At 36.2% G+C, this 115343-nt stretch carries 84 protein-coding genes, 2 tRNA genes and 2 rRNA genes (2 of these 88 only partly in view); 33 read left to right on the top strand and 55 right to left on the bottom strand.

The genetic code is table 11. From position 1 onward, the window contains the following. The 4 genes from AC06G9_RS04645 to AC06G9_RS04630 all read right to left on the bottom strand — a co-directional run. A 23S ribosomal RNA gene (locus AC06G9_RS04645) occupies window positions 1-1382 on the bottom strand; it reaches 1507 nt to the left of the window's first position. 224 nt (window positions 1383-1606) lie between these two features. After that, window positions 1607-1680: transfer RNA gene (locus AC06G9_RS04640), tRNA-Ala, on the bottom strand. 9 nt (window positions 1681-1689) lie between these two features. After that, a tRNA-Ile gene (locus AC06G9_RS04635) sits at window positions 1690-1766 on the bottom strand. Between the two features lie 129 nt (window positions 1767-1895). Beyond that, window positions 1896-3425 (bottom strand): 16S ribosomal RNA (locus AC06G9_RS04630). Together the 16S and 23S rRNA genes with 2 tRNA genes alongside form the textbook arrangement of a ribosomal RNA operon. A 1199-nt stretch (window positions 3426-4624) precedes the next feature. On the opposite strand from AC06G9_RS04630, the gene AC06G9_RS04625 reads away from it, so the two are divergent. The 4 genes from AC06G9_RS04625 to AC06G9_RS04610 are packed head-to-tail and all read left to right on the top strand — an operon-like array spanning window position 4625 to window position 9784. Beyond that, a complete protein-coding gene (locus tag AC06G9_RS04625) occupies window positions 4625-6127 on the top strand; it encodes an ankyrin repeat domain-containing protein (protein ID WP_293924396.1) in 1503 nt (500 codons plus the stop codon). A gap of 4 nt (window positions 6128-6131) precedes the next feature. Further along, on the top strand, window positions 6132-6617 hold the full coding sequence (locus tag AC06G9_RS04620; RefSeq protein WP_045753456.1) for a DUF2271 domain-containing protein: 486 nt from the start codon (window positions 6132-6134) through the stop codon (window positions 6615-6617). A gap of 5 nt (window positions 6618-6622) precedes the next feature. Beyond that, entirely contained in the window at window positions 6623-8806 is a 2184-nt protein-coding gene (locus AC06G9_RS04615) for a PepSY domain-containing protein (RefSeq protein WP_480957604.1), read from the top strand. Between the two features lie 18 nt (window positions 8807-8824). Then, window positions 8825-9784, top strand: coding sequence for an FAD:protein FMN transferase (locus AC06G9_RS04610; protein ID WP_045753458.1), 960 nt, complete (start codon window positions 8825-8827; stop codon window positions 9782-9784). 7 nt (window positions 9785-9791) lie between these two features. Here AC06G9_RS04610 and ccoS read toward each other — a convergent pair whose 3' ends face one another. From ccoS to ettA, 7 genes are all read right to left on the bottom strand, one after another. Beyond that, the gene (gene ccoS, locus AC06G9_RS04605) at window positions 9792-9977 is read right to left on the bottom strand and encodes a cbb3-type cytochrome oxidase assembly protein CcoS (protein ID WP_293924402.1); all 186 of its coding nucleotides are present in this window, start codon (window positions 9975-9977) and stop codon (window positions 9792-9794) included. A 28-nt stretch (window positions 9978-10005) separates the two neighbouring features. Beyond that, window positions 10006-12393: a heavy metal translocating P-type ATPase gene (locus AC06G9_RS04600; protein ID WP_480957603.1), complete on the bottom strand. Its 2388-nt coding sequence runs from the start codon at window positions 12391-12393 to the stop codon at window positions 10006-10008. A gap of 10 nt (window positions 12394-12403) precedes the next feature. Next, entirely contained in the window at window positions 12404-13777 is a 1374-nt protein-coding gene (hemN, locus tag AC06G9_RS04595) for an oxygen-independent coproporphyrinogen III oxidase (RefSeq protein ID WP_293924405.1), read from the bottom strand. A gap of 7 nt (window positions 13778-13784) precedes the next feature. Then, window positions 13785-14198 (bottom strand): Rossmann-fold NAD(P)-binding domain-containing protein, encoded by a 414-nt coding sequence (locus AC06G9_RS04590; RefSeq protein WP_045753460.1) that lies wholly within the window; start codon window positions 14196-14198, stop codon window positions 13785-13787. Window positions 14199-14392: 194 nt separating this feature from the next. Beyond that, window positions 14393-15454 carry a response regulator gene (locus AC06G9_RS04585; RefSeq protein WP_045755389.1) on the bottom strand — a complete coding sequence of 354 codons (1062 nt, stop codon included), beginning with the start codon at window positions 15452-15454 and terminating at the stop codon, window positions 14393-14395. A gap of 6 nt (window positions 15455-15460) precedes the next feature. After that, on the bottom strand, window positions 15461-16651 hold the full coding sequence (locus AC06G9_RS04580) for a PAS domain-containing sensor histidine kinase (RefSeq protein ID WP_293924407.1): 1191 nt from the start codon (window positions 16649-16651) through the stop codon (window positions 15461-15463). A gap of 3 nt (window positions 16652-16654) precedes the next feature. Beyond that, window positions 16655-18337 carry an energy-dependent translational throttle protein EttA gene (gene ettA, locus AC06G9_RS04575; protein WP_094772993.1) on the bottom strand — a complete coding sequence of 561 codons (1683 nt, stop codon included), beginning with the start codon at window positions 18335-18337 and terminating at the stop codon, window positions 16655-16657. A 182-nt stretch (window positions 18338-18519) separates the two neighbouring features. Between ettA and AC06G9_RS04570 the strand changes: the two genes are divergently transcribed. Both AC06G9_RS04570 and AC06G9_RS04565 read left to right on the top strand, forming a co-directional pair. After that, entirely contained in the window at window positions 18520-21054 is a 2535-nt protein-coding gene (locus AC06G9_RS04570; protein WP_094772994.1) for an ATP-dependent Clp protease ATP-binding subunit, read from the top strand. Between the two features lie 124 nt (window positions 21055-21178). Beyond that, a complete protein-coding gene (locus tag AC06G9_RS04565) occupies window positions 21179-21604 on the top strand; it encodes a hypothetical protein (protein ID WP_248754619.1) in 426 nt (141 codons plus the stop codon). A 55-nt stretch (window positions 21605-21659) separates the two neighbouring features. On the opposite strand, the gene recN is transcribed toward AC06G9_RS04565, so the two are convergent. Continuing rightward, window positions 21660-23327, bottom strand: coding sequence for a DNA repair protein RecN (gene recN, locus AC06G9_RS04560; protein WP_480957602.1), 1668 nt, complete (start codon window positions 23325-23327; stop codon window positions 21660-21662). Between the two features lie 633 nt (window positions 23328-23960). Here recN and AC06G9_RS04555 point away from each other — a divergent pair. The 5 genes from AC06G9_RS04555 to AC06G9_RS04535 all read left to right on the top strand — a co-directional run bounded on the left by AC06G9_RS04555 (window position 23961) and on the right by AC06G9_RS04535 (window position 29762). Continuing rightward, window positions 23961-25049, top strand: a complete 1089-nt coding sequence (locus AC06G9_RS04555) for a Fic family protein (RefSeq protein ID WP_045754324.1) — start codon at window positions 23961-23963, stop codon at window positions 25047-25049. 259 nt (window positions 25050-25308) lie between these two features. Next, window positions 25309-26922 carry a DUF4139 domain-containing protein gene (locus tag AC06G9_RS04550; protein WP_480957601.1) on the top strand — a complete coding sequence of 538 codons (1614 nt, stop codon included), beginning with the start codon at window positions 25309-25311 and terminating at the stop codon, window positions 26920-26922. A gap of 109 nt (window positions 26923-27031) precedes the next feature. Next, on the top strand, window positions 27032-27664 hold the full coding sequence (locus tag AC06G9_RS04545; RefSeq protein WP_045754322.1) for a SprT-like domain-containing protein: 633 nt from the start codon (window positions 27032-27034) through the stop codon (window positions 27662-27664). Continuing rightward, complete coding sequence (locus AC06G9_RS04540; RefSeq protein WP_480957600.1) at window positions 27654-29303, top strand: M28 family metallopeptidase; 1650 nt, start codon at window positions 27654-27656, stop codon at window positions 29301-29303. The genes AC06G9_RS04545 and AC06G9_RS04540 overlap by 11 nt, the downstream gene beginning before the upstream one ends. A 45-nt stretch (window positions 29304-29348) precedes the next feature. Then, window positions 29349-29762 (top strand): hypothetical protein, encoded by a 414-nt coding sequence (locus AC06G9_RS04535; protein ID WP_045754321.1) that lies wholly within the window; start codon window positions 29349-29351, stop codon window positions 29760-29762. Window positions 29763-30008: 246 nt separating this feature from the next. Here the strand turns inward: AC06G9_RS04535 and AC06G9_RS04530 are convergent, their stop codons facing one another. Continuing rightward, window positions 30009-30266, bottom strand: a complete 258-nt coding sequence (locus AC06G9_RS04530; RefSeq protein WP_045755543.1) for a hypothetical protein — start codon at window positions 30264-30266, stop codon at window positions 30009-30011. A 272-nt stretch (window positions 30267-30538) separates the two neighbouring features. Here AC06G9_RS04530 and AC06G9_RS04525 point away from each other — a divergent pair, with 272 nt between their 5' ends. After that, entirely contained in the window at window positions 30539-31066 is a 528-nt protein-coding gene (locus AC06G9_RS04525; protein ID WP_045754320.1) for a hypothetical protein, read from the top strand. On the opposite strand, the gene tamL is transcribed toward AC06G9_RS04525, so the two are convergent. Beyond that, window positions 31063-33408: a translocation and assembly module lipoprotein TamL gene (gene tamL, locus AC06G9_RS04520; RefSeq protein WP_480957599.1), complete on the bottom strand. Its 2346-nt coding sequence runs from the start codon at window positions 33406-33408 to the stop codon at window positions 31063-31065. The two genes, AC06G9_RS04525 and tamL, sit on opposite strands and share 4 nt — an antisense overlap. Before the next feature lie 6 nt (window positions 33409-33414). Between tamL and AC06G9_RS04515 the strand changes: the two genes are divergently transcribed. The 5 genes from AC06G9_RS04515 to AC06G9_RS04495 all read left to right on the top strand — a co-directional run bounded on the left by AC06G9_RS04515 (window position 33415) and on the right by AC06G9_RS04495 (window position 40464). Beyond that, a complete protein-coding gene (locus AC06G9_RS04515) occupies window positions 33415-34164 on the top strand; it encodes a TrmH family RNA methyltransferase (RefSeq protein ID WP_045754318.1) in 750 nt (249 codons plus the stop codon). A gap of 63 nt (window positions 34165-34227) precedes the next feature. Then, a complete protein-coding gene (locus tag AC06G9_RS04510; RefSeq protein ID WP_480957598.1) occupies window positions 34228-35406 on the top strand; it encodes an MFS transporter in 1179 nt (392 codons plus the stop codon). 47 nt (window positions 35407-35453) lie between these two features. Then, complete coding sequence (locus AC06G9_RS04505) at window positions 35454-36659, top strand: AI-2E family transporter (RefSeq protein WP_480957597.1); 1206 nt, start codon at window positions 35454-35456, stop codon at window positions 36657-36659. Between the two features lie 384 nt (window positions 36660-37043). Continuing rightward, window positions 37044-37592: a GNAT family N-acetyltransferase gene (locus tag AC06G9_RS04500; RefSeq protein WP_480957596.1), complete on the top strand. Its 549-nt coding sequence runs from the start codon at window positions 37044-37046 to the stop codon at window positions 37590-37592. A 175-nt stretch (window positions 37593-37767) separates the two neighbouring features. Beyond that, window positions 37768-40464, top strand: coding sequence for a DNA gyrase/topoisomerase IV subunit A (locus AC06G9_RS04495; protein ID WP_045754316.1), 2697 nt, complete (start codon window positions 37768-37770; stop codon window positions 40462-40464). Window positions 40465-40532: 68 nt separating this feature from the next. Here AC06G9_RS04495 and msrA read toward each other — a convergent pair whose 3' ends face one another. Together msrA and AC06G9_RS04485 are read right to left on the bottom strand one after the other, a co-directional pair. Continuing rightward, complete coding sequence (gene msrA / locus AC06G9_RS04490; protein WP_045754315.1) at window positions 40533-41048, bottom strand: peptide-methionine (S)-S-oxide reductase MsrA; 516 nt, start codon at window positions 41046-41048, stop codon at window positions 40533-40535. 211 nt (window positions 41049-41259) lie between these two features. Continuing rightward, window positions 41260-42285: a glycosylasparaginase gene (locus AC06G9_RS04485; protein ID WP_045754314.1), complete on the bottom strand. Its 1026-nt coding sequence runs from the start codon at window positions 42283-42285 to the stop codon at window positions 41260-41262. Between the two features lie 182 nt (window positions 42286-42467). Here AC06G9_RS04485 and AC06G9_RS04480 point away from each other — a divergent pair, with 182 nt between their 5' ends. From AC06G9_RS04480 to AC06G9_RS04465, 4 genes are all read left to right on the top strand, one after another. Continuing rightward, the gene (locus AC06G9_RS04480) at window positions 42468-43694 is read left to right on the top strand and encodes a C40 family peptidase (protein WP_480957595.1); all 1227 of its coding nucleotides are present in this window, start codon (window positions 42468-42470) and stop codon (window positions 43692-43694) included. A gap of 15 nt (window positions 43695-43709) precedes the next feature. Further along, complete coding sequence (locus AC06G9_RS04475; protein WP_480957594.1) at window positions 43710-44765, top strand: dipeptide epimerase; 1056 nt, start codon at window positions 43710-43712, stop codon at window positions 44763-44765. 127 nt (window positions 44766-44892) lie between these two features. Continuing rightward, the gene (locus AC06G9_RS04470; protein WP_480957593.1) at window positions 44893-48048 is read left to right on the top strand and encodes a SusC/RagA family TonB-linked outer membrane protein; all 3156 of its coding nucleotides are present in this window, start codon (window positions 44893-44895) and stop codon (window positions 48046-48048) included. An 18-nt stretch (window positions 48049-48066) separates the two neighbouring features. Further along, window positions 48067-49524 carry a RagB/SusD family nutrient uptake outer membrane protein gene (locus AC06G9_RS04465; protein ID WP_480957592.1) on the top strand — a complete coding sequence of 486 codons (1458 nt, stop codon included), beginning with the start codon at window positions 48067-48069 and terminating at the stop codon, window positions 49522-49524. A gap of 74 nt (window positions 49525-49598) precedes the next feature. Here AC06G9_RS04465 and AC06G9_RS04460 read toward each other — a convergent pair whose 3' ends face one another. The 7 genes from AC06G9_RS04460 to alaS form a co-directional block, all read right to left on the bottom strand. Then, on the bottom strand, window positions 49599-50084 hold the full coding sequence (locus tag AC06G9_RS04460) for a GNAT family N-acetyltransferase (RefSeq protein ID WP_480957591.1): 486 nt from the start codon (window positions 50082-50084) through the stop codon (window positions 49599-49601). 161 nt (window positions 50085-50245) lie between these two features. Next, window positions 50246-51745: a M14 family zinc carboxypeptidase gene (locus AC06G9_RS04455; protein WP_480957590.1), complete on the bottom strand. Its 1500-nt coding sequence runs from the start codon at window positions 51743-51745 to the stop codon at window positions 50246-50248. 128 nt (window positions 51746-51873) lie between these two features. After that, window positions 51874-52926, bottom strand: coding sequence for a S66 peptidase family protein (locus tag AC06G9_RS04450; RefSeq protein WP_480957589.1), 1053 nt, complete (start codon window positions 52924-52926; stop codon window positions 51874-51876). Window positions 52927-52945: 19 nt separating this feature from the next. Beyond that, window positions 52946-54283: a dihydroorotase gene (locus tag AC06G9_RS04445; protein ID WP_480957588.1), complete on the bottom strand. Its 1338-nt coding sequence runs from the start codon at window positions 54281-54283 to the stop codon at window positions 52946-52948. A 328-nt stretch (window positions 54284-54611) separates the two neighbouring features. Beyond that, complete coding sequence (locus AC06G9_RS04440) at window positions 54612-55304, bottom strand: response regulator transcription factor (RefSeq protein ID WP_045754305.1); 693 nt, start codon at window positions 55302-55304, stop codon at window positions 54612-54614. A gap of 101 nt (window positions 55305-55405) precedes the next feature. Beyond that, the gene (locus tag AC06G9_RS04435) at window positions 55406-56506 is read right to left on the bottom strand and encodes a TlpA family protein disulfide reductase (RefSeq protein ID WP_480957587.1); all 1101 of its coding nucleotides are present in this window, start codon (window positions 56504-56506) and stop codon (window positions 55406-55408) included. Between the two features lie 9 nt (window positions 56507-56515). Continuing rightward, window positions 56516-59131 carry an alanine--tRNA ligase gene (gene alaS, locus AC06G9_RS04430; protein ID WP_480957586.1) on the bottom strand — a complete coding sequence of 872 codons (2616 nt, stop codon included), beginning with the start codon at window positions 59129-59131 and terminating at the stop codon, window positions 56516-56518. Between the two features lie 381 nt (window positions 59132-59512). Between alaS and AC06G9_RS04425 the strand changes: the two genes are divergently transcribed. The 4 genes from AC06G9_RS04425 to AC06G9_RS04410 all read left to right on the top strand — a co-directional run bounded on the left by AC06G9_RS04425 (window position 59513) and on the right by AC06G9_RS04410 (window position 64918). Next, the gene (locus AC06G9_RS04425; RefSeq protein ID WP_480957585.1) at window positions 59513-60355 is read left to right on the top strand and encodes a universal stress protein; all 843 of its coding nucleotides are present in this window, start codon (window positions 59513-59515) and stop codon (window positions 60353-60355) included. A 6-nt stretch (window positions 60356-60361) separates the two neighbouring features. Further along, a complete protein-coding gene (locus tag AC06G9_RS04420; protein ID WP_346570469.1) occupies window positions 60362-61237 on the top strand; it encodes a universal stress protein in 876 nt (291 codons plus the stop codon). A 190-nt stretch (window positions 61238-61427) separates the two neighbouring features. After that, entirely contained in the window at window positions 61428-62765 is a 1338-nt protein-coding gene (locus tag AC06G9_RS04415) for an OmpA family protein (protein WP_480957584.1), read from the top strand. Window positions 62766-63046: 281 nt separating this feature from the next. Beyond that, complete coding sequence (locus tag AC06G9_RS04410; RefSeq protein WP_094773001.1) at window positions 63047-64918, top strand: DEAD/DEAH box helicase; 1872 nt, start codon at window positions 63047-63049, stop codon at window positions 64916-64918. A gap of 100 nt (window positions 64919-65018) precedes the next feature. On the opposite strand, the gene rlmB is transcribed toward AC06G9_RS04410, so the two are convergent. From rlmB to AC06G9_RS04395, 3 genes are all read right to left on the bottom strand, one after another. Further along, complete coding sequence (gene rlmB / locus AC06G9_RS04405) at window positions 65019-65792, bottom strand: 23S rRNA (guanosine(2251)-2'-O)-methyltransferase RlmB (protein WP_045756020.1); 774 nt, start codon at window positions 65790-65792, stop codon at window positions 65019-65021. A gap of 107 nt (window positions 65793-65899) precedes the next feature. Further along, complete coding sequence (locus AC06G9_RS04400) at window positions 65900-67711, bottom strand: DNA polymerase III subunit gamma/tau (protein WP_480957583.1); 1812 nt, start codon at window positions 67709-67711, stop codon at window positions 65900-65902. Between the two features lie 248 nt (window positions 67712-67959). Continuing rightward, the gene (locus AC06G9_RS04395; RefSeq protein WP_480957582.1) at window positions 67960-68679 is read right to left on the bottom strand and encodes an MIP family channel protein; all 720 of its coding nucleotides are present in this window, start codon (window positions 68677-68679) and stop codon (window positions 67960-67962) included. Between the two features lie 215 nt (window positions 68680-68894). Between AC06G9_RS04395 and AC06G9_RS04390 the strand changes: the two genes are divergently transcribed. Beyond that, window positions 68895-70097 carry a hypothetical protein gene (locus AC06G9_RS04390; RefSeq protein WP_480957581.1) on the top strand — a complete coding sequence of 401 codons (1203 nt, stop codon included), beginning with the start codon at window positions 68895-68897 and terminating at the stop codon, window positions 70095-70097. A gap of 68 nt (window positions 70098-70165) precedes the next feature. Here AC06G9_RS04390 and AC06G9_RS04385 read toward each other — a convergent pair whose 3' ends face one another. Then, entirely contained in the window at window positions 70166-71623 is a 1458-nt protein-coding gene (locus tag AC06G9_RS04385; RefSeq protein WP_480957580.1) for a hypothetical protein, read from the bottom strand. A gap of 85 nt (window positions 71624-71708) precedes the next feature. Continuing rightward, complete coding sequence (locus AC06G9_RS04380) at window positions 71709-74510, bottom strand: TonB-dependent receptor (protein WP_480957579.1); 2802 nt, start codon at window positions 74508-74510, stop codon at window positions 71709-71711. A gap of 291 nt (window positions 74511-74801) precedes the next feature. Here AC06G9_RS04380 and AC06G9_RS04375 point away from each other — a divergent pair, with 291 nt between their 5' ends. The 3 genes from AC06G9_RS04375 to AC06G9_RS04365 all read left to right on the top strand — a co-directional run bounded on the left by AC06G9_RS04375 (window position 74802) and on the right by AC06G9_RS04365 (window position 77437). Then, window positions 74802-75452 (top strand): ABC transporter ATP-binding protein, encoded by a 651-nt coding sequence (locus AC06G9_RS04375; protein ID WP_480957578.1) that lies wholly within the window; start codon window positions 74802-74804, stop codon window positions 75450-75452. A 1-nt stretch (window position 75453) separates the two neighbouring features. Further along, window positions 75454-76809 carry an ABC transporter permease gene (locus AC06G9_RS04370; RefSeq protein WP_480957577.1) on the top strand — a complete coding sequence of 452 codons (1356 nt, stop codon included), beginning with the start codon at window positions 75454-75456 and terminating at the stop codon, window positions 76807-76809. A gap of 151 nt (window positions 76810-76960) precedes the next feature. After that, complete coding sequence (locus AC06G9_RS04365; RefSeq protein WP_045753657.1) at window positions 76961-77437, top strand: hypothetical protein; 477 nt, start codon at window positions 76961-76963, stop codon at window positions 77435-77437. Window positions 77438-77488: 51 nt separating this feature from the next. On the opposite strand, the gene AC06G9_RS04360 is transcribed toward AC06G9_RS04365, so the two are convergent. From AC06G9_RS04360 to AC06G9_RS04315, 10 genes are all read right to left on the bottom strand, one after another. Further along, a complete protein-coding gene (locus AC06G9_RS04360; RefSeq protein ID WP_045753658.1) occupies window positions 77489-78202 on the bottom strand; it encodes a 16S rRNA (uracil(1498)-N(3))-methyltransferase in 714 nt (237 codons plus the stop codon). A gap of 5 nt (window positions 78203-78207) precedes the next feature. Then, window positions 78208-79521: a hemolysin family protein gene (locus tag AC06G9_RS04355; RefSeq protein WP_045753659.1), complete on the bottom strand. Its 1314-nt coding sequence runs from the start codon at window positions 79519-79521 to the stop codon at window positions 78208-78210. 8 nt (window positions 79522-79529) lie between these two features. Continuing rightward, window positions 79530-80072, bottom strand: coding sequence for an inorganic diphosphatase (locus AC06G9_RS04350; RefSeq protein WP_021188159.1), 543 nt, complete (start codon window positions 80070-80072; stop codon window positions 79530-79532). Between the two features lie 4 nt (window positions 80073-80076). After that, window positions 80077-80727, bottom strand: coding sequence for a DedA family protein (locus tag AC06G9_RS04345; protein WP_045753660.1), 651 nt, complete (start codon window positions 80725-80727; stop codon window positions 80077-80079). 175 nt (window positions 80728-80902) lie between these two features. Continuing rightward, window positions 80903-81316 (bottom strand): HIT family protein, encoded by a 414-nt coding sequence (locus AC06G9_RS04340; protein WP_045753661.1) that lies wholly within the window; start codon window positions 81314-81316, stop codon window positions 80903-80905. Between the two features lie 118 nt (window positions 81317-81434). Next, entirely contained in the window at window positions 81435-81908 is a 474-nt protein-coding gene (gene greA / locus AC06G9_RS04335) for a transcription elongation factor GreA (RefSeq protein WP_045753662.1), read from the bottom strand. 142 nt (window positions 81909-82050) lie between these two features. Further along, a complete protein-coding gene (locus tag AC06G9_RS04330) occupies window positions 82051-82749 on the bottom strand; it encodes a response regulator transcription factor (protein ID WP_045753663.1) in 699 nt (232 codons plus the stop codon). Window positions 82750-82762: 13 nt separating this feature from the next. Beyond that, the gene (locus AC06G9_RS04325) at window positions 82763-84421 is read right to left on the bottom strand and encodes a sensor histidine kinase (protein ID WP_045753664.1); all 1659 of its coding nucleotides are present in this window, start codon (window positions 84419-84421) and stop codon (window positions 82763-82765) included. Between the two features lie 6 nt (window positions 84422-84427). Further along, window positions 84428-85468 (bottom strand): alpha/beta hydrolase family protein, encoded by a 1041-nt coding sequence (locus tag AC06G9_RS04320; protein ID WP_480957576.1) that lies wholly within the window; start codon window positions 85466-85468, stop codon window positions 84428-84430. Between the two features lie 32 nt (window positions 85469-85500). Continuing rightward, the gene (locus AC06G9_RS04315; protein ID WP_480957575.1) at window positions 85501-86313 is read right to left on the bottom strand and encodes a hypothetical protein; all 813 of its coding nucleotides are present in this window, start codon (window positions 86311-86313) and stop codon (window positions 85501-85503) included. A 158-nt stretch (window positions 86314-86471) separates the two neighbouring features. On the opposite strand from AC06G9_RS04315, the gene AC06G9_RS04310 reads away from it, so the two are divergent. Then, window positions 86472-86756: a DUF4286 family protein gene (locus tag AC06G9_RS04310; RefSeq protein ID WP_248754653.1), complete on the top strand. Its 285-nt coding sequence runs from the start codon at window positions 86472-86474 to the stop codon at window positions 86754-86756. 17 nt (window positions 86757-86773) lie between these two features. Here the strand turns inward: AC06G9_RS04310 and AC06G9_RS04305 are convergent, their stop codons facing one another. The 6 genes from AC06G9_RS04305 to AC06G9_RS04280 all read right to left on the bottom strand — a co-directional run bounded on the left by AC06G9_RS04305 (window position 86774) and on the right by AC06G9_RS04280 (window position 90888). After that, window positions 86774-87181 (bottom strand): DUF983 domain-containing protein, encoded by a 408-nt coding sequence (locus AC06G9_RS04305; RefSeq protein WP_248754654.1) that lies wholly within the window; start codon window positions 87179-87181, stop codon window positions 86774-86776. Between the two features lie 11 nt (window positions 87182-87192). Next, window positions 87193-87462 (bottom strand): hypothetical protein, encoded by a 270-nt coding sequence (locus tag AC06G9_RS04300; RefSeq protein ID WP_045753667.1) that lies wholly within the window; start codon window positions 87460-87462, stop codon window positions 87193-87195. A gap of 31 nt (window positions 87463-87493) precedes the next feature. Further along, window positions 87494-88189 (bottom strand): RluA family pseudouridine synthase, encoded by a 696-nt coding sequence (locus tag AC06G9_RS04295; protein WP_045753668.1) that lies wholly within the window; start codon window positions 88187-88189, stop codon window positions 87494-87496. A 155-nt stretch (window positions 88190-88344) separates the two neighbouring features. Further along, window positions 88345-89349 carry an MlaD family protein gene (locus tag AC06G9_RS04290; protein ID WP_045753669.1) on the bottom strand — a complete coding sequence of 335 codons (1005 nt, stop codon included), beginning with the start codon at window positions 89347-89349 and terminating at the stop codon, window positions 88345-88347. A 4-nt stretch (window positions 89350-89353) separates the two neighbouring features. Beyond that, window positions 89354-90127, bottom strand: a complete 774-nt coding sequence (locus tag AC06G9_RS04285; protein ID WP_480957574.1) for an ABC transporter ATP-binding protein — start codon at window positions 90125-90127, stop codon at window positions 89354-89356. Window positions 90128-90129: 2 nt separating this feature from the next. Next, on the bottom strand, window positions 90130-90888 hold the full coding sequence (locus AC06G9_RS04280) for an MlaE family ABC transporter permease (protein ID WP_045753671.1): 759 nt from the start codon (window positions 90886-90888) through the stop codon (window positions 90130-90132). Window positions 90889-91145: 257 nt separating this feature from the next. On the opposite strand from AC06G9_RS04280, the gene AC06G9_RS04275 reads away from it, so the two are divergent. The 3 genes from AC06G9_RS04275 to AC06G9_RS04265 all read left to right on the top strand — a co-directional run bounded on the left by AC06G9_RS04275 (window position 91146) and on the right by AC06G9_RS04265 (window position 94698). Further along, window positions 91146-92669, top strand: coding sequence for a DUF6600 domain-containing protein (locus tag AC06G9_RS04275; protein WP_480957573.1), 1524 nt, complete (start codon window positions 91146-91148; stop codon window positions 92667-92669). 162 nt (window positions 92670-92831) lie between these two features. Next, window positions 92832-94004, top strand: a complete 1173-nt coding sequence (gene pncB / locus AC06G9_RS04270) for a nicotinate phosphoribosyltransferase (RefSeq protein ID WP_293924475.1) — start codon at window positions 92832-92834, stop codon at window positions 94002-94004. After that, window positions 93997-94698: a class I SAM-dependent methyltransferase gene (locus AC06G9_RS04265; protein WP_248754658.1), complete on the top strand. Its 702-nt coding sequence runs from the start codon at window positions 93997-93999 to the stop codon at window positions 94696-94698. Before pncB ends, AC06G9_RS04265 begins: the two co-directional genes overlap by 8 nt. Window positions 94699-94781: 83 nt before the next feature. Here the strand turns inward: AC06G9_RS04265 and AC06G9_RS04260 are convergent, their stop codons facing one another. The 11 genes from AC06G9_RS04260 to AC06G9_RS04210 form a co-directional block, all read right to left on the bottom strand. Further along, window positions 94782-95255, bottom strand: coding sequence for a hypothetical protein (locus tag AC06G9_RS04260; RefSeq protein WP_480957572.1), 474 nt, complete (start codon window positions 95253-95255; stop codon window positions 94782-94784). Window positions 95256-95414: 159 nt separating this feature from the next. After that, window positions 95415-96209 carry a glycoside hydrolase family 16 protein gene (locus tag AC06G9_RS04255; RefSeq protein WP_480957571.1) on the bottom strand — a complete coding sequence of 265 codons (795 nt, stop codon included), beginning with the start codon at window positions 96207-96209 and terminating at the stop codon, window positions 95415-95417. A gap of 423 nt (window positions 96210-96632) precedes the next feature. Then, a complete protein-coding gene (locus tag AC06G9_RS04250; protein WP_480957570.1) occupies window positions 96633-97859 on the bottom strand; it encodes a PDZ domain-containing protein in 1227 nt (408 codons plus the stop codon). Between the two features lie 252 nt (window positions 97860-98111). Beyond that, complete coding sequence (locus tag AC06G9_RS04245) at window positions 98112-98915, bottom strand: hypothetical protein (protein WP_480957569.1); 804 nt, start codon at window positions 98913-98915, stop codon at window positions 98112-98114. Window positions 98916-98937: 22 nt separating this feature from the next. After that, complete coding sequence (locus AC06G9_RS04240; RefSeq protein WP_480957568.1) at window positions 98938-100479, bottom strand: RagB/SusD family nutrient uptake outer membrane protein; 1542 nt, start codon at window positions 100477-100479, stop codon at window positions 98938-98940. 19 nt (window positions 100480-100498) lie between these two features. Then, the gene (locus tag AC06G9_RS04235; protein ID WP_480957567.1) at window positions 100499-103672 is read right to left on the bottom strand and encodes a SusC/RagA family TonB-linked outer membrane protein; all 3174 of its coding nucleotides are present in this window, start codon (window positions 103670-103672) and stop codon (window positions 100499-100501) included. 979 nt (window positions 103673-104651) lie between these two features. After that, on the bottom strand, window positions 104652-106016 hold the full coding sequence (locus AC06G9_RS04230) for a SusD/RagB family nutrient-binding outer membrane lipoprotein (RefSeq protein WP_480957566.1): 1365 nt from the start codon (window positions 106014-106016) through the stop codon (window positions 104652-104654). Window positions 106017-106027: 11 nt separating this feature from the next. Beyond that, window positions 106028-109087, bottom strand: a complete 3060-nt coding sequence (locus AC06G9_RS04225) for a SusC/RagA family TonB-linked outer membrane protein (RefSeq protein ID WP_480957565.1) — start codon at window positions 109085-109087, stop codon at window positions 106028-106030. 1594 nt (window positions 109088-110681) lie between these two features. Continuing rightward, complete coding sequence (locus AC06G9_RS04220) at window positions 110682-110909, bottom strand: hypothetical protein (RefSeq protein WP_480957564.1); 228 nt, start codon at window positions 110907-110909, stop codon at window positions 110682-110684. Between the two features lie 425 nt (window positions 110910-111334). Continuing rightward, complete coding sequence (locus tag AC06G9_RS04215; RefSeq protein ID WP_480957563.1) at window positions 111335-112909, bottom strand: SusD/RagB family nutrient-binding outer membrane lipoprotein; 1575 nt, start codon at window positions 112907-112909, stop codon at window positions 111335-111337. A gap of 11 nt (window positions 112910-112920) precedes the next feature. Continuing rightward, window positions 112921-115343: the 3' portion of a SusC/RagA family TonB-linked outer membrane protein gene (locus tag AC06G9_RS04210; protein WP_480957562.1), read on the bottom strand. Its footprint extends 787 nt past the window's final position; 2423 of the gene's 3210 nt are visible here — the last part of the coding sequence; the start codon falls outside the window, past its right edge — the gene reads right to left on this strand; it ends in the stop codon at window positions 112921-112923.

Raw genomic sequence — 115343 nt, 5'->3', positions numbered from 1 at the left:
CTTAGGCCCCGACTAACCCTGATCCGATTAGCGTTGATCAGGAAACCTTAGTCTTTCGGTGGGCGGGTTTCTCACCCGCCTTATCGTTACTTATGCCTACATTTGCTTTTCTATCCACTCCACGGCCCATTACCAGACCGCTTCGCCGTAAATAGAATGCTCCCCTACCAGACATACATATTTCAGTATGAATCCATAGCTTCGGTAATACACTTGATGCCCGTTTATTATCCACGCCCGATCGCTCGACTAGTGAGCTGTTACGCACTCTTTAAATGAATGGCTGCTTCCAAGCCAACATCCTAGCTGTCTAGGCAATCGGACCTCGTTAGTTCAACTTAGCGTATATTTAGGGACCTTAGCTGATGGTCTGGGTTCTTTCCCTCTCGGCCTTGGACCTTAGCACCCAAAGCCTCACTGCCGGCCATATCTTATAGCATTCGGAGTTCGTCTGGATTTGGTAGGATTTGACTCCCCCGCACCCAATCGGTAGCTCTACCTCTATAAGACTCCATGCCGACGCTGTTCCTAAAAACATTTCGGGGAGTACGAGCTATTTCCCAGTTTGATTAGCCTTTCACCCCTACCCTCAGGTCATCCGGAAACTTTTCAACGTTTATCGGTTCGGTCCTCCATTACATGTTACTGCAACTTCAACCTGCCCAAGGGTAGATCACAAGGTTTCGCGTCTACCTCATCTGACTATGCGCCCTATTAAGACTCGCTTTCGCTTCGGATACGTGGCTGAACCACTTAACCTTGCCAGACAAGAGTAACTCGTAGGCTCATTATGCAAAAGGCACGCCGTCACTGGACCTGCCAGCTCCGACCGCTTGTAAGCACACGGTTTCAGGTTCTTTTCACTCCTCTGTTCGAGGTTCTTTTCACCTTTCCCTCACGGTACTAGTTCACTATCGGTCTCTCAGGAGTATTTAGCCTTATCAGATGGTGCTGACAGATTCCCACAGGGCGTCTCCGACCCCGCGGTACTCAGGGTACTGCTAGGCTAGCATTCTATACGTGTACAGGGCTATCACCGTGTATCGCTGGGCTTCCCATCCCATTCCACTTCTGTTTGCTAATGCCACATTGCAGCCCTACAACCCCAACCATGCCGTAACAAAGTTGGTTTGGGCTCTTTCCCGTTCGCTCGCCACTACTTGGGAAATCATTATTATTTTCTTCTCCTACGCCTACTTAGATGTTTCAGTTCAGCGCGTTCGCGTATTTTACAGCATACCTTCAGTATGCTAGGTTGCCCCATTCGGAAATCTTCGGATCAAACTCACATTTGCTAATCCCCGAAGCTTATCGCAGCTTATCACGTCCTTCATCGCCTCTGAGAGCCTAGGCATCCCCCGTGTGCCCTTATTTACTTTCTTCACCTCATAGCCCTTTTGCTACTATGGGTTGCTTTTTGATATATAACCATGATGCTACGCATTAATCCGTTCGGCCTTGACCGAGGGTCTTCATAATACATCGGGCACACCACAGTATTGTCTCTACTGTTGTCTTCTCTTGTAATTTTTTTTCTTTCAATATGTCAAAGAACTCTTTGTATGCCTGTATATGAACGCAGTATCTTAGCGTCCGGGCAAACCTGTGGAGAATATCGGAGTCGAACCGATGACCCCCTGCGTGCAAGGCAGGTGCTCTAGCCAGCTGAGCTAATTCCCCGTGTATTTTTGGTAGTCCCGAGCAGATTTGAACTGCTGACCCCTACATTATCAGTGTAGTGCTCTAACCAACTGAGCTACGGGACTAGCTTATCTTTCTATCTCTCTGGACCATCCAATCAGGGATGGGCACATTTCTTCAAATGTTTTGTCTCTTGTTTGTTTCTTATATAAACCATGTGTGTACGTAACGAGCTTCAATCCTGAATGCTCTAGAAAGGAGGTATTCCAGCCGCACCTTCCGGTACGGCTACCTTGTTACGACTTAGCCCCAATTATCGGTTTTACCCTAACACGCTCCTTGCGGTTACATGCTTTAGGTACCCCCAACTTTCATGGCTTGACGGGCGGTGTGTACAAGGCCCGGGAACGTATTCACCGCGTCATTGCTGATACGCGATTACTAGCGAATCCAACTTCATGAGGTCGAGTTGCAGACCTCAATCCGAACTGTGAATGGCTTTTAGAGATTAGCACCATATTGCTATGTAGCTGCCCGCTGTACCATCCATTGTAGCAAGTGTGTAGCCCCGGACGTAAGGGCCATGATGACTTGACGTCGTCCCCACCTTCCTCACAGCTTACGCTGGCAGTCTGTTTAGAGTCCCCACCTTAATGTGCTGGCAACTAAACATAGGGGTTGCGCTCGTTGCGGGACTTAACCCAACACCTCACGGCACGAGCTGACGACAGCCATGCAGCACCTAGTTTCGTGTCCCGAAGGACTGATCCGTCTCTGGATCATTCACTAACTTTCAAGCCCGGGTAAGGTTCCTCGCGTATCATCGAATTAAACCACATGCTCCTCCGCTTGTGCGGGCCCCCGTCAATTCCTTTGAGTTTCAATCTTGCGACCGTACTCCCCAGGTGGATAACTTAACGCTTTCGCTTGGACGCTTACTGTGTATCGCAAACATCGAGTTATCATCGTTTAGGGCGTGGACTACCAGGGTATCTAATCCTGTTTGATCCCCACGCTTTCGTGCATCAGCGTCAATACTAACTTAGTGAGCTGCCTTCGCAATCGGAGTTCTAAGACATATCTATGCATTTCACCGCTACTTGTCTTATTCCGCCCACTTCAAATAGATTCAAGTCCTACAGTATCAAAGGCACTGCGACAGTTAAGCTGCCGTCTTTCACCACTGACTTATAGGACCGCCTACGCACCCTTTAAACCCAATAAATCCGGATAACGCTTGGATCCTCCGTATTACCGCGGCTGCTGGCACGGAGTTAGCCGATCCTTATTCTTCAGGTACATTCAGCTTCCCACACGTGGAAAGGTTTATTCCCTGACAAAAGCAGTTTACAACCCATAGGGCAGTCATCCTGCACGCGGCATGGCTGGTTCAGAGTTCCCTCCATTGACCAATATTCCTTACTGCTGCCTCCCGTAGGAGTCTGGTCCGTGTCTCAGTACCAGTGTGGGGGATTCTCCTCTCAGAGCCCCTAGACATCGTAGCCTTGGTGGGCCGTTACCCCTCCAACTAGCTAATGTCACGCGAGCCCATCCATATCCTATAAATATTTGATCATCAACCGATGCCGGTAAATGATGTTATGCGGTGTTAATCTCTCTTTCGAGAGGCTATCCCCCTGATATGGGTAGGTTGCTCACGCGTTACGCACCCGTGCGCCACTCTCATGAAATCAAAGCAAGCTTTAATCCCAATCCCGTCCGACTTGCATGTATTAGGCCTGCCGCTAGCGTTCATCCTGAGCCAGGATCAAACTCTCCATTGTAAAATGAAGTGTAAGATCAAGACTATTTATAATAAATAGAATTGTCTTGTATTTTATTTCTAATTCTAAAATTGAACAGGTTGATTTTTTTAACTTTCGTTGTTTCTCAACACTACTCGTTACGTTACATGATTATATTTTTAAAGAACTTTCTTCGCTCCCGCATCTCGCTTCGGCTTTATATGATGTCGGCATTGCGCCGGTATCGGTCTTGTCTGTTTCCCCTTCGTTTCCGTTGGGACTGCAAAGGTAGAAATCTTTTTGGTATCTCCAAAATAAATGTGAAAATTTATTTTTTCGTTTTCCTTTCGTTTCTGCGTTTAAACTAAATTAAACCCTTCTTTTTTCAGTACCTCTCCTTTCGGATCAGCCGTTCCTCCCTTGCGGAGTGGTGCAAAGATAGGAAGTTTTATCCTTCACTTCCTAATGTTTTCCGGAAATAGTTTACCGCGGCACGGTAAAGGGCTAGAAATGTGACCGATAATTTATCTGGATGCCGCGTGATGATCATGCTGGGTCGGATATGGATTAGCTTTTGCTATGGATCACATCGTTAATTGGTCTGGGATCATCTGTGTGCGGACACGCCCGTCACCCGTTCATATATGGGTTCTTCACACAAATACTGCGTTACTCGGTTACTGGGTCAATCCGCTACTAGGTTACTATGTCACTTGATCACTCCGTCATTTGGTTACTCGATCACTGCGTTACCCTTTTATTATGTGACTGCTTTACTCGATCCCTCAGTTACTTTACCATATATACCAGATCTTAAAGACAAATCCTGACCAACTACTTACCAAATTCACCATTAAACGGGGAATACACCAGACATTACTTAGGGTTTATAGGGGGTTAGTAGGGGTGTACCCCTACTAACCCCCTATAAACCCCCTGTTATCCCCCTACTATACCGGTGTTAAATACGAAGTTGGTTAGAATTTGGTATGCTTTTATACTGGAACACGACATAGGTACATTGATTCTTATTATATAGTGTTTAAAACTTAGAGAACTAATTTTTTACCATATCTATATTATCTATATCCTTTTGTAGCATATTATTATAATATATAGCAACCACTTGCAATAAATTTTACTTTTTTTCTAAAAATTACATTATATTTTATAGATTTGCTCTCTATTTAGATTTAGTATAAATAAATTCAATATATCGAGGTATTTAAATCAATAATATGAAAAAGATCTTTCTAGCAGCCCTATTATTATCTGCTCTTTATGGAAAAGCCCAAAATAATAATTCATTAATGAATGCTGATTTCTGGAAAGGCTCGCCCAATTTGGATGCTGTAAAAACTGAAATAGCGAAAGGAAATAGCCCATCAAAACCGAATGCAGCTTCATTTGACCCTGTCACTACTGCCATATTAAATAAAGCTCCAAACGATGTCATTAAATATTTAATTGAACAAGAAGGCAATAGTGTTACTAAAAAGACGCATCACAGCCGTAGTTATTTGCACTGGGCTGCATCAACAGGAAATCTAGAACTCGTACAATATTTAATATCGAAAGGATCTGATGTCAACTACCAAGATAGCCATGGTTTCCCAATTGCAGCTTATGCCGCTTCAACAGGAAATAAAAACACAGCTGTGTATGATCTTCTATTTAAAGCTGGTGTAGATCCTAAACAAAAGTATGAGGATGGCGCTACATTATTATTATTGTCGGTGGCTGCAGACCAAGATTTAAGTATTACTGATTACTTTATATCTAAAGGATTATCCTTATCAGATCAGGACAACTTTGGTAGAACCGCTGTTGATTATGCGGCAAAACTAGGCCATGTTGACATCATTGAAAAACTCATTAAAAGAGGTGTAAAGCCAACAAACAATGCTCTTTTCTTCGCTACACAAGGATCAAGACAGATTACTAACGGCATTGAAACTTACAAATACTTGGTGGAAACACTAAAACTAGACCCGAAAGCGACTAATAAAGACGGTGCAACAATCCTACAGGCATTAGTACGCAGACCAAATATGGAAGTCATCAATTACTTCTTGTCTAAAAATGTAGATGTCAACAAAGCCGACAATGAGGGAAATACAGCTCTTATGGTTGCTGCTGCAGGTAAAGATGCTAAATTGATTGAATTATTATTATCCAAAACAGCTCAAGTAAATGCAGTCAATGACAAAGGAGAATCCGCATTGACAAAAGCCATTGCTAACGGCTCCTCTGAAATTGTGTCCCTATTGTTAAAAAATGGTGCTGATATCAAAATCATCAATAAGGACGGAAATAACTTGGCGTATTATTGGTTAAATTCATATACCGAAAATGCCCCACAAGGACAGACTGGTCAACGTGCTTCTCAAGATCATAGTTTTGAAGAAAAATTAACCTTATTACAAGATAATGGTTTAAATGTTACAGATTTACAAAAAAATAAAAGCTCTCTTTTACATTTAGCGGTTGCCAAAGAAAACTTAAATTTAATCAAAAGAGTTGCTGCATTAGGGATTGATATTAATGCACAAGATAATGACGGAATGAGCCCATTACATAAAGCTGCACTAATTGCTAAAGATGATGCTGTTCTTAAAGAATTGATTTCGTTAGGTGCTAAAAAAGATCTGATCACATCTTTTGATGAAACAGCATACGATCTAGCAAAAGAAAATGAATTTCTAACAAAAAACAATGTTTCCATTGATTTCTTAAAATAATAGCATGAAAATTTCTATAAAATTTCTACTTCTTTTATTCTTTGTTACTCTTTTTAGTTCTCATTCATTTGCACAATCGAGTAAGTTCAAATGCATGATCCAAATGAATAGTTATGAAGGTGAAGGTGCATATATCATCATCTCATTAATTAACCCGAAAGGAGCTTATGAAAAGACACTTTCTGTTTTAGGACCAGATAAGCAATGGTATAATACATTGAAAGAATGGCATAAATTTCAAACAAAATCGAATGTTAAATTGAGTGCCATCACCGGTGCTTCTGTTGGTGGTGGTGACCGTGCAATGAGAACGATCGAAATAGATGACACGAAATTAAACAAAGGATATAAGTTGCGCTTTGAATCAGCTGTTGAAGAACAAAAATACCATGTCACCGATGTTGAAATTCCATTGACAACAGAAGCGTTAGCTGAGCGCGCTAGCGGAAAAGGTTATATTAAATTTGTAAAATTAAATAAAGTTCAATAATTAAAATGACTTTATCCATCTGGAGGTATGCACATTTAGCTCTTGCGATAGTATCATCCCTATTTTTACTTATTCTTTCCTTTACCGGAATTATATTGGCGATCGATGCAGTTAACGAAAAAAACCAAGCATACCAAGTAGCAGATCTCAATACAATAAACCTTTCGCAGTCCATCACTGAACTGCGAAAGGTCTATCCCGAAATCATTGAAATAGCAGTTGACCATAATCATTTTGTTAGTATCGATGCTTTAGATGAAGAGGGTAATACAATTAAAGGCTATATTGACCCAAAAACGGGGAAGATTTTAGGTGAGATAACACCCAAAAGTCAATTCATTCAATGGACAACAGCTTTACACCGATCCTTATTTCTCCATGAGACAGGACGAATCATAGTAGGTGTAGTATCTTTTATACTCTTATTGATTACCTTAAGTGGTGTCGTCCTTATTCTTAAACGCCAGCAAGGCCTACGTCATTTCTTTTCTAAAATTAACCGAGACTTCTTCGCACAATATTTCCATGTTGTCAGTGGCCGGTTTTTCCTAATTCCTATTCTAATAATTGCGTTAACGGGTACCTATTTATTTATGGCCAGAATGGAGTTCATGAAAAAACCGAATGCAAATATCCAACATACCGCTGAGACTGATACTGATAAAATTGAATTTAAAGATTTTAAGATTTTTAAACAGCATACATTAGCTGATATTGAAAAAATCGAATTCCCATTTATGGATGATGACCCAGAGGAATTCTACACGCTAAAATTTAAGGATCGCGTAGTCACTGTTAATCAATTTAATGGGGCAATAGTAACAGAAACCAAGTATCCTTACACTGCAGCACTTGAAAAGTTAAGTCTCGATATTCATACGGGAAGGACAAATGTGATATGGGCAATCATTTTGGGTCTTGCCTCCTTAAATATCATCTTTTTTATCTATACCGGATTTGTTATCACATTTAGAAGAACGAAAACAAAAATTAAAAATAAGTATAAAGCGGATGAGGCTGAAATCGTCATTTTAGTGGGTTCAGAAAATGGTAGCACTTTATTTTTTGCAAACCAAATTCATAAACAATTACTAGCAGATGGCAAACGTTCCTTTATAGCTGTGATGAACCAATATCAAAGGTATCCAAATGCAGCACATCTTTTGGTGTTCACTTCTACTTATGGTATAGGGACAGCACCAACGGGTGCATCGAAGTTTGAAGAGCTACTTTTAAAAACTCCTCAAGAACAACAGCTACAATACAGTGTCATCGGCTTCGGCTCACAAGCTTATCCAGATTATTGCGCTTATGCAGAACGTGTGGATCAAGTTCTGGCATCACAACAGTGGGCAACTCGTTTTCTCGATCTACATAAAGTAAACGATCGATCAATACATGAGTTTACGAACTGGGTTCATCAATGGAGTGAAAAATCATGCCTCGCACTAGCAACTGCACCATCCGTGTACCAAACAAAAGTTGTGGGGCTAAAAAAACTTAAAGTTGTCAAAAAAACAACAGAAGACCAGGCTACCTTTACGGTGATATTGAAACCTACTGCAAATGTCAAATTTCAATCTGGCGATCTTTTGGCCATATATCCTACAAATGATCATAGGGAGCGATTTTATTCGATCTGTCAGTATGACGGAATGATTCAGCTGGAAGTAAAACTCCATCCTAATGGATTGGGATCAAACTTCCTTTACGATCTAAAGCAAAATGATTTTATACATGCGCGCATCATGAGTAATCCCGAATTTCATTTTCCAAAGGCTCCTGCTGTCATTATGATTGCCAATGGAACCGGTATAGGACCATTCTTAGGAATGATCAATAACAATAAGAAAACGCCAATTCATTTATATGCTGGTTTTAGGTATAACAATACTGTCACAAAGCGGTATCAAGAATTTGCTCAAGAGGAAATTGAAAAAAAGCATTTAAAAACATGTCATTTTGCCTATTCAAGAGAATCAAAATCTCAATATGTGATGGATCTCATCCAGCAAGATGCTCAACTTTTTTTAGAACATTTAGAAAATGGTGGTGTTATTATGATCTGTGGATCGCTTCATATGCAGCGAGATGTTGAGCAGGTTCTGGAAGGAATCGCACCATCTCAAAAAGGCAAAACACTTCAGTATTATAAGGATAAAAATCAGATTCTAACCGATTGTTATTAATCCTAACAGCAAAAAATCATGAAGTTTTGTTATATCTTCCTATTTTTACTGATCAGCCATTTGAGTAATGCGCAAGTTTTGTTAAAAAAGCAAGTTACATTAATGGGTTCCGTATTTGAGATAACGATTGTAGACCAAGATACCGCAACCGTACGAAAACATATTGATTTGGTGATATCGGAGGTCAACCGTATTGAAAATCTGATTTCCGAATGGAGACCTGAAACTCAAATTTCACAAGTCAATCGCTACGCCGGCATTAAGCCTGTAAAGGTCGATCGTGAAGTTTTTGATTTAACCACAAGAGCAATCGAATACTCCAAAAATTCAAACGGTGCTTTTGACATCAGTATTGCTGCTTTAGATAAAATATGGCGATTTGATGGGACAATGAACGAATTGCCATCGGAAGGCGCTATCCGTAAATCGGTAGAAAAGGTGGGCTATGAACATATTGTATTGGATAGTGCCAATTGCACGATTTACTTATCCATGCCAGGTATGAAAATTGGATTTGGATCTATCGGTAAGGGATATGCTGCCGACATGGGTAGAGCTTTGATGCAAAAAAAATCAGTTCAAGCCGGGATCGTCAATGCCTCAGGCGATTTATCAACTTGGGGATATCAGCCCAATCATACTCCGTGGTTAATCGGGATTAAAAATCCTTTTAAGGCTTACAAAACAATTAAAATACTCCAGATGGAAGAAAGTGCGGTCGCGACCTCCGGAAGCTATGAAAAATATGCGGAAATTGGGAACAAAAGGTATACGCACATCATCAATCCTAAGACGGGGTATCCAGCAACTGGACTAACTAGCGTGACCATCTATGGCCCTTCTGCTGAGTTTGCCAATGCATTGAGTACGTCAATTATGGTGATGGGTCAAAAGGAAGGTCTAAAACTAGCAAAAAAATTTCCGCTGTATCACTATGTATTGATAACAGACCAAGGCAAAATACGAAAAAGCCGCTAACAGCATATTAGTGGAACGATTTTCCGTCCTCCTGCTTGGAATCAATCTCTTCGATATCATCGTCAAATAAAATACGAACTGATGGCGTATAGGTATCGTCATTCTGTCCCGTTTTATTGGCCCAAAAGAATGCTCCTAAAAACAATAACGCGACAAATACACTACATCCAATTAACATAAAGATGATACTCATAATACTATTTCAAATTAGTAAAAAATACTTATAATCCCCGTCTTTTTGCGAACCAGCGCGTCAATAAACTCGTAAAAGATATAATAGTCACCGTACTTATTGGCATCAGTATCGCAGCAAATAACGGCGACATTTCTCCCTGAACGGCAAAACTCAATCCGATCACATTATAAAACAATGAAATACAAAAACTCAGATGAATGACGCGTACCGCATCTTTACTAAACGCAAAAAACTGGGGTAATTTTTGAAAAGCGGCACCATCCAAAATAGCATCGCAACCAGGTGAAAAATTATTAATATCGTCACTTACGGCTATTCCTAAATCAGCAGCTTTTAAAGCTCCAGCATCATTCAAACCATCTCCAATCATACAAACATGACCTCCTTTATCTTTAAACATTTGGATGATATCCAATTTATTCTGTGGAGACTGATTAAAAAGTAAGCGTGTTGTTGATGGAAAAATTTCTTTTAGCACCTCTTTTTTTCGATCATTATCACCTGATATAAGATGCAGGTCATAATTTTTTAAATCATGGATAATACCGGAAAGTCCTGTTCGCCAGGATTGTTCCATAGCAAAGCTACCTTTCACTTTATCATTGATGGATACGAACACATAGGATGCTTCTTCTGTATTTTTGGGTGCATTCACAAATCGAGCGCTTCCGATTTTGATCGTATATTTTCCGATCTGTGTTATGGATCCCTCTCCTATCTTTTCTTCATATCGATCCACAGGGATCGGTTCTATATGATCTAACCACTTTACAATTTCTCGACTCAAGGGGTGACTTGAATTACGGCAAGCAGAATATACCAATACTTTTTCCTCCTGTGTCAAAAAGCCTTCAAAAGCGATACCACTAACTGATGGTGAGGAAATCGTACCGGTCTTGTCAAAAATAATAGTATCAATGGCTGCCATCTGCTCGATAGCATCTGTATTTTTGACATAAAACTTATTTCTATCGAAGACACTTAGTGCTGCTGACAACGTAAATGGTGAACTGAGAGCTAAAGCACATGGACAGGCAATAATCAAAACAGCAGTAAATGCGCCCCATGCTTTATTAGGATCCTGTCCTACCATCCAAAATACAGTGGCTGATATGGCAATCAATAATAAAGCAATCGTAAAATATTTACTGATATAACTAATAAACGTCTGAAATTGGCGATCATATTGCTTATAATTATCGTTATTCCAAAGTTTGGTCAGATAAGATTGCGATACAGATTTGACCACTTCCAGTTCAATTGCTTCTGCCATTTGACGGCCGCCAGCATAGATCACCTCCCCTAATATCTTGGTGATAGGTTTAGATTCGCCGGTCACAAAACTGAAGTCAACACATGCTTCACCATGTAGCAAAACGGCATCAGCTGGTATAATTTCGTTATTACGAACTAATATCCGGTCACCGACCTGTAGTTCTGCAAGTTGAATTGCCTTCTCTTTTCCTTCTTGTATAGTGGTTACCGCTACGGGAAAATAACTTCGATAATCACGCTCAAAAGAAATATGATAATACGTCCTTTCTTGCACCCACTTGCCAATTAAAATAAAAAATACCAAGCTGCAAAGTGTATCTCCAAAACCTGCACCTGATTGTGAAATCACTTCGTAAGCAGTGCGTAGAAATAGTATAAAGATCCCGAGTGCCAAAGGAACGTCGAGATTCAATCTTTTTTGACGGATACTTAAAAATGCGGATTTAAAATAATCAGAAGCACTATAGCATAGTACAGGTAACGTAAATAAAAGATTGGCATATCCAAAAAATACCGAGTATGATTTTTCAAAACCTGCAAGTCCAAAATATTCTGGAAAACTCAACATCATAGAATTTCCAAAACAAAATCCTGCCACTGCGATCTTAGCGATCAATGGGTTTGAATTTACCTTCTTACCTTCTTTAACCACATCTTGTAAAGTGATCTTGGGCTCATAGCCTATACTCACCAACAGTTCAACAAGATGATATAAGGATAAATCGGTATGCTTAAATGTGATGCTAGCTTGCTTTTTCATAAAATCAACCTTCGAGGAGATCACATGCGGATTGATTTTATATAGATTTTCTAATAACCATATACAGGAACTACAATGTATAACGGGTATGTAAAAAGTAATGATGGTGATCTGCTCATCCTTAAAATCGATCAATTTATCAACTATGGCAGCCTCATTCAAATACGATAAATCGGCGGTTTTTCCCTGTTTGGACTTTCCCGGATGCTGATTATAACGGTAATAACTTTGCATGTTATTTTCGTTAAGAATCTGATAAACCGTTTGGCAGCCTAAACAACAAAAATCATGTTCAGCATACTGATAGCCGGCTAACTCAATTGTATCACCACAGTGAAAACAATGTTGCGCTACTTGAATCTCTTTCGTTTCCACCATCTTTTAATCGTTAAATCGCTTGACTGAATAGTTGCATTTCACTTTTTGATTTTTGTAATCTCAGATCAAATGCCATACATACATTTCGAAGAAAGGATTTACCTAAAGAAGTGATGATAATCTGATCTGAATCCATCTTAACGACTCCTTCATCGATCATTTCTTGTAATTTTTTCACAATCGTATCGTTACCCAAAAAGCCTTCGATCAATTGGGTCTCACCTTTACACATCAGATCTAAAATATATCGTCTTATGATGACATCTTCTGCATCGAGCAGGTGACCTTTGACCACAGGCAATTGACCTTGATCTAGCAACTGTTGATATTCTTCTACATGCTTGACATTCTGTGCAAAACCATCCCATGAATCGCTGATGGAAGAAACTCCTAAACCAATGAGTAAAGGGCGATAGCGATCTGCATATCCCATAAAATTACGATGAAGTCTTTTTTCTTGGAATGCGATGAACAATTCATCTTCGGGTTTTGCAAAATGATCCATTCCGACATCGAGGTACCCTGCTTCTTGTATCAGTTTCTTCCCTTGCGTATATAAAGCTAACTTTTCTTCTCCCTGCGGTAAATCTAGTTCTGTATAGTGGCGTTGGCCAGGCTTGATCCATGGAACATGTGCATAACTGTAAAAAGAAATACGATCTGGATCTAGGATTAAGGATTCTTTTATCGTTTCGGTGATAGTTTGTAAATTTTGTTTAGGCAAACCATATATTAAATCAAAATTAATCGAAGTATATCCAATCTTACGCGCTTCTTGCATGACGCGCCTCACATCTGCGACATCTTGTTTTCTATTGATCGTAAATTGGACCAATGGGTCAAAATCTTGAATCCCTAAACTTAATCTTCGAAATCCCAATTGATACAACACATCGAGGTGTTCAAAAGTCGTATTTCCAGGATGTGCTTCAAATGAAAAGGAAGCGTCTTCCGCTATTTGTGCATGAGATAAAATACCATTGATCAATTTCGCTAAATGCTCTGGAGCAAAAAAAGTAGGGGTCCCACCACCGAGGTGAATTTCAGAAATCAAAGGCGCACCTTCCTTTAATATTGCTGTATATATCCCCCACTCTTTCAGTAAACTATCGATATAGGGCAACTCAACTTTATGATTCTTGGTTATTCTTGTATTGCAACCACAATAGGTACACAGACTCTCACAAAAGGGCAAATGAATATATAGACTTATTCCAGAGTCTTTAGACTTTTGATAAGTATGATATACACTTTGCATCCATCCCTCAGTAGAAAATTGGTCATTATCCCAAAATGGAACTGTTGGATAACTGGTATAACGCGGTGCGGCAACATTATATTTTCGCACAAGATCTTGTATTGCTATTACACTATTCGTTTTCATGATCATCTTATAATTTCACTCCACAGTCTTTTAGACAACAACAAGCGGTTCCGACACATTTACCTGCACCCCAAAGATTTAAATTACGAATCGTTTGCTCTGCAATCCCTTTTGGAGTTTGATCCTCATAAGGTGTATTGGCAACCTGTATATCCAACTTTCCAGCTTCGATCAAATCAATATGTCCTGTACCTAAGGTACGTGTCAAAATACGATTGACACCCATATTTTTTAAAGTTCGCAACATCGAGGCTCCTAGTATATCATGGGCAGATATGATCACCACGTCTTTTCCTGTAGCATAGACTTTTGTTTCTTCATTAAGCCCATTAGCAATAAAGGTCAAATCATGCATTTTACCATTAGCGATTGCTAACAACTCTTTTTCAAAGGCCTGAATACTATAAACAACTACTTTCATGCTATCTTTTTTGATATTCTAATTCCGAACTAGTACAAAAGTAAATAGTCTACAAATATTTGTATATGAAGTTCATCAGCTTAAAATGTGATTTACGTCACAATATAGAGTGTCATTAAAAATCAGTTCTTAATAAATAAGGGCTGAATCCACGATGGATTCAGCCCTTATTTATTAAGAAAACAACAGGAATGTTATTGCTTAACTTTTCGCAGGTTATTAATAGAGAAAATACGTATCGCACTCTTCTCCTTTGCGATTAAATTTTCATCTCGGAAATCAGCTAATACTCTTGAGATTGTTTCGTTTGCCGTGCCAGCAATTGTTGCAATTCCCTCTCTTGATATTTGAATCACACATTCGTCTTTGACAGATGTATCAACCGTTTTTTCAGCAATACTAACGAGCGCATTGGCAATTCTTTTACGAACGGTATCGTAAGCGAATGCCAGCAATTGTTCTTCTTTTTCTCTGATATTGCCTGTCAACAGTTTAATGAATTTACCCGCGATCAAAGGTTTTCGATACAGCAATTCAAAGAAATCTTCTTTGGTGATTAGCGCAATCTCAGTTTTTTCTATTGCCTGCACATTGTCCGAATATTTTTCATTCAGCAACATGGCTTCGTACCCCAGATAAGCACCTGCAGATTGCATGTCTGTGGAGAGCTCGCGTCCATCTGTATAACATAAAAAACTTCTGACTTGTCCACTCAGCACAAAATAGACAAATACCGGAGAATCTCCCTCTTCGTAAATGGATTGCTTTTTTTTAAATACTTTGACACGAGATTTTTCAATAAGTTCTTTTAATAGAAAATCTTGTTCTTCAGGACTTAAATACAATGAGTTTTTAATGGCTATTGCTTCTCCGATCTGTCCTCTTTTTTTAAAACGTACATCAATGGCATTCAATAGTTCAACATCATCGAAAGGTTTTGTTAAATAGTCATCTGCCCCAAGCTCCATTGCTTTGCGCATATCCGAACGCTCTGCTTTTGCTGTCAGGAAAATAAACGGAATATGAGCCGTCTCTTCATGTCTGCTTAAAATATACAAAACCCCATATCCATCCAGTTCAGGCATCATGATATCGCATAGGATCAAATCGGGTAAATGAGCCATTGCTAGGTCGACACCAATCCGACCATTTTCTGCAGAAAGCACATCATAGCGCCCAGTTAACTCGAGAATCTCTGCTGTTCCTTCCCTTATATCTGTATTATCCTCTATGATAAGTATTGTTTTCTTTTCCACCTCCAATTATTTATTTTGAGTAAATACCATCTTTAAAAAAGTTCCTTCATTCAATGCCGATTTATATTCCATCACTCCATCCATCAGATGCACATAACGTTTTACAATATTCAATCCAAGACCAGTACCTGGAATATTTCCTGTATTATGCGCTCTAAAGAATGGTTCAAAGAGGTTCTTTTGTTCTTCCTCTGGAATACCTATACCGTTATCGCGAACTGTTATGATACAGGAGTCTCCTTCAATGATGGTATTAAATTCGATGAATGTATCCTCTCCAGAATATTTTATTGCATTTGAAATCAAATTTACAACTGCATTCTTCAACAAATTAGCATCCATCAAAAATACACCGACCTCTCCTGTGTGTTGGTAGACGATATGTTGATTTTTCTTACAGATCAACTGCATCTCTTCAGTAATTTCTTCAGCAAGCTCAACGACATTGATCATCTGTTTATTGACCGTAACAACACCTGCTTCTAATTTTTCCAGCGATAAAAAGTCATTTAATATACTGGTGAGCAGTTGCACCGAATTTTTGATTTTACTTGTATGTTTCATGACACTTGCAAAATCAGGTTTTTCGAGATATTTATCGATCAGTGATGCCGATAGTTGTACCGAGCTCAATGGTGTTCTAAATTCGTGTGAAGCCATAGAAACGAATCGTGATTTCAACTGCCCCAATTCCTTTTCTTTTTCTAAAGATTTTGAAACTTCGGCCTTTGTTTTCTCCAATTCCGATACCAGCATGATCAGGTCTTTCGTTCTTTCACTTACCTTTTGTTCTAGCTCGACTGCATGTTTCTTCAACCGGTTTTCCGCAGCTTTCTCTCTTGTAATATCATGGATAAAGCCTGTGAAGATATTTCTATTTTTATACCAGACTTCGCTTACAGCTAAACGAAAAGGAAAGGTGGTTCCATCTTTCTTTCTGCCTAGAACCTCCCTTCCTATTCCGATGATCTTTTTATGCCCTGTTCTTTTATAATTATCGATATAGCTATCGTGGAGACTCTGATCTGGCTCGGGCATTAATATCGAAACATTATTGCCGATGACTTCTTCTTCACTATAACCAAATAAGTTACATGCCGCTGGATTAATAGATTCAATCAATCCCCGATTATCGATGGTAATAATTCCATCGATTGCATGATCAATAATTGCTTCTAAAAGCTTCGCGCTTTCCATGAACTACTTGACTAATTTTTTATATTTAAGACGATGTGGCGTGACATCACCAATTCTTTTCTTTCTATTTTCCTCGTACTCCGAATAGTTACCTTCAAAGAAATAAACCTGAGAATCACCTTCGAATGCCAATATATGGGTACAAATACGATCTAGGAACCATCTATCGTGGGAGATGACTACCGCACAACCTCCAAAATTCTCTAAACCTTCTTCCAAAGCACGTAGCGTATTCACATCGATATCATTGGTAGGCTCATCCAGAAGAAGCACATTTGAACTCTTCTTTAAGGTAATCGCTAAGTGCACGCGGTTACGTTCCCCACCAGACAATACACCTACTTTCTTTTGTTGGTCGGCCCCGTTAAAGTTAAATTTGGACACGTAGGCTCTAGAGTTGGAAGAACGATTGCCGAGCATGATGTTTTCATTACCATCTGTAATATTTTCCCATACCGATTTCTCAGGATCCAAATCATCATGATTTTGATCGACATAACCAAGCACAACAGTTTCACCTACTTTGAAAGTACCTGTATCCGGTTGTTCTTGGCCTGTAATCAAGCGGAATAAGGTAGTCTTTCCAGCTCCATTGGGACCAATGATACCGACAATACCGGCAGGAGGAAGAGAGAAACTTAAATTTTCAAATAAAATACGATCTCCGTAAGATTTTGAGATGTTATCTGCTTCAATCACGACATTGCCTAAACGCGGTCCTGGCGGGATAAATAGTTCTAATTTCTCTTCACGGTCTTTTGTTTCCTCTGAGGCTAATTTCTCGTAATTATGAAGACGTGCTTTGGATTTGGCATGTCTCGCTTTAGGAGCCATACGCACCCACTCCAATTCACGTTCTAAAGTCTTTTGACGTTTTGATTCAGTTTTTTCCTCTTGCGCTAGGCGTTTAGATTTTTGATCTAACCAAGAAGAGTAGTTTCCTTTCCAAGGCAGACCTTCACCACGATCCAGTTCTAAAATCCATCCAGCCACATTATCTAAGAAGTAACGATCGTGGGTCACAGCAATGACCGTTCCTTTATATTGTTTTAAATGTTGTTCTAGCCAGTCAATAGACTCGGCATCCAAGTGATTGGTAGGCTCATCCAGCAATAAAACATCAGGTTCTTGCAGTAAAAGGCGACACATTGCTACACGGCGACGCTCACCTCCTGACAAATTGGCAATCTTAGCATCAGGCTCTGGACAACGTAAAGCATCCATTGCACGCTCCAATTTTGAATCAATTTCCCAAGCATTTGTGGCATCAATAATATCTTGAAGCTCACCTTGTCTACTTAATAGCTTATCCATCTCATCTGCATTTTCATACACTTCAGGTAAGCCAAATTTTTCGTTTATTTCTTCGTACTCTTTTAAAATAGCGGTTATTTCTGCAACACCTTCTTGAACGATTTCAAGCACTGTTTTTTCGGGATCCAAAATAGGTTCTTGGGCTAAATAGCCTACAGAATAACCTGGAGAGAATACCACTTCACCTTGAAAAGATTTATCTAAACCGGCAATGATTTTTAATAATGAAGATTTTCCAGAACCGTTAAGACCGATTACGCCAATCTTTGCACCGTAGAAAAAAGAAAGGTAAATATTTTTTAAAACTTGTTTTTGAGGAGGGTAAATTTTGTTGACACCCGCCATTGAAAAGATTATTTTTTCGTCTGACATACTAATCAATTATACTTTATTTGGACAATAAATACACACAAATGTAAACTTTTATACTGACATTTTGATCGATTTAATAGCATGGCTTAATTGTTGATAAATATTACTAAAATATTAAGGATTGATAAAGTAAATTTATTACATTTATATCATTCTTGGTCATTAAAAGAAAGGTAAATTACATGGAAGCAAAATTTTCACCGCGCGTAAAAGATGTCATATCGTACAGTAGAGAAGAGGCTTTGAGGTTGCGTCACGATTATATTGGCACAGAACATTTGTTGTTAGGTTTGATTCGTGAAGGTGATGGCATGGCAATCAAGATCTTGAGAAATATCGGGATTGACACTGCAGCTTTACGACAGTCTGTAGAGGAAGCCGTGAAAAGCTCAGCTGTATCTCGCACCCCTATTGGCAATATGCCACTTACTAAACAAGCAGAAAAAGTACTTAAAATCACATATTTAGAAGCTAAAATTTTTAAAAGTGAAATTATAGGAACGGAGCATTTGCTATTAGCTATATTGAGAGATGAGGATAATATCGCATCTCAAATATTACAGCAATATCAAGTGAGTTATGATATTTTCAAAGCGGAAGTAGAACAGAATAAGACTACAATTCGTGATGAAGCTCCAGGCTCGTCAACTGGTGATGACGATTATCCTGAAGAAGAGCAATTCATCCAACCTAAAAAGGTTTCTGACATCAAGTCTAAAACTCCGGTTTTGGACAACTTTGGTCGTGACTTAACAAAGGCTGCAGAAGAAGGTCGTCTGGATCCGATAGTGGGTCGTGAAAAAGAAATAGAACGTGTTTCTCAAATCTTATCACGCCGTAAGAAAAACAATCCGTTGTTGATCGGTGAGCCTGGTGTTGGTAAATCTGCTATTGCAGAAGGATTGGCATTGCGTATCGTACAACGTAAGGTATCACGTGTGTTGTTCAACAAACGTGTTGTTACGCTTGACTTAGCCTCTTTAGTGGCGGGTACCAAGTACCGCGGTCAGTTTGAAGAGCGTATGAAAGCTGTGATGAACGAGTTGGAGAAATCTCCAGATGTGATTTTATTCATCGATGAGATTCATACCATTGTAGGTGCTGGTGGAGCTTCGGGTTCATTAGATGCATCTAACATGTTCAAACCTGCATTAGCAAGAGGTGAGATTCAATGTATCGGTGCTACAACATTGGATGAATATCGTCAGTACATTGAAAAAGATGGAGCATTAGACCGTCGTTTTCAACGTGTGACTATCGAACCTGCTACGCATGATGAGACGATTGAGATTTTAAATCGTATTAAAGAAAAGTACGAGGAACACCATAATGTCAACTACACTCCTGAAGCGATTGAAGCTTGTGTAAGCTTAACGACTCGTTATATTACGGACCGTTTCTTACCAGACAAAGCGATTGATGCTTTGGATGAGGCAGGATCGCGTGTGCATTTGACGAACATTCATGTTCCGCAAACGATTATTGATATTGAAGAGAAAATCGAAGAAATCAAATTAGAGAAAAATCGTGTGGTTCGTAGCCAAAAATATGAAGAGGCTGCTAAACTAAGGGATACTGAGAAAAAACTTTTGGAGGAACTTGACCGTGAGAAGATCGCATGGGAAGAAGAAACCAAAGCGAAGCGGTATGTCGTTAGTGAAGATAATGTAGCAGAAGTTGTCTCGATGATGACAGGGATTCCTGTTCAACGTGTTAGCCAAACAGATAGCCAAAAGCTACTGAATATGGGTGAGTTGATGAAAAATAGAATCATCGGACAGGACGACGCGGTGCAAAAGTTAGTAAAAGCTATCCAACGTACTCGTGCGGGTTTAAAAGATCCGAAAAAACCTATTGGTTCATTTATCTTCCTCGGTCCAACAGGTGTTGGTAAAACGGAGTTAGCGAAAGAACTAGCACGTTTTATGTTTGATTCTGAAGATGCATTGATCCAGATCGACATGAGTGAGTACATGGAGAAATTTGCGATATCACGTTTAGTGGGAGCGCCTCCAGGATATGTTGGTTATGAAGAAGGTGGTCAACTGACAGAAAAAGTTCGTCGTAAACCTTATGCGGTCATCTTATTGGATGAGATTGAAAAAGCACATCCTGATGTTTTCAACTTATTGTTGCAGGTATTGGATGAAGGACAATTGACAGATAGCTTAGGTCGTAAAGTTGATTTTAGAAATACGATCATCATTATGACTTCAAATATTGGAGCTCGCCAGTTGAAGGAGTTCGGTCAAGGTGTTGGTTTTACCACTGCGGCAAAAACAACTCAAACAGATTCTCATTCGAGATCGGTTATTGAAACAGCTCTGAAACGTGCCTTTGCTCCTGAGTTCTTAAATCGTATTGATGATGTGATTGTTTTCAATTCATTATCCAAAGAGAATATTTTCAAAATCATTGATATTGAATTGAGATCTCTATTCGGTAGAATTACAGATTTAGGTTATACCATTGATTTGACTGTTGCTGCTAAAGAGTTTATTGCAGAAAAAGGATACGACACTAATTTTGGAGCCCGTCCATTAAAACGAGCAATTCAAAAATATTTAGAAGATCCAATTGCAGAGGAAATCTTAAAAGGCGATATCAAAGCTGGCGATCGTTTAAAAGTTGATTTAAACGCTGAAACAAAAGAAATACAAGTGGTTGCAGACCGATCAGAAACACCGATTGAACCTGCAGACAAGAAAGAAGAATAATAGAATTTTATTAATTTATAAAAATGCACCATAATGGTGCATTTTTTGTTAGAAGTGTTAATAGAATGTTAAACTTTTTTAGTGACCAGCAGTCTTATAAATACGAAACAAAATAATTACAGATATGAAAAGAATTTTATTAGCCCTATTAATAGGTGGTGCAACCTTAACTTCACTTAGTTCTTGCACGAAAGAGTATGTAACAAATCAAAATTTCCTACCAGGAATAAGTTATACTGCAGCTGTACCAACTGCCGACTGGGATTTAATTGCAGGTGCTAATACTTATGTTGTAGAATTGGATTTCCCTGAATTGGATAAAAAATACTTTGATCATGGGACTGTTACTATTGCCATGAAGACAAAAAGTAATCCAACTCAGTATGAGATTATTCCTGCAACAATAGATAACTACAGCTATTCAGCTAATTATTCTATTGGAAAAATTAAAATCTATGCTAAAGAGGTTGGATCTTCTACAATAATAAAATCTCCCGAAGATATGACTGTGAAGATTACTCTAACTGACGCAGACAACGGTGGTAACTAGAAAATAAAAAGCCTCTTAAAAAAAGAGGCTTCTTTTTTTTAATCCTTCCCTTAGGCTATTCTACAATATTAAGCAATGCTTTTGCATGGGCCAAAGCTGCTGAAGTAGGTTTTATACCGCTTAACATTTGTGCTATTTCTTTGATGCGCTCTTCTTGATTTAACAAAACAATATTAGACTTCGTTTTATCACCTTCATCAATTTTATATACTTTGAAATGGGATTTGCCTTTTGAAGCAATCTGAGGTAAGTGGGATATGGCTATAACTTGCATATTGACTGCTAAACGCTCCATAATCTCTCCGACTTTGAGCGCTACTTCCCCCGAAATACCGGTATCAATCTCATCAAAAATAATCGTTGGTAAAGCGGAACTTTTTGCGACCAAAGACTTAATAGCAAGCATCACCCTAGAGAGCTCTCCTCCTGAAGCAACTTTATGAATCGCCTGTAACTCTTGTCCTTTATTTGCTGAAAATAAAAACTGGATGCTATTCATTCCACTTTCTTTCAACTCATTTTCGCCCAATTCCTCCAACTTCACTTCCAATTTAGCATTTGGCATCCCGACTTCTGCTAATACAGAAACCACATACTTCTCAATTGTAGGTAAGGCTTTTTTCCGGATTTCAGTTAAGGCTTTTCCCTTTTCAATTGTTTGCTGATACGATTCGGCTAACTCTTTCTCTAGCTCAAGAATGCGTTCATCTTGCGTATTGACATCTAATAATTTTTGCTCTAGAGCCTCTTGAATGGATAAGAGTTCTTCAACAGTATCGACATGATGCTTCTTCTGTAGGTTATATATCAAACTTAAGCGTTCGTTGATCTGTAACAACTTCTCTTCATCCAAATTTGTTCCTTGCTCCAAATAGCCAATTTCTGTTGCTATATCTTTAGCCTCGATCCATACACTTCTAAGGCGATTTGCGAGCTCTGGTAAAGCGGTTAAATAAGGTGCTACAGTTTCCAATTGCCCTAATGATTCTTTTAATTGTAGCACGACATTCTGCTCTTGCTCTTCCAGAATATGCATCGCTCCTAACAAGCCTCTTTTGATCTCCTCTGCGTTTTCAAGTTGCTGTTGTTCAGTTTCTAAGCTTACTTGTTCGTCTTCCGATAGATTCGCTTGATGAAGTTCATCAAATTGAAATTGATTGAAGTCCGCCTCGATATGCGCTTGCTTGGCAAGATCTTTTATCTTTTTCAATTCACTCTTCACTTTTTTATAAGTGAGGAATGAGGTGAGGTAGCTGTTTTTTAAATCGGCAGATTTTGCGACATTATCCACCACTAAAAATTGGAAATCTTCGGTATTGATCTGCAATGTGGCATGTTGGGAATGAATATCAATCAGCTTCTCGCCTAAGCTTTTAAGGATAGCAAGCGTCACGGGAGAATCGTTTACAAATGCACGCGATTTACCATCAACACTAATTTCACGTCTTATAATGGTTTCATCTTCATAGTCCAAATCATGCTGGTGAAAAAAGTCTTTGAGATCATATGCTTCAATTTGAAAGAATCCTTCGATGCTACATTTCTTATCTTGAGTAAAAAAATATTTACCTTCAATTCTACTGCCTAAAATAAGTGATAAGGCGCCCATGATAATGGATTTACCTGCCCCAGTTTCTCCGGTGATCATATTCAATCCTTTATCAAACTGGATGGATAATTCATCAATCAAAGCGTAATTCTTAATATCTAATCTCGCGAGCATACTTTTTTAGCTGTATATTTTTTTTCACTAACATTTATCTTGTTAAACTTCTGATGGTCTTTTGGATAACATGGATCATCTGCTGAAAACAATAATTTTTATATATTGAATTTTGTATTCGATTTATCTTGATTCTATATCAAACTTAGATAATTTTGTTTTAATTACGGTATTTATCATAACAAAATTATTCGATAGCAATTCCTTTTTTTAACCAGCATTGCTTAGCCATTATCCACCTATGCACCCACATCAAGAATTGCATTATAATTTATAAATAAATGAATATAATCATCTATAGTAAACTGAAATAATGCTTTTTATCAAATTATCAAGCACTAAGGTAATTACAAAATACCATAATTACTAAATAAAGTAGCTAAAAACCTACCAATGTTAGTAATTATACTGATAAAGCATTTTGTAATTAATAAAACTTCTATAAAAAAACATCATTTTCTATATGTCATGACAATGAAGTAGCATTGGAGATCGCAGAAAAGATCATGCTTAATCCTGTGACCTATTATAAAACATATGTTTTATAGTAAAAAATTATACATGAGAACCCTATCATGATAAATAAAATTAATTATCTTTACATGACACTACGTTCATATATAAAAACTTTGCATGATGGAAATAAATGTAGACTTACCGTATAATTCTCTACCACATTTACCTGTTCTACAATCAAAGATTGAGACAATACCTATATTAAGACAAGTGGCAAAGTCTGGTATAGCTTTGGCAGAGCTGAAAGGAATAATTCACACTTTACCAAACCCCTCCATCTTATTGAATGCCGTAATTCTAAAAGAGGCACGAGCGAGTTCTGAGATTGAAAATATAATTACTACACATGATAAACTTTATCAAGCACTTTCAATCAACGGAAGCCAAATAGACTCATCTACAAAAGAAGTTCTTCGCTATCGTGAAGCCATTTTAGAAGGTTATAGGCATATACAAGAACGCGGTTTCATAAATACGAATTTAATTATCACTATTCAACAGATATTAGAAGAAAACAATGCAGGATTGAGAAAGCTTCCTGGCACATCATTAAAAAATTCTGTAACAGGAGAAGTCATCTATACACCTCCAGATGATAAGGAAATGATCCTATTACTGATGAAAAATCTAGAAGATTACATGAATGAGGAAAATGAGATTTCACCGTTAATCAGGTTAGCCATACAACATTATCAATTTGAAAGTATCCACCCTTTCTATGATGGTAATGGCAGAACAGGTCGTATCCTTAACGTGCTATATCTAATTTTACATGGGCTCCTTGATAGTCCAGTACTGTATTTGAGTGATTATATTATCAAAAATAAGTCAGATTATTATTGCTTACTTCAAGAAGTAAGAACAAAAGATCGATGGGAAGAATGGATTCTTTTCATATTACATGCAGTTGAGGAAACATCAAAACAGACCATTTTACAAATCGATTCAATAAAAAACATCTTTACTTTGACACAGGAAAAGGTGAAAGCCGAAGCTCCCAAACTTTATAACAAGGAATTGCTGGAGCTAATTTTTGAGCAACCATATAGTAAAATTGAGTTTGTTGTCGAACGACTGAGAGTTTCAAGGATAACCGCATCAAAATACTTAAAAGGTCTTGAAAAGCTAGGTATATTATATTCAAAAAAAGTCTGGAAAGAAACGTTGTATATTAACAAATCATTGTTTGAGATATTGAAACAATAACCCATCTATAATTTCTTGATTTACAATATATCTATGATAATAGGCTATCTGTAACAGAATAGAAAAACTGTAACAAATTGTTAAGGGATATTTAAAGTAAAAATCCCAAAAAAAATGAAGTGCAGCGTATAACTTCTATTCTTGTACCTGTTAAGCTATATCTGCTACATCGTGATGTGATCATCATAGTGACGCTAAATAAATTTTTATGCAATCTTGCACTGTACTGCATCTTAATGTATATCATCAAAAGAACAATATGAATATAACAAAAATCACCTTAGCGATTGGTAGCGTTATTATCAGTGGCAGTTTATTTGCACAGAGTCCCCAAATTATTAAGACGGATTTAAGAGAGGTTATGCTCTATACGAATGCTGCTGAACTTAATCATCATGCTACCGTAAACCTAGCCAAAGGAACGAGTGAGCTTATATTTACACATATAGCCAATGGTATAGATGAAAACAGTATTCAGATCGGAAGCTCTCCTCACGTAACAGTGATGTCCGTACGGTCAGCTGTCAATTATATTGGTGCTGATGTTAAAAGCGATGCATTTGTAAAAGCTGAAAACTATTTTAAGAAGGAATCCCATACATTGGCAAATTTTCAAAATCAAAAAGCCACGGAAGAAAGTATCTTGAAACTGCTGGAGAGTAATCAAAAAATAGCAGGAGTAAATGGCAATACAACGGTGGCTGAACTTGCGAAGATGGCCGATTATTATAAGACTAAATATCTTGAGGTAAAAAGCAATATAACGGCTTTGGATGACCAAATACTCCTGCAACAAGATCTGGTAAACAAAGCTCAGATACAATTGGAGGAGGTAAAAGGGCAAACAACAGGTTCTGGAGGACAACTTATCGTACAGGTCATGAACAATCAAGCTGGAAACCAACCTTTCGACATTACTTACACATCTTCGCAGGCATCTTGGAATGCTTCTTACGACCTCCGGTCTGCTCATACCTCTTCGCCTTTGGCAATCATTTACAAAGCCAATGTAACCCAGGAAACTGGAATCGATTGGAAACAGGTACATCTTATATTAGCAAGTGGCAATCCTGCTCAATATGGTATTGTACCCAATTTAACTCCTTGGCAACTGTATTATAATCAACCGGTACAATCGCGTCCCATGATGCTTCAAAGCAAAGCTGACAACATGGTCTTCAATGAAGTTGCTGTATCTGATCAGAAGAACATACGGATTCGCGGAACGAGCAGTATCAACAGTTACACCGAACAAAACGAGAATCAGCTGAATACCACATTTGATATTTCTATCCCATACGATATTGCATCTAATGGCAAACCCCACAGTGTATCCTTAAAAGAGTATACACATCCTGCAACTTACAGTTATATTGCGATACCACGTATTGATCCGAATGTGTACTTGATGGCTGAACTGACGGATTATGAAAAACTCAATCTTCTACCCGGGACCGCAAATGTCATGTTTGAAAATATGTTGGTCGGAAAAATCTACATCAACCCGAATGACGCGACCGATACCCTAAAGCTGAGTATGGGAAGAGATAAAATGATCAGTATTAAACGCGATAAGATCAATGATCTATCTCAGACCAAGATCTTAGGTGGTAGTAAAAAGCAAAGCTTGGTTTATGAAATTACGATCAAAAACAATAAAAAGAATAGTGTGACCCTCAACTTGCAAGATCAGATTCCAATCGCGACAGATAAATCGATGGAAATCACTTTGGATGATCATAGCGGAGCTGATGTAGAAAAAGAAACTGGTCTACTCAAATGGAATGTAACTATTCCTGCTGGCGCTATTCAAAAAATACGATTTGGGTATTCTGTGAAATATCCAAAAGAAAAATTGGTGAGCATCTACTAATACCATCTATTAGAAAAAATGAAAAACCGCTGTAGGAATACAACGGTTTTTCGTTTTTAATTTCTTTCATCATACGGTCATTAATAATAAAAAAAGTTATGTTTGTGTTATGCAGGATTACAGTGCTACATTGCGTAAATTTATGCCGGAGGCGGCAGCGCCCATTATCTCTAGATGGATTAATGATACTGGCTGCTTATTTAAAATATCCAAATCCCGCAGTACCAAACTAGGCGACTACCGAGCACCTTTTCGTACTGATGGGCATCGTATATCGGTCAATCATGACCTCAATCCGTATTCTTTTTTGATTACCACCATCCATGAGTTTGCACATCTGCAAACTTGGCAGCAACATAAACATGCTGTAAAACCACATGGAAAAGAATGGAAAACTAATTTTCAAAATTTAATGGACCCTTTCTTAAAGCTGCAAATTTTTCCAGCTGAAATTGCTCGTGCAATCGCTCAATATTTGGAAAACCCCGCAGCTTCCAGTTGTACTGATCTTCATCTCTTTCGCACGCTTAAAAAATTTGACAAGCACTCCGATCAAGTTTTTACAGTGGAGATGTTACCGGATAAAAGTCATTTTAAACTACAAAATGGACGTGTCTTCCAAAAGCAAGAAAAGGTAAGAAAGCGCTATAAATGTCTGGAATTAACCAGCAATAAACTTTATCTTTTCCACCCTATTGCAGAAATTTATCCTATTGAAATCGCACATATACATGAAAAATAAGTTTAAACACCTTGCCCTCGGTATAGCATTGTTAGCCATGCTACATCCTGTATCGGCTCAAAAAAAACAAAATATCCTTGATCAAAAAGCAGTCGGCAGCATTACTGAAAAAAGCTATAAAAAGACGGTCCTCAAACTATCGTCGGATGAATTTATGGGGAGAAAACCTTTTACAAAGGGGGATACTCTGGCGACCAATTATATTGCGGATCAGTTTAAAAAGCTAGGACTAAAACCTGGAAATGGCAACAGTTACTTTCAGGAGGTTCCGATGGTGGAAATCACCTCAACTCCCAATGTAAGCCTCTCTTTGAAATCTTCGCAAGATGAACTTACCTTACAAAACCTTAGTGATTATGTGGTGACAAGCCGTCGTCTCCAAGAACAGGTCGAACTGAAAAATACGGAATTGGTTTTTGTGGGATTTGGTATTGTTGCTCCAGAATATCAGTGGAATGATTATCAAGATCTTGATGTAAAGGGAAAAACTGTCGTTGTCATGGTCAACGATCCTGGACATTATGATCAGTCTCTTTTTAAAGGTGATACGATGACCTATTATGGAAGATGGACTTATAAGTATGAAGAAGCGGCACGTCAAGGTGCAGCAGGCGTCATGATTATCCATCAGACAAAGGCCGCTAGTTACGGTTGGAATGTCATCCGTACAGGTTGGGGAAATGCTCCACAGATGGACTTAGACCATGTGGGCGATCCTAATCAATATGCACAAGTGGAAGGCTGGTTATCTACAGAAAGTACATCAAAGCTTTTTAAACTAGCAGGCTATGATGACTCGCTATTGGAAAAAGCTAAGAAAAGAGGCTTTAAAGCTGTTCCATTAGGAGTAAAAACAAATTTTGAGGTCAGCAATAAAATAAAAAGATCAAAGTCAAATAATGTCATAGCCAGACTTGAAGGTAAAAGCCGTCAAGATGAAAATATTATTTATACTGCACATTGGGATCACCTTGGTATTGGTGAACCGGTTCATGGAGATTCTATTTATAACGGAGCTATTGACAATGCTGCTGGTGTAGCTGCCTTATTTGAAATTGCAAAAGCTTTTAAAGCTGCCAAGAAAGCACCTGAACGTTCTATTGTATTCTTGGCCGTGACATCCGAAGAAGATGGATTGCTGGGATCTGACTATTATGTTAGAAATCCTATTTTTCCGTTAAAGACAACAGTTGCTAATATCAATATGGATGCTTTTAGCGCTGCTGGAGCAACAAAAGATATATCCATTGTTGGAAAAGGACAGTCGGAGATGGATGACTATGCCCAACGGTCTGCATTGAAATTTGGACGTTATACCAAAGCTGAAGGAAATCCAAGTTCTGGAGGTTTTTATCGTTCTGATCATTTTAATTTTGCTAAGGTAGGTGTCCCTGCCCTTTATGCTGGCAGCGGTAGTGATTATATCGAGCAAGATACTTCGATCATAGCGCAACGAAAGAAAGCTTTGGAAGGTCGGTATCATGCCGTAAATGACGAGGTGATTCCGGAGTGGAATTTTGAGGGGATGCTGGCCGATATCCGATTATTTTTTGATATTGGTTACACCTTAAGCCAAGAGGATATTTTCCCGAAATGGAAAGAAAAATCTGAATTTAAAGAAATAGGCGAAAAGCGTTAGTTATTTTATACTTTTGTATTCAAAGAATTAATTAAAGAAGAAATTATGTTACACTTACACTCTACATTAGCAATAATCTTATTGTTAGCTCTGATTGTTTCAATCATCATTACCTTTGTCAACTTCACAGGTAACAAACCGTACAATAGAAAAATTGCACTTTTAGGTTTTATCGCCTCTCACATGCAATTATTAATTGGATTGATTTTGTTCTTTGTACTCAAATACCCATCCATGATTTCAGGTTCTATTATGAAAGATCCTACGATGCGTTTTAAAATTATCGAGCACCCGCTTACAATGATTATTGCGATTGTATTGATTTCGATTGGCTATATTAAAGCTAAAAAATTGACTAATGCTAAGCAAGCTAACAAAACGGTTTTGATTTTTTACATTCTTGGTTTAATTCTGATCTTGGCACGTATTCCTTGGGGAACTTGGTCATTATTGGCATAATTAATCCTACTACCATAAAAAAAGCGATGTTTTTCCGAGGAAAAACCTCGCTTTTTTATGGATGCTATGTCGTTTAATATGAAAAACATAGCATCAAAACTTTTATTCTTATGAGCTGTTTTATATAAAATTTAAAAACATTTACCTGTGATCTGGATGTGACTATACCAAGGCTATTCGAAAAAAACAGCGTAAAAAAAACCTCAATTCGTTCAGAATTGAGGTTCATTATATTTTAATATAGCATTATTTGTTTTTTCCGAATCCTAAGATTCCAAAAACTGTTTTAAATGCAATAAGAGATGCTACTATAAGGCTAATATTTGCAATTGCTGAAAACAATGATACGTGTTGATCAAAGTTTGTGCAAACATCAGGAACAAATCTAATGAATACTCCTATAAGACCCAAAACGATAGCTATTGTTAAAGTCTTGTAATAATGAGTTTGATTTGCGTTATTATCAGTCTTTTTTGGTTCTCTATGTTGTATTGTCTCTGCCATTTCGATTTTATTTTTTTGTACCACAAAGGTACAAATTATTCATTGTTTCGGAAATAAAATAACAAAAACATTTATTGAATTATTAACGCTATCTATTTTATAAAGAGGTAGAAAATGTCTAAAATTGCATCGCAAACAAAATGAATGAAACATGATGCTCCAGAATCTCTACAAATCAAGAAAATATGGGTTCATGATCGCTTCATCACCTGTAAAACGAGTTCAGTCATACAGTTGAAAATGGATACTCATTATTAAGACAAATTTTTCTGATGAAAAAGTTATTATTCCTTCTCTTACTCATTCCGCTTTTGGGGAATGCACAGTTTCAAAAAATAGAAAATTTTGTGGTAAAAGAAAATTTATCCCGCAATGGTAAACTGGCTATTATTGCCGTAGATTCGTTAGAGAGAACAAACGAACGGATCAATGGTACTTATAAATTTAGCATCAATGGATTTACGCAAGAGCTAAAATTTCATGATGGAATTGCTGTTCCAAATGATAAAATAGAATCTTCCACCTTTGTATTTTTCAAACACAAAAATCAAGATACATCCAAAGGACGATTATTTTATATCTACAAATCGGACAAAGGACTGTCCACGTTTGCGATCAGTGGATTGATGTTTATCATCATTCCAGCGGTTATTTTACTGATTGCCTATGCTTTTAAGAAATTATTACTGACCGCCATTATATTGGCTGTGGGATTCTTTTTCTTTAACCATTCACAGGGCTTAAATATCTCTTCTATTATAGAGTCTATTTTTGCAAGCCTCAAAAATCTAATTTTTTAAAATGGTAATCCGATACCAAAGTTGTATTGAATAAAATTATAGCGATCGGGCTTATGTGTCTGATAATACTGATCCTTAAATTCTTTGGAATCGAAAAAATGTTTTAACACCCATTGATCGCTTCCTGAGAATTGAGGATCTTTTACTTTTAGGCCGGCATCAAGTCTAATGATAAAATAATCGGAGTCAAATCGTAATCCAAAACCTGTTCCAATAGCAATTTGCTTTAAAAATTTATCTGCCTTAAACTCTCCTTCGGGATTTAGTTCATTTTCTTTTAAGCGCCAAACGTTTCCAAAATCAATAAATGTGGCTCCATTCATCTTCGCTCCCAAGAAACTATTTAAGATTCGAAAACGATATTCTGCATTTCCTTCAATTTTTATTTCGCCTAATTGATCTAGGTTACGGAGGTTCAATCGCAAATCTTCTTGGACGCTTGCTCGATTATAATTACCAGGGCCTAATGTCCGTGCTTGCCATGCCCGCATGCCGTTCATACCACCACCATAAAAGCTCTTTTCAAAGATCATCAAGGTCGAATTATTACCATAAGGAACAGCAATACCTGGATTGATTCGAAAAACAAATTGTTGATTTCGTCCTAGATTACGATAAATCCGATAGTCCAATTCTGTTTTGGCATACTGTAGGTAAGGAACGCCCAGCACCTTTTTTTCAACATCGGCATTTTGATCAAACTTGATAACCTTACTCACCAGATCCAATATATTGCCACTTAAATCGATCGAGCCTTTAAAATAATTAAAATTTTCTTTCTTGGTCAATTTCTTGGCATTATAGATAAAGGAATACTGAGAGCCTAATCCGAAATATTCACGGTTGTTACTTCTTACATATAATAAGTAACCTTGATCTATTAAATTTTGTGCAAAGTTTTCATTTAACTTTCCTTGCCTGTATTCCAGCACGATGGGTGTAAAGCTGTGAAATTTATTTGCCGATTGATGCCATGAATAATTTAATGTATTGATAAAATACCGATTAGAATACGTTGCATCTTGATTGAAAATCTGCAAACTTGACGAAAAGGTTGTCTTAGCTAATCCATATTGTGCGGTATGATTAGTGTGAAATGGCGTCATCAATCTTGGGACAATTAAATTTACGCCAATTTGAACATCATTGTTAAAGATTTTATCCGAGATATTGCCTTGGAGTCTTGGATCAAAGAGTATACCGTATCGCAATTTTACCTCCAGCAACTCTGCGCCACCAAAAATATTACGATGGGAGAATGTATTTCCGATATTAAAACCACTCATACCAGAACTCAATGTAAATTCCCCTTCGATCTGATTGCCCATCAACGGTCGTGGAACCATTTCATAATATGCATCTAATGTATTGGAATCGGTCTTTTGATAATGAATCTTAATGCTCCTAAAACCATTCATCTCATACAAACGATCATAAGCCATGTTTTCTTTGGAAAGATTGTAGTAGTCTCCGGACTTTATATACATATAACGCTTCAACGGCTTCAACCTAAAATTGCGCGTTTCATCTGTAAAATGAATTTGGGAGATACTATCAGTTATTTTTCTGGCTTCTTTTTTTACTGTTCCGAAATTGCGTATGGTAACAAAAACCTGATCAATTTTATAAGCCTGGTGATTGGCGGAGTCACTGGGATTTTCCACTTGTATCTCCAGTTTAAGGCGATTATTTTTTGATGTCGAATCTACTGCGACCCGCATATATTGGCGTATATAATCATAGTAACCGTGATTACGCATCGCGAGATACAATTTTTCCCGTTCTGTGATCAAATTGACCGCGTCATACTGTGATCCTTCTTTAACCACACTGAAGGGTTTCACTTCTTGTTCATACAGATGGGCTACTGCACTATCGGCAAAATTGTAGCTGATCTTGTCCATATAGTACGGAATGCCTTCGGTAATATTAAAATTTATAGTTGCTCTTTTATTTTTAACCAAGATTTCAGGCTGTACTTTCGCGTCAAAAAAACCTTTTGTAAATAAAAACCTTTTGATCTGTGTGGCTGATAAATCTACTAAACTAGAGTCTAATAAATGAGGTGCTTCCCCAACATTTCTCAAATCCCGTTTTTTATATTTACCGTCTTTGGTATTGAAAAGGTTATATATAAATAAATTAACCCTTGAATTGGCTTTAATATCATTGGATACATACAGAGATGCTGATTCCTTCAGCTCTGGTCTGACCCCCTGAATATTCACATGATCAATCAACGCTTGATCTTCATTTAAGAATCGTGCTGAACGGCAAGATGTGAAAATTAGCAACAAAAGCGTTATACTTGTAAAAGCTAAAAAGCGTTGATTATTTATCATTAAAAAATGTTGTCAAAAGCACAAATTACTCTAATATCATCTCTTCAAAATAAAAAGTTTCGCAAACAACATGGTCTTTTTATTGTAGAAGGAATTAAATCTGTTAACGAATTTCTATCATCCTCTTATCAAGTTGACAGCATCTTTTATACAGAAGATGTACTCGCAAAAGTGGGTAAAATATCGGGAAAAATAAAATCTTATGTGCTGACTGAAAACGAATTTCAAAAAATCAGTGGATTAAAATCCCCCCAAGGCATATTGGCTCTGGTTCATATCCCAGAACAAAAGGAATTACAAGTACAGGATTATAAAAATCAGCATACCTTAGTATTGGATGATATCCAAGATCCAGGAAATTTAGGCACGATCATCCGTACAGCAGAATGGTTCGGCTTTCAACAGATTATCTGTTCTATCGGGACTGTCGATGCGTATAATCCTAAAGTGGTACAAGCGACTATGGGTTCACTTTCTCGTATCCAAATTCATTATATCGATTTGAAGGCTTTTATCAAAGAGGTGAAAATACCTGTTTATGGTGCTTTGCTCGATGGAAATAGTATTTACGAGACGGATTGGACGCATGAGGGTCTTATTATATTGGGAAATGAGGGAAATGGAATTTCTGAAGAAATTATTGAACTTGTGGATCAGCCCGTCACCATACCAAGGATAGGTGAAGCAGAATCTTTGAATGTCGCTGTAGCAACCACCATATTTTGTTCAGAAATCGCCCGAACAAAAAAATTATAAGACATCGCCTTCTTTTCTAAAAGAGGGCGATTCATTTTTACACAATTCAACAGCGCATTTACAATGACTGAAAATAAATCCATATACACATTACAATTTGCACTTCTTTGCCTGAGCTCGCTATTATTTTCAGCTAGTTTCAACATGATAATTCCAGAACTTCCCAACTACTTGAGTCAAATGGGTGGTGCCGAGCATAAAGGTTTAATCATCGCCTTATTTACCTTGACGGCTGGTATATCGCGTCCTTTCAGTGGGAAGTTGACCGATCGATGGGGACGAGTTCCGGTTATGGCAATCGGATCGATCGTTTGTTTCTTATGTGGCTTTTTATATCCCATTCTGACTACAGTTTCCGGATTTTTACTTTTGAGATTAATCCATGGTTTCTCTACAGGATTTAAACCAACCGCAACTTCTGCTTATGTAGCCGATATCATCCCCCGAGAAAGATGGGGTGAGGCGCTTGGTATGCATGGACTTTGTTTTGCAATCGGTGGTGCTGTAGGACCAGCGATTGGTAGTGCTATTTTTCAATATTACGGCATCAATGTGATGTTTTATAGTTCATCGCTTTTTGCCCTTCTTTCTATTGTTATTGTCATGAACATGAAAGAGACGCTTGCTAAAAAAGAAAAACTCAATTTATCCATGTTCAAAATATCACGGACAGACATTATTGATATCGGTGTTTTACCGGCAGGTATTGTTACATTTTTATCTTATTCGGCATTTGGTGCCATATTAACGTTAATACCGGATTGGAGTGATCACTTGCATTTGAGCAACAAAGGAATATTCTTCGCGGCCTACACCATTGCCTCTATTTTGATACGCTTTGTATCGGGAAAGGCGTCTGATAAATATGGTCGTACACGAGTGATTATGGTCGGACTGTTTATTGTTGGTATTTCACTCTTTTTGATCGGTCAGGGTGATTCTTTTAATAAATTGATGTTGGGTGCAAGTATATATGGTATTGGTACCGGTATCCTATCCCCTGCTATCAATGCATGGACAATAGATCTCGGAAAACCCAACCAAAGGGGACGTGCAGTAGCGACGATGTATATTTCGATGGAGGCCGGTATCGGTTTAGGGGCATTATTTGCGGGTCTATATTATCAAGATATCATAACCCGAATCCCTCAAGTGATGTATTTCAATGCTTTATTTTTAGGGGTAGCACTTCTATATATGTTTTTTTGGCAAGGATTTCGCTATAGACAGAAAGCAGATTAATTGAGAAATCAATTAATCTTAAAAAATCTAATCGTAGCTATTTCATAATGGAAAGTAATTCAGAAAAAAAACCGTACTCAATTGGGCTTGCTTCAAGCTTATTTGCCTTAGCATTAATCATTGGATTTTTGTATGTCACCCAAAGCGTTGTCGTACCTCTGCTTTTTGCTATTATACTTTCAATAACGCTGTATCCGATAGCTGCATTTTTTGAAAACAAATTAAAATTTGGTAAGGCTGCTTCAGCTATTATGGCGGTCATTATTGCCATCGTAATTATCAGTACACTGATCTGGTTTATAGTACATCAAAGTATTATCATTGGAAAAGATGCGGTCGCAATCCAGGAGAAGGTGCTTGCTGCTGTTGAATCGATCCAAAATTGGATTCAATCTCGGTTTGGCTTGGAAAGAAGTGAGGTTGTGCAAAAAATGAAAGAGCAAGGAAATAATGCTTTAGAAAATGTAGGCGGATATATGTCAACAGCTTTTGGCTCGATTGGTAGCACATTAGCGGGAATCATCTTAGTTCCTATTTTTATCTTTTTCCTTTTATACTACCGTGATTTTTTCAAAGAGTTTTTCTTTAAAGCATTTAAAAATACGGATAATAAAAAGATTCATGCTGTCTTAAAAAAGATTTACGACGTAGTGCAAAGCTATTGTTTAGGACTTGTGATGGTGATGGGCATTGTCGCGGTATTGAATACGGTGGGTCTGATGTTAATGGGAATTGAATATGCTTGGTTTTTTGGTTCCATGGCTTCCTTGCTGATGTTATTGCCTTATATCGGTATAGCAATTGGATCCATTTTACCTGCTCTATTTGCCTTGGCAACCAAAGATAGTGCTTTGTATGCCGTAGGTGTTATTGCCTGGTTTCAAGTGGTGCAATTTTTGGAAGGAAATATCATCACCCCAAATATCGTGGGGGGTAAGGTGAGTATCAATCCATTAATGGCTATTATCGCTATTCTATTGGGGGGAATGATTTTTGGTCTTGCGGGATTGATTCTTGCACTACCGATGACTGCAACATTAAAAGTTATCTTTGATGCTATCCCTTCTATGGAACCGATTGGATATTTAATCGGTGAACCTGAAAAGGAGCATCTCAAAAGAAATGCGACTCAGGAACTGCTACAAAAATGGGGTATTGTTAGAAAACCTAAAGTATTTTTTAAACAAACCATGGCTGACTCTGCTCCTGTAGATCCTGATTCTACCAATGATCCGGATAGTAAAGCTGAATAATTTTTATTGAAAAATAGATCAATTCGTCCAGGTATTTAAAGATAATACTTGGATGAATTTGTTTTAGATAACGCTATACTTCAATTGGATTTTCAGGATATCCGATGAGTTTTGAATAGTCTATCCCCGACTGAGCTATACAAACTATCATTGATATGAATATCATGATGATGGTTTGTATGAAATAGCCTATTAGTGATCCATCAATTTTTAAAATCAAATAGATTCAAACATTAGAAAATTTCCTGTAAACGCTACTTTTATTAACCTTGAAAAATGTGCATACTGTCAATAATCAACAATTGTTTTACCTCTTACATCCATCCTCTCCACTCTATTTTAAATAGATGCAGATAATTAATTTCTACTAACTTTGATTTAAATATGAGCTATATGAAATATGTACCAACACTTGAAACGGAGAGACTGATCATTCGTCCAATAACTTTAGATGATGTTGAGGAGTTTTATGCGATGGACTCGCAACCGGAAGTTCATCTTTATTTAAATAGATCTCCGTTAAAATCTAGTGAAGAGGCAAAAGATTATATTAAAGGTCTACTGCACCAGTATGAGACACATGGTATAGGTCGTGTTGCGGTCATCGAAAAAGCAACGAATCAATTAATAGGCTGGACAGGGTTTAAATTTATAGAGGAACCCATGAATGATAGGATCAATTTTCTAGATTTCGGCTATCGCTACCGTAAAGAGTCGTGGGGGAAAGGTTATGCTACAGAAGCGGCATTGGCGTGTATTACATTTTATTATAAAAATTTGACCCATATACCTCTACATGCCAGTACGCACGTCGACAATCATGGTTCGCGAAAGGTATTGGAAAAGGTTGGATTTAAGATTACTGATACCTTTAAGTTTACCATTTGGGACATCGATTGTTATTGGTATGAAAGGATTGAAGATACTAAGTAAGGTGTATACATCCCATTTTTAAATTCATAACTCCACTTTTAAATATTGAAATTTCCAGCATAAATCTATTTATATATCCATTGGATAAAACGAAATGCTTTTCGTATTTTTACGCTTGCAAAAATTCTATTCTTTTTGCAACTGATAATAATAAAAACACCATATTATTGATTACATGAGTGAAGAAACAAACTATCCTGCAGACGATAATCAAGAAGAAGTAAATAACGGACAGACAAATAATAGTAAAACAATTCCACTTTCGGGATTGTATGAAAACTGGTTTTTGGACTATGCATCTTATGTTATTTTAGATCGCGCAGTACCTCATATCAATGATGGTTTTAAACCTGTACAGCGTCGGATCCTACATTCACTAAAAGAGATGGATGATGGTCGATACAATAAAGCGGCCAATGTAATCGGTAATACGATGAAATATCACCCGCATGGTGATGCTTCAATTGGTGATGCCATGGTACAGATCGGTCAAAAAAATCTGTTAATTGACTGTCAAGGGAACTGGGGTGATCCGATTACTGGCGATGCTTCTGCTGCACCTCGTTATATTGAAGGACGTTTATCCAAATTTGCTCTGGATGTTGTTTTCAATCCGGAAACGACAAACTGGCAACTTAGTTATGATGGCCGTAACAAAGAACCTGTTACTTTACCAGTAAAATTCCCTTTGCTGCTTGCTCAAGGTGCTGAAGGTATCGCTGTAGGTCTTGCTACGAAAATAATGCCGCATAACTTCTTGGAACTGATCGATGGATCGATTCAAGTATTGAATGGAGAAAGACCTCATATCCTACCTGATTTTCCTACAGGCGGAATGGCGGACTGCTCGGCCTACAATGAAGGTCAGCGTGGTGGAAAAATACGCGTACGTGCAAAAATAGAGGAGCGCGATAAAAAGACATTGGCGATCACTGAAATTCCTTTTGGAACAACGACGGGAGGATTGATCGATAGTGTAGTCGCGGCCAACGATAAAGGGAAAATCAAGATAAAAAAAATCGAAGATAATACCGCAGAATTTGTTGAAATTATTGTGCATCTGGCTCCAGGAATATCTCCTGATGTTACGATTGATGCGCTATTTGCTTTTACGGCTTGTGAAGTATCCATTTCGCCCAATACTTGTGTAATCAAAGAAGATAAACCACACTTTTTGAGTGTGAATGATATCTTAATTGAAAACACGAAAAATACCAAGAACTTACTAAAACAAGAACTGGAAATCAAATTACATGATCTCCTAGAAAAAATATTCTTCAGCAGCTTACTCAAGATCTTCATTCAGGAAGGTATGTACAAGCATCCTGAATATGAAAATGCTGGTGATTTTGATACCGTGGTACTGGTTTTAAACCGTCTTTTTGAACCATTTTTTGGCCAATTCTACCGACCGATAGTTCCGGAAGATTATAAACGTCTGATCGATAAACCGATGAGTAGTATTACGCGTTTTGATGTAAAGAAAGCGGATGATCAAATGGCTTCTTTGGAAGAAGAGATCAAAAATGTGAAACGTCATCTTAAACACCTGACCGATTATGCTATCGCCTGGTACGAAAGATTGCGTGACAAATATGGCAAAGGTCGTGAACGTAAAACAGAATTAAGAGCTTTTGATCGCGTTGAAGCAACACAAGTAGCCTTGGCCAATGCGAAACTTTATGTCAACCGGGAAGAAGGATTCATTGGTTCAAGCATGAAGAAAGATGAGTTTGTTTGTGATTGTTCGGATATTGATGATATCATTGTATTCCGCGCTGACGGTAAATATGTCGTAACGAAAATTCAAGATAAGGTATTTGTCGGAAAAGATATCATCCATGTTGCTGTCTTTAAAAAAGGAGATGAAAGAACGATCTATAATGCCATCTATAAAGAAGGAGATACGGGTACGAGCTTTATCAAGCGTTTTGCCGTAGTGGGTGTCACTCGTGATAAGGAATATGATATCAGTAAGGGTTCAAAAGGTTCAAAAGTAACATACTTTACGGCTAACCCGAATGGGGAAGCGGAAATCGTCAATATTCAGCTCAAACCGCATACGAAATTAAGAAAACTTAATTTTGACATGAACTTTGCCGAAATTGCGATTAAAGGGCGCGCTTCTCAAGGAAATATTGTATCTAAATATCCGGTTAAAAAGATCACGTTCAAAAGTGCTGGTGTATCGACTTTAGCTGGTCGTAAGATCTGGTTTGATAAAATAACGAAACGCTTAAATGCGGATGAAAGAGGACTGTATCTAGGCGAATTTGATGGTGACGATAAGATCTTGATCGTCATGTCGGATGGTACTTACGAACTGTCGAACTTTGATCTGAGCAATTATTTCGATGATAAGATGATTCGCATCGAAAAGTATTTTCCTGAACATGTGTACACAGCTATTCATCAAGATGGTAAATCGGGTACTTATTATGTAAAACGATTCAAATTTGATGATATTCCTGTCGGTAAAAGCATGCTCTTCATCAATGATGAACCTGGATCTAAACTTATTTTGTTGACGAATAATACCGATCCAATAGTTCACTTGGATATTCTAAAGGGCAAGTCCCAAACCGAAGAGGCTTTGGACCAACCGCTGAACGAAATCATCGATGTGAAAGGTATAAAAGCACAAGGAAATCGTCTCTCTTTTCACACGGTTAAAAGTGTGACTTTGATGACGGAAGAAATTGATTTAACGGTCAACACAAAAGATGTGAGTGATTCGAATACTGAAGGTACCGAATCAAGTGAAGAAACACATAAAGCAGAAGCCGATACTCAACCGGATGATATTAAACTGGAGATCACAAATCCTGATGATATCCAAACGGATAATGGTGGGCAGATTGAATTGTTTTAAATGAACAGAACGTCATCAAGCTGATTGAGCTTATCAGTCATAAAAAAATCCGCTAAAAGCGGATTTTTTTATGACTTAAATTCTTTTACGAATTTTTGAAGTTTTGGTGCAATGACTACTGAACAGAAAGGATTTTCAGGATGCGTATTGAAGTAATTGTGATGATAGTCTTCTGCTACCCAAAAAGTAACTGCTGGCTCGACAGTCGTAACGATCGGGTCTTCGAAAATATCTTCGCTATCCAACTCATCGATAAAGTTCTTAGCTAAAATCTCTTGTTCTTCATCATGAAAAAACACAACCGAGCGATATTGCGTACCCACATCATTTCCCTGACGGTTTAATGTTGTTGGATTATGTGTTTTAAAGAATATCTTCAACAGCTCTTCATAGTTGACAAGATCTTCATCGTATTCGATCTGTACAACTTCAACATGCTCTGTCGTACCTGTACAAACTTGTTCGTAAGTTGGATTATCGTTTAATCCTCCCATATAGCCAGGCAAAACGGATTTTACACCTTCTGTATTTTGAAAAATAACTTCTGTACACCAAAAACAGCCGCCTCCAAATGTTGCTTTCATATCTTATTATATTTTATTCTCAAACTTAGATAAATTTGTTTAATATCAGGACTCCGGTACGACACAAATCTATCCTTTAAATTTATTTTATGCTCCTCTTGAGTGCTTTGCGATGATCACGATATCCGCTGCCCACAAGAATTATTGTATAGCATAAAATTAAAGATTAATGACAGAAAAAGAGTCATATCAGTTTACTGATTTTGAAAATCTATGCTTTGTAATAATAAGAGCCCGGAATGAGCAAGTCTTGTTTTTCCTTGTGGCAAACAGCATATGAAAATCCTTTTTGTAGTGCATAGGATCCATACTCCCCTTTCTTATTGAGTGCTAAAAATCCTACTTGAATATCCTTAGCAATATTGGGTTTCTTTTTGACAATCCGTTTGACCGCTTCTTTGCATGCTTCTTCAGGCGAATATCCCTGACGCATTAATTCCACAACCAAAAAACTGCCCACTGTACGGATCACCTCTTCACCCACACCCGTAGAGGTAGCTCCCCCTACTTCATTGTCCACATACAGTCCTGCTCCTATAATCGGGCTATCTCCAACTCGACCGTGCATCTTAAATGCCATACCGCTTGTCGTACATGCTCCGGATAAATTGCCGGCAGCATCTAGTGCCAACATACCGATGGTATCGTGATTATATTGATTACCGGGCAGACGCTCTACGGCGAATGACTTGTTTTCAATATTCATGACCGGTTTATATTTTTTTTCTTTTAACCACTCTTTCCATGCTTTCTCTCCTTCGGGTGTAAGCAGATTTTCTTTTTCAAAACCATTTTCCAGTGCAAATTGCAATGCACCATCACCTGCGAGCATGACATGGGGAGTTTTATCCATCACTAAACGTGCTACTGATATGGGATGTGCAATATGCTCTAAAGCAGCTACTGATCCACAATTACCTTCGGAATCCATGATGCAGGCATCTAAGGTGACAATACCGTCACGATCAGGATAGCCGCCTTTACCTACGGTCATATTTTTTAAATCAGCTTCGGGCACACGAACACCTTGTTCGACCGCATCTATAGCTTTCCCACCACTCTTTAGCACTTCCCATGCCGCTTGATTTGCTGCAATACCAAAATCCCATGTGGAAATAACAATTGGTTTTATTCCCGCTCGCTTATTTGAAATGGAAAAACTTGATAACGTTTCTACAGAACTAACAGCAGCTGCTCCAATAATACCTTGTCTAATAAATTGGCGTCTTGAACTCATATTTTAATCGATTTAGCATTACAAGTATACGCAAATGCACGTTTCTTTTCATGAGTTTTTTCATTAAAAACACCTCGTCAATTCACATTTATGCAAAAGAATTGTAAATTAATTCACAAATCGTCATCATTTCTTATAAAAAAATAGGCAATTTAGTCTATCTTTAAACCAAACTAATCAGCATGACAAACAAACTTAAATATGCTATTCTTACCTGTGCAGGCTTTTTAACCATTAATCATGCCTTTTCACAACAGATTGATTCAACGATCTATCATCAGGTCAAAGAACTGCAAGAAAACGTACGTAAGGCTTATGCTCCTGATAAGCGGACTAAGATATTTGCCTTTACCCAAACAGATGTTGCCAAAAATAATTATCAAATAGAAACGACAGAACAGGCTGCTAAAACAGCTTTCGAGCAACAGATTAGAAATATCCCTACTAATGTCGCGATAACCGTATTACCAGAACAAAATCTGGGTAATAAACTGATCGGGGTAGTCAATTTATCTGTAGGCAACATGCGAACCAAACCCGATAATGCCGCTGAAATGGCAAGCCAGGTTCTGATGGGCACTCAGGTTGACCTCTTACAAAAAGATCGTGGTGAATATCGGATACGTACTCCTGAAGGATATATTGCCTGGTTACCGGCTTCTGCTGTAACAGCGATGACAAAAGAGGAAGCACAGCAATGGAACAATCAACCTAAAATAATCTATACAGCGGAATTTGGAAAATCATTCTCCGAACCGAATACGCAAAGTCAACGGGTATCGGATCTGGTTTATGGAGACATTTTAGTGCTGACGGGAGAAAAAAACAATTATTTTGAAGTCGCTTATCCGGATAAAAGGAAAGCTTATATTAAGAAAGAGGAAGCGCTATCATTAAAAAAATGGATCGATACGCGTAATCCAACAGCTGAAAACTTAATTTCAAGTGCAAAATCAATGTTGGGACTTCCTTATCTTTGGGGCGGTACATCTGTTAAAGGTGTTGATTGCAGCGGTTTCACAAAAACAGCCTATTTTATGAATGGCTTTGTGATCCCACGTGATGCTTCTCAACAGGTATTAGCGGGTGAATCTGTTGATATCTTAGATGCTGAAGGACACTTTGATCCTGAAAAGGCGCTTAAAAATCTCAAACCTGCTGACCTCCTATTTTTTGCGGCTGGTAAAAACAATAATCCAAATGCGCGTGTTACGCATGTCGCACTTTATATTGGCAATGGTACATTTATTCATGCTGCAGGTTCTGTACGGATCAACAGCATGTTGAAGGATGCCGCAAATTATGATGATTTCCAGACACGTACAGTTGTTGCAGCAAAAAGATATTTAGGATCTGATGACCCACAAATACAAAAAGTACAAAATAACAGCTATTATAGTATCAAATAAAAGATAACAACGATCATGGGTATACATGCAGATTGGATCACTAAAGATTTTGGAGCGTTCAAACTCCGATTTAAACCCTATACTTTAGAAATGCGCTACGTATTTACGGTTGCATCTTTCAGTAGGACGACAACTCCGGTTGTACTGACTCAACTGGAGTATGACGGAATCATTGGATACGGTGAGGCGAGTATGCCTCCTTATCTAGGCGAATCTCAAGAAAGTGTCATCAATTTTCTCAACAACATCGATTTAAGGGGATTTAACTCGCCCTTTCAAACGGAAGAACTATTGGCATACGTTGACCAAATCAGTGCTAAAAATACGGCGGCAAAAGCAGCTGTGGATATAGCGCTGCACGATTTGATCGGAAAGATACTGGGAAAACCTTTTTACAAGATATGGGGATTAAATCCAGCGTTAATACCTGCGACTTCTTATACGATCGGTATCGATACGGAAGAGGTAGTTCGCAAAAAGGTCATGGAGGCAGATCAGTTTAAAATTCTTAAAGTAAAGCTGGGGCTTGAAACGGATAAAATGATCATCGATACCATCCGTCAATGTACGGATCGTCCGCTATGTGCTGATGTGAATCAGGGCTGGAAGAACAAAGAACAAGCGCTCGAAATGTCACATTGGTTAGCTGAACGCGGAGTTGTATTTTTGGAACAACCGATGCCAAAAGAGCAAATCGATGATAATGCCTGGCTTACGGAACATAGTCCTATACCAACTATTGCAGATGAAGCATGCCAGAGGTTGATCGATGTTCCGGCATTGCAGGGGGTATACTCGGGAATCAATATCAAGTTGATGAAATGTACGGGCATGCGAGAAGCGAAGCGTATGGCAGAATTGGCACAGGCATTAAAAATGAAGGTGATGATCGGCTGTATGACGGAGACATCTTGTTCGATTTCTGCAGCAGCTCAATTGGCGCCTTTGGTGGATTGGGCGGATCTGGACGGTGCACTTCTCATTGGCAATGATATTTATGATGGGATGAAAGTCATTGATGGGCAATGTATATTGCCAGATCGTCCGGGAATAGGTGTAATCGCTCAGTAAAAATATAACATGGTATAAGATCTTGTGTTTTACGAATATCTTGATCTTATACTTATCTTGTCCCTTAAAGGTTACAATAGATGACCTGAACCAAAATCTATTAAAAGCATAACTAACCAACACTCTTATGAACAAAATTTTACTCACCTCGTTATGTACGTTGGCTTGTGGATCTTTGCAAGTCGTACATGCACAACAAATCCAAGTTGCGGGAAAGATTTCGGATGCGAATGGCTCTGCCGTTCCTGATGTCACGATCTCCATTAAAGGTAGCGGCACCGCAACATCGACAAACTCCAATGGATTGTTTACGCTCAATGCCAATCAGGATGCCACACTCATCATTAGCGCAGTAGGCTATCAAAAACAGGAAATCAAATTAAATGGCCGCAAAACATTGACCATTTCTTTGCAAAAAGAGGAAAATGCTCTGGATGAAGTCATGGTAGTTGCTTACGGAACTGCCAAAAAGAGTACCTACACCGGTTCTGCTGCTGTTGTAAAAAATGATGCGATTGATAAACAGCCAGTCACTTCGTTTCAAAATGCATTAACAGGTCGTGTTCCGGGATTACAAGTCAGTACGAGTTCGGGGCAAGCGGGTTCTACTCCTGCTATCCGTATCCGAGGTATCGGCTCGATGAATGCTTCGAATGAACCTTTATATGTCATCGATGGTGTACCTGTGGTATCGGGATCTACGGGACAGATGAACGATTATCTGGTCAACTCAAATAACGTCATGAGTACCTTAAATCCTTCTGATATCGAGACTATAACAGTACTGAAAGATGCAGCAGCTTCTTCCTTGTATGGTTCGCGAGCAGCAAATGGGATAATTGTCATTACCACCAAAAAGGGGAAAAATGGGGCTCCTAAAATTAATTTAAAATCGTCTTTAGGTATCAGTCCAAGTTGGGCAACAGATAATAACGAAACAGCCTCAGTACAAGATCAGATTGATATGCTGTACAGTGTGCTCTACGATTCTCGTATTGCCGGTGGACTGAACGAAACAGCTGCAAACAAATGGGTATTAGACCGTTTCAAAACTAGATTTGGGATACATGGCTATGGGTTTTCGACGGAAGGAACGTCAATGTACGAGAAAGTCAACATTACCGGTCTTACCGATGGTATCGAAAATCGGGAGGGTAAATATTACGATTGGAATGACGCCTTATTCAGAACGGGTATTTTCAACACCAATGATCTATCGGTAAGCGGTGGAACAGATAATACGAACTATTATACTTCTCTTTCTTATACACAGGATAAAAGTCGCGTCATACTCAATGACTATAACCGTATCAGTGGACGCGTGAACCTGAATCAAAAAATTGGTAAATACTTAGAGTTTGGGTCGAATATCAATATAGCTAAGACAAAATTGGTCGGCATGAATGATACCCGAAATACGGGAAGTAATTATTTACTGCAAACGAGAAATCTATTATGGCCGCTGTACTGGCCTACAGACTATAAGACTGGCAATGAGTGGACCGCTCGTTATGGTAGTTTGGCTTACAATCCGCTTTATTACAATAAAGAGTGGGAGAACAGTTCTAAAACCAGCAAAATATCTGCTGTTGAATCATTGACTTTAAAGTTGCTTCCTGAATTGACGGTTAAAACGATCTTTTCATATGATGAGACGGAGTCTAAAGATCATATCTACTACAGTGCAAAACATTATAATGGTTCATCTACAAATGGTGTCGTCACTGAAGTCACTTCGAATATCCAAAAACTAGTCTCGTCGACTACGGCTAACTATAATAAAACTTTTGGACTTCATCAGGTTGCTTTACTAGCAGGATTTGAGGCTGAAAAAAATGAAAGCAGCTTCGTTCGTGCCACAGGAAAAGACTTACCTTCTTCGGCTTTACATACCGTATCTACCGCTGGGCAGTTGGATGCAGGAGCATATTCTTGGGGCAACAATATGATGTCCGTACTATCTCGTGCTGAATATAACTTTGATGAGCGCTACTTTGCTTCGGCATCTTTTCGTCGAGATGGCTCTTCTAAATTAGGTCCCGTGCCACGCTGGGGCAACTTTTGGTCTTTAGCAGGCTCATGGAATATAGCAAAAGAGAGTTTTATTGCTCAAATAGAAGATATCAATGCTTTACGAATTAGAGGTTCTTATGGTATCAATGCAACACTACCTTCTTCAGATTTTAGTTGGAGATCTTTGACGAGTTATTCCAACAAATACATGACACAACCTGGAGGTGCTTTGAGTAATATTGCTGACCCGAACCTCACCTGGGAAAGAAATTACACCACCAATCTAGCCTTAGAATTTGGATTGTTTGACAATAAAATCTTTGGTTCGGTTGAATATTTCAACCGAGATTCTAAAGACCTTATTCAGCAGGTGCCGATCTCAACCATAACTGGATTTCCCTACACACTGAAAAATATCGGAGAGATCAACAATAAAGGTCTAGAATTTGAATTAGGTTCTGATATCATCAAAAAACAGGATTTCAGATGGACTGCTAATATAAACGCTACTTTTATTGACTCTAAAGTGACCAAATTAAGTGATGGTAAACCGATCATCTGGTACGATCCAACCGGTAAAGATGATCGTGCTCGTTTCATCTATCAAGAAAATCAATCGACATTGGCTTTTTATGGTTTAGAATGGGCAGGTGTCAATAAAGAAAATGGTAAAAATGTCTGGTATACAAATGATGGTACCGAGGGTGATTTCTTATTTGAAGGAAGAGGTGCCAGTTACAACTATACTAAGGCACAGCAAACCATCATTGGCAATGCCAATCCAAAAGTCTACGGTGGTATTAATACAGATGTGGAATATAAGGGCTTATCACTGGGTTTAAACTTTGCCTACAAAATCGGTGGAAAACTATATGATGCGACCTCTAAAGATGTGGCTGATGATGGTTACTATTGGGAAAGAATTCATGCGCAATATTTTGTTGATGAGTCCTGGTCACCAAGTAATATGGAAGGCAATTTCCCTATGGTTTCTGGTCGAGATCTTGAAGATGTTAATCAGATCAGTAGCCGCCACCTCTACGATGCTTCATATTTGCGATTGAAAAATATTTCCTTATCCTATAAAATTCCTAATGATTATTTGAGCAAAATAGGAATCAACAATGCACGTATTTTCTTTAATGGAAGTAATTTATTGACTTTCTCAAAATACAAATATATGGATCCGGAGGTTAATCAGTATGGTACCCGTGGTTGGGAAATCCCAACTCCTAAGACCTACACATTTGGATTGGAATTTAATTTTTAACCTATTAAATTGAGAAAAATGAGAAAATTATTTATTGCTTCGTGCATCTTTATATCCTTTTCAGTTTCATCTTGTAAAGACTTTTTAGACGTAAAACCTACAAATTCTGGAGATGCTGAAACTTCCATCCAAACAGCTGCTGATGCCAAAGTTATTGTCAATGGCGTCATGAGCATCCTTTCAAATCGAGATTATTATGGTCGAAATTTCCCGTTGTACGCCGATGTAAAAGGTGGTGATTTCACTATTTTTGCGGCTGGCCGAGGATTTGATTATTTGTATACGTTTAACCATAGTGCTTCTTCCAATAGCTACTCAAGCGTTTGGACGCAGGGTTTTAATGCAATTGCCCAAATCAATAATCTGTTGAAAAATATTGAAAGTCTAAAAGCGACGGGTTCATTGGAAAATTTTAATCCGTACGAAGGTCAGGCTTTGACTGCTCGGGCGTTGGTCAACTTTGACTTAGTACGTCTTTATGGCGAGCCTTATAATGAAAATAAAGCAGCTTGGGGTATTCCTATTATCACAAAATCTTTAAAGGCTGATGCTCAGGAATTGAGAAGCACCGTGGAAGATACTTACAAACAAATCCTTTTGGATCTTAAAGCTGCGGAGACTTTACTTCCGAAAACAAAATTGAATGGTTATTTAAACTATTATGCCAATAAAGCTTTACAGGCAAGGGTATATTTGTATATGGAAGATTATCCAAATGCTTTGGCTGCAGCTCAAGAGGTGATTAATTCAAAAGTATACACGCTTTACAGCAATACGGCTTGGGTCGATTCTTGGAAATCAGAATTTGGTACCGAGTCAATTTTTGAATTGGGAATTTATCCGAATGAAACTGATTTGGGAAATTCATCTTTAGGTGCTTATTTTAGAAGATCTGCTCATGGTAGTTCGGCTATTTTAGGAAACTTTATGGCGAGCGATTATTTCTTAGCTCGTCTCAAACAAGATGATACAGATGTACGATGGGGTGTCATGGCACGTGATGAAACTTCTACAACTCGATTGGGTGCAATCTACAAGTATAGTGGTGGCATTAACTTAGAGGGGGACAAGAAGTCTTCAAACAGCACTGCGGTAAACTTTAAAGTGATCCGTCTTTCTGAAGTGTATTTAATGGCTGCTGAAGCTGCACTGAAATCAGATAAAGCTCTTGCTGCTAGCTATCTCAATGAAATCCGTAAACGCTCTCCAAAATTAAGTCTTACGAATGAGTCAACTATATCTTTAGATGTCATCGCTGAGGAAAGAAGTAAAGAGCTGGCTGGAGAAGGTCATCGTTTCTTCGATATGATCCGCTGGAATAAAAAGATTGAATTTAATGACGAATTAGGTTCCATCAATACGATTCACCGTACTAAAATAATTGACAGATCACTTAATAAAACGATTCTTCCAATTTTTATAGACGAGATCAATGCCAATCCAGGGATTGGTGCACAACAAAACCCAGGATACTAATCTCGCTGATTATAAATGTAAAAAGCCTTCTGATCAATGGTCAGAAGGCTTTTAATTTATTAGGGATATAGGAATTAATTGACCTTTTGAAAGGCTACCCGGGGTGTTCCATCGCTGACATAGATAATCCCGCAACGTGTATATCCCAATCTTGTCAATACCTTTTGCATCGGAATATTTGTTTCATGGGTATCGACGCGAATATTGTGACATTGTTCGAAACACCATTGAAAACACTGTGATGCTACTCCTTTGACTTTTCCATTGGAGGCTAAGCGATGAACCACTCCGTAGGGAGCATCATTTAGCCATTGACCTTCTTCAATAACTGTATAATTGGGGTCAGGAAGTAATGAGAAACAGAATGTTGCGACTATGGTATTCTCTTCTAGACAGACGTAATTTTCTCCTATTTCAATTGTTGACCGGATATATTCCCGAGAGGGATAGCCATTTGTCCACTGAATGGTATTGCCGCTAGCACGCATTAAGCCTCGTGCAATGTCAATAATAGCCATCACCTCATCTAAATCCTCCAATTTTGTTTTTCTAATGTCCATATTTTAAAATAACATTTTATTTTGTTAGTAACGAAGTGACTAGTGATCAAGTAACAAGATAGTCTAACCTTCTAACTCTCCTTATAGTAACAAAGTGACTAGTGATCAAGTGACAAATGGTCTAACTTTCTAACCATCTCACTTTCTAACTTTCTAACTCTCTACCGAACGATCTGTTTCATATTCAACGGTAATTCCTGATTCAAATCTATCAAATAACCGTTGATAACGGCATATTGGATTTCTTCATTCTTTTTTAAGAAAAAGTTTGCTTCTTTACCTAAACTTAAGCTATTATAAGTCTGCAATTTCGCTGTAGTTAGAATATGGATAGGCAAATTGTGCAGCGTATGTGGTTGAGCTCTATCCACTCTTACTGCAGCATAGCCCTGTTTCAATAATGCTTTTATATCGGCCTTGTCCAGATCACTTATCTGATTAAATTGCTTGTCATATACCTTAGCTTCTACAAGTTCGAAACCTGAAAGATCGAGATCATCGTATCCATAAAAATCACGTAGATCTCCTATATCTTCCACATATCCTTTAACGTGATAATCGTCATTTACCGTGATTTCATCTCGACGGATGGCAATATCAACTTTCAAAGGTAATCCCTTTGAAACAGTCGATACGCGACGCAATATAACATCGTGCAACTGGGAGGCATTGAAAGGTATCTGTTGGTATGCTGAGATCGCAAATTGCTGATAACTATCTTGTGCGATTTGCATTAAAGCATTTAGAATCACAATGAAATTCAATTTTCTGATCTGCTGTTTTTCAGAATCTCCTGCAAATGCTCCCGATTCAATTAAGATCGTGCTGGTTCCCCATTTTTGAAAACTATCACCAAATGCTCTTGGAGAATGTTCATCGTCATATTTAGCTACTGCTCCTGGTATATAATCTTGGAGCAATTGATGCATTCCGGCGATTATTTTCATTGCATTGCCACGGACTTCATTGATATCCCGCTCCCAGTTATAAGCTGGAGCCAATAACGAAATAGTAACCGGTGTTTTAGTTCCTGGAACATTATAATAGATATTCTGATCGTGTAAATTGAATCCAAATTGTGGTTTTATAAGTGCTGCCTGCTGTCTTAAAAGTTTTCCCTCTGGAGTTGCTGTATCTCGGGCATCCCGATTGAGATCAATCTGTTGCGCATTTCTTCTGGTGTAAACTTCTGCCCCATCGGGATTGAGCATCGGGATAAAGTGAATGGTTAAATGGGATTTCAACAGTGATCTTAAGGAATCAAATTGATCATTTTTACCTTCTAAAAAATTGAAAAGATCAAATAATGCCATCGTTGCGGTCGGTTCATCGCCATGCATTTGAGACCATAGCATGACTTTTTTGTTTCCAGCTCCGTAGGTAAGCTCATAGATCGCTCGTTTTTGGACTGATTGTCCGATCTGCTTGACTTGTAGATCCTGTGATGCTTGATGTTTTTTTATTAAATCGACTACTTGAGCATGTTTAAATCTCCGGCTTGTTAAGGTAGACTCTCTGTATAATGAATGGGCTTCATCAAAGTCATTTTTATTTAAATTCATGGTTTGGGCAAAAATTGTATTTACAGAAATGATGAAGATTAAAAAGAAGATAATTTTCATCATGGAGCTAATTTCCGTCAGTCTAATCCGTTTATTCATCAATCATTTTGTTTATGATAGACACTTATATTTCCTTCAGTAATGTTAAAGATCTGAAGTGGTCGTGATCTGTTGATTATTTTGGTTTGCAAACTACTGTATGCGTATGCTGGTTCTATTTATCTAGATTAATCTTTTAATACTTGCTGTAATAAGGTAATCGTTCCTTTGTCGGCATCCATTTTGACATGTGCGCCTACAGGTAGGATAAATTGATTGGCAATATGCCCGATCATCGCTCCTGAATAAGCGGGTACTCCCAGTGGTTTGATATAATCGTTTAGGACTTGTTCTAATGTTAAAGAGCCGTATCCACTTGCGGGCCCGCAGTCGGTACATTTACCAAATACGAAACCTTTGATCTGCTCTAAAATCCCGGCTAATTTCAATTGACAGAACATGCGGTCTACTCGTTCTATATTTTCATCGACTTCTTCTAAAAATAGAATTGCATTTTTAAAATCGGGTAAATAGGCTGACCCGCATAGGCCACTGAGCAGTGTTAGGTTTCCTCCTAATAGTATTCCTTCTGCTTGTCCTGACCTTATGGTAGTGATTCGTTCTTTATATTGGATAAAATTATCTCCTTTATCTGTTGGGTTTGCAAACTGTGTCGGCTGATTGAGAAAAAATTGATTTTCAAAATTTTTAGCAACGGTATTGCTCCATGTACTGATACCGACTGCGCCATGAAAGGATATTAAACCAGTCTTTTTATAGAAGGCCATGATCAGTGCGGTAATATCGCTATAACCTAATAATACTTTGGGGTTATTGGCGATGAGTTGATAATCAATCTTTGGCAATAAGCGGGAAGCTCCTGCTCCTCCGCGTATACAGACAATCGCTTTTACCTCTTGGTCTGCAAACATGCTGTGGATATCGGCTAGGCGCTCTTCATCTTTTCCTGCCAAGTTACCGTATCGGCTGCGGATATGTTTTCCTTCTTTTACTTTGAAACCAAATTTTTCAAAGATTTCGCGGGTCATAACGATGGATTCTTCGGTATCAATCACTCCCGCAGGAGCTATTAATCCGATGGTATCTCCCCTGCGCAATACTTGAGCAAGTAATTTCTTTTGGTCAGCTAGAGTTTCAAAGAAATCTTCCTGCGCAAATGACAGTGCAGGTATTCCTGTTGCGACTAAGCCTAAAGATTTTAAAAAGGTTCTTTTGTCCATAGCTAGAGGATTAGCAAAATTATCGGTTAAACAATAGACGCTTTCCTGAACCGTACTCGATCAAGCTTCCTTTGGAATACGCTAATTTTCCAGAAACGATGGTATGTTCGATGGAAGATTTAAAGGTATGATCTTCAAATGGTGACCATCCACATTTGGAAAGGATGTTTGATTTTGTTACGGTATATGGTTTGTTTAAGTCTACCAATACTAAATCTGCCCAATATCCTTCACGAATAAAACCACGTTCTTCTATCTGAAAACAAATTGCCGTATTGTGTGCTGATTTTTGAACGATCTGCTCTAAAGTCATTTTACCATCATGATACAGATCCAGTAATGCTTGTAACGCATGTTGCACTAATGGCCCTCCCGATGGTGCCGCACTATAGGCTTGTGATTTTTCTGCAATCGTATGAGGAGCATGATCAGTAGCAATGACATCAATGTGTCCGTCCAATACTGCTTTTACAATTTCGTCTCTATCGTTTGCTGTTTTTACGGCAGGATTCCATTTAATAAAATTACCTTTTGCGGCGTAATCTGCATCGGAGAACCACATATGGTGAATACATGCTTCTGCGGTAATTAATTTTTCAGCCAAGGGGATATCATTTCTAAATAAGGCAATTTCTTTGGCCGTTGATATGTGTAGGATATGCAAACGCGTATTGTTCTTTTTAGCTAATTCAACTGCTTTGGAAGAGGAGATGTAGCAGGCTTCAGCAGAACGGATAAGTGGATGCATATCTATCGTCAATCCTGCATCGCCATATTGCCCTTTGTATATTGCTAAATTTTCTTGTATAGTCGTTTCGTCTTCACAATGTGTAGCGACCAACGTTGGTGAATTGGCAAATATATCTTCCAATGCGCGCTCATTGTCAACCAACATATTTCCGGTCGATGATCCCATGAATACTTTCACACCACAGACATCACGAGGATTGGTTTTCAATACCTCCTCCAGATTATCGTTGGCTGCCCCCATAAAGAAGGAATAATTGGCTAAAGCATTTTGAGATGCGATATCATACTTATCTTGTAATAAGGACTGTGTCAACGTATTGGGTACTGTATTGGGCATTTCCATAAAGGATGTGGTTCCTCCTGCTACCGCAGCACGACTTTCGTGCCATATATCGGCTTTGTGCGTTAATCCTGGTTCACGGAAATGAACTTGGTCATCAATTAATCCGGGTAAAAGGTATAAGCCCTCTGCATTAATCTCCTGATCGGCTGGGTGATTAATTTCTGCAGCAATCATTTCGATACGACCATGGCTGATATATACATCTGAAGTTGTTATTTTTCCCTCGTTAACGATTTGCGCAGATTTTATAAGTATTGTTGACATAGTTGCTTGTAATATTTAATATGATAACAAACTTAGAGAAATTTGTTTTATGTTCAATTCTAATTGCATAATATATCCAAAAATTTATTCGCTATAATTTGTTTTTATGCGAAACTATTAAAGGTGTTGAAAAAATTATCTTTGATCTAGTATCAGCCCAGTCTCTTCTAGCAGAAATAAGCTCTGAAAGGATTTGAAATTATTAAAATTCTGAATTCCTTATCATACTGAAATCATCACATAACTATTCCTGACCGCTGGTCTATAAAACAGAAAAAGCGGTAATGAATCATTACTGCTTTTTCTGTTTTTAAAAATTAAAGTAAACTTAGGCTACATCAAATTTGTATCCCACTCCTTTTACGGTAGTTACATAATCTTCACCAATTTTTTCTCTCAGTTTTCTAATATGTACATCAATAGTCCTATTGGTAACAACTACTGAATCTTCCCAGATACTTTTCAGTATCTGTTCTCTGGTAAATACTTTATTGGGTTTGGATGCAAGCAAGTACATCAACTCAAATTCTTTTTTTGCAAGCACAATTTTCTGTTCACCACGATATACTAAGAAAGAATCACGATCGATCACTAAATCCATGATTTCTAATTTATCTTGTGATCTTGCTGCTTCTTCAGATACATTTCTTCTTAGAATGGCATTAATACGGCTCATCAAAGCACGAGGCTTGATAGGCTTTGCTATATAATCATCGGCTCCTACATGGAAGCCTGCGATTTCGGAATATTCTTCACTTCTAGCCGTTAAAAATACCATAAATGTATTCTTAAACTCAGGCATAGCACGCATTAGTCGGCAAGCTTCGATACCATCCATCTTTGGCATCATCACATCCAAGATAATGAGATCTGGATTGATATCTTTAGCTACATTGATAGCTTCATGACCATTCGAGGCAGTTGATACTTGATATCCTTCTCGCTTTAAATTGTAAGCAATTAAATCTAGAATATCCTGCTCATCATCAACTACTAATATTTTTTGCTTTGCAATGCTCATCTTCTTTTTTTTGCTAAATTATGAACAAAATGACAACAAAACATTAACGAAGTGTTATTAAATTGTTAAGTAACATTCCGAAAGTTAATATATAATTTGCGCTATTTTAAAGTTTTCTTTAAAAAATCCTCCAATTCTTTGCCACGTAAATTTTTAGCAACAATCAAACCTTCAGGATTTAACACATAAGATGCGGGAATTCCTGTAATGCGGTACAAGCCTACTACGGTCGACCCCCATGCTTTTAAATCCGAAGCATTGGTCCATTGTAACTGATCATCAGCAATAGCACGCATCCAAGGTCCTGGATTATCATCTAATGATACGCCAAAAACATCAAATCCTTTTCCTTTATATTGATGGTATAACTTGACAATATTGGGATTTTCCTGACGACAAGGCATACACCACGACGCCCAAAAATCTAACAATACGTACTTACCTTTAAAATCCGATAGTTTGATTGATTTATTGTTCGGTGTAAATGATTCAAAGTCTGGAGCAGGTTGGCCTATAGCTAATGTTCTCAATTTGTTTGTTTCTTCTTTGAACTGTGTAACATAACCATTGTCTAAGAACTTATCTTTGATCTTATCGGCATAGGCTATAATTTCAGATTCTGCAATCTCCGGATCTAAGGTACTGATAGCATAAAAACCTGCTACATCATCATGCTTTTCAGCAAAATCTACTGCTGCTTTAGTATAATACTGCAGTTGTTCGGTAAACTTCTGTTTATATTCGCTTCGCAGATTTTCAATTTCATCAACATCTGCGGTGATCGACTTTTTAGCAAAATCTGCTTGCAAAGAATCACGAACAGCATCACGTCGGTTTCTCATTTTGGAGAAAGTCTTGATCGTGGATGATAGATCCGACCCTTCGATCACATAGTCATTGACATCTTTTTGAAGGTCTGCTTTGAATACAATCTCCTCACCTGGAGAAGCAATCAAATCATACCTATTTTTACCTACACGAAGAGATAATAGACGTGCTTGACTGGTAGGCCGTTTAAATTGAAAAGCATTATTATCTCCAAAAAACATGGAATCTAATTTTCTTTCGCCTTCGTATAAGGATACTACTTTGATATTTCCGGGATTTTCAATTTGACCAGAAATTGTAAACTCGTCTTTATTTTTACATCCAACTAGAAATAAAAATAAAAAGCCCACCACTAGCAACGTCTGTTTCATCATATTATCTTTTTATTTTATAAATTCTATAGCTCTATCAATCGCAGTTGCTAATCCAGCACTATCTTTTCCTCCAGCTGTCGCAAAGAATGGTTGTCCACCTCCACCACCTTGGATATCTTTTGCTAAATCGCGGATGATATGGCCAGCATTCAAGCCTCTTGATTTTGCTAACTCATCTGAAATCACAACAGTCAAACTTGGTTTGCCATCAAAATCTGCTCCTATGACTAAAAATAAATTATCAACGGCACCTTTCAAGGCATACGCCAATGTTTTAACGGCTTCTGCATTTGGTAGATCAACAACTGTAGCTAAGAAATTAACATCGCCTACTTGCTGCAATTTGCTTTCTAGGTCTGATTTTAACGCCAAAGATTTTTCAATAATCGTTTTTTCTATTTCCTTCTTCAAGGCGCCATTTTCCTCGACCAATTTGCCCATAGCTGCAACAAAATCTTTTGGATTATTGAGCAATCCTTTGATCTGATCTACTAACTCAAAATGTTCGCGGATAACAGATGCAGATCTTGTTCCTGTAATGGCTTCGATACGACGTACACCGGCAGCGACAGCGGACTCTGATGTGATTTTAAAGAAACCGATCTGTCCAGTTGCCTTAACGTGTGTACCACCACAGAGCTCTTTTGAGAATGTATCATCGAAAGTAATGACACGAACGTAATCACCATATTTCTCACCAAATAAAGCCGTAACGCCAGAATCTAATGCTTGCTGATAGGGTATGTTGCGTTCTTCCTTCAGTACAATATTTTCACGGATCTTAGTGTTAACTATGTCTTCTACTTGTTTGATCTCTTGGTCTGTTACTTTTGAAAAATGGGAAATATCAAAACGCAAAACATCTGCATTGACTAATGAGCCTTTTTGATTCACATGGTCACCTAATACTTGCTTTAAAGCGGCATGGAGTAGATGTGTCGCGGAGTGATTATTTTCGGTATCAACTCGTTTTGCTTGATCTACTTGAGCAATAAAAAGACCTTCAAAACTCTGCGGTAATGTATCGATAAAATGTACGAATAAACCGTTTTCTTTTTTGGTGTCGGTGATATATATTTTTTCTCCAGAAACGTCAGATACTAGAACTCCGGTATCTCCTATCTGACCACCACCTTCAGCATAAAAAGGTGTTACCGATAGTACCAACTGAAATTGGTCTTTGCCTTTTGCTGAAACTTTACGGTATTTGACAATTTCTGTTTTTGCCGTTAAGGTATCGTAACCGACAAATTCAAATCCTTCGTCTTCATTGACTAAAATCCAGTCTCCGGTATCAATTGCTGTTGCCGCACGGGAACGCTCTTTTTGAATCTGTAATGCTTCATTAAAACCAACCATATCCACGGACAGATTTTTCTCTCTTGCTAACAATTCGGTCAAGTCAATTGGAAATCCATAAGTATCGTAGAGCTCAAAAGCAAAGTCTCCTGCAATGGTTGTATTTGCTTCCGCATAATTTTCGAAACGTTGTACTCCGGTCACTAAAGTTCTCAAGAAGGATACTTCTTCTTCCAAAATCACTTTTTGAACAAAGCTTTCTTGTGCTTTCAATTCATTGAAAACACCATCAAATTGGGCTGCCAATAAGGGTACCAATTCGTTGATAAATGGGGCTTTGAAATTCAGAAAAGTATAAGCATAGCGTACCGCGCGACGCAAAATACGACGGATCACATACCCTGCCTTATTATTAGATGGTAACTGACCATCGGCGATAGCAAAACTAATCGCACGAATATGATCTGCAACCACACGCATAGCGATATCTGTTTTCTCATCTGCACCGTAAGCAATACCTGCTTTCTGAGAGATAAACTGAATAGTTGGTTGAAAAACATCGGTATCGTAATTGGATGTTTTTCCTTGAATAGATCTTACAAGACGTTCAAATCCCATTCCTGTATCGACGTGTTTGGCTGGTAGAGGTTGCAATGAGCCATCTTTTAAACGGTTAAATTGCATAAACACTAAGTTCCAGACTTCGATTACTTGTGGATGATCGGCATTGACAAGTGATTGGCCCGATACTTCCTGTCGCTCTTGCGCTGTGCGCATATCGTAATGGATTTCAGAACAAGGGCCACAAGGACCAGTCTCCCCCATTTCCCAAAAATTGTCTTTTTTATTTCCTAATAGAATACGATCTTCTGCAATCAAAGCTTTCCAAAAATCATAGGCTTCCGTATCTTTTGCTAATCCTTCTGAATCATCACCTTCGAAAATCGTGACGTAAAGACGGTCTTTATCTAATTTATATACATCAGTAAATAATTCCCATGCCCATTGGATTGCTTCTTTTTTGAAATAATCGCCGAAACTCCAATTTCCTAACATTTCAAATAAGGTATGGTGATAGGTGTCAATACCTACCTCTTCCAAATCATTATGTTTACCGGATACACGTAAACAACGTTGTGTATCGGCAACACGCGGAAATTTAATGGCGGCCTCGCCTAAAAATAAATCTTTAAATTGATTCATTCCCGCGTTTGTAAACATCAATGTGGGATCATTTTTCACCACAACTGGTGCTGATGGTACGATTTGGTGTCCTTTACTTTTGAAAAAATCCAAAAAAGCCTGACGAATTTCTCTACTTGTCATTGAAAATCTAATTGTCTAATTATGATGATGCAAACTTACTTAAATTTGCCTCGTAATGCAATTAGACAGATGTATTTTAGTCTACAATAATGTATTAAGAATGTCAAGAATTGAAATATATTTTGACTATTTTTAGAAATACTTCATTTTAGAATAAGATTTAAGAAATTAAAATGGAGTTAGTTACTTTGTCAAATAGTATGTCTAAAATCACTTTATTTCATTAAATTAATCACATATTTAAATCATTATAACAAATACCTTTACATTAGGTAAGAAAACAAAACTAACTTATACCAATTATGTTAAACAACTACGGTGATGTAGTCATGTTTTTTTAACCAACGATAGCACACAACATAACACTTAACGATCAACAACATGAGCAATAAAATTTTAGTTCCAATTGATTTTTCAGACAATGCCCATACTGCTATTCAATTTGCAATTGATCTGGCAAAAAAAAGGGGATTTGAGATTCATTTATATCATAACTATACGGTCTCATCCAGTAGTTTTGAGGATGAAAGCAAGGAAAGTACTGACGAAAATTTCAAAGCAGATATATTAATGTCTGATTTGATCGATAAGTTGAAAGCCAACAATCCCACAGTCACTTTTACTTCGAAATGCGAGCGTGGTATTATCACAGAGTCCTTATTTAAGGAAACAAAAAATGCGGACTATTCAGCTATTATCATGGGAACAAAAGGGAAAACCGACGATACCAGTGTCATTGTCGGTAGTACAACCTACGCTGTCAGCCAAAAAAGTAATATTCCTGTGATTGCCATTCCGGTTCATTATCAAACAAAAGATATCCATAAGATTGGTCTACTTTCTAATTTTAAATATGCTGAGCTAGATACTTTAAATGAATTTATCAAAATATTTGGATCCAATGTGAAAGTACAAATCATACATGTACACTATCACCCAGATTCTGAGGCTGATATCGAGGATAAATTAGAAATCTGGAAATATCAAATCAAGAAACATAATGAAATCACAGATGTGGACATAGAAGTAGATTCTATACAGACCGATGTGGAGGAATTGGATACGATTCCTGAAGTGATCAATGAGATTATTAAAGATGAACAAATTGATCTGGTATTGATAACGAAGACACGTAAATCATTTTTTGAACGATTATTTAAAAAGTCTGTTGCAAAACAAATTATTCATCATCCTATTATTCCTACATTTTTTTCTAAAGCTTAAATTACTATGGGTAAAATATTAGTGCCAATCGATTTTTCTGAAAATTCGATTATTGCTGCAAGATATGCAAGGGAAATTGCGCTTGAAAATCATGATGAGCTGGTTTTCTTACACGTGTATACGAAACATGTAAACAAATACGCAAATTTTGTCGTACGTGGTGAGAAAATTATTGATCCTACCATAAAAGATGCAGAACAAAAACTGAGTGAATTGGTCAACCAAGTTAAGGACAAATATCCAACGTTGACAATAAGCCAGCTTTTTGATGAGGGGATTCTCTCGGAAGTAATTGCAAAAGAAACAGCGAAGAACAGTTATAAAGTAGTGGTAATGGGAACAAAAGGGGCATCAGGAATTGAGTCGGTTCTGATCGGCAGCAATACCTATGATGCAATTAAAGATGCACAAATCCCTGTTTTGGCGATCCCTGCTTACGCAACAACATATAAAAAAGATACCATTGCACTGTTGACAAATTTCAAACCTGGTGAATTGGAAGTTCTAAAACAGGCGATACCTGTATTTGGGAATAAATTTCATCTTCTATTGATACACATTAACAAGGCTGAAGCTGAATTAAAAGTATTGGACAAAAAGTTTGACGAATGGATAGATAGCATCATTAGAGAGACAGGTATCGATGATATTTCATATACCATAAAAAATAGAAGCTATTTTGTCAATTCGGCAGAAAGAATCGCAAATGGAATACAGACCATGATTCGTGATGAAAACATCGACATTATCTTAATTACAAAAAGCCGCAAGACATTTTTTCAAAACTTATTTTCTGAAAACATTATTAAAGAAATGGCTATGGAAATTATGATTCCGAATTTCTTTGGCAAGACCAGTTCCAAGGTGGAAATTCCTAAATAAACTACATGTTAACGTAGAAATGTAAATTATAGTATACATGATGTTACATTTTTTATGGCAAAGCAAATGAATAAGTGGTCAATTAACTACAAAAACGGGTAAATCTACAACAGGTTTTATTAGATGGGCCCACATTGGCAACATTATTGCCTTATGCACCATAGAAGATTAAAAATTAAAATTAGATAATATGAAGATTAACCTTAAGAAAACTGGTTTATTAGTAGCAGCGGGACTGTTAACATCTGCTTCATTTGCACAAAATGCAAAAGTTGGTTCTATCGAAGGAACTACTCCACTAGGATCATCGACTGAATATAGAACTTGGTCGATTGGTATAGGTGCAGGGGTTTTAAATCAAACTAATATTTTCGGTTTTAACCGTAAAGATTATAATGATTTGGATCATAATTTAGGTTATTCGGCATACATTAAGAAACAAATTTCCCCTTCTTTCGGATTCAAAGCATCGTACTTAGGTGGAAAAGTTGGTGGAGCATATAAAGATGGCTCACAGTCTTTCGAAACTAAAACACCTTGGTCAGCTGCATTATCTGGAGAATGGACTATGGCGAATTCCAATTGGAGATTTTTCAATAGCTTCATCAAACCCTACGCTTCATTAGGTTTAGGAGTTTTGAACTCTGAAGCAACAGTAACGATGGGATCGACAAGTACAACATCTGATTCGCAATCAAAGTTGTTCGTTCCAGCTGATTTCGGTTTTAAATTTGCAATCGCAAAAGGTATTAACTTAGACTTAGGTTATCAGTTAAACTGGGCAAACCAGAAATTCGATGGATCTAATCCTGCTGCATCTCCACAACCAACTTACAAAAATGACTTATTCTCATATTCACATGCTGGTTTAGAAATTGCTTTAGGTGATGGTTCAAAACCTGCTTTGAATAATTCAAACCCGGTAGCTACATTGGTACATGATTATACAGCTAAATATGATGAGTTAAAAGCACAACGTGATGCATTGGATGCTGCAAATAAAGCATTACAATCAAAAGTAGAATCATTAAATGCTGATTTACAAGATGATGACGGTGATGGTGTTGCTAACAAATTTGACAAATGTCCAAATACACCTTCAGGTGTTCAAGTAGATGGTGCTGGTTGTCCAATCCTTGTTAAAAATGAAACTAAAATCGTAGAGAAAGTGATCACTGAAACGGATAGAAGAACTGTTGATGAGGCTATCAAAAACTTAGAATTCGAAACTGGTAAATCCGTGATTCGTGCTAACTCTTACAACTCATTAAATAAAGTTGCTGCATTATTAGTAGAAAAAGATTTCAGTTTGAAATTAGCGGGTCACACCGATAACACAGGTTCATTAGAATTAAACTTGAGATTATCTAAAGAGCGTGCTGAGGCAGTGAAAGCTTACTTAGTATCTAAAGGTGCTAATCCTTCTCGTATTGAAGCTACTGGTTATGGTCCAAACCAACCTATTGCATCTAATAAAACTGCAGAAGGCCGTCAACAAAACCGTCGTGTTGAGTTTACAATATATTAGTAGATATTACTATCATAAAGAAGGGCTACTCCAAAAGAGTGGCCCTTTTTACATGATTAATTTTTGAGTATAACTAAAATTATTTGACTAAAGTATTTTAAGATCGATAAAAATTAAAATAACAGAACCTTCCTTATAGGTATTTAAAAGGATGAACGGAACATTTTGTCATCCAAAAAACACAATATATCAAATACTTAAGTGAAAAATTAGTTTGGTAAATATTATTTCCCTATATTTGCATCGCCTTAGGCAATAGAGCCTATTGTATAAATTAATTCATGAACCCATTTTTAGAACTGGGAATCCGTGAGGAAATTGTTAATGCCATCTCAGAATTAGGTTTTGAAAAACCTTCTGAAATTCAGGAAAAAGCCATTCCTGTTTTATTGACTGGTAACGACGATTTTGTCGGATTAGCCCAAACCGGCACAGGTAAGACAGCAGCATTTGGTCTTCCATTATTACAGCAATTAGACTTTTCTCAGAAACATCCTCAAGCGTTGGTATTATGCCCGACACGTGAGCTTTGTTTGCAAATCTCGAAAGATATAGAAAGATATGCTAAAAACCTAGACAACGTACATGTTGTTGCGGTTTATGGAGGTGCAAATATTAGTGACCAACTACGTCAGATCAGACGTGGAGTGCAAATTGTAGTAGCGACCCCTGGTCGTATGTTAGATATCATTGGCCGTAATGCTATTGATTTCTCTCAAGTAAAATATGTTGTGTTAGATGAAGCGGATGAGATGCTTAATATGGGCTTCAAAGAAGACATCAACAACATTTTGTCAGAGACTCCTGACACTAAAAAAACATGGTTATTCTCAGCTACTATGCCTTCAGAGGTTCGTCGTATTGCTAAAAACTATATGACTGATCCTGTAGAGATGACTGTAGGAACAAAAAACACAGGTAATGCAAACATTGAGCATCAATATTATTTGATTAGAGCTAAAGATAAATATGCTGCTTTCAAACGTATTGTTGATTCAAACCCTGATATTTTTGGTATCGTATTTTGTCGTACAAAAATTGAAACTCAAGAAATTGCAGAATCTTTAATTAAAGATGGTTACAATGCGGATTCACTACACGGAGATTTATCTCAACAACAACGTGATAAAGTGATGAAACGTTACCGTGACCGTAGTTTACAACTACTAATCGCTACCGATGTAGCGGCGCGTGGTATTGATGTAAACGACGTAACTCACGTAATTAACTTCTCTTTACCTGATGAAATTGAAAACTATACTCACCGTTCGGGCCGTACAGCTCGTGCTGGTAAAACTGGTATTTCAATCTCTTTAATCAACATTAAAGAACAAAGCAAAATCCGTCAACTTGAAAAAGTTATCGGAAAGCAATTTGAACGTAAACAAGTTCCTCAAGGAGCTGATGTTGTTGAAAAGCAATTATTGACAATCATCAATAAAGTTCAGAATGTAGAAGTTAATGAGGATCAAATCAATCAATTCTTACCAGCTATTATGGAAGGTTTTGAGTCGTTATCGAAAGAAGATATCGTAAAAAGATTTGCTTCATTAGAGTTCAATAGATTCTTAGATTATTACAAAGGTGCACACGATTTAAATATCGAAGCACGTGATATCAGCAGCAATGGCCGCGAACGTGGCGAAAGAGGTGAACGTGGTGAAAGAGGCGAGCGTGGTAGTTCAAAAGGATTTACTCGTTTGTTTATGAACTTAGGTTCTGTAGATGAATTCAGCCGTGGAGACATGTTAGGATTTATCTGTAACAACGCTAAAATCTCTGGTAAATCAATTGGTAAAATTGATCTAAAAGGAGTTTTCACATTCTTTGAAGTTGAAGATGCTGAAGTTGCTAAAGTATTTGAAGGATTCAAAGAAGTTGATTTCAACGGACGTAATGTTCGCATCGAAGTTTCTGGAGATGGAAAAACTGAAAACCGTGGTGGTGGAAACAGAAGCCGTGGTGGAAGTGGTGAGCGCAGAAGCTTTGGCGGCGGTGAAAGACGTGAAGGTGGATACCGTGGTGGAGATCGCAGAAGTGGTGGCGGTGAAAGACGTGAAGGTGGATACCGTGGTGGAGATCGCAGAGAAGGAAACGGTGGTGGTTTTAGAGACTTTTCTGGAAAAAGAAAAGAATCTAGTAACAAATACTAATCGATTCAAGCTATAAATAATAAGAGCGGCTATCCAAAAGATAGCCGCTCTTATTTATTTGATATTATACTCCGCTTATATTAAACGAAAAGTGCGATTGTTACTTGACACGCTGACGAATAGCTTCGTAAAGGACTACTCCAGCTGAAACAGAAACGTTTAATGAACCTATTTCTCCAAACATGGGTATCTTTGCTAAATGATCAGCAATACGAATTAAGTCGTCTGATACTCCTGTATCCTCAGCTCCCATGATGATACATGTAGGTACGGTATAATCTACATCATAAATACTATCTTTTGTCTTCTCCGTACTTACTACCAACTGTATCCCCGATTCAATCAAAAATTTACCAATCTTAGCCAAACCTTCATGACGACATACTGGAATTTTATATAAAGCGCCTGCTGAAGTCTTTATCGCATCAGGGTTAACTTCCGCAGAACCCTTCTTGGGTACAATGATAGCATGAACGCCCGAACATTCGGCTGTACGTGCAATAGCGCCAAAGTTGCGCACATCTGTAACACCATCCAACATTAAAAATAAGGGAACCTCGCCTTTTTCATAAATCTCAGGAACAATGTCTTCAATTTTTTGATAGGTAATAGGCGAAATAACAGCAATGACACCTTGATGGTTTTTGCGTGTGATACGGTTTAATTTCTCAATCGGAACTTGTTGAAATCCCAGATCGTGCTCCTTCAATAGGGCTTTCAATTCTAAAACTAAACTTCCGGCTAAACCTCTTTGAATAAATAATGATTCAATTTCTTTACCACTATCTATCGCTTCTATAACGGCACGAATACCGAAAACCATCTGATTGGCTTCACGATCTGCTGATCTATCGTGTCTTTGAAAATTTTGCATGCTTAATATTCTAAATAAGAATTGGTTGCTAGCAATTAGCTAACCAATTTGAAAGGCAAAGATACAAAAAGAAATATGGGTTAGTGAAATAATAGTTGGTCTAAGTCTTAACTTAAACCCAAATTTAATTCTTTTCTTAGTGTTTCTAAAAGTGGATTTTTTTGAACCATTGCCTGATATTTCTCTTGCGAGGTGTAAGGTTTACGAACCACATCATGTTCCATAATAACACCATGGAGATCTAGAGAAAAATTACGTAACACTGGACGGAGATAATTTAATACATCTATTTTTGCCGTGTTGAGCACATCCATCTGCACCATATTCTCGACCTCAACTTCTATTTTATTTGCAACCAACTTTGGTGGAACTGCAGTCATCAAGGTGTAGAGATTGATTTTATTTTCTTTTTTAATTTGAGTAGCTAAAGCTTTCCAAGCTTGAATAAACTGCTCATGAGTGATCTCTTCTTGTTCGGTACCTTTTACTAAACTGGGTTCATTGTCCCCTTGCTCCTCTATTTTAGATTCAAAAATAGAATTTAGATCGGGTAGTGATGGCATAGAGCTTTTGGAAGCCCCCCATCCTCCTTTTTTTACTTTAGGTGGTAGATTGGAGATTTCAGGTTCTACTGTTTGCTCTTTTACCGTAGCTATCGGTGCTGCTACAGTTGGATAAGATGATAGTTTATCTTGTTTTACTGGTAATGAAGGCTTTACCTCAGGAGCAGGTGTACCTGTTGATTGTGTTAAATCAGGGCGTTTTTTTTTTAGCCCTTCGCTAACATCTGGAAGCTGAATACTTCCGAGCTGGCTTAATTTAATAGCACTTGATAAGTGACATATTTTGAGAAGTGCTAATTCAACTTGAAGACGTTGATTCTTACTTGTTCTATAATTGATCTCACATTGATTAGCAATATTCAATGCTGATAATAATAAACCTGTCGACGATTTTTGAGCTTGGTCAAGATACTTCATTCGTATGCTTTCGCTCACTTCTAGTAACTTTAAAGTAGCAGGTTCTTTTGCTACTAACAGATTTCTAAAATGTGATGCTAAACCTGAAATGAAATGGCTTCCGTCAAATCCATTATTTAAAATATCATTTAATATGAGTAATACTTGTGCTGGATTTTCGATTAAAATAGCATCAGTCAGCTTGAAAAAATAATCATAATCTAAAATATTTAGATTATCAATGACTGCCTGATAGGTTACGTTCTTATTAGAAAAGCTCACAATTTGATCAAACATCGATAGTGCATCACGCAACCCACCATCTGCTTTTTGAGCGATGATATGGAGTCCGTCTTGATCAAACTGAATATCTTCATGATGAGCAATATGAGCCAAATGGTTGGCCATATCTTCGATACGAATGCGATTAAAGTCGAAAATCTGACAACGCGATAGAATCGTTGGTAATATTTTATGCTTTTCGGTGGTTGCTAAAATAAAAATAGCATAAGTAGGCGGTTCTTCCAAAGTCTTTAGAAAGGCATTGAAGGCTTGCTGCGATAGCATGTGAACCTCATCTATAATATAAATCTTAAATTTTCCTACTTGTGGTGGAATACGAACTTGATCAATGAGATTGCGAATGTCATCTACAGAATTGTTAGATGCTGCATCTAGCTCATGAATACTAAATGAATTGCCGTTTTGAAAAGAGATACAGCTATCACACTTGCCACAGGCTTCACTTTTGTCGGAGACATTTTCACAATTAATTGTTTTTGCTAAAATACGCGCACAGGTTGTTTTGCCAACACCTCTCGGTCCACAAAATAAAAATGCTTGAGCCAACTGATTGTTATGAATAGCATTTTTGAGTGTACCAGTGATGTGTTGCTGGCCGACAACCGAATCGAAGGTGACTGGGCGATATTTACGAGCAGAAACAATAAAATTTTCCATTGTACGAAGATACAAATTTTGTCTCTCCATCACAATATAAAAAGCGACACTATAAAAAAGCGATCGACTAAAATATACTTACTCCCTGAAAATTAAACAATTTAAATATGGGGCTGATGAAAAAGGTAAGAAAAACTTATGAAACGCATCTTTTCAGAAGTTATGATATACAAAATTAAAGTTGGCATGATTTCAAAAAGGAGCTTATCAAAAATTTGAAAGCTCCTTTTCTCTATCTAAATCACCTACTAAGTTCCTTTAGGTTTAAGAACAAGCCATACAATCGCAGCTAATATAGCGCCAGCTACAGGTGCTACAATAAATAGCCAAAGTTGCGAAACCGCTTGTCCTCCAGCTAATATAGCTGGTCCAAAACTACGTGCTGGATTTACAGATGTACCAGTAATTGGAATGGCTACTAAATGGATCAATACTAAGGTAAGACCTATAGCTAATCCAGCCATCGTGGAATTTCCTACTCTGGAGGTAGTCGCTAAGATTACAAATAAAAAGATAAACGTTAAGACAGCTTCCGTTAAAAATGCGGCTGTAACACCATACTCATTTTGATATCCTTTTCCCCAACCATTGGAACCATACGCCCATTCTCCAGAATTAAATCCGGAAATCTGTCCGTGAAGAATTTGTTGCAGGACTAATGCGCCCAATAATGCACCAATTAATTGTGCAACAATGTAAATGACCGCATCTTTAACTGAAATTTTTCCGGCGACTAAAACACCTATTGTTACAGCAGGATTAATATGGCATCCACTTATACCACCAATTGCATAAGCAAAAACAACGACGGAGAGACCAAATGCAAGAGCAATTCCCAATAATCCTAAGCCAGACAATCCGCCTAATGTTGTAGCGCCTGCAACAGCAGCAGCTCCACAACCAAATAGCACCAAACCGAAAGTTCCAATCAGCTCAGCAACAAATTTTATAGAAGATTTTATTTCCATTTCTTTAAATTATAATATATTCAAAAAACGTGAAAAATATTGATTTAATTAAATAATGGATCATTAAATTAAATTAAAGTAAATATATAGCTACAAATATAATTGTAACAAAATCCAGTTTTAGGAAATAAGTCATAGTGAAGTAACGAAATCAATTCTTTGAAGTTTTTAATATTATTTTTATGTAACTTCATTATTAATAAATTGTTAAGGACTTGAAATCTCTATATTCATATTTGGTCGCAGGCTTACTTTCGCTACTGTTTATATTGATACAGAAGTCACAGTCGTATGCCCAAGAGCATCAAGTTAATTTCTACAATGCTCCGTTTTTCTTTTCATTAGATTCGACATTCTTAGTTGATTTCCCTTCTGAAGTTGACGAACATCATGTGTTTGATTTTTATAAAAAAATTGAACAAAGTAAAGATTCCTCGATTATCAACTCCTTGTTAGCGTATAAGAAAAAATACAATCTAAACGACTGGATATATTATCAACTGATTCGTCAAACGGCGCAAGAAATAAGTCCAAAACAGGATAATTATAGTCGCTATACCCTATACAAATGGTACTTGATGTGCAAATCGGGTTATGATGCCCGCCTAGCTGTCGGTAACAACCAAATTATATTTTATATAAAAAACAATGAAGATATCGCTGATATTCCATTTTTTTCCATTGACGGCAATCAGTATACTTGTTTGAACTATCACGATTATGGAAAACTATTTCAACGAAATGGTGTTTATAAACCTGTTGATTTGAAAGTCAATGAAGCGGTAAATGACTTTAGCTATAAGGTGACACAAATGCCAGATTTTAATCCGCATAACTATGTGGATAAAAAAATAAATTTCCAATACAATGAACGGTTGTACCATTTCAAAGTAAGGATTAATAAGGATGTTAATAAGATATTTGCGAATTATCCTGGAGTCAACTTCGAGACTTATTTTAATATTCCACTTAGTCGCGAAACGTATCAGACTTTAATTCCTGTACTAAAAGAAAATATTAAGAAAATGGATACGATTAAAGGGGTCGATTATTTAATGCGATTTACGCGTTACGCATTCCTTTATGAAAATGATGATGCTAATTTTGGCAAAGAGAAAAGATTATCTCCAGAGGAAACGTTAAACAATTCTTACAGCGATTGCGATGATCGAGCTGCACTATTTTTTTATTTAGTTAAGGAAATCTATAATCTCCCCATGATCACTCTGTTGTTTCCTACTCATATCACCATGGCGGTTCAATTTGATAAACCAATTGGTGATGCCATCTTGTATAATGGTAAATACTATTCGCTATGCGAACCGACTCCTCAGAGTCAGAATTTGGAAATAGGGCAAATGTCTGATAAATTAAAAAATGAATCGTATCAGGTCGTATACCATTACGAGCCAAAGTAGGCGACTGTAAATAAGTAAATTACAAAAAAAAATCCTGCGCAAGGCAGGATTTTTTTTGTATTGAAGATCTATTTGACTTGACCTGGAGTTGTGTAAGGTAAGTTTTGAGGATCATAGTGAGCCCATCCTTTCGTCCAATCCGTAGTTCCAAAAGCGCCTTTGTAAGCTACTTTCTCAAAGAATGAACCACTTACTTTGGCATTCGTAAATAATGCTCCTGTAGCAGCTGCTGAACCGGATGATAAGGTGAAATCTGGATCTGCAGGAGTACTTGAAATATCTTTACCATAATTATACGGTGCAACGAATAAAGATGATGCAAATTTGGTATTATCAAATACATTACCCGCACGTAACAAAGTATTAACTGCAGCAGAATTAGTCGTCGAGCTTACTTTTAGATCGATATCTTTTGATCCATACACCAAGTTATTTGCAAAAACTGCGGAACCTGTTAAAAAGTTATTAGAAGTGGTATTTGCAGTTACAACTTTTGTATCGTCAATATATAATCCAGCAAATGGAAATCCAGAAATTACTGAATTCAAAATACTAATTGATGAATTACGGCGAATTTGTGCTCCATGCTGATAGTTTCCAATAGCCGATTCGCCAGCTTTTTTGATTGGACCTAAGATCGTCACATTTGAAAATACGGCTGAAGTTTTAGGTGTTTGATCTGTACCTGTTGAATTATTGTCTGACTCAAATCCATTTGAACCAGATTGATCTGCCATCGTAGATGCTCTTTGTGCCAACGCAAATTGAACATTACCAGCATATCCAAAATCGGTGTCAAAATCGTCATCCCAAGTCGCTACAGCCAATAAGTGTTTCGCATTTACCGTACCACCAAACCACTCAAAAGCATCATCACCTGAGCGATAGATCTGAATATAATCCAGTGTAGTACCATTTCCAACACCACCTAATGTCAATCCATTAATTTCATTATCTGCTGAATACTCAATACCTGCATATTCAATACGTACATATTTCAATACGCCAGAGTTATCTGCGGCATCGGTACCGCCGTAGTAGATGTAATTTTTGGCATCTTTATCTTTAGGTCCTTCTAAACCACCTTCGATCATCACATCGTTTCCTTGGTTTACTGGAGCTTTACCCAAAAGAATAACACCACCCCAATCACCGCGAGTTCTAGCACCTGCAGGTAAAGCTGATGTAAATACAATTGGTTTATCTACAGTACCTGTTGCATTGATTTTTGAACCTCTTGTTATTGTCAATGTAGCCTTTGTCGCTTTATCTCCTTTAATAATAGTACCTGGTTCAATCGTCAATGTAGCACCATTAGTTACAAATACGAATCCTTTTAATAAATAGATCTTATTAGCAGACCAAGTTGTGTTTGCCGTAATCTCCCCAGTAACCACTACCACATCTTTATCCGTTGGATTTGTCGGTGTTTCGGTATTGTCACCGTCATCTGTAATCTTGGTTTCTTTACATGCGCCAGCAAATAATAAGGCTGCTAGTGATAAGAATAAAAATCTTTTTTTCATTTTTTAAGTTTTTAAAAATCTTGTTACAAAAAAATAGTTTTGTTATGTCTTTATATTTAAAGTAATATTAAGTTTATATTATCTTTTAGAAAGTGTAATTAAATGATAATGAAACATTTGCACCAGGCTTATATTTAAACCAAGTTTCGTTATCAATATTTCTAACTTTATTATCAAAGTATACATCGATCGGGTTGTTTAAAATATCGCTGGCATTCAGCTTAACCTCTCCTTTATTTTTCATCACTTTATATCCGACTTGAAAATCTAACACATTACGCGGCGCTTCCCATGCACTTGCAAAAGTTTGGCCTCCAGGCTGGATGATACGTTTTCCAATGCGGTTATATAGGATATTCAGATTCAATTTATTGTCGATAGCCGTATGCTGTAAACCGGCGTTGATCACGTATGGAGACTGACCAACCATTGGTCTTGTTTTCTCTAAGTAAAGCTGATCATCGGCATTTGTAATTTCTGAATGAACATATGTTAAGTTTAAGTAAGCTGTCGTATTTTTAAAGAATGACTGCTCGTTAACAAAATCTAATCGTTTACGTACCTCTAACTCTGCTCCATATATATTTGCTTTTGGTGTATTTCCAAAACTGATATCAGGTGTTGAAGTAACGTCATAACGTCTTGGCTCGATAGCATTCGTAAATTGCTTGTAAAAAGCGGAGATTGATAATATCTCACCTGCAGAAGGATAGATTTCATAACGTAAATCAGCATTATTGATAGATGCTCGTTTTAAATTAGGATTACCGGTTATCATTCCTAGCTGCTCAAAATCATAAAACTTGAATGACGCTAACTCTCTTAACTCTGGTCGTGCTAGAGTACGGTAATAAGATGCTCTGAAATTTGATTTCGGAGTCAGTCCATAGGTCAAGTTAACAGATGGTAGGAAATCCAATTTGGTATCGTTCACATCATTCACCATCTTCATGGCATCTACATTAAGTGCGTCGATCTTTACATTATAATTTTCTACCCTAAGACCGTATACTACTCTAAATTTATCATTGAATTTTTGATCAAGCATAGCGTATCCGAAAGTAGTCAGAGAGCTACCTGTATATTTATCACCATTCATCATGATCTCTTTGTATTTAAAATAGTTTTTGTCAATGTTTTCCTTAGAAAATATTTCGTCAGCGGGTAACTGTGTTACTCTATTAATCAGTTCAACATTATTCAAAACATCGCCATTCAATTCTAACCCAATAAAGCGTGCATCAAAATTTCTTTTTCTATAATTGGTTCCTGCACCAACTTTTAAAGTGGAAGGTGTAGAAAGAAATGTCATTGGCAAATTATAGCTGGCTTCCCCAGAATAAATATTTTCATTTAGCTTGGCAAATAATCTCGCATTTTGCTTCCCGATTGAACTAATATTAGCTGCGTATGGTACTGATGGATCATTGGCCGATTCCATCGGTCTTACATAATTAAGTTTAACTTGGTTGGGCTGATCATTTAAGATATTGCTCCAAGATGCAGTCCATTTTATTTTGTCATTCCGATCACTTAAAACATGCTCCCCATCAAGTGTTGATTTTAACAAAGATTTTTGCATGATATCATATGCGGAGAATTTGACATCATAGGAAGATCCAAGGTCGGTACCTCTTCTATCCGTGTAGGTGTTGTCATAATTTCTATTGTAAAGATTTTTCCATGTGATCTTACTTTTTCCATAAGTATATCCAAAGTTGGCTAAAGCACCTAAATTGGTCGAGAACTTATATTGATCGTCTGTATAATCATATTGATGCCATTGACGCTTAACATTGGGCAAGATATTTTGCGAATTTCTGTAGGTCACAGAAAATAATGCACCAAAGCGATTGCTGTTTTCAAATTGTTTTACTTTACCTAAAGAAAACTGATAGTTTTGTGAAGGTAATGCCGTTTTATTTTTCACAGTAAGATCATTCGGTAATGATTTTAATGCTAATCTATTTTCTTTACTTGATAGTCCAGCTTTATATTGTTCTCTAGAATACATATTCGTAGCCAGATTACTTGATCCATCATCAAAACCTAAATAGTTTTGTAGGTTCTTCTTTGTTTGTAAGAAATCTTTGAATGTAGAAGCTGTATTATATCCATACCCTAAACCAAAGGAAACAAAGTTTTGATCTGGAATATCTTTTGTTGTGATCTGTACTGCTCCACCGGCAAAATCTGCTGGTAAATCTGGAGTTGCAGTTTTAGAAATCGTGATTTTATCAATTAAATTTGAAGGGATGATATCAAATGAAAATGCACGACGATTGGCTTCGGTACTTGGCAATACAGTGCCATCCATCATTGAGACATTGTAACGGTCACTTAATCCGCGAACTACCACGAATTTATTGTCTTGGATAGTCGCGCCACTTACCCTACGAATAGCCTCTGATGTATTTTTATCTGGTGATCTTCTGATCTGCTCACTTGAAATACCATCAGATATGAGTGCACTATTTTTCTGCTGTGCATATAAAGCTCCAATGGATTCTTTTTTATAAGATCCTGTCACCACAACTTGATCTAGCAATTGACCTTCAGAATTATCCAATACAACATCTAAATTTGTAATTTCATCTGCTTTAATTTCTACATCTGTAATTTGCTTTGTAGCATAACCGATGAAAGCATACTCTACTGTATACTTACCCCCTGACAAGCCAGGAATATTATACTTGCCTGAAACATCAGAACTTGCAGCTCTTGCTGTCCCCATAATGCGAACAGTGACTCCAGTGATTGTCTCTCCATTTTTACTGTTCGTAATAGATCCTATTAACTTTCCACTACCTTGTGCAAAAACAGCTGTCGCTATTACCAATAAAATTAGTGTGGCAACAAATTTCTTAAGTGTTAATTGTGGTTTCAATTTATTTGTTTTTTTGTTTCTGCAAATCTATTACCATGATATTACGTCTACATTACCTTAAGATTACTATTACATTAGTACCATGTTAAAAAATTGTTAACAGCATCGTTTCCACCTACTATACATGTTTTACTGTGTTAACAATTGATTAACAGGTAAAATGTTAAGTGTGAAGAGGCTTAATAATTAATACACATGTGATGTAATAATCTCATAACAATTCGGATTATGTGCTGGAATTAAGCTAAATTTATCATTTGAAAGAATGATGATACTATGCAAAAAAATCCAATGATAGCAACACAAGAACTTTCCTTCCAATATAAAGGAGGTGCAAGGATAAAGTTTCCATCTGTTGAAATTCAAAAAGGCCAGCATACCCTTCTTCTGGGAAACTCAGGAACTGGTAAAACAACATTGCTCAATCTCTTGGGCGGACTATCGAAACCAACTGAAGGAAAGGTATGGATCAATCAGAATGATATCTATCAATTTGGCACATCGGAACTCGATCAATTTAGATCGCAACATATCGGTTTTATCTTTCAAGAAGCGCATCTTTTGAAAAATTTGACTATTCTTGAAAATATACAGCTTGCACAATCGCTTGCTAAGAAAAAGGTGAATAAAAGTGAAATTGTAAGTGTATTGCACAAACTTCAATTATCTGAAAAGGCTCATGCCTATCCAAATGAATTGAGTAGAGGACAATTGCAGCGTGCAGCTATCGCTCGTGCTGTCATTAATAAACCTTTACTTTTGATTGCTGATGAACCCACCGCTTCTCTTGATGATCAAAATACGGATCGGGTTTTAGCTTTACTCATGGAAATCGCCGATCAGCAAGGTGCAACGCTACTGATTGCTACTCATGATAAAAGAATCAAAAATAGTTTTTCGAACACCTACGATTTAAACACCATAAATCCTAACAATAACTAGCATGAATACTCTTCAAATAGTTTGGAAAAATATCAGCAAACAGACTGGATCGACTATCCTCAGTATTTTACTCACTGCCTTCGGTGTGGCCATACTTTGTGTACTTTCTATAACAAGTGAAAGTTTTGAAAAACAACTTGAAAATAATAGTAAAAATATTGATCTCGTAATTGGTGCAAAGGGAAGCCCATTACAACTGATATTATCTAGTGTTTATCACATTGACAACCCTACAGGAAATATCCCATTGGCGGAAGCTGAAAAATTGCAAAATAATCCATTAATAAAATTAGCTGTACCGGTATCATTGGGCGACAATTATAGAGGCCATCGCATCGTGGGTACAGATTCTAGTTTCCTAACCTTGTATGAAACCAAAGTTCAACAGGGAAAGTTATTTCAAAAAAATTACGAGGTAGTTATAGGAACTGATGTTGCACATAAACAAAAGCTTAAAATTGGTGATCATATTCATAGCTCACATGGGCTCAGTAAAGGTGGCCATAGTCATGACGATCATCCTTTTACAGTGGTAGGAATATTGGCCCACAATAATAATATTACAGATAATCTCATCTTGACCAGTTTGAGTAGTGTGTGGGATGTGCATGGCATAGCACATGATGAACATCATGAAGAGTTGACTACGGAAGAATTGCAAGCGAAAGAGGATCTTGCAGAAACTCGGGATGCATATCTACATCACCACGGTGAGGCGACAGACGAAGAGCATGATCATGCACATGAAGATGATCAATCTGCTGATTCGGATAGGGTAGTCAAATCTATCGGTGCCGATATGATACATTCTTCTGGTCTTGAAATTACAGCATTATTGGTTCAATACCAATCTCCGGTAGCGATAGCTGTATTGCCAAAATTTATTGCTCAAAATACACAAATGCAAGCTGCTTCACCTGCGATTGAGAGTGCTCGTTTATTTTCATTATTGGGTGTTGGTATTGATTCATTGCAGATCTTGGCCTATATCATCATGGCTATTGCGGGGTTAAGTGTATTTATAAGTCTGTACAATGCATTAAAGCAGCGGAAATATGATTTAGCGATCATGCGTACCTTAGGTGCTTCCAAACTTAAGCTTTTCACATTGGTGATTTTTGAGGGAATGGTGATTACTATAATCGGTGGATTTCTAGGATTGATATTTGCACATATCGCGCTTTACTATATCAGCCTACAAACGAGCCAGAGTGCTGATTTTATCCATGCATTTAAACTCAATCCTGTCGAACTGATTTTCGTTTTACTAGCTTGTATCATTGGTATTATTTCTGCTTTAATTCCAGCAATCAAAGCTTATAAAACAACAATATCACATATTTTATCGGGTAATTAATAGACATTGAAATCTTCATGGGCAGAAGTAATCCATAATTGCGATAAAGATTTTGCTCATGATCGCCTAATCGCTTTTTAACATCACACTGAATGTAACATGGTTTTTCATATTGGAGAATAACAGATTACATTCATAAATATTATTCTAAATGAAAAAAACATTAGTATTCTTAAGTTTACTTTTCTCCTTTTGTTTGACGGTAAATGCACAAATAGGTCGTGATCCCAATACGCCTGACCATACCCCAATGATGAATAAGACTTGGGAAGCGATTGATAAAATGGCTTACAAAGTATCGTATAATGGCAGTAAAAAAATCTATACACCATTCTATCCTACGGAATTGAAGGCATTAGAAAATAAAACGGTTGAAATGCCCGGATACATGGTACCATTAACCAGTGGCAGAACTCATAAAAACTTTATGATTTCGGTATTACCTGTAGCACAATGTATGTTTTGTGGATCAAACGGTATTCCACCCATGGTCGAAGTATTCTTAAAGGGCGATGCCATAAAATTTACTGAAGAACCAATCAAACTAAAAGGCAGAATGGTTTTTAATAAAGATCCACTTAAAGGAAATTCGGAAATTATGATTGTAGATGCAGTCCTGATCAAATAAAATAAGCCGCTAATAGCGGCTTATTTTATTTGATACATGTAATTACATGATCTATCTGTTCAGCAAAGAAACTTCAACGCAAGAGGTCATAGCAGCGGTCTCAGTTCTCAACCGAGCATGTCCTAATGAAATTGGTTGATAACCTAAGGTCAGTGCTTGATCTATTTCTGTGGTAGAAAAATCACCTTCTGGACCAATCAGTAAGATATATTGTTCTTTGGGCTGCAAGACTTGATTTAAAAATTGTTTTTCACCATCAACACAATGAGCTATTACTTTTGTAGCAAGATTGGATTCTTGTTTCTTACAAAACTGCGAGAACGTAATTGCAGGATTTAATTTAGGAATATAAGCTTTCAGTGATTGTTTCATCGCCGCTATGATCACCTTATTTAATCGATCCAATTTAACTTCTTTTCGTTCTGAATGCTCACAAATGATAGGCGTGATCTCTTGGATACCAATTTCTGTAGCTTTTTCTAAAAACCATTCAAAACGATCAATATTTTTTGTTGGCGCCACTGCAATATGCAAGTGATAAGAAGACTCGTGATAGTTTTCCTGTACCTTCAATATGGTCAGAACAGTTCTTTTGGGATGAGGGTCTAAAATTTCAGCTTCATACAATCCTCCTCTTCCGTCAATTAAGTGAACCATATCTCCAGCTTGAAGTCGAAGTACGCGAATGGCATGCTTACTTTCTTCTTCGCTTAAAATAAAGTTTTTAAAATCTGGTCTAATCTCTTCTGTAAAAAAAAGCTGCATAATCTCTAATTATCTTGGTCATCATCCATAGACTCGACCAATTCTAATTTAACAAATTCTATATTCTGCTGTGTTTTACGAATGATCGTAAAGGTATAACCGAATACTTCTTTATACTCTCCTACTTCAGGAATTTTATCAAACATATCACTGACCAAGCCCGATACGGTATCATAATCTTGGCTCTCTGGTAATTCTAAAGGTAAAAATTCATTTACATCATGAATACTTGCTCCAGCATCAACCATATACTCGGTTTCGGATATGCGCTCTACTACTGGGGTTTCTTCATCGTATTCATCTTGAATCTCACCGACTAATTCCTCTACGATATCTTCTAAAGTGACCATACCTGCAGTACCACCAAACTCATCCAATACAATGGCCAACTGAATTCGTTTCAATTGAAATTCAGCCATCAAATCGTTTATTTTTTTTGTTTCAGGAATAAAGTAAGGTTTTCGCATGATCTCTTTCAATACGACTTCTTTCCCTTTCATGACGATAGGTAAAATATCTTTAGTATGTACGATACCTACAATCTGATCAATACTGTCTGCGTAGATAGGTATACGAGAATATCCTTGTTCAGTTACTGTTGTGATAAAGTCTAAGGCAACACAGTCTTCCTCCACAGCAACAATTTTCGTCCTCGGAACCATGATATTCTTCACGATCCGTTCATTAAAATCGAAAACATTTTTAATTAATTCGTGCTCAGAAGTATCTAATGCACCACTTTCTTTACCTTTATCCAATAAATACTGTAATTCTTCAGAAGAGTGAGAAGATTCACTTGGATGAGGCTGAACACCGATTAGTTTTAACAGAAAATTAGCAAATCCATTGAAAACATATATTAAAGGCATTAATAACCAATAAAATATACGTAAAGGGATCGCTACTTTCATGGTCGTAGCTACAGGCTTTTGAATGGCAATTGATTTAGGTGCTAACTCGCCCAATACGACATGTAAAAATGTGATGGTTCCAAATGCTAGCGCAAACCCAGTCCATTTAGCCCAACTTTGAGTGGTGTCTACCTGAAAAAATGAAAACACATTGGACACAATTTCGGTCATCACGGCCTCACCTTTCCATCCTAGTCCTAGAGATGCCAAAGTAATACCTAACTGTGTTGCAGCTAGGTATTTATCCAAATGTTCCGTAATATTTTTTGCAATTTTAGCAACATTGCTCCCTGATTTTGCTTGGAGCTCAATCTGGGAAGCTCTTACTTTAACTATGGCAAATTCTGCGGCGACAAAAAAACCATTTGCAATTACTAAAAATATTGTCCAAAAAATATCGAGGGCCATTATGGGGGTTATTTATTACCGAATTCTTTATTGTACAATTCTATACTATCCAATAGAATTTGTTGTGCGACTTCGCGTCCTTGGACACCTTCCACAACAACATTTTTCTTTTCTAATGCTTTATAACTTTCGAAAAATTGAACAATTTCTTTCATACTATGTGGAGAAAGCTGTTCGATATCTGTAATATAGTTATACACTGGATCATTTTTGGCAACAGCAATGATTTTATCATCTTGTTCGCCCCCATCAACCATGTTCATCACACCGATAATTTGTGCTTCAACCAATGTCAAAGGCAGAATATCAACAGAACAGATTACTAATATGTCTAATGGATCTTTATCATCACAATAAGTTTGTGGGATAAAACCATAATTGGCAGGATAAACTACTGAAGAACTTAAAACACGGTCCAATAATAAAAGACCTGTTTCTTTATCCAATTCGTATTTTCCTTTTGAACCGTTTGAAATTTCAATAATTGCATTTACCGAATTTGGCACATTCGTACCAGGAGATACTTTATGCCAAGGATTTTGTGTACTCATTTGTTTACTGTATATTTTGTTTGTTTTTATTTGCTTTCATCTTACGTTTGATCAAGGCAATGCCTATTGGTAAAAAGGCAACTGCAATTAATCCTACAATAATATATTCTACATAATTAATAATCCAAGGGAATTCTATTCCTAAGAAATAACCCGATAAGGTTAGTAATAATACCCAAAGCAATGCTCCAGATATATTAAAAATCACAAATTTCTTAAAATCTAATTTGACTACCCCTGCAAAAATTGGGGCAAATGTACGTACTATTGGTACAAATCGACCAATAATAAGAGCTGTCCCACCATATTTATGGTAAAATTCTTCAGCCATTATAACGTACTTACGTTTAAAGATCAGACTATCCTTTCGTTTAAAAAGCATAGGACCAGCTCGATAGCCAAACCAATATCCCGCAAAATTTCCGAGCACACCGGCTCCAATTAAGCCTGCACAAAGCGTGACGATATCAACCTGAATTTTATTTAATGCACAAAAAAGTCCCGCTAAAAATAACAAATAATCTCCCGGTAAAAAGAAACCAAAAAATAATCCCGTTTCAGCAAATACAATGAGTAGAACCAAATAAAAACCGCCAGAGCTCAATAATTCCTCTGGGTTCAATAATTGTTGAAAAGACAACAAAAGATCTTGCATAATTTCTTTTTTACGTTTTCACTTATTCTGTGAAAAAAATCATCCTAATATAATTACAATCGATGACTTTTTATATAGACATATATATTCTATATAAGATTGCAAAGATATAATATATTATAGTCTTTTTTTATATTAATATTTAAAATACTACTTAAGAAAAGGATCTTTTCGCTTAATTATCAGTTGTAACATTGATAATTGATTCTTTTATTGCCTCTGCAATTTCGGTAAATTCTTCATGAGTAAGCGACAATCTAGGTTGAGAAAAATTTAGATCTGCGACATGATTGAGAGGGACTAAATGTATATGTGCATGTGCTACTTCTAATCCAATAACGGCTATACCAATCTTTTTACATGGAAAGACACGTTCAATACCTTGAGCCACAATTTTTGAAAAAACCCATAGAGCCATGTATTCTTCATCATTAATATCAAAGATGTAGTCAGTTTCACGTTTTGGAATAACCAAAACATGACCTTTTGTCAAAGGGCTCACATCTAAAAATGCTAAAAAATCATTACTCTCCGCTACTTTATAAGCAGAAATTTCTCCCGACACTATTTTTGAAAAAATTGTAGACATATACCAATTGTTTATAAACCAAATATAAAAAAAGGCTGCTTGTAATGCAACCTTTAAATTGTGAGATAACGTTTTAATAATATGCGGTTATGGCAAAACCGCACATAACCGTCATATTTTATCTTGAAATATCGATAATTTCAAATTCGATTTGACCTGCTGGAACATCTATAACGGCTACGTCACCTTTAGATTTACCCAGTAAACCTTTGGCAATCGGAGATTTAACAGAGATCTTACCTAACTTCATATCTGCTTCAGTTTCAGATACCAACTGGTAAGTCATTTCAGCGCCATTTTTCTTGTTTTTAATCTTTACAATAGAAAGTGCTAACACTTTTGATGTATCTAATTTTGATTCATCAATCAATCGAGCTCCGGCTAATGTGTTTTCCAAGTTCGCGATTTTCGCTTCATGTAAACCCTGCGCTTCTTTTGCTGCATCATATTCTGCATTCTCAGATAAATCGCCTTTGTCTCGAGCTTCTGCTATAGCATTTGAGATCAGGCTTCTTCCTTCAGTTTTAAGATAGTGCAACTCGTCCTTGAGTTTTTGTAATCCCTCTGCGGTGTAATAAGTTACTTCTGCCATAATTATTATTATTTATTTTTATCTTATTTTTTCAAAATGAAACAAGACCATGTTATCCTTGTCAGATAACATGGTCTCGTTTGATGTAATACGAAGGTAAGAATTGTTTTTAACAAAACAAATTCTAACTTATTAATTCAGATCAATTCTCTTCATCATCGACAAACCGATAACCTAACCCTCTAACAGTCTGCAAGTAATGAGGTTTGTCTGGATTTTTCTCAATCTTTTTCCTTAGTCGAACGACGTGCATATCCAATGTACGGGTATTGACATTAGAACTATATCCCCACACCACTTCCATTAATTCTTCACGTGTTATTTCTTTGCCTACATTTTGTAAAAAATGCAATAAAATTCTATTTTCTAAAATTGTCAATTCAATCTTTCTACCATCTCTTATTAATGAGTGGATATTGGGTTGATGCTCGGTTTTACCAAAATGGTACACTTCAGGTGTATTTTTGGGCAGAAAGAAACGAACTTTATTTTCTATCATAGCTATCAATACATCCATATTGAAAGGTTTACTGATATAATCGGTGACCCCAAAGCTATAGGCTTCAATTTTATCAATATCCTGAGATTTGGCAGTCATCATGATGACTATGTTTTCAAATCCTGCTTTTCGAATACTTTCACAAATTTCATTACCTTCTTTGCCTGGTAACATCCAATCTAATAATACAACATCTGGTCTTTTTTCTAAAATCAACTTTTCAGCCTCATTTCCATCCCCCGTTTGAACAACATTGTATCCTTCCGTTTCTAATCTGTGACGAACTAAAAAGCGTAGATTTTCATCATCTTCAATAACAGCTACAGTTATTTCTTTGCTCATAATTAATTATATTTTAAACTGAAAAAATGAGTGTAAAGGTAGTTCCTTTACCTACTTCACTTTTTACAGAAATTTCTCCTCCCATAAATTCTGTTATCTCTTTACAAAAGGCTAAACCTAAACCAATACTTCCTTGTTGATTGTATTGACTCTTTATGCGATAGAATTTCTTAAATATATTTGAAAACTCACTTTTATTTATGCCGATTCCTTCGTCCCTAAAGATAATAACAAAATTCTTTTTATTTTGTTGTATTTTAATATCTAATATTTTTCGTTTTTGATCAGAATATTTATAAGCATTATCGATCAAATTTTGAAACACACTGGTCAATAAAACGGGGTCTGCTAGCAAACTTGATTTGACATTAATTTCCTTTGAAATTTTGAAATCAGCATGTTTTAACTGTGTAGAAGCGACAATATTATCAACAAAAGAATTTAAATCAATTTCTTCTTTTTTAAACTTAATCGTCTTATTTTCAATTTGACTAAAAGACAACAACTTATTCATCAAATTATTCAATCGATCAGATTCCTGATCTAATATGTTACCATACATAATACGCTCCTCATCGGATAAATATTGTGCACTTTTAATGTTATTACCTGCGATCTTAATGACACTGACTGGTGTTTTGAATTCATGTGTCAAATTATTAATAAAATCGTATTGTAGCTTGAATAACCTTCCATTAATTTCTAAATTTCGATAAATTAAGTATAAAATAACAAGCAGGATTAAATAAACAAGTGAGATACCTAGTACAATAGGAAAAAAACTTCGGTTTACTTCTTTTGAAATAAAGGACTCACCCGAATGGAATAATAATTTGTAATCTGCCAAAGCGCCTGGTAAAGGCATTTCGGTCACATACTCTTTAATATCTGAAGTAATTGGTGCTCTCACAATAGGAACTACTTCAATGCGTTCATATAAATTTGGATAGATATTTTTGACCTCTAGTAAGGTGGGATCCACATTAAAAACAAACATATCCTGTTCATAATTTACAATATGATCTAATTTTGTATCCATAATATCTTTATATACCAACAAATCATTGATTCGTGGAATATTAAGATAGGTAATTCTTCCAGGTTGAGTAGCATAAAAAACTCTTAGGATATCGCGATCTGTCAACTTGGAGCTAGACTGTAATTTGTCAATATAACTGGCTATTTTGATTCCCATACTATTCAACTCATCATTGAATGGCCCCATCTCTTCGCGCTTGGTAATATATCTTTTATTTAAGCCTCGATTGTTTATGGTAAATATGGATAAGGTTTTGGGTCTAATATTTAATCCATTGATCGAAAAACCTGCCAAAGCATTGACATCATTACTAAATAGCATATCATAGAATGCTATTTCTTTGACAAAGGGATAGGAGCTTAAGACGCTATAAGCATATTTACCGGCTTCCAGAGAATCGAGATATCCCTGATAAAAAGAAACTTCAGGAACACGATTTTGAAAAAAATCATTGAAAGGTACTAATGTCAAATCAAAGACTTCTGATTTGCGATTGGTAAATTCATTATCAACATGATTAATCGTATAATTACGAGCGGCAAAAACAACAACAAAATAGAGTAAGGTAACAAAGGCGAAAAAAACAAAAAGTAACCCAAAATTCTTACGATAATTATAACTTGTTTCTCTCATCACCCACTATTTACCGATGTATTTATCCAAAAACTTTTCTAATTCTTGATAATATTGAATTATATTCTCTTCCTTTTTAAATGTTCTACCTTCTTCTTCTTTTAAAAGATATTGAACAGGAATATTATTATTTTTCAATTTTTGAACAAATTGATTGGCATCTGTCACTGAGCTAAACCTATCTTTACCTCCTTGTGCCAACAATACGGGTATCTTCACGCGATTGGAGTGAAATACAGGAGATATTTGCTTAAACATACCGGATTCCCTTACAGGATTACCAATGATTTGATAATACTTTTGTAAGTAAGGTTTTACATATGGGGGAATATCTCTAAAATAAGTAAATAGGTTTGTAAAGCCGGAGTACGATACTGCACAGGCATACATATCGGAGTTAAAGCAGGCTGCATGTAATGCAGAATATCCACCAAAACCTTTCCCAACGATAGCAATTCTATCTTTATCGGCGATTCCTTCGCGGATCAACCATTTCACTCCGTCGGTTATATCATCTTGGATCTTACCTCCCCATTCTTTAAATCCAGCTGACCAAAATTCTTTTCCAAAACCTATTGAACCTCGATAATTCATTTGAAACACGACATACCCTCGATTAGCTAAAAATTGTGCTTCATGATCAAAACCCCAAACTTCTCGTTGATTGGGTCCGTCATGAGGAAGAACGACCATTGGAAGATTTTTTCGATCTTCATGTAATGGATAAGTAATAAATCCGGTAATGATCTTACCATCTCGTGCTTGATACTTTATAAATTCTGTCTGGGATAAATCACGATCTTTCAAATTGGGATTATTGTCAGTAAGCTTATGAAGATCATTATCCTGACAGTCGAAGTAATAAATCGCTCCTGGATTGGTATCCGTATAGGTTCGGATTATAATTTTATCAAATTGGGCATCGACATCAATAACATCAAATTCTGAACCTTTGGTTTTTTCAGATATCTTTTTAAAAATTTGCGCAACTTTTTCATTGAAAAAATATCGTTTCTTTTTTGACACGGTATAAGATGCATAGTTCATCTCATTCGTGTAATGGGAATAGTCCCCCCAATCTAAGTCAACTTCCTTATTGCTAAATATTTCATGTACTTCTCTTTTCCAACCAAATCATACTCTATCAATGAGAGCTTATCTCTGCCGATATTGGAGAGCGCATAAATATTTGTGGTTGAATTTTTCACAAACCCCATGGGTATAATAGTCGATCCAAAATCATTTTTTAGGACTTGATGGAAAGGTTGAAGATTATCTGCGCGATACATCAAGGACTCTTCTACACTGTCATTGGCCATAACCAGTCTTACTTGACCATCATTGGAGATGTACCAAGCATTGATGTTTCCTGGATTTTGTAAGATCACCTCAGATTTGCGTCCATCAATATATAATTTATGAAGATCAAAAGTAGAAGAATCACGATTGTTGATCGCTACAATAATGCCTTTATCGTATAATCTTGAAGGTTGCACCCAACGAAATTTTGCTTTCATCGGTTTTATTAAAGGTTGAAGCGCATCAGTAAGAATGTTGACCGCATACAATCTTAAACTATCATTAGTAGCCTGCTCTATGGAGAAAATAATTTCTTCATTGTCCCCCCACACAAAACTATTGACATTCATATCGTTTTGATAGGTGAGTTGTTTTGAACTATCTCGATTGTTTAAATTTAATAAAAATATATTTTTGCAATGATTATCTAAACCTATATATGCTATAAAATTACCATCAGGAGAGATTTTAAAAGAAGTTTTTTCAGGAGTTGAGAAAAAACTTTCAATAGGTATTCGCTCTGTTCTATTTTCAGAACAGCCCATACCCAGAAGTGTGATAATTACTATAGATAATATAATGTGTGCGCGCATAAACAATCTCATTCGTCAACTTAATCAAAGATTAAAATTAAATACCAATAACAAATCATGTGCAACCTTATTTTTACAAGAACATCTTGATTTTATTGCATTTCAATATAAATAATATATATTTCAATAAGGCAATTAAAGTTTATATTTTTGTCTTTATGTATTTATATAACATATCCATTATATCAGAAGAATCAGTACATCAGGAAATAGTTTCTTGGATTAAAGAAAATCTGCTAGCAAACACGAGTTTCAATCCGCATTTTTTAGAAATGCTTCATTCTCCGCATGAAGGAATTACATATTGTTTACAGATTCAGGTGCCTTCAGAGGAAGATATTGCTCGATTTCAGCAAGATCATTTAATCCATTTACAAAATGTAATCTTATCTAAGTATCAAGATAAAGCTTTCATTTTTGATAGTACGATGAAATATCTATAAAAAAGGAGCGATAATAACTATCGCTCCTTTTTTATATTTTCTTCGATCAGCTCCCACTTTGGATCATAACTAATTTTTGGAGTCATAAAATGCAACAAAACTAACCTTGAATAACGGAAGTTGAAGGGCGCAAAGATAATGATCGTTGCGAAAAGCACTAACATATAAGTCCAAGGGGATTCACTACCAGTAAGCACAGCAGTTGCGAGTGCAAAAGTGACGACTTCTGCTACAGACATGGCATAGCTCACATACATAGCTGCATAAAAATAACCTGGCTCTATTTCAAACGTCAAATTACAAACGGAACATACCTCTTTTGTCTTCTGTTTACTGAAACCATAAACAGATCCCTCAAACATATTTCCGACATGACATCTTGGACATTTTGAATGGATCAATGCATGAATTTTAGATGTTGGCATATAGATTTAGTTTAGAGAATTTTTTCTTGCGATTTATTCAGTTTTGAGGTGCGGAATTTTTTATACCATAATAAACCTAATCCAGCTGCAGCTAAATAAGGTATAACAAGTAAAAATAAAATGCCATCATTTAAGCCCTTTCCTTGTGTATTGCCATTTTGGGTCGAGTTTTCGGCATTTAAAGAGCACATAGCGCATTGAGCCTGTACTGAACTAAGAGGTGTTACAGTAATTGTACAAATCAAAAACAATGTAACTAGCAAATACTTAAACATTTTCATATTACAAAGATACTTAAAATACCGATGAGATCTAGTCTTTAAACTTTGAAAATTTCTCCCAAAACCCATCAGCCTGCAACGGAGCTTTTAATGTCATCATTTCTTTTTTGATTGGATGTATAAAAGTCAGTGATCTGGAATGTAAACATATACTTCCTTTTGAACTACCTCTAGGATAACCATATTTGTTATCTCCAACGATAGGACATCCCATGGTGGACAATTGTACTCGAATCTGGTGTGTACGTCCAGTCAAGGGTTCTACCTTCAATAGGTGAAACCCATTCAGCTCGCCGATCAAGGAATAATCTAATTCGGCATAACTACTTTCTTTCACTTCTTTGTTGAACGCTTTAGTTACCATTTTTTCTCGATTGCGCACAAGCCAATTAATCAATTTTCCAGCGGGTTCCACTGGCCTTTGTCTGACCACAGCAAGATATGTTTTCTTTACCTGTCGATCTTTAAACAATTTATTCATACGCTCTAGTGATTTACTTGTCTTGGCAAAAACAATTAATCCGCTGACAGGTCTATCCAAACGATGGATAACGCCTAGAAAAGCCTCATTAGGTTTATGGTATTTATGTTTTAAATATTCCTTTACCATCTCTTCTAAAGACTTATCACCTGTATCATCTACTTGAACAATATCCCCTGCTCTTTTATTGATGGCAATGAGGTGATTATCCTCATATATAACATCTTTATCTGTAATATAATGCATTTAAATAAAATAAAATCCTTCTATAATCAGAATTTATAGACTAAGTGATTTGCTGATTATTAAAACAAAGATACAGCTAATCGGAATACCGAAAAAAAGTAAAGGACAATTTTACATGAAAATTGTCCTTTACTTTTTGTTAAAAATATAATATTCTATTGTATCGAATCTTTCAGTGCTTGCTGACTTGCTTTTTTTGTTTCCTTTTCTTTCTTTTTAAAGAAGCCTCTCAGCAAGAAATTACTTTGCAAAGCTTCCATATTCTGATCCAATTTAGCTGTACTCGTATTTAAATTACGGACAACTTCTCTGAGCTCATTACCAACTGCAGGGTCATTAATCAATGTACCAATAGCATTATCTTTATTATTTAATTTATTTGATGCGGCATTTAAGTTTAACATTAATGCATTGGCCGTTTGAGAAACACCTTGTAATTGTGCTGCAGATGATCTTAAACTTGCAAATACCGCGGTATCTGTTGCTAAGTCATGTACTAATCCTTTTTTAGAATTTAATTTTTCGGTCAATAAAACAAGATTTGAAGTCGCTGTATTTGCACTGGCCATCACATGGCTTATCGAGCGTAATGATTGCTGTAAAGATGATACTAAAGCGGTATCGGTCAATAAAGATCCAACCACTCCTCGACCTTCCACTAACCCGCGTGAAATCTCTACGAAATCTGTAGTAATTTTTGCCAGATTCTGATTATTTAACTGCAAAGTTTCCATCATTGCCTCCATATCAGCAGCTTTTGCCGAACGAAGAAAGTCGTTCGCTTCGATTGAAGGTGCATTTTGAGAACCACCCGATATCACAATAATCTTATTACCAATAAGACCGTCAGATCCCAATTTGGTAATGGCATCTTTACGGATATATTCAGCAGATTTTTCTTCGATCGTCATCACAACTTCGACATCTTGTAGATTCTTGAAATGAATATTTTTTATAATACCAACTTTAACACCTGAAAACCAAACATTACTTCCTACTTTCAAACCAGCGACATCAGGAAAAGATGTCGTAATTTCAAAGGTTTTTGTAAATTTCTTTTGCTGGCTACCCAGTATAAATATACCCGCAATCAGAATAGCTAATCCTATAAAAACAAATAGTCCAACTATCACTGCTCTCTTATTTTCTGCTTTGCTCATTTAATTAAACAATAAAATTATAATCATAAAACGCTTTAACTCGCGCATCATTTGTTTCAAATATTTCTTTAAAAGATCCCTGTCTCTCAAATTTCCCATCTAATAGCATTACAATGCGATCACCCACTGATCGCGCGCAAGCTAAATCATGTGTAATAATAATGGATGAGGTTTTATAACGTTCCTGTACTTCATTGATTAAACTATTGATATCTAAACAAGTGATCGGATCTAATCCCGCAGTAGGCTCATCGTACATCATAATATCTGGACGTAAGATCAATGTACGCGCGATACCAATTCTTTTTCGTTGACCTCCTGATAATTCTGAAGGCATTTGATTAATCGCTTGTGATAACCCTACACCCTCCAATACATCTTCTACTTCTTTATTAATTTCTGTTCTTGTCAGATTTCTTTTATTACGTATCAATGGAAATTCCAGATTTTCTCGAACAGTCATACTATCATATAATGCACTGTTCTGAAATGAAAATCCAATTTTTAAACGTAGTTTCATCAGATCATGATCTCTTAAATCGTTGACCGAAATCCCTAAAACATTTATTGTTCCGTTATCTGGCTTCAATAAACCCGCAATAAGCTTAATCAGGACTGATTTACCTGTACCTGATCGTCCTAATACGACTAAGTTTTCTCCACGGTATAAATCTAGATCTACATTTTTCAAAACATGATTTTCACCAAATGATTTACTGACCCCACGTAGGGTAATAACAGCATCCTGATAATCAATATGTGTTTTAGCTTTTTCCATACCTAATTTATTATCGCTAAAATTTGTACAATAATAATCTCTTCAATAAAAACTAAGAACATAGAGGCAACAACCGCAGCATTAGCTGCTTTACCCACACCCTCTGTCCCTTTTGAGGAATAATATCCACAATAACAACTTACTGCTCCAATTGTAAAACCAAATACGACAGCTCTAAACACCATCGCCCATAAATCTTGATAGCCAATGGTTTCAAATACTTGCGTAAAGAAACTTAAAAAGCTTAAATCATCTTTGGATGCCAAACTCAGGTATCCACCTAGCAGCCCAATTCCTGCAACATAAAAAGTTAAAATAGGGATACTGATTGTTGTCGCGATGATGCGACTAACGATTAAGAATTTAAATGGATTGGTCCCCGATACCTCCATGGCATCAATCTGTTCGGTCACATTCATAGAGCTCAACTCTGCTCCTACCTGCGAACCGATTTTACCTGAAGCAATTAATGCTGTCACTAAAGGTGCTAAAGCACGTACGATCGCAATAGAAATCAAAGAAGGCAACCAAGAGGTAGCTCCGAACTCTTCCAATGAAGGACGTGACTGTTTTGTGAAAACAAACCCGACAATAAAGCCCGTTACACTAATCAAGGGCAAGGATTTCCAGCCTATCTCAAAACATTGCCGTATTATTTCCTTAAATTCATATGGTGGTGTAACAAGTTCGCGCCAAAATCGAAGTAAGAAACGATGAATATTTGCAAATTCAGTAAAAAATGATCGAAGTTTATTTAACATTAAAATAAATATTTCCTGTGTATAATAATTCTATAACACGAATGAAGGGATAAAGGTACAAAAAATAGGTAATTATTATCATCCCATAATCACTTACTTTGAGACTAAGCTTTCTTATAATCCTAGAAAACAACAAAATAATCTCCATAAAGTTTTGCCTTCATCAAAAAACATACCATGGATTAAACCATTTGCTAATTCAACCTGTCATACCTACAAAGATTCTATAATTTCACAATTTATAAAATTGAATTGTCATGAATAAAGTTAAACATATAAAACTAATCGCTATAGCAGTATTTACTATACTATTTTTTGCGATTCCAAAGTCATCCATAGCGCAACGTGGATACTCAAATTATAATAGTGGTGTATCTTTTCAAACATTTTATGATGAATTAGCCCCCTATGGTGATTGGGTAAACGATCGTACTTACGGCTATATATGGATTCCTGATGTAGGTCCTAATTTTCAACCTTATTCTACTAACGGATATTGGACTATGACTGAATATGGCAATACCTGGGTATCGAACTATTCTTGGGGTTGGGCACCATTCCACTATGGAAGATGGGAATACAATAACAATTATGGTTGGGCATGGATTCCAGATTATGAATGGGGACCTGCATGGGTAAATTGGAGAGAGGGATCTGGTTATTATGGCTGGGCACCTTTGGGAATAAATATCTCGATCAACCTACCTATGAATTTATGGGTATTTGTTGGATCATCTAACATTTATAGTAATAGATTAGATCGTTACTATGTACATCCTAGAAATTATAATAATTTTTATAATAATACGACAATTATCCACAACACGGTTATTATTAACAATAGAAACTATTATGGTGGTCCAAGAAGATCGGATATTGAAAGAAGTACAGGTAGACGTGTCCATGTAAGAAGTATCAACGATGCAGGAAGACCAGGAGCATCACGTGTGACTAGAAGTAGCGTTGATATGTACCGCCCAAATGTGGATCGTAACTCTAGAACAGATGCAAGACCAAGCCGAGTTGCTGAAGCTTCATCTCGTACAAGAAGCAACAATACGACCTTACAAAATAGAAATGATCGAGTGATCTCCACGAGAGATAACATGACCAGTACAAGAGGTAACCGCGAATTGTATATTGACAATAGTGGAAATGCGACCGTAAGATCAAGCACAGACTCAAACACAGGGAATAAAACAACTGAGCGTTCTAGAAATAATAGCAATACTGTGGATAGAACACAAAATGTAGACAGTCGTGTAAATAATAATGGAAATAACAGTAATAGTCGGACAAGAACGAATACAACTACTACAGGAAATACGAGAGAAAGAGTACCGTCAACTGAAAACAATAATACTTCAGTTCGTACTGAACGATCTTCAAGTAATCCTCCTGCTGTAGAACAATCGAGAACGGAACGTCCTGCTAGGGTACAAAATACTTCTGGAAGTGAAACTAGAAGTAGCAGAACTGCTCCATCGAATACTACTGAACGTCCAGCTCGGGTACAAAACACTTCTGGAAGTGAAACTAGAAGTAGTAGAACTGCTCCGTCAAATAATACTGAACGTCCAGCGAGAGTGCAAAACACTTCTGGAAGTGAAACTAGAAGTAGTAGAACTGCTCCGTCAAATAATACTGAACGTCCAGCGAGAGTGCAATCTAACTCGGCAGAAAGAGGTTCTTCGAGTAGAGCTTCAACCAGCAATGTGGAAAGAAGTTCATCACAATCAGGCACAGCACGTAGCACAAATAGTGGTTCGCGCACCAGATAAACAAAAACAAGATTCGTTTAAAAGAGGTTTGGTATTGGATTATCAAACCTCTTTTTTATTCCCCATATACCATGGCGCAAAAGTTTCATTTTTCGAACAATTACCTTAAATTGATGTTAATTAGTAAATTTACATCATTATTTATTTAATAAAACGAGGCGAATGGCTCAACTTACATCTATACTAGATAACGATTTTTACAAGTTCACGATGCAATATGCTGTTGTCAAGCTCTTTCCCAAAGCAAAGGCTCGATATCAATTTATAAATCGTGGACAGCATAAATATCCCCCAGGATTTGATCAAAAATTAAGAGAAGCAATTGACGCAATGGCAAAATTAAAATTGACCAAAGCTGAAAAAACATTTTTTGCGCAAAACTGTCCCTACATCGATCCAACTTATTTTGACTTTTTACAAGGCTATCGGTATGATCCTGAAGAGATCACTATTATCCAGAATGGTGATGATTTAGAAGTTAAAATTGAGGGTTACTGGTATCGTACAATCCTGTGGGAAGTTCCTGTTATGTCTTTAATATGTGAGCTTTACTATGAAGTCACGGAACAGGAGCGCTTATCAGATGAACAGGTAATCACTGATGCTAGAAATAAAATTGAGAAATATAAAAAGTTGGCCATCACAATTGCAGATTTTGGTACAAGAAGACGACATTCGTATCATGTACATCAACTTGTTGTGGAAACTTTAAAAAAATATGGCGCCGGTACCTTCATCGGAACAAGTAACGTACACCTTGCTATGCAATATCAAACTAAACCAATCGGCACGCATGCGCATGAATGGTTTATGTTTCATGCTGCTAAATATGGATTCAAAATGGCAAATTTACTAGGCTTAGAGCATTGGGCAGATGTGTATCGAGGTGATTTAGGAATTGCATTATCCGATACCTATACAACAGAAGTATTCTTTAGACAATTTGACAAGAAACTTACGAAACTATTTGATGGGGTAAGACATGATAGTGGAGATCCCATAGAGTTTGCCGAGAAAATCATTTCGCATTATGTCAACAAGGGAATCGATCCTTTATCAAAAACTATTATTTTTTCCGACGGATTAGATTATGAAAAAGTCGCTCATATTACACAATATTGCAAAGGAAAGATTGGGTATTCATTTGGAGTTGGAACAAATTTCACTAACGATGTGGGATTAAAACAAATGAACATCGTGATTAAGATGACTGAAACTCAGCCCGAGGATGACGAATGGACTCAGGTCATAAAACTATCTGATGAACCTAAAAAAAACACAGGAGACCCCGCTACGATCAAATTGGCAAAACAAATATTAATGATACATGACTAGAGATATATACGGCGAAGCCTTAAATGATTATTACCTCCACCAAAAAGAGATAGCTCCTCTACTTTTACATAGTAGTTATGGAGATATTGAAGAAATGCCAGTAGATATATTTTTTCGTGACCAAGAAGAGATCCCTGAATTAGAATTTATCGCACTTTCTCTATGTGACGGTCGTGTTTTGGATGTTGGTGCTGGTGCCGGTTGTCACACCTTATATTTACAAGACAAAAATTTTGATGTTGAGGCTTTAGAAATATCGAATATTGCATGCCAAATCATGCAGCAACGGGGTGTTCAAAAAATTCATCATAACGACTTTTATCAATTTAAAGGTGAACAATATGACACACTGTTATTCTTGATGAATGGGATTGGACTGGCTGGAGATATTGACGGATTTAAAAAATTATTACTTCATGCTGAATCATTATTGACTTCAAGAGGTCAACTTATTTTTGATACTTCAAATATTGATTATCTTTATGAAGAGTATAAAATAAAGCGTCCAGAACATTATTTTGGAGAAATTAATTACCAATATCAATATCAAGGCAATTTTGGAGAGAAATTTAAGTGGTTATATCTGGACCAAAAAATGCTCATTAACATTGCTCATGAATTGAACTGGGTTGTTCAAATTTTATTTGAAGATGAGCATGACCAATATTTAGTTCGAATGGAAAAAAGAAAATAGCATCTGCTGCGATCCAAAACTGACTCTATTAAAATAGCCTCTGTTCTTTTATCATGAAACTTATAACAAATTCAAATATTACCTTATTTGAATTTGATATAAGTTTCAATAATAATCTGCTTTACTCCTAATTCTGGAAGATTTTCTTCTCCCTTTTGAATGAGGGTGTCTCCTTTTTGAATCAATTCGAAATCAAAGATATTATTTTCCCAATCTCGCATACTGCAGTATTGAAGTCGTTCTTGATATTTGTTATCATTTAATGTATAAGTTCCACCTCCAGAAACAAATAAAGGATCTTTTCCTTTGCCCTTCTCTTTGTCATGATTAAAGAAAGAAAAATGATTTTCATTGAACATTTTAAACATCTCTGTTTTTAATGTATCTGAAAAAGCAATAATAGTATCCCCTCCTTTGATGGTTTTACTTTCAATTAAACGATAGGTTCCTGAAAGGTTTTGATCACTTTCGACTGCCTTATCCATTTTTTTAGAACAAGAGGTACACAAAATAAAGGACAACAAGACTAGCAGCTTTTGATTTTTTAGGTTTTTCATAAAATGGTTTTATAATAATAGCGTTCAAATAATTATAGTCTGAACGCTATTAAAGATGCAAGATTTTTTTTGTACCACCAAAATTGCTATTTTCAATTTCCCGTTTATATAAAAAATGTATCACAGTAAACCGTTGGACATGCGGTAAAGAATAATAAATTACTGATATACTTTCACCCAATCAATCAGCATTTCCACGGGTAATTGTTTCGAATCAACTTTCCCGACCCAATTACCTCCTAATTGTTGATCTATTAATAAAAAGAAAGGTTGGTCATATGGCCATTGTGCTTGATCTAATTCAGTCATTCTAGGATATGTAAACGTATCTTTACCATTTAACTGGAATACAATCCGATCAGGATACCAGCTTATGCCATATATATTATATGCAGCTGCATTGATTTTAGCTGTTCCGGAATGTGGCGGATTAGTTTTTCTTCCGAGATCCAATGTATAATAGGAATGAGTTGTCTGATAGATGATCGAATCATGATTAAGATGTTCCATAATATCAATTTCTCCATTTTTAGGATACCTGCCATATTTATCTAATTCAGCAAGCATCCACATAGCCGGCCATGCTCCTTGTGCACTACCAAGCTTAGCGCGTATTTCAATTCGACCATATTGAAAGGCAAACTTTCCTTTACTCCAAATACCACCTGTTAAGAAAGGACGGGAATCTCTGGACGAATCCGAATTATTAATGCCCTTCAAAATCAGTTTACCATCTTCCATTGCAAAACAGGCAGTATCCATACTCATATGTCTATTCCAATCAGACTCGCCTGCGGGTATTTTACTCCATTTTGTCGTATCTATAGAAGTGCCATTAAAATGATCTTCCCAGATCAATTTCCATTTTTTTGCTTCACGACCATTATGTTGTATAAACACATGTTGATGTGTTTTTAAGCGATTGCTAACTTGACATGAAGTTAAAAATGCCATGCATGTAAAATATATAATAAAATAATTAGTCATCTGCATAAAAAATTGCATTAATATATGTAAAATTACTTAAAACACTTCTATTATGATTAAGTATGTGAACCAGTTAGCCAATTATTATATTTGAAATCATTTATGAGGTTTATCTCTCTAAACTTCTCATTGAGACGCTAACAGTTAACAGCCCAATGTAGGTACAAGATCATCAATAAACATGAGCAAATTAAATTTCACCTTGTGGCACTCTTTAAAACAATCATAATAAATGGTATTTCTACTTCTGCTAATGGATCTTTATCTATTCTACTATGATCAGCGACTGTAATAAAAATAGTTTGTTTTTCCATTCCAATAGTTTGTTTGGTTAACTAACAGATTTCAACATCTGATTAATCTCAAAAAATATAATTATTTGCTAGAAAATCAATTCTGTACAAAAGGTAGTGGATCGCGTAATATAAAGCGAACATCTATCTTAATTCCATTTCGTTCAATTTTCATTGTGATTTCTTTGCCTTCTTCCGATTTCATTAAATTAGTCAAATCCTCCAGTGTGTAAGCTGAAACACTTTTACCATTGACAGCTAAAATTTTATCATCTCTCCTTAAACCCGCCAATTGAGCAGGAGAAGATTCCCTGACCATATCGATTTTAAATAAAGGTTTTAAAACAAACTTAAACTGCACTTTATTATTAAAATTAATATCCTTACTATCATCACGCTTTAATGTAACTGGTATTTCCTGCTTTTCCCATTTCATTCCGTTGTGTACAATTTCTAAACCACTCATATTCAAATAATAAAATTTATCAAAATTTCTATTCTTACTCAGATAAATCTGTTTATTGGGATAATCAAAAATAATTTTAAACCGCCGTAACAACTCATTTCCAATAGATCCAATTCTCTCATTTACGATCTTTGCATTTTGAACGGATTCCAACTCTGGGTAAGCCACCAGTGGAAATGACATTTGGAATGGACCTATGGTCAATTTCTTTATGCGATTTCGCAAACCATAAATTTCACCATTAAATCCCTGACCGATATAATCCGAGATAAAGGGGGGGCGAATTTCATAATCTTTCAATCTATTTTTCAATAACAATACCGCATCACTATTTCCCATATCGATAAGTGCTTTACCATTAATCTCCAGATTATCTTGCTGTACAGAAATTTTAACAAATGGGCGACTTCCGATAACCTCAATGGCTAATGTCGTTACCTTTGACCATGACTTTGGGGTATTTTCATTAGGAAATACTGTTATTCTCTTTTTCAAAAAGTCAAATTCAATTCTATAGTCTGAAAAGAAGCGACTGCCCAATATCCCATTGACCTCGACACCAATTCGTGATGATATATCAATATGCTCATTATCTAAAATAAAAATAGGATGATCTCTATCTACCATTCTTTTTGCTATTCGCAAATGATTATTGACAGCTAGGATACCATCAATACCCGAACTTCTACCTAAGCCCTGAAATTTGTTTTTAAATATATTATGATCAATATTACCAAGAGATTTTCCAAACACCATTGTTTCTTTCACACCTGTATCAAGCAAAAAATTCATCATAAAACCGTTGACTTCAACAGGTATAATCACCAGATTATGAGCAAATATGAAGGGAAAACTCAACTTTTTGTTTTTGAGCAAAACAAAGCCTGACTGCGCGAAAGCACATTGAAAAATAATACATGTGAATAATAGGAGGCCTATTTTCATAAAAGTCTATATTGGTATCTACAATATAGTGACAATTGAATGAGTTAGTACTAATGAATATACTTATTATTTGATTAAAAAATTCAGTCTAATAATTTGTCAATTCTAAAACAAAAAAGCTGTCTCAAAAAGTTTGAGACAGCTTTAAAAAGATTGGAATTTATCTTAATTTGGAAGTTTAATAATTTCCGTTCCGGGACCAAAACTTCCAGCAGAAACCCTATAGCCACCAACTTGCAAAGTTACTACTCCATTCGAAACTGTTCCACTCACATCACTCATTGTAACAGCTCCATAATCAGGATCATTACCTAATACCTGATTTGGAAAAACAACTGTTTTACCGTCAGCTTTGATCATAAATGCCAAACTATTTTCACCAAATGGACTTACAATTTTATAAACTGATGTAGTTTTTGCTTTTTGAATTTTAACATTCAAAACTTTTCCTGCCCAACCATCAGTAGAATTCATTTCAACATTACCTTTTTCTTCAAATGCTAACACATCCGTCGCTAATACATCAACTTTTTTGATATTACTTACAGATGCATTGTCGTCAGAAATAGTTAGTGAGATTGGAAAAGCTAATCCCACTGTGACATCTTTTCCTACAGGAGTTAATGCTAATGTACTTGGATCTATTTTAGATAAATCACCATGATCCACTTTTGCATAAGATTTACCTTCACCATCTCCAAATTGTACCGGACCAGACAGTTTAAAAATATCTGTATAACCTTTACCTGCAGCAGTCAAACTTACTGGGATAGAAAGTTGACCAGAAGTTGAAGTTCTACCTACTGGAATTGAGATCGATCCTCCTTGCATGTTAAGTTTCATAGTTTTACTTAAAAAACTAATTTTATTTGGCTCTCCCGAATAAAGGGCCCCCTCTGTTTTGTCACAAGAAGAAAATAATGACAAAGCCCCTACAAATAATAAACAATTTACTATAATATTTTTCATATTCTTTTTTTCTTAAACGACATTACATCGGGTTCTGATCCTTGTTAGCATCTAGACTTGTATTACCATCAAATTCTTTTTGTGGAATAGTCAAGATAAATTCTTTGCTTGCAGCCTCCAAAGTATTCCAAGTTGGCTTGAAACTATGGTTTGATCCTGTCGCATTTCTATCAAATCCTGTTTTTAATCGCATTATATCAAAAATTCGCTCAGTTTCACCCCAAAGCTCTATACGTCTTTGTAAGATAATTTGATCCATTAAAGTTTTTGGTGTACCAATAGATCCCATCGTAAGATCTTTTGACAAAGTAGCCTGGTCCAAAATCATTTGATAACCATTTGGATTTCTCAACTTCATAAGATCCCCTAAAGCTGTTCTCGCTTCAGCTAGTTTACCCTGATTAGCTAATGCTTCAGCTTTTACCAATTGCATTTCTTCAGAACGCATAAATATATAATCTCCTAAACTTGAAGATTTATCAGAATATCTAAATTTGACTTGATTATATGGTTTTTTATCTGGGGCTCCACCATCTGTCGAACCATTCCACCATTTCTTACGAGCATCTGTTGTTGGTATTTGATCATATAACCAATTGTAAATACATTTTCTAGATGATTCAGCATATTGTCCAGCACTTGCATCCATATGTGAAAAGAAAGAAGCCCAAATAGTCGATTGGTCTGCAATAATTTCTGCTCCCCAAAGTACATCTTTCAATTTAATACTATTGAAACCACTGTAAATATCATCACCACTAATCATAGCTAAACTTGCCTTCGTAAGTGCTTCTGTAGAATGTTTTTCTGCATCAGCCCACTTATTTTGAACCAAGGAAACATTAGCTTTAATTGCATTAGCAATATAATAATCCAAATGAGACTTATGCTTTTGAAGCGATTTATCCTTAGCAAAAAGCTCTATAGACTTGTCCAAATCTTGATTGATTTGTGTGTATACCTCTTCTACAGTACCTCTGTTTTTCCCTTCAGAGGAAGCGGTTGTTGGTTCTGTATATAATGGAACACCTGGAGATGTTTGATGTCCAATATAGGTCTGTTGAAAAATCTGAATTAATTGAAAATAAGCATATGCTCGCATTGTATAAGCCTGAGCCATGATATTATCAATCACTTTTGGATCACCAGTCAAAGTCTTTTCTGCTGCCAAAATATAATTTGCATTACTTACCAAGGTATAGTAAAAATTCCACGTAGCGTAGGATCTCCAACCAGTCGATGCAAAGCGACTACGCACATCAAATTTATAATCAAAATAGAACCATCCACTTCCTTGAGCATCCTGAAGAAAGTCCTCTCCCATTAAAGAAGTAAACATTTTTGTTGACGTTATACCAAAATTTTGAGAAGTATTACTTACGGACCATCCAGATGAATATAACATTCTATAGATACCATCCATCGCTACTTGAGCCCCTTTTGTTGTTTCTAATAATGTTCCTGCATCTACTTGATCCGTAGGACTTGTTTCTAGAAAATCCTTACTACAGGATGATAATCCTAAAGCAAGTGAAAGAACTGATGCATATAATATTTTTTTCATTTTAATAAGCAATTAATAGTTAGAATTTAAGATTTACACCTGCAGCAATTGTTTTATTCGGAGAATAAACATAATCTGTAGTTCCTGTAAAATTATACTGCGGATTTAATCCTTGACGGGCAGAAAATACAGCTAAATTATCACCTTGAGCAAATACTCGAATTGACTTTAATCCAATTTTTTGAAAATCAAATGTGTAACCAATGGAGATATTTTTAATAGCAAAATAAGACGCATCCACTAAAGCTCTATCAGTTAACTGCAATACCATATCTTTTTGAATTCTAGGGATATCGGTAATATCTCCTGGTTTTTGCCATGCATTTAACACTTCTCTTGAATAATTATTTCCTAAATATTGTGGATTCAGATAATTATAACCTACAGCGTCATTAATTTTACCTCCAATAGAATAGGTAGTCATCATAGAAAAATCAACATTTTTGTAACTCAAAGATGTTGCTAAAGATCCCATAATCTTCGGGATTCTACTTCCAGTAATTACACGACTTGAAGCTGCTTTTGTACGATCGTTAGAAACATAATGTTTACTACGATCTAATTCATCTGCTTTATTATCAAACACCCAGTAGAGCTGATCTCCTGTTGATGGATCTACACCCGCACTACGTGCCATATAAAATGAATTGATTGTTTCACCTTCTCTAATAATAGTTGAGTTTGACACAATTTCTTTACTTTCGTCGGTCAATTTCAGCACTTTATTTTTTACTCGAGAACCCATCACAGTTACATTCCATTTCAGATCCTGATTCTTTATAAAATCATAACCCAATGAAAGGTCAAAGCCTGTATTTTTCAGATCGCCAATATTGGAATTAAAACCATCAAATCCTAATGAGAATGCCATTGGACGATTCAATAACATATCTGTCGTTTTACGTGTATACCAATCAAACCCAATAGATAAACGATCATTCAAAAAACGTCCATCCAAGCCTATATTCAAACTTTGGTTTTTCTCCCAGGTTACCTCTTTATTCTCAACAGACGTTACTGCTCCACCATTATTATTTGCATTGTTCCAAGTCAGATCATAAAAAGCTTGCCACGCATAATAAATAGGATCTCCATCAGAATTTAATAAATTATTATTTCCTTGACCACCATAACTCGATTTAAGAGTCAAACTATTGATCCAAGAAACATCTTTTAAGAAAGCTTCTTCCGAAATTTTCCAAGCCCCACCAACTGACCAAAAAGTACCCCATCTATTATCTTTCTCAAATCTGGAAGATCCATCGCTACGGAAACTTCCTGACAAGAAATATTTATTATCAAAATTATATTGTAAACGAGAGAAATAAGATTCTATTTTATCATTATTTTCATAAGAGTTTGCATCAGCAATAGTTGCTCCTGGGGCTAATTCATATATACCTTTAAAAGGAAATCCAGTTTTTTGAGCACTTAATAAATTATATTTATAATTATAACTTTCATGTCCTAATAATACATCAACATTATGTTTACCAAAATCCCGCGCCCAAGTCAGTAATTGATTAAATGTATACGAAAAAGTTTTTGTCCATTGTTTATTTAAACGTCCACCAGTAGCAGCCGCATTACCAAATTCAGGATTATAATAATAAGTATATTCATTTACGCGATAATCGGCACCAAGATTAACAGCAAATGCAAATCCTTTCCAAGCTCCATATTTATCATCACGCGTATTAAATTCAACACCACCTCTTGTACCAACATTATCAATGTTGTTGTAGTATCTATCTTCAAATAGGGTTGCAACAGAGTTAAAGTTTTGTTGAGCACCGGAAGCTCTATTCTTACCATAGTCATATTGTCTGTTACCAAGAGCATCATTAACAATCTCACCTTTGCTATCTCTAATCCAGATTGGATAGATGGGAGCCATTTGCTCAGAAGAGTACCATACATTGGATGTTGCCGTACCTGTAGCATTTAATGATTGAGAATTTGCTTTCGCAAAATTCGCTGATAAAGAAGCTTTAAACCAATCTTTTGGCGTAAATTCGTTGTTAACACGACCAGAATAACGATCAAAATTAGTGTTTTTCAGTAACCCCTTATCTTTCAAGGCATTCATTGAAGCCATCGCCTTATATTTGCTTGAGCCACCTGAGAGATCGAATTGATACTCTTGACGAACGGGACTTTTTGCTGTTACTTCATCCAACCAATTGTCATTCCATTTCAACTGGGCATTCGGATTAATTTTCCCAGTTGTTAAATCAAATAATTGATCCACAGGAAGATTGTAAGGATTATATTGTTCATTAATGCCAAAAATAGGTTCAACAGTACCTGTCATCCTTTTAATAGTATTTGCCGCGGCATCGGCGTCAGACATTCCATTTGCGAAAATATCTTGATTTTTATAAGCCTGAAAAACTGTCTCTAGATATTCCTTAGTATCCATTACATCATAACGTTTTACCGCTCTAGAGTTGACACCAATATTTGCCTTAAAGTTTACATCGATCTTTCCATCTGTATTTTTACCAGATTTTGTTGTGATCATGACAACACCATTCGCAGCACGAGAACCATAGAGTGTCGATGCTGCTGCATCTTTTAAAACGGTTAGACTTTCTACATCATTTGGATTAATTGAGTTTAAATCACCATTAAATGGAATACCGTCAACAACATATAAAGGATCTGCTGAAGCATTAATAGATCCAAATCCTCTTACACGAATAGTGGCACTTGATCCCGGTTGACCAGACCCAGCAGTAGCAACGACACCTGGTGCTGCACCATCTAAAGCTTTTGTAATATTTGACAGTGAACGGTTCTCAATTACATCTGTTTTCACAGTTGAAGCTGCTCCAGTAAACGATGATTTCTTGGCTGTACCATAAGCAACTACCATCACTTCATCCAAATTTTGATTTGAATCTTCCAAAGACACATTAAAAGCAGACTGTCCTTCTTTTACGATTAAGGTTTTGTCAGAGTAACCGACAGAACGAAAAACAATAACTTTTCCTGTTGGTACTGAGAATGAGTAATTCCCATTCACATCTGTTTGGGTAGCTATAGAAGATCCTTGAACAGCAATCGTTACACCTGCTAATGGTTTTCCATCAGATCCTGTTACACGACCACTAACTTTTTTCTCTTGCGCAAAAGCAACAGAAGTCAGAATCATACTACCCACAAAAAAACTGAGTAATGTTTGTTTCATATGTTTATGTTTATTTAAGTATTTAAAGTCTCTAAAGACTCTGGTTAAGTAAATTTCTTTTCATAAAATTTTAAGTATCCAAACTCTTTTACAATATTTCCGAATCTTATAATCCAAACGCTATTGGACTACATTTCTTTCCATATTAAATTCATTAATTATTGAGTTGTTAAAAAATGTTAAAAACAAAGTTAAAATAATAAATTTTATTAATCAACTTTTCTTAAAAATGACAAAAACTTTGAATACTCAAATATTTTATCATTAAAAAAATATGATCAATCATATTAGCCTTTATTGATTTAAACACTAAAAAGGAAAATATTATTTTTTAGCTTATAAAACTCTTCAATGTAGACATTTAGAAATTTCTATTCATCAATAATTCTTATCTTAAAGCCTTTAAGAATTAGTTAGCATATTTTGTTAAAAAATGTTAAAACAAATATATGTCATTTTTAAAATTAAAAAACAGAAAAATGATATGCTAGCATATAAAAATCACAAACAATTCATAATTAACTGAATTACAGTAATTTATTTTTGCAAAAATTTGTAACAAAATAGTAACTATAGAAATAGACACATTTCTTCAAAGAATAGATTTTAAGATATAAATATTAACCAGCCTTTATTATTACAGTACCTTAGATCCTATCAAATAAACCTCAATAGTTTCATCAAAAACAATACTCAACTCATTTTCTTTTCCATTTTAACCTAGTAACTAAGGCCAATTCATACATTTATGCAATAATGAATAAATAAATTACAATGGGTTGTTGTACAATAAAGTTATATGGAGTATTTAAAAACTAATCATGGGCAGGTCTGTTTTAAAAATTTTATTAGAAATGACCCAAAGATAAATGAAAACTCATACATGAAATCAGAATTTGCTATAAAATAAAACAAAGCAGATAGTTACCCACTGCTTTGCTTTAAAGTATCTGTCATTTCTGACTAATCTACTTCAACATTACATACCCCACCACACCGCAACATTCATAGGAATGTTTTTAGCATTAGGATTGTAGAGTGTTGTTGTCAAAGAAAATGGATATCTTTTAGGAATATAATCCAATTCCGCTCCAGCAGTTTTAGGTCGAGGAGCTAACATTGGAATGCCCGTCCTTCTAAAATCATTAAATGATTCGATTCCTTGACAAAACATTGCCACCCATTTTTCTGTCATAATATCAGCCTTTGTTGCAGTAGTATAATTTGCAATAGTCGTTGCAGATTCTTTCCCCCCAGTAACATAGTCCACATTTGCTTTTATTGCATCATTTAATATTGATGAAGCATTAGTACCCTGTTTTTGTTTTACTTCAGCTTCAATAAATTTCGCTTCATAATATGTTACAATAGGATAATTCTTATCAACTGCAAAAAACGGACCAACTACTGCAGCATCGGACTCAACAGTCTCTTTTGTAATATCACCTCCTATATAAACACCTTTAGTATTAGGTGAAAGAAAATATTTCAGCCGTGGATCTGTTTTACCGTTCAAACGATCTACAAAAACCTTATTTCCTACCATATAACCAAATCGTTGATTTTGAAATGATCCCCATTGATTTTGAGATCCACCAACAGCGCTATGAACAGCTTCTAAATTATCACTATTTGAAGCAATACCTTTAGATAAATACTCTAATACCTTAGCCTCTGTTCCTTGAACTTTTGAAGATGTTCTATTTAGATATCTAGCTCTTAAAGTGTAGGCAACTTTAGTCCATTTTGCCATATTACCTTGCGCCATCAAATCATCAGAACCAGGTAAGAAAATATTTTTTTCTTTTGCAGTTTGAAAATCTGTAATAGCCGCTTCAAGAAGTCCATCTATACTTTTATATATATCCTCCTGTGTATCTAATTTTGGGGCTCTAATACCTTCATCAATTTTAAATGCTTCAGAATACGGAACATCGCCCCAAAGATCAGTAGCGACACTAATATTGATTGCCATAATAACTTTCGCAATACCTGCATAATATGGATTTTCAGCACCAGCTTTATTCATCAATAATTTAGCATTATTCATTGTTCCTGCATACAAGCCAACCCAGACATTATCCCAGTCTCCTGGAGTTATTCTATAATTTTGATAATCTGCATATTGAGCCGCTGACCCAGCAGTATGTTGCACCATTATACTACCAATTCTTGCTAAGTCACCTTCAACATTTTGAAAAGTATTTACTTCCAAAGCAGTTAACATTGTTGCAAGAGACGCATCTGCGGGATCATTGGGACTTAAATAAAGATCATCGCCAGTTCTACAACCAATCATAGCAGTAAAACAAATAGCATATATTAATTTAAATTTATTTTTCATTATAATATTTCTTAAAAGCCTACACGAAAATTAATTGAATAAGATTTAGTTCCAGGATTATTGAAGAAATCATATCCTGCAAAATTCTGATTTGAACCAGTTAAACTTGTTTCAGGGTCAATACCTTTGTACTTCGTAATCAAAATCGGATTTCTCAAATTCACCCCTACTTGAATAAACTGAATCGCTTTTGAAACCTTATTGAAACGATAAGATACATCAATAGATCTTAAACGCGCCCATGATCCATCTTGCATTGCAATTTCCGAAGCACTATTTCCTAAGTAATTTTTAAAATATCTTAATGCAGAAATTTTTGTGCTATTTTGTTCACCTTCTTTTGCTCCAGGACCATATACACCATCAATAATATATTCTCTTTCTCGATCTGCAGTTTCCTCTGCCTTACCTCTGTTATATAATCCGGCTTGAGTTCCTCCCCATATTTTCCCACCTTTTCTAAAATCCCATAGGAATGAGAATGACAAGTTTTTGTATGAAAATTCGTTATTAATATTCATCAACCATTTTGGAATGGTACTTCCCACATTATCAATTTCATCTTCATAAATTGGTAATCCACTAGTTTCATCAATCAAAATTTTACCTTGTGCATTTCTTTGAAACTTCTGTGCATAAAGTACACCAAAAGGCTCTCCAACTATTGCATATGATTGAGGAGCGGAAAATGCAGAACCAATTGACAATTTATCAACACCTTCAGCCAATTCTGTTACCTCATTATTATTTTTTGACCAATTTAAGGTAGCGTGCCAATTAAAATTATCTGATTTATAAACATGCCCATTTAAAGCTAATTCATAACCAGTATTTTTAATCTCTCCTATATTATTATAATAGTTTTCATATCCCGAAGTAGGATCAATAGGTTGCGAAATTAATAAATCAGAAGATTTCTGTTGATAATAGGTAAAATCAAATCCCAATCTATTTTGTAAAAATTTCATTTCCAAACCAGCTTCATAACCTTCATTTCTTTCAGGACCTAAGGATGGAGAGACCGCTACACTACTAATAGCAAAACCTGTTTGGCCTAAGTAAGGAAATGAAAATCCAGTCATGCCGTCAGCAACAGTTGGAACAGTATAATATGCTCTATCTGAATAAGCTGTTGGTGATATACCAACGTTAGAGTATGCTAGTCTAACTTTTCCAAAATTTACGATTTTTGATTCTTTGAATAAATCTGAAAAAACATAAGAAATATCTGCTTTAGGATAGAAAAATCCTTTTGCATTACGTCCGAAAGTAGTAGACCATTCGTTTCTCCCTGTTAAAGTTAAAAATAAAACACTTCGATAGTCAAATGTAGCATCTAAAAATACTGCTTTTGAATTTGTATATTCTTCTGTATTACTTGCATACAACTCACTTGCTGAAGCAAAGTTGTAATAATTAGGCATACTTAAATTACGGCCTCTTGCAAAATTTGCACGATATTGCTTATAATTAAAGTTACCCCCAAGTAAAGCGTTTACAGAAAAGTCATCATTAATCTTAGTGTTTAACTTCAATAATAAATCAGTATAAATATTTTTAAAATTTACATTAGTTCTTTTTATCTCACCAAGTCTAGTTGCATTATCGTCACCATTTGATCCAATTGCATAAATTTGTGTGCCTTCAGTTGAATAAGTATCCAAACCAGTCTTCCATGTCACCGAAAAGATATCACTTAACTTTACATCTGTATAAGCATTCCCTAAAAATCTACTATTTTCCTCTTTGTAAGGATTATTCTCAGTAGACCAATAAGGGTTATCATAATTTGAAAAATACTTCTTCTGACTACCGTCAGCATTTTTATAATCGGCTAAATTAAAATCAGCAGGAGTTCTAAACAAACTCAACATTGCTCCAGCAGTATTACTACCATTTTGAGCAGCTCGCGTATTTGAATTTGTATAGCTAAAATTTCCACCTACGGTAATTTGATCGTTCAATTTCGATTCAGTTCCTAATCTGGTTGAATACCTATTGAAATTTGTATTCGGAATAATCCCCTTATTATTTACACTACCTACTGAAAATCGAAATGAAGTTTTTTCTCCACCTGAAGAAATTGCTAAATTATTATCAAATTGATTTCCATTTTGAAAGAAATCTTCTACATTGTTATATGCTGTTTTACCTGCTTTTGCAATATTTTCACCCCAACTATCAGCAGATGTCGACTTATACTCGCCATTTTCACCCTGGCCGTAAACATTTTGAAATTTAGGAAGTTTATTGACTTGCTGAAGATCAAACCCTGATGAGTAAGTAATTCCCAACCCGCTTCCTAGCTTTCCCTTTTTTGTGGTATAAATAACTGCCCCATTACCCGCAGCTTGGCCATACAATGCAGCGGCGGCAGGGCCTTTCAGAATAGTTACAGTTTCGATATCATCTGGATTTATATCCAATGCACGGTTACCTAATTGAACTCCTGCTAAGTTTTGATTGTACGGATCATCCCCAGCTCTAATAAAATTTACACTATTATCAATTGGAACACCATCAATTACTATTAAAGGTTGATTATCTCCAGAAAAAGTCGCCGCACCACGAAGAACAATTTTAGAGGAAGCTCCGGGGGTTCCACTTGATGATGTAATTTGTACACCAGCAGCTTTAGCTGCCAATCCTTGAATAATATTAGCCTCACCAGATTTAACTAAATCCTCACCACTAACTTTAGAAGTTGAATAGCCAATACTACGAGAACTTTTTGAAATCCCCAAAGCTGTAACAACTACCTCATTCAGTGTATTATCCGAATTATCTAATGTGATATTAAAAGCAGATTGTCCTTCTCTAACGATTAAGGTTTTATCGGCAAAACCTACCGATCGAAAAACGATAACTTTTCCTGTTGGTACAGAAAACGAATAATTTCCATTCGCATCTGTTTGGGTTGCTACGTTTGATCCTTGAACAGCAATCGTTACTCCTGCTAATGGCTTGCCATCTGCACCTGTTACACGACCACTGACTTTTTTCTCTTGTGCAAATGCAACGGAGGTAAGAATCATACTACCCAAGAATAAACTGAGTAATTTGTGTTTCATATGTTTATGTTTATTTAAGTATTTAAATGACTTTGGTTAAGTAATTTTCTTTTCAAAAATTATCGTAAATGGATCTCATATACACATTTTACAATAGCTCAAAAAAGGTGTCTATGATATTTATAATTATTATAGACTCCTAAATATAATTATTAAAACAAATTACATTTATAGCTACATGGCTTAAAACCGAATATTTTTAAATAATTTCATTATACAAAATATATTTATTAGATAAAAAACACCAATATTAAAACACATAGATCTAATCAATTATCTTTAGAATAGTAAAAATTGATTAAAATATGCATTTTAAAAACATGTAATCATTTGTATTTCAGTTTTAACAAGGTTTCTTATTATGTAAGAATTAGCTAGTATCATTTGTTAAAAAAATGTTAAATCAAATATATATTATTTTTTCAATTTATTATTTCAAAATGTTATGCCAGCATACAAAATCAACAAATCCAAAATCAAAACACTGATAGACAATGATTTAAATTAGAGTAAGAATGTAACAAAAATTAAGTTAGGCAAAATAAATTTATTAAAAAACAATAAAATTAATATAAATAAAGAAATAAAATATTGGACACATCAATACAACATCTAAAATAAAGGAAATACCCAAAGTATTTATCAATTAGTAAGAATTATTACACTGAACTACACTGCCATAGAATTAATAAATGATATTACTTTATTTTGATCTATCTTAGGCTAATAAAATAATTTCAAATACTCACAAGCCCCTATTTACCAAACTTTTCAAATGGTAAATAACTAACTTTATACCGCACTTTCCTGCTTAATCAAGATTGTAATTGGAAAATCCAAACTTAACTAGGTTAATAGCTAAAAAAATAAGAGCACAAACAAAGTTAGCAACGCAACCATTTCATTGAGTGCTAAAAAGCAAATAAACAAAACTTAGAAAACAGCCTTTAAAGCTCTTAATCAATCGTTAAATGATAAAAGGTCCATTTGTAGGATTACTTTCTAGCTTAGAGAGACCACAACTTGAAAAGGTGTAATAACTTCATCTAAGCTTACCAACCAAACTTTTAAAAATTATATCATATTTTTACCCATAACAAGCTCCTATTTAAAAACAAGTGATCCTCCTCTTAGAAACGGTTATCACAGATCTAAAATGTAATAGCACCTTAGCAAGAAATCGTCTCTAATTGACAAATGATAATCGCAAATTCAAAACAATGTGATCCATTGTTTCAAGTTTGTAGATATAAATTAGGAAGTCATTGATCAATGATTTTAAAAAAGCAAACACTTCATGAACACATGCAGTTCGTTTTTCCTTAAAATAGGTCATATTGGTAACCTAGATACGTACTGCCAACTAGATACGAATCACAAATAATAAATAAGTGGCACCATTTTAATAAAAAGGCATTTCTCAAAGCCAAAAAGTAGTTAGAGTATTGCTCTTATATGTGAAATCGAACGGACAAATACAACAAGAAGATAGCACGCTAACTATCCTACACAAAGGTAGGTTGTATACAGAAAGTTAACCTCTTTTCATATAAAAGGCCGACCAGATGTATAAACAGGCAAGAAATGAAGCTTCTTAAAACTTAAACGTGACTAACAAAGCTTTATGGTCTGTAGGCCATACATCTACAGGTAATAAGAATTTATCCTGACTATCAGGATTTTGTTTTTTACCATATTTGACCGTTTCAGAAGGTCTAACTATGTTGACTTCAGAAACATGAAATGGTATGTTCGTCCTATAATAAACGTAATCAATACGATCTCGATCATCAGCCAATGGTACCCATGCAAGTTTTCCCATACCGACATCCTTATTAAACGATGGATAAGTAAAACCGGGATACTTAACAGGATTTGGATATTTTTCTCGAAAGCTATCCACAAAGCCAGATGCTTGTAATAAGACTGAACAATCCCAAGGAACTACTGTACCTCTATGATCGAACAGGTTTTTTGTTGCGAGAAAGATAACTTCCCAATAAAAAAATGGCTACTGTTGTGAATATAAGATTTTTTAATTTGTTGGTATATCTCATAATATTATTTTTAAACAGCAACATTTCTGAATACGAAATAATATTGTTAAGTTAAATATTTTTGAAATAAAATCTTGATATTTGTTTATTTGAAAGCTTAAGATTCTATTAATCCGTATTGACATTCAAAAACAAAAATGGCAATCTCAAAAGAGATTGCCATCTATATAATAAACCTTAAGTTTTGATACTATCTAGTACCGCCAGCCCACCATACATTTTCAGTATAGACATATTGTCCATTACCATATGCAGCCTGAACATAGGGGTTTGTTGTTGTATCGTCATTACCGTAAGGTAAACGTAATGGAAATTTGCCAGGGTTTTTCAACTCAATCAACTCTTCACCATTAGCTTTCCAACGACGGATATCGTTATACATTTCAGTAGACTCACCAGATGCTCCAAAGAATGCTAAATATTTTTGGTTAGCAATTTCTTTTAATGGATTAGCAACAAATAATGGTTTAACATTATTAACAAAATAATCTGAAATGTCAGCATCTGTTAAATCTGCAGAAGTTTCAACAATTTTTCCATTAGCATTAACAGTAGGTGCGACAAATGCGGAGTTTACAGAATTTTCTGAATTTTTAATTGCAGCAGTAACTGCATTCTTCAAGATAGGCTCAATTGCAGCTTTACCTTGACCTAAACGTTGCATCGCCTCTGCTTTCAAAAACAATAATTCATGATAACTCAACAATTGAGTAGGTGCAGTTTGAGAATAAACAAATGTCGAAGTCAAATAATAATATTTAATCTGTGTATTTAACCCGTTTGGTGCTAATAGTTTATATGAATCACTTGAAAGTGAAATATCATTAACCTGCTCCCAGTCCGCATTCATAAAATTACGTTTTAAACGTGGATCATGTCGATCTAACATTTTGTCACCAATACTTTTACTCGCAGCTAGACCATCTCTTGACCATTGAAAATCAAATAATGGGTTTAAATTTGATGCATTATACTGAGCAAATTTAGCTTCCTCGCTTGCATTAGCAAAAGATTTATCTACATGAGCAATAATAGCATTTAAAGCCGCAGTTTTGTCTGACGTCACTTTTAATAAACGCATTGCATAACGGGCTTTTAAACCGTGTGCAAATTTCAACCATTTACCAGTATTACCGCCAAATAAAAAGTCTTGACCTCCAACAGAACCCGATCCGTGTGTATCACCTTTTGGAAGATTTTCTATAGCGGCATCCAAATAAGCATTCACTTGTTTGTACAATTCTTCTTGTTTATCCAATTTTGGATTACGGATTTCTAAAGGTTTGAATCCTTCTGAATAAGGAGCATCTCCAAATAAATCAGTCAGCAAAGCTAAGTTATACGCTGCCATTACTTGTCCCATACCTAATGTAGCATAGTTTCCTGACTGCGGTCCGCCTTCAGAACATTTTTCGATCACAATACGCGCATCTTTCAAGGTCGTATAAACGGTTCCCCATGTGTTATTGAAAGTAGATGATCTTTCTGGTTCGTTTTCACGATGTTCTGCATTCCATAATTGATTATCTGTTCCCACCTCATGTTCTACATATGTCGACAAATACGTATTGAAATCGCCACCTACATTTGAAAAAGCAGTACGTGTAATAACGTCAGTTAAAATAAATTTAGCCTGAACATCACTCGGATTATTAACATTATTATTAACGCTGTCCATTGCATCCTCTGAACAAGAAGTAAAGATCATAGGAGTGGCTAAAACACCCATTGCTAATAATCCTACTATATTTAATTTTAATTTCATTGTCCTAATTTTTAGAATTTAATGTTTACACCTAGACCATAACTTGATGTTCCCGGTAAAGAGAAACGCTCAAATGCACCTGACATATTCGTATTTCCTTGAGAAACCTCTGGATCAAAACCTTTAAGCTCAGACCAAAGAATGATGTTACGTGCAAATGCATTCACATCTACTTTGATTTTCGAATTTTGATATACAGGATAACCGATTGCAACTTCACGCAATTTCACAAATGAAGTTCCGCGAACAGATGCTTCAGAAATATTACTCAAACGGTTAAAATAATCGTAAGTTGAAGTATTATTTACTACTCCTTCATTGTCAAAAGTAGGGAGCGCATCAATCATGATATCATTCACTTCACCATTAGCTTTCACAGCCGGTAATTCAAATAGAAAACCATCACCATTTCTTAAATCAGCTGATTGCTGTGACACTCCATACACATTCAAAAGACCTGATGTACCGTGATACATTTGCCCACCTTGTTTCCAATCCAACACCGCAGATAAGCGAACTTTTTTGTACTCGAAATTGGTATTGAAGCCTAAATTAAAGTCTGGAGATACATTTCCAATTACCTTTTCTTCACCAGCTTGTGGTAAACCATTTTCATCAACAACAATCTGTCCTGCATCATTTCTTAAGTAAGACACTCCATAGATCACTGGGAATTTGTAACCGATACCAGCACGTACTTGTGGCTCAACAAATCCTCCCATGAAAATACTGTTCACACCTTCTTTTAAATCATCTACGTAATTATCAATTTTAGTAAAGTTGAATGCAAAATCCCATTTAAAATCACCTGAGCGATATGGAGCAACAGCTAATGTTAATTCATGTACATTGGTATGAATTTTACCACCATTCGTCACTAAACTTGAATAACCTGTAGAAGCTGCCAATGGCACTTCAAATATTTGATCTTTCACGTTTTGACGAGAGAAAGTATAGTTCATATTGATCAAACCATTCCAGAAAGTCAAATCTGTACCAAGTTCATATGCTTGCGTATTCTGTGGCTTCAAGGCTGGATCGTAGACAACTGGATAAGTTGTATATGAAGTAACGCCATTCACAGGGTATAAAATTGGAGTACCTGAAGAAAATCCACCACCATATGTAGGTTTATCATAATAACTTTCATAATAGTCACCTGCCTGCCCTACTTCAGCAAATGAAGCTCTAATCTTACCCATCGTTAAGACTGAACTTTTCAGACTTTCCAATTCAGTAAATACAAAACCTGCTGAAACGGATGGGTAAAAGAATGAACGGTTGTTACGAGGCATCGAAGAAACGATATCGTTACGACCTGTTGCATTTAAAAACAACATGTTTTTATAGGCTAGGGCTAAGCTACCGAATGTTCCGAAAGTACGTGTATGGCGTAATGTTTGCTCTGCAGTGACTGTAGCTGCATTGTTAATATTATCCCATCCAGGAAAGTTGAAATTCTGACCAAAAGCATAATCTCTTCTACGGACACGGTTAACAATTTCATTACCAACCATCGCATCCAATACCAAATCATCATTGATTTTCCAATTGTAAGCAGCAGTACCTAATGAATTCCATTCGGTTACAGAAAAGTGGTAGTTTTCTACCTCTCCTTTACCATTAGCATGACCATATCCCCATAAATCAGTATAGTTTGAAGTGTACGAGTCAACCCCTGCCTGGTATTTCAATGTTAATTTTTGATTGTTACCTAAATCTGTCGCATACTGACCAAATCCATTACCAAAGAAACGCTGTGTATCTTCAGAAAATTTATTGTTTTCAGTAGCCCAATAAGGACCATCAAAACCAGTTGTTCCTCGATAAGTATTTTGTTTTGTTGGGTTATCCAAATAATATGATGGAATACACGCTAAATCATAAGAGGCTGGTGCACCATATACAGTCGCCATGATACCATTATTCGCACCAGTTTGTTTTGTAATCCTTGAATTTACATAATTACCTGTAAAACCAGTTGTCCATTTTTCTGACAATTTAGCTTCACCAGATAATTTTGCAGTGTAGCGATCCATACCGGTAGATGGTACGATACCATCTGCATTAGTCGATCCTAAAGATAAAGCATAACTTCCTTTATCAAAACCTTGTACAATATTGAATGAATTATTAAACGTATTACCTACGTTAAAGAAATCTTTAGCATTATTATAAGCTTGTGGAGTGGCCCAAGGATCTAACCCTGCATTAGCACGCTGTTGCACATAATACTTACCTACCTGCTTACCATATTGCTTAGTGTAAGCATTGTCAGTATTACCTCCATATATAGGGTCTAATGCTAAATCAGGAATTTTTGGTCCCCAGGACATAGAAGATAAATTACCACTTTTTTCTCCATACTTACCATTTACACCCTGTGCATAAGTTTTCTGGAAGTCTGGTAAAACTGAAACTTTATCAAATGACA

This window comes from Sphingobacterium sp. MAE (assembly GCF_056711605.1).
Note: the sequence above shows the minus strand (reverse complement) of the source record. Positions and strands in the feature narration are given on the sequence as shown.

Coding starts and splice junctions, on each gene's coding strand:
- AC06G9_RS04590 (WP_045753460.1), bottom strand. CDS start 14,198: ATGAAAGTAGTTGTTTATAGTATTCAGGCCTTTGAAAAAGAGTTGTTA.
- AC06G9_RS04385 (WP_480957580.1), bottom strand. CDS start 71,623: ATGAAAAAAAGATTTTTATTCTTATCACTAGCAGCCTTATTATTTGCT.
- AC06G9_RS04215 (WP_480957563.1), bottom strand. CDS start 112,909: ATGAAATTAAAATTAAATATAGTAGGATTATTAGCAATGGGTGTTTTA.
- AC06G9_RS04260 (WP_480957572.1), bottom strand. CDS start 95,255: ATGAAAAACCTAAAAAATCAAAAGCTGCTAGTCTTGTTGTCCTTTATT.
- AC06G9_RS04460 (WP_480957591.1), bottom strand. CDS start 50,084: ATGGACATTAGAAAAACAAAATTGGAGGATTTAGATGAGGTGATGGCT.
- AC06G9_RS04230 (WP_480957566.1), bottom strand. CDS start 106,016: ATGAAAAATAAATTTAAATTAATATATGCTATTTGTTTTACTGCTATG.
- msrA (WP_045754315.1), bottom strand. CDS start 41,048: ATGAAAGCAACATTTGGAGGCGGCTGTTTTTGGTGTACAGAAGTTATT.
- AC06G9_RS04255 (WP_480957571.1), bottom strand. CDS start 96,209: ATGGCATTTTTAACTTCATGTCAAGTTAGCAATCGCTTAAAAACACAT.
- AC06G9_RS04485 (WP_045754314.1), bottom strand. CDS start 42,285: ATGAGTTCAAGACGCCAATTTATTAGACAAGGTATTATTGGAGCAGCT.
- AC06G9_RS04375 (WP_480957578.1), top strand. CDS start 74,802: ATGATAGCAACACAAGAACTTTCCTTCCAATATAAAGGAGGTGCAAGG.
- AC06G9_RS04440 (WP_045754305.1), bottom strand. CDS start 55,304: ATGAGCATTGCAAAGCAAAAAATATTAGTAGTTGATGATGAGCAGGAT.
- AC06G9_RS04280 (WP_045753671.1), bottom strand. CDS start 90,888: ATGTTAAATAAACTTCGATCATTTTTTACTGAATTTGCAAATATTCAT.
- AC06G9_RS04620 (WP_045753456.1), top strand. CDS start 6,132: ATGAAAATTTCTATAAAATTTCTACTTCTTTTATTCTTTGTTACTCTT.
- AC06G9_RS04220 (WP_480957564.1), bottom strand. CDS start 110,909: ATGGGAAAACTTGCATGGGTACCATTGGCTGATGATCGAGATCGTATT.
- AC06G9_RS04535 (WP_045754321.1), top strand. CDS start 29,349: ATGTTACACTTACACTCTACATTAGCAATAATCTTATTGTTAGCTCTG.
- AC06G9_RS04555 (WP_045754324.1), top strand. CDS start 23,961: ATGATGGAAATAAATGTAGACTTACCGTATAATTCTCTACCACATTTA.
- tamL (WP_480957599.1), bottom strand. CDS start 33,408: ATGATAAATAATCAACGCTTTTTAGCTTTTACAAGTATAACGCTTTTG.
- AC06G9_RS04545 (WP_045754322.1), top strand. CDS start 27,032: ATGCAGGATTACAGTGCTACATTGCGTAAATTTATGCCGGAGGCGGCA.
- AC06G9_RS04505 (WP_480957597.1), top strand. CDS start 35,454: ATGGAAAGTAATTCAGAAAAAAAACCGTACTCAATTGGGCTTGCTTCA.
- recN (WP_480957602.1), bottom strand. CDS start 23,327: ATGCTCGCGAGATTAGATATTAAGAATTACGCTTTGATTGATGAATTA.
- AC06G9_RS04345 (WP_045753660.1), bottom strand. CDS start 80,727: ATGCAAGATCTTTTGTTGTCTTTTCAACAATTATTGAACCCAGAGGAA.
- alaS (WP_480957586.1), bottom strand. CDS start 59,131: ATGACAAGTAGAGAAATTCGTCAGGCTTTTTTGGATTTTTTCAAAAGT.
- AC06G9_RS04225 (WP_480957565.1), bottom strand. CDS start 109,087: ATGAAACACAAATTACTCAGTTTATTCTTGGGTAGTATGATTCTTACC.
- AC06G9_RS04470 (WP_480957593.1), top strand. CDS start 44,893: ATGAACAAAATTTTACTCACCTCGTTATGTACGTTGGCTTGTGGATCT.
- AC06G9_RS04350 (WP_021188159.1), bottom strand. CDS start 80,072: ATGAGTACACAAAATCCTTGGCATAAAGTATCTCCTGGTACGAATGTG.
- AC06G9_RS04360 (WP_045753658.1), bottom strand. CDS start 78,202: ATGCAGCTTTTTTTTACAGAAGAGATTAGACCAGATTTTAAAAACTTT.
- AC06G9_RS04290 (WP_045753669.1), bottom strand. CDS start 89,349: ATGAGCAAAGCAGAAAATAAGAGAGCAGTGATAGTTGGACTATTTGTT.
- AC06G9_RS04480 (WP_480957595.1), top strand. CDS start 42,468: ATGACAAACAAACTTAAATATGCTATTCTTACCTGTGCAGGCTTTTTA.
- AC06G9_RS04415 (WP_480957584.1), top strand. CDS start 61,428: ATGAAGATTAACCTTAAGAAAACTGGTTTATTAGTAGCAGCGGGACTG.
- AC06G9_RS04525 (WP_045754320.1), top strand. CDS start 30,539: ATGAAAAAGTTATTATTCCTTCTCTTACTCATTCCGCTTTTGGGGAAT.
- AC06G9_RS04395 (WP_480957582.1), bottom strand. CDS start 68,679: ATGGAAATAAAATCTTCTATAAAATTTGTTGCTGAGCTGATTGGAACT.
- AC06G9_RS04465 (WP_480957592.1), top strand. CDS start 48,067: ATGAGAAAATTATTTATTGCTTCGTGCATCTTTATATCCTTTTCAGTT.
- AC06G9_RS04550 (WP_480957601.1), top strand. CDS start 25,309: ATGAATATAACAAAAATCACCTTAGCGATTGGTAGCGTTATTATCAGT.
- AC06G9_RS04240 (WP_480957568.1), bottom strand. CDS start 100,479: ATGAAAAAAATATTATATGCATCAGTTCTTTCACTTGCTTTAGGATTA.
- AC06G9_RS04265 (WP_248754658.1), top strand. CDS start 93,997: ATGACTAGAGATATATACGGCGAAGCCTTAAATGATTATTACCTCCAC.
- AC06G9_RS04565 (WP_248754619.1), top strand. CDS start 21,179: ATGAAAAGAATTTTATTAGCCCTATTAATAGGTGGTGCAACCTTAACT.
- AC06G9_RS04410 (WP_094773001.1), top strand. CDS start 63,047: ATGAACCCATTTTTAGAACTGGGAATCCGTGAGGAAATTGTTAATGCC.
- AC06G9_RS04475 (WP_480957594.1), top strand. CDS start 43,710: ATGGGTATACATGCAGATTGGATCACTAAAGATTTTGGAGCGTTCAAA.
- AC06G9_RS04330 (WP_045753663.1), bottom strand. CDS start 82,749: ATGAGCAAAGAAATAACTGTAGCTGTTATTGAAGATGATGAAAATCTA.
- ettA (WP_094772993.1), bottom strand. CDS start 18,337: ATGTCAGACGAAAAAATAATCTTTTCAATGGCGGGTGTCAACAAAATT.
- AC06G9_RS04320 (WP_480957576.1), bottom strand. CDS start 85,468: ATGAACTATGCATCTTATACCGTGTCAAAAAAGAAACGATATTTTTTC.
- AC06G9_RS04600 (WP_480957603.1), bottom strand. CDS start 12,393: ATGGTGGAAACGAAAGAGATTCAAGTAGCGCAACATTGTTTTCACTGT.
- AC06G9_RS04540 (WP_480957600.1), top strand. CDS start 27,654: ATGAAAAATAAGTTTAAACACCTTGCCCTCGGTATAGCATTGTTAGCC.
- AC06G9_RS04580 (WP_293924407.1), bottom strand. CDS start 16,651: ATGGAAAGCGCGAAGCTTTTAGAAGCAATTATTGATCATGCAATCGAT.
- AC06G9_RS04515 (WP_045754318.1), top strand. CDS start 33,415: ATGTTGTCAAAAGCACAAATTACTCTAATATCATCTCTTCAAAATAAA.
- ccoS (WP_293924402.1), bottom strand. CDS start 9,977: ATGAGTATCATCTTTATGTTAATTGGATGTAGTGTATTTGTCGCGTTA.
- AC06G9_RS04530 (WP_045755543.1), bottom strand. CDS start 30,266: ATGGCAGAGACAATACAACATAGAGAACCAAAAAAGACTGATAATAAC.
- AC06G9_RS04500 (WP_480957596.1), top strand. CDS start 37,044: ATGAGCTATATGAAATATGTACCAACACTTGAAACGGAGAGACTGATC.
- AC06G9_RS04310 (WP_248754653.1), top strand. CDS start 86,472: ATGTATTTATATAACATATCCATTATATCAGAAGAATCAGTACATCAG.
- AC06G9_RS04400 (WP_480957583.1), bottom strand. CDS start 67,711: ATGGAAAATTTTATTGTTTCTGCTCGTAAATATCGCCCAGTCACCTTC.
- AC06G9_RS04435 (WP_480957587.1), bottom strand. CDS start 56,506: ATGATGAAACAGACGTTGCTAGTGGTGGGCTTTTTATTTTTATTTCTA.
- AC06G9_RS04510 (WP_480957598.1), top strand. CDS start 34,228: ATGACTGAAAATAAATCCATATACACATTACAATTTGCACTTCTTTGC.
- AC06G9_RS04455 (WP_480957590.1), bottom strand. CDS start 51,745: ATGAATAAACGGATTAGACTGACGGAAATTAGCTCCATGATGAAAATT.
- AC06G9_RS04325 (WP_045753664.1), bottom strand. CDS start 84,421: ATGAGAGAAACAAGTTATAATTATCGTAAGAATTTTGGGTTACTTTTT.
- AC06G9_RS04450 (WP_480957589.1), bottom strand. CDS start 52,926: ATGGACAAAAGAACCTTTTTAAAATCTTTAGGCTTAGTCGCAACAGGA.
- AC06G9_RS04245 (WP_480957569.1), bottom strand. CDS start 98,915: ATGAAAAATATTATAGTAAATTGTTTATTATTTGTAGGGGCTTTGTCA.
- AC06G9_RS04300 (WP_045753667.1), bottom strand. CDS start 87,462: ATGAAAATGTTTAAGTATTTGCTAGTTACATTGTTTTTGATTTGTACA.
- AC06G9_RS04365 (WP_045753657.1), top strand. CDS start 76,961: ATGAAAAAAACATTAGTATTCTTAAGTTTACTTTTCTCCTTTTGTTTG.
- rlmB (WP_045756020.1), bottom strand. CDS start 65,792: ATGCAAAATTTTCAAAGACACGATAGATCAGCAGATCGTGAAGCCAAT.
- AC06G9_RS04420 (WP_346570469.1), top strand. CDS start 60,362: ATGGGTAAAATATTAGTGCCAATCGATTTTTCTGAAAATTCGATTATT.
- pncB (WP_293924475.1), top strand. CDS start 92,832: ATGGCTCAACTTACATCTATACTAGATAACGATTTTTACAAGTTCACG.
- AC06G9_RS04625 (WP_293924396.1), top strand. CDS start 4,625: ATGAAAAAGATCTTTCTAGCAGCCCTATTATTATCTGCTCTTTATGGA.
- AC06G9_RS04495 (WP_045754316.1), top strand. CDS start 37,768: ATGAGTGAAGAAACAAACTATCCTGCAGACGATAATCAAGAAGAAGTA.
- AC06G9_RS04570 (WP_094772994.1), top strand. CDS start 18,520: ATGGAAGCAAAATTTTCACCGCGCGTAAAAGATGTCATATCGTACAGT.
- AC06G9_RS04445 (WP_480957588.1), bottom strand. CDS start 54,283: ATGTCAACAATACTTATAAAATCTGCGCAAATCGTTAACGAGGGAAAA.
- greA (WP_045753662.1), bottom strand. CDS start 81,908: ATGGCAGAAGTAACTTATTACACCGCAGAGGGATTACAAAAACTCAAG.
- AC06G9_RS04235 (WP_480957567.1), bottom strand. CDS start 103,672: ATGAAACAAACATTACTCAGTTTTTTTGTGGGTAGTATGATTCTGACT.
- AC06G9_RS04615 (WP_480957604.1), top strand. CDS start 6,623: ATGACTTTATCCATCTGGAGGTATGCACATTTAGCTCTTGCGATAGTA.
- AC06G9_RS04285 (WP_480957574.1), bottom strand. CDS start 90,127: ATGGAAAAAGCTAAAACACATATTGATTATCAGGATGCTGTTATTACC.
- AC06G9_RS04295 (WP_045753668.1), bottom strand. CDS start 88,189: ATGCATTATATTACAGATAAAGATGTTATATATGAGGATAATCACCTC.
- AC06G9_RS04315 (WP_480957575.1), bottom strand. CDS start 86,313: ATGCGCGCACACATTATATTATCTATAGTAATTATCACACTTCTGGGT.
- AC06G9_RS04275 (WP_480957573.1), top strand. CDS start 91,146: ATGAATAAAGTTAAACATATAAAACTAATCGCTATAGCAGTATTTACT.
- AC06G9_RS04340 (WP_045753661.1), bottom strand. CDS start 81,316: ATGTCTACAATTTTTTCAAAAATAGTGTCGGGAGAAATTTCTGCTTAT.
- AC06G9_RS04305 (WP_248754654.1), bottom strand. CDS start 87,181: ATGCCAACATCTAAAATTCATGCATTGATCCATTCAAAATGTCCAAGA.
- AC06G9_RS04370 (WP_480957577.1), top strand. CDS start 75,454: ATGAATACTCTTCAAATAGTTTGGAAAAATATCAGCAAACAGACTGGA.
- AC06G9_RS04425 (WP_480957585.1), top strand. CDS start 59,513: ATGAGCAATAAAATTTTAGTTCCAATTGATTTTTCAGACAATGCCCAT.
- hemN (WP_293924405.1), bottom strand. CDS start 13,777: ATGAAAACGAATAGTGTAATAGCAATACAAGATCTTGTGCGAAAATAT.
- AC06G9_RS04610 (WP_045753458.1), top strand. CDS start 8,825: ATGAAGTTTTGTTATATCTTCCTATTTTTACTGATCAGCCATTTGAGT.
- AC06G9_RS04355 (WP_045753659.1), bottom strand. CDS start 79,521: ATGGCCCTCGATATTTTTTGGACAATATTTTTAGTAATTGCAAATGGT.